Genomic DNA, 113,112 nt, shown 5'->3' with positions numbered 1-113,112 from the left:
ATTCGATGCATTCAATGGTGTACAGAGCCACGCAGCCGTGGTCTGGCCGCCGCTCACCCAGTCGGCCCATAAGTCGCCCCGTACCGTTGCAGGTTGTCCAGGCTCCCATGAACAAGATCCGCGCCGTCGTCTTCGATGCCTATGGCACGCTGTTCGACGTGTATTCCGTCACCGCGCGCGCGGAGCAGCTGTTCCCGGGCCGCGGCGAGGCGCTGGCGCTGCTGTGGCGCGACCGCCAGATCGACTACACGCGCATCCGCACCATGGCCGCGCCCGACGGCGCGCGCTACAAGCCGTTCTGGGCCATCACCGTGGACGCGCTGCGCTACGCTGCCGAGCGCCTGGGCTTGATGCTGGATGAAGCGACCGAGGCGCAGCTGCTGAAGGAATACGCGTGCCTGTCGGCGTTCCCGGAAAACCTGGGCGCGCTCAAGCGCCTGCGCAAGGCGGGGCTGCCGCTGGGCATCCTGTCCAACGGCAACGCGGAGATGCTCGACATCTCGGTCAAGAGCGCCGGCATGCATGGGCTGTTCGACCATGTGCTGTCGGTCGATGCAGTGCGCCAGTACAAGACCGCGCCCGCCGCCTATGCGCTGGGGCCGCTGGCCTTTGGCCTGGAGGCGCAGCAGATGCTGTTCGTCTCGTCCAACGGCTGGGACGCCTGCGGCGCCACCTGGTATGGCTACACCACTTTCTGGATCAACCGTGCCGGCCATCCGGCGGAGCGGCTCGACGTAGCCCCCTCCGGCACCGGGCACGACATGAACGACCTGCTCGAATTCGTCCGCGCCCATGGCGTGGCGGCATAGCAGGGCGCCCAACAACCAAAGCTATCGCTATCGTTTAACAGGAGAACACTGATGGCTATCACGCTGCCCGCGGGCATGAAGATTACCGGCGAAATCCTGCCGGCCTACGAAGATATCCTCACGCCGGAAGCCCTGGCCCTGGTAGACAAGCTGCACCGCGCCTTCGAGCCGCGCCGTCAGGAACTGCTGGCCGCGCGCGTCGCGCGCGCCAAGCGCCTGGACGCCGGCGAGGTGCCCGACTTCCTGCCGGAAACCAAGAGCATCCGCGAAGGCGACTGGAAGGTCGCGCCGGTGCCCAAGGCGCTGGAATGCCGCCGCGTGGAAATCACCGGCCCGGTCGAAGCCAAGATGGTGATCAACGCCTTCAACTCGGGCGCTGACAGCTACATGACCGACTTCGAGGATTCCAACACCCCCAACTGGCACAACCAGCTGCAGGGCCAGGTCAACCTGAAGGCCGCGGTGCGCCGCACGCTGACGCTGGAATCCAAGGGCAAGCAATACAAGCTGAACGACAAGATCGCCACGCTGCAGGTGCGCCCGCGCGGCTGGCACCTGGACGAGAAGCACGTCACCATCGACGGCAAGCGCGTCTCGGGCGGCATCTTCGACTTCGCGCTGTTCCTGTTCCACAACGCCAAGGAACAGATCGCCCGCGGCGCCGGCCCGTTCTTCTACCTGCCGAAGATGGAAAGCCATCTGGAAGCGCGCCTGTGGAACGACATCTTCGTGATGGCGCAGAACGAAATCGGCCTGCCGCAAGGCACCATCAAGGCCACCGTGCTGATCGAGACCATCCTCGCCGCGTTCGAGATGGACGAAATCCTGTATGAGCTGCGCGAGCACAGCGCCGGCCTGAATGCCGGCCGCTGGGACTACATCTTCTCGTGCATCAAGAAGTTCAAGAACGACAAGGACTTCTGCCTGGCCGACCGCGCCAAGGTCACCATGACCGCGCCGTTCATGCGCTCGTACGCGCTGCTGCTGCTCAAGACCTGCCACCACCGCGGCGCGCCCGCGATCGGCGGCATGAGCGCACTGATCCCGATCAAGAACGATCCGGAGAAAAACGCGATCGCCATGGAAGGCATCATCAACGACAAGCGCCGCGACGCCACCGATGGCTACGACGGCGGCTGGGTGGCCCACCCGGGCCTGGTCGAGCCGGCGATGAAGGAATTCGTCGCGGTGCTGGGCGACAAGCCGAACCAGTTCGAGAAGCAGCGTCCGGACGTGCAGGTGAAGGGCGCCGACCTGCTGAACTTCCAGCCGGAAACGCCGATCACCGAGCACGGTCTGCGCATGAACATCAACGTCGGCATCCATTACCTGGGCGCCTGGCTGGCCGGCAACGGCTGCGTGCCGATCCACAACCTGATGGAAGATGCCGCCACCGCCGAGATCTCGCGCTCGCAGGTGTGGCAGTGGATCCGCTCGCCCAAGGGCAAGCTGGAAGACGGCACCAAGGTCACGGCCGAACTGGTGCGCAAGCTGATCCCGGAAGAGCTGGCCAAGGTCAAGGAACTCGTTGGTGGCGACACCAGCACCTATGACCGCGCCGCCGAGATTTTCGAGCAGATGTCGACGTCGGAGGACTTTGCCGAGTTCCTGACGCTGCCGCTGTACGAAGAAGTCTGAGCGACCTGGCACTTGCAAGCGGAAACCGCAGCTTCGGCTGCGGTTTTTTGCTTTGTGCGCCCAGCGGCCGCGTTAAGCCCGCCTTACACCTGTCATGCGGTGCATCGATACACCGTAAGTACTTGTAACTTTAGCGCCGGAGGCCGCACCTTTCTTGTCCTGTCTTCAATACTTTTTGGGTTTATCCCTAGGGCCTGAATTGGAGTAAACACTCTAGGATGCGGGTTCGATGGTGCGCTGCAAGATTGGCGGCGAGGCACGGTGGGCACGCGTTGCCGTGACCGAGCGCCAACGCCGGTGCGCCATTCCGTCCCGATCCACCCACAGGAGATCTGCATGTCCCCTTTTACGCCCGAACAATTTGCTGCGGCGCAGAAGTCCAACGTGAGCCATTTGTTTGCGCTGACGAACACGGCATTCGAAGGTTTCCAGAAGCTGACCGAGCTGAACCTGCAGACCATCAGGACCACGCTCGCCGAAGGCCAGGTGAACGTCGAAGCGGTGCTGGCCGGCAAGGATGTGCGCGAAGTGTTCGCGGCCCAGGGCAGCCAGGCTCAGCCGGCTGCCGAGAAGGCGGTGGCGTATGCGCGCCACGTCTATGAAATCGCCGCGGACACCCAGGCGCAGCTGAGCAAGGCCGTCGAGGCCCAGTACGAGCAGCACAACCGCAACGTCCAGGCTTTCGTCGACACCTTCGTGAAAAACGCGCCGGCCGGCTCGGAAGCGCTGACCGCGCTGCTGCAGTCCGGCGTTGCCGCGGCCAACAACACCTACCAGTCGTTCCAGGACGCCGCCAAGCAGACCGCAGAAGTCGCCAAGGCCAACTTCGCCAAGACCGCCGCAGCCGCGTCGGCCACGGCCGCGAACGCGACTCCCCGCGCCGCCAAGGCGTAACAGCGCAGCGCTGGCCTGCCAACACCGGCCAGCGCGCTGAACAAGATCGCAGGCATGCAGGCCGGGACCCTGGCGTTCCCGGGCCTGCGGCACCGCGACAGCCTATCTTCCCGCCTCATCGATGCGCCCGGGACCGGCACGTCCGGCCCGGCATGGCCGCGCTTTGCCTGCGCGATGGGGCGGGACTTGCTCGGGGACTACCGGGGGAATGTCCCTTCCTGCAAGGCAGGGGTCTTTTAACTCACGACAACGACGCAATCAGCATGACGAAGAGAATCGCATTGGTAACAGGTGGCATGGGTGGACTCGGCGAAGCCATCAGCATCCGGCTGCACGACGCCGGCCATGCCGTGGTGGTGACGCACTCGCCCGGCAATGCCAACGCCGGGGACTGGCTGGCCAGGATGGTGGCCAGCGGCCGCGAGATGCGCGCCTATGAGGTCGACGTATCCGACTATGACGCCTGCCAGGCCTGCGCCGCGCGCATCCTGGCCGAGGTCGGCCAGGTCGACATCCTGGTGAACAATGCCGGCATTACGCGCGACATGGCGTTCAAAAAGATGGACAAGCCGAACTGGGATGCGGTGATGCGGACCAATCTCGATTCGGTGTTCAACCTGACCAAGCCGCTGTGCGAAGGCATGGTCGAGCGCGGCTGGGGCCGCATCATCAATATCTCGTCGGTCAACGGCTCCAAGGGCGCGTTCGGCCAGACCAACTATGCCGCGGCCAAGGCCGGCATGCATGGCTTTACCAAGTCGCTGGCGCTGGAAGTGGCGCGCAAGGGCGTGACCGTCAACACGGTCTCGCCGGGCTACCTGGCCACCAGGATGGTCAACGCCGTGCCGAAGGAAATCATGGAGACCAAGATCCTGCCGCAGATCCCGGTTGGCCGCGTCGGCAAGCCGGAGGAAGTGGCTGCGCTGATTGCCTACCTGTGCTCTGAAGACGCCGCCTATGTGACCGGCTCCAATATCGCCATCAACGGCGGGCAGCACATGCAGTAACGGCTGGCGCGCGGCGACGGGCCGCCCGGTCCGTCGCGCCGGCAGTCCGCCGCCGGGCTACTTGCTGCCGTCGCGCGCATCCCCGCCGATCGCATCGACGATGATCATGGTGCGGTCCAGCACCCCGCGCTCGTCGAAGTACGCGCTGAAGTGCGCCGGCTGGTACGCGCCGGCATAGAGCCGGTACGACCAGGCCTCGCGCTTCATCATCGGGTAGTACTCGACCGGCTCGCGCGGCAGGCCGAAGTGCTCGGCCACGTCCTGCTTGGTCCACACGCCCGGGCGGGCGGCGTAGATTTCCTTCTCGGTCAGCATCTGGCGGAAGCTGGTCAGCTTGCCGCCGGCGTCGAAGTCGGCGGCATAGACCTCGAAGCCGAGCGGCTGCTTGGAATAGATCCAGCGCGTGGTGCCGTTGGCGAGCGGATAGGTTTCGGACGGCGCGCCGAAGGTATCGCGCACGGCGCTCTGCGGGCTGCCGATCATTTTCTGCGCGGTCTGCACGGGCTGCAGCGTGGCGCAGGCGCATAGCAGGGTGGCCGCGGCGGCGGCCAGCCAGACGGACAGGCGATGGCGCATGGTGGGTCTCCGGTAAGCACTGCGGACGGGAATCCGCCCAGCATAGCGCAACGCATGATGGCGCGTGCTGCTGCCTGTGCTCGCGCCCGCTACCAGCCGAACCGGTAATCCTTCGCCGGATGCAGCCGCCAGCTGCCGTCGCCTGGCAGCTCCAGCACCTGGTGGTGGTACTTCAGCAGCGTGGGCCGGTGGCTGACGCTGACCAGCGTCGCCTGCAAATCTGCAAGCAACTGGTACAGGGCTTCTTCGTTGCTGATGTCGAGCGCGCTGGTGGCCTCGTCCAGCATCACATAGCGCGGCCTGGCCAGCAGCACGCGCGCGATGGTCAGCCGCTGCTGCTCGCCCAGCGACAGCACCTTGCTCCAGTCCACTTCCGTGTCGAGGCCGCCGAAGCGGCCGGCGATGTCGCGCAGGTTGACAGTATCGAGCAATCGCAGCAGCTCGTCGTCGGCAACGTGCCGGCCGACATGGTTCGGATAGAGCAACTGGCTGCGCAAACTGCCGACCACCATGTACGGATGCTGCGGCAGGAACAGCATGTCCTGCGGCGCGGGCCGCACGATGCGGCCGCTGCCGCTGTTCCACAGCCCCGCGATCGCGCGCATCAGCGAACTCTTGCCGCCGCCGCTGGCGCCGACGATCAGCAGTCCCTCGCCCGGGTCGATCGACACGCTCAGGTCGGTCATCAGCGTGCGCTCCTGGTTGGGCGTCTGCAGCGTGACGTGCTCCAGCGCGAGCCGCGTGTCTTGCCGGGACTCGATGGTGGAGTCGGCGCGCGGCGCGGTCGCCTTCTTGCCGGTCAGGGTGCTCGAGAACGTGTCGAGGCGATCGAGCCCGGCCACGAAGCGGCTCAGGTCTTCAAAGTTGTCGACGATCACCGTCAGCGCATTCAGCACCGCGGCAAAGGCGCCCGCGGCGCGGATCGCGCTGCCGACCTCGAGCTCGCCGTCGAGCACGCGCGAGGCCACGATCGCGCTGGGCAGCAGGATGGTCAGGAAGCCATAGCCATACTGGAACATGTTCAGCCACAGCTGCCACCGGATCAGCCGCTCGAAATTCTGGAACGCCTTGCCGAAGCGCCCGCGCACATGGGAAGACTCCTGCGGCTCGCCGCGATAGAACGCGATCGACTCGGCGTTCTCGCGCACGCGGATCAGGCTGAAGCGGAAATCGGCCTCGCGCTTGAGCTGGTAGAAATTCAGGCCGATCAGCACGCGCCCGAAGCAGGCGATCGAGACAAAGGTGCCGGCGATCGCGTACACCACCAGGAAATAAACCAGTTCCCTCGAGATCATCCACAGCACCGCGCTGAACGCGATCAGCTGCAGCAGCGCACCGATGCCGATCGACAGGAAGAACAGCGACTGCCGCGTAAACGTGTTGATGTCCTCGGAGATGCGCTGGTCGGGATTGTCGATGCCGGCATCCGCATTGAGCTTGTAGAAAATGCGGTTCCTGAAATATCCGTCCAGGTAATGGTGGGTCATCCAGCGCCGCCAGTGCAGGCCCAGCGTGTTGCGGATGTAGTAATAGACCGCGTAGACGGGAATGGCGACGATCAGGATATACAGGCAGGTGCGGATCGAGGCCCAGAAACGCTCGGCGTCGCGCGCCGCCAGCGCCGAGGTGAATTCGCCGGTCTGCTCGTTGATCAGTACCTCGGCCTGGGTCTGCCCCAGCAGCAGCAGCACCAGCACCAGCAGCAGGCCGCCGGCCTTCCAGCGCTCCTGAGACACCCAGTAGGGTTTGGCGATCACCCAATAGCGGGTCCAGACGTGCCGCGTCGACGTGGCGGGGCGTTTGCCGGGGGGCGTAGTGCTGTCGGCCACCTGCGGCTCGGGCACGGCGCTCATAATCCACCTCCGGGGTGCTGAGCGGATTTCATTATCGTCACATGGCGGCACCGGTCCGATCGCGAACGGCGCGGCGGCGGAAAATGACTATTGAAATATAGGCCAGCAATATCGATGCCCGGCGCTTTTGCGCGCCCCGCGCACGCGCGCCGCGTGGCCACGGTCCAGGCCGCCGCCGGCCCCCAACGCTGGCGCGCATGGTGGAAACCCGGGCGTGTCCCGAACCGGAACAGTCACTAAGATGAAAGACCGCCGCCGGTGCGGCGCACAACGACAACGCGGAGACTTCATCTATGGATCGTCGACAGTTCCTGAGCACCGCGGCATTCGCGGTGGCAGCCGGCGTGGCGCCGCACGCCCGGGCCCAGCAGTGGCCCGCGCGCGCCATCCGGCTGGTGGTGGCCTATCCGCCGGGCGGCGGTACCGACGTGGTGGCGCGCCTGTTCGCCGACTACCTCGCGCGCGTGGCCGGGCAGTCGGTGGTGGTGGAGAACAAGCCCGGCGGCGCCACCATTCCCGCCACGCAGGACGTGATCCGCGCGAAGAACGACGGCCAGACCCTGCTGGTGACACTGGGCTCTTCGGCCACCTCGGGCGCGCATATCAATCGCGTGCCTTACGATCCCTTGACCGACCTGACCGCGCTCGCGGAACTCGGCCGCGCGCCGGTGCTGCTGGCCGCCAACAAGGACGCGCCGTACAACACGCTGAAGGAACTGGTCGCCTATTCCAAGGCGAACCCGGGCAAGCCGATCCACTCGGCCTCGTACGGTCCGGGCACGTCGTCGCACTTCGGCCCGCTGCTGTTCAACCGGCTCGCCGGCACCCATCTCGAGCCGGTGCTGTACAAGGGTTCGGCGCCGGCCACGCAGGACCTGGTGGGCGGGGTGGTGCCGCTGATGATCGACGGCCTGACCACCGGCGTGCCGCTGTACCAGGCCGGCAAGACCAAGGTGCTGGCCACCACCATTCCGGAGCGCTCCGATCTCGCACCCGGCGCGCCGACGTTCCGCGAACTGGGCTATCCCGAGATGGAGCAACTGAGCGGCTATTTCGCGCTGTTTGGCCCCAAGGCCATGCCGCGCGAGACGGTCGAGGCGGTCTCGGCCGCGGTGCGCAAGGTGCTGGCCGATCCCGCCTACCACAAGCGGCTGGCCGGCGTGGGCGTGCTGCCGCCGCAGGCGGTCACGCCGGACGCGTTTGCCACGCAGATCCGCGCCGACCATGCGCGCTGGGGACAGTTCATCAAGGACATCGGCTTCAAGATCGAGGGAAGCTGAACCACCCCCGGCGCTTCACGCCTCGTCTTGCTCACTGGCCCTGGCGCGGGTGCGCGCCGGCGCCTTTTTCTTCGCCTTGCCCTGGTTGAACGCGATCGCGGCGCGGACCAGCGCCTTGAGCGCGCGTGCGTCGATCTTGTCGCCCTCGGCGAGGTCGATTGCGCGCCATTTGTTGCCGCCCAGGCCGGCGTTGAAGAGGTGGTCCGGGTCGGGCAGGCTGGCGCCGTTGGTAAAGGTGATCTTCACCTTGGCCTTGTGGGCGTTGGCGACGGCGATCATGCCGTCGCGCGACCATACCGGGCTGCCCATCCATTTCCATTGCTCGACGATGCCGCTGTCGGCGGCGAGGATGGCCTTGCGCAGGCTGGCCAGGGTCTGGCCGCGCCAGTCGGCCAGGCCCGCGATCAGCTGGTCGATCTGTTCAGACGGATTCATCGATGCTCGTTCCTCAAGGTGCTGGCTGACCGGCTTATCATAGCCGCTCAGTGCGGTCTCGCCGACCAGCGTCAACCAGGGGGAGTTCAGCCATGGCCAACAGCACGTCCCGGACCCCGGCACGGGGCGCGCGCAAGCCCGCGCAGAAGGTCACGCAGAAGGCCGCCGTCCGGCCCGCCACCGGCAAGCCGGTGTTGCTGTCAGGCGGCAATCCGCAGATTCCGAAAGGCGATGGCGATGCGCCGGTGCAAGCCTATCTCGCAGCGATGCCGGGCTGGAAGCAGCACGCGGGCCGGCGCCTGGATGCACTGGTCGAGCGCAACGTGCCCGATGTGAACAAGGCGGTGCGCTGGAATTCGCCGTTCTATGGCAGGGCGGGGCAGGGCTGGTTTCTCAGCTTCCATTGCATGACCCGCTACATCAAGGTGGCGTTTTTCCGCGGCATGTCGCTGGATCCGGTGCCGCCGGTCGAATCGAAGGACAAGGACACGCGCTATTTCCATATCCACGAAGGCGAGGACTTCGACGAGGCGCTGCTGGCGCACTGGATCCGGCAGGCCGCGGCGCTGCCGGGGTGGAAGCCTTAGCTGCGCCCGACGGTCAGCTAGCGCTCGGGCCCGCCCGCTGGCCTATATTGAAGTCCTGCGCGGCATTGCGTCGGCGTGTTGCTTGTCGGCGCCTGAGCGACCGCGCGAACAAGGAGCGCGCCATGAAGATCGCCAGCATCGAAGCCATCGCCCTGCGTATTCCGTTCACGGTCGGCGGCGTGTCGGCCGCGGGGGTCTGGGGCGGGGCCGGCATGCAGGCCGCCGACTCGCTGCTGCTCAAGGTGAGTACCGATGACGGCCTGGTCGGCTGGGGCGAAACCTTCGGCTTTGTCGGCGTTCCGGCGGCCCGGGCGGCGATCGAGCAGATGCTCGCGCCGGCCTGCATCGGCCGTGATGCGAGCCAGATCGATGCGATTGGCCTCGACCTGCAGCGCAGCTTCCATGTGTTCGGGCGCAGCGGGCCCTTGTTCTATGGGCTGTCGGCGCTCGATATCGCGCTGTGGGACCTCTGCGGCAAGGCGGCGGGGCTGCCCGTTTGCCGGCTGCTCGGCGGCGCGCGGCGCCAGCAGTTGCCGGCCTACGCCAGCCTGATCCGCTATGCCGACGCCGAAGCGATTGCGGTCAATGTCAGGCGCGCCATCGCCGATGGCTATCGCAGCCTGAAGCTGCACGAAGTCGACCTGGCCGTGATCCGCGCTGCGCGCGCGGCCGCGGGCCCGGATATCGAAATCACGCTGGATACGAACTGTCCATGGACGCTGCATCAGGCCGTCGACATGGCCCGCGCCCTGCAGCCCTTGTCGCTGCGGTGGCTGGAAGAGCCGCTGTGGCCGCCCGAGAACTACGCCGGACTGGCGGCGCTGCGCCGGCGCTGCGCGATCCCGCTCGCCGCCGGCGAGAATGCCACCACGCTGATGGAATTCGAGCACCTGCTGAACATCGGCGCCGTCGATGTGGTGCAGCCCAGCCCGGCCAAGATGGGCGGCATCAGCGCCCTGCGCGATGTCTTTGCCCTGGCCAGGGCGCACAACGCGCAGGTGATGGTCCATACCTTCTACGACGGCCCCGGCCTGCTGGCCGCCATGCATGCCACCGCGGCGCTGGGCGATGCCGACGCCATGATCGAATGGCGGTACTTCGACATGGCCGCGCAAGTGCTTGGCAATGCCGTGGTGCCGCGCGACGGCATGATCGCGCTGCCCGCGGGCCCGGGCCTGGGCCTCGACCCCGATCCCGAAGTGATCCGGCGCTACCGCGTCGGCTGACGCCCGCGCTCAGAAGTCGACCTTCTCTCCCGGCTGCGGCACGATCACGGTTGCCGCGGCACCAGTGCCCAGTGCCGCCTTGAATTGCTCCGGCGTGCCGCTGGCTTGCGGCGAAGTCTGGTAGTGGATCGGAATGGCGAAGCGCGGCCGGATCAGGTCGCGCACGGCGATTGCGGCATCCTGCGGTCCCATGGTGGAATGCCCGCCGATCGGGATCAGCACCAGATCCGGCTTGTAGATCTCGGCGATCAGGCGCATGTCGCCGAACAGCCCGGTATCGCCCATGTGCCAGATGCGGAAGCCGTTTTCCAGTTCGATGATGTAGCCTACCGGCTCGCCGCCGTAGTGGGTTTCGTCCTTGCCGGTGGCCGGGTTCTTCAGCGCCAGTTCCGACGAGTGTTCCGCGTGCACCGCCGTGACCTTTGGGCCAGAGGGGCCGAACGGCATCACCGTGCCGCTCTTGCCGAAGCGCTGCACCTGCGCCTCCGGCACCAGGCCCAGGCTGACCAGCGCCCGGCCCAGGCCGCCGCCGTTGTACACCGGTGCGTTGGTCAGCCGGGCCAGCGCCGGGGTATCGCCGAGGTGGTCGTTGTGGGCATGCGTGACCAGGATCAGGTCGACCTTGCCGAGCGCGGGCAACTGCTTGAAAGCCGGCGGGGTCTTCGGATTGCTGGTCAGCCACGGGTCGATCACGATGACCTTGCCGCCCGGCGTGGTGATGCGCGTGGCGGCCTGGCCCAGCCACAGCACTTCGGCCTTGCCCGCGGTGGGCTGGGCGGGCGCTACCGGGCGCGGCGCGTCCGCCGGCGGCGTGGGCGTGGCACAGGCGCCGAGCACGGCGGTGAGAGTGATCGTCGTGAGCGCTGCGAGCATCCTCGCAAGAGGTTTGAGCATGTCCTTGCTCCGTGAGTGGATCGATGCCGGATCGATACGCAATGCAGCCCGGAGCGCTAGCGCACAAAGATGCCCAGGCCTTCGTGGTCGTAGAACTCCAGCCACACGCGGTCGCTCGAAAACGCGGCCTGCGAGATCGTGCCCGGCATGGCGTTTTCATTGACCAGCGTGAAGGTGAAGATATCGCCGTCCCAGTGGCTCAGCGGCAGCACCAGCGGCGTCGCGCCCAGCGTCATCACCAGCGTGCCGCCCTGGTCGGCAACCTGCAGCGGACCGTAGTAGTCGTTGCGGTAGGTGCCGGTGTAGGCCGACAGCGCGCGCGCCGGCAGCGGATTGGCCGGGCGCGGCTGTCCCACCAGCCGGCCTTCCGGCTCAAGCAGCGGTGCCAGCGCATCGCCGTAGATCTTGCCCCAGTCGCGGCGGATGGCGCCGTATTGCGCCAGGTCGAAGAACTGGGCGCTCAGCGTTTCCGGCACGCCGATGGGCTGCGCGTTGGTCAGCGTCACGATCGCCAGGTTGAGCTCGGGCACTGCCATGAAGCTGGTCGCGGCGCCCAGCGCAAAGGCGCCGGAGTGGTTGAGCGAGGTCAGGCCCAGTTCGGTCGTGCCGACATTGAAGCCATAGCCATAGTAGCCGGCGGGGCGGCCGCCGGCGGGCGGGTTGCTCTGCATTTGCGGACTTACCGCGGGCGCCAGCGCGGCGGCGTCGATCACCCGCTGTCCACCGGACTCGCCTTTGGCGAGCAGCATCGCCAGCCATCTGGCCATGTCGTTGACCGACGCACTGACGCCGCCCGCAGGTGACTGCGCATCGGGCATCCGCACCGTGCCCTGTACCCAGTTGCCATTGACGCGCACGTGGCCGAGCGCGCGGTTGTCGCGCGCGGCATAGTCGGCAAAGCGCGAGCTGGTGCGCGTCATGCCCAGCGGCTGGTACAGCGCCTGTTCCGACAGCGTGGCCCAGTCGGTGCCGGCGGCGACGGCAACCGCTTCGGCGGCGGCGGTCATGCCGAAGTTGGTGTACGCGTAGACCGCGCGGAACGGATGCAGCGGCAGGAAGCGCAAGCGCGTCAGCACTTGCTGGCGGTCGTAGCCCATGTCCTCGAGACGGTCGCCGGCATGGTCTGGCAGGCCGGAACGATGGGCGTAGAGGTCGCCGATGGTCACGTCCGTCGAGACCTCGGCATCGGCCAGCGTGAACCAGGGCAGGTGCGTGCGCACCGGCGTATCCCAGCTGATGCCGCCGCGGCCGACCTGGCGCGCGACCACCGTGGCGCCGATCGACTTCGACACCGAGGCCAGCTGGAACACGGTGTCGGCATCGACCGGCGCGGGATCGGTCACCAGCCGGCGGCCGAAGCCCTTGGCGTAAACCGTCTGGTTGCCGCGTACCACCGCGACCGCCATGCCGGGCACGCGCGAACTGGCCATCAGGTCGGCGACCAGCTTGTCGAGCTGCGCGATGGCCTGGGTGATCTGTGCCGCGGGGACCGGCTCGGGCGGCGGGGGCGCGGGCGGCGGCTCGTCGTCGTCGCCGCCGCACGCCGGCAGCGCCGGGACCAGCAGGCCGCCCAGCGCGGCTCCCAGGAAACGGCGACGCTCTTGCAGTTTGCCCACGGTAGTTCTCCGTTATGACGCGGAACAGGCTGAGGCGGGCCGCGGCCTGTGGATGGAACTACTGTATGCGATCGATAGAGCGGCGGCGAAGAAGAGAGCGGTTTCGACGCTGCAAATAGCAAAAGGCCCGCACTTCCGTGCGGGCCTTTGCCTGAAACTTGGTGCCCAGGAGAGGACTCGGTCACGCATGCGCGACCCCGGCTGCGCTTGCAAGCGCAGCCCTTCTCGTCCTCACGAAAAGCGCTCAAGCGCTTTTTCTTCCTGGGCGGAAAAGAAAAAAGGCCTGCATGCGCAGACCTTTTTTGAATCGTGGTGCCCAGGAGAGGACTCGGTCACGCATGCGCGACCCCGGCTGCGCTTGCAAGCGCAGCCCTTCTCGTCCTCGCGAAAAGCGCTCAAGCGCTTTTCTTCCTGGGCGGAAAAGAAAAAAGGCCTGCATGCGCAGACCTTTTTTGAATTGTGGTGCCCAGGAGAGGACTCGAACCTCCACAGTGTTGCCACCGCTAGGACCTGAACCTAGTGCGTCTACCAATTCCGCCACCTGGGCAGGTGGTGAGCCGCGAATTCTACCGAAGGCGGCGGAATTTGCAAGCCCTTGCGCGGGCGCCGTGCGAAAAAATTTTGGCGACCGTGCTCAGCTTCGGTCGTGGCGACCGCCGCTCATCAGAACGACGGCACCATCGCGCCCTTGTACTGCGCCTTCATGAACTGGCGCACGTCTTCCGACTGGTACGCGGCCACCAGCTTCCTGACCCACGGCTTGTCCTTGTCCTGGGTGCGCACCACGATGATGTTGGCGTACGGGCTGTGGATGTCTTCCAGCGCAATCGCATCCCTGGTCGGCTGCAGGCCGGCGGCGAGCGCGTAGTTGGTGTTGATCACGGCGGCGCCGACATCGGGCAGCGCGCGCGCCAGCTGGGCCGCATCCAGTTCGACGATCTTCAGCTTCCTGGGGTTCTCGGCCACATCCAGCGGCGTGGCATTGGAGCCGTTGGTGCCGGCGCCGGCCTTCAGCTTGATCACGCCTTGCGCCTGCAGCAACAACAGCGCGCGGTTTTCATTGGAGGGATCGTTGGGCACTGCCACCTTGGCGCCCTGTGGCAGGTCCTTGGGCGACTTCAGGTTCTTCGAGTAGATGCCCAGCGGCGAGATATAGGTGTAGCCCACGCTCTGCATCTTGTAGCCGCGCTGCTTCACTTGGCTGTCAAGGTAGGGCTGGTGCTGGAAGCTGTTGGCGTCCAGGTCGCCGGCGTCGAGCGCGGCGTTGGGCTGCACGTAGTCGTTGAACTCGACCACCTTCACGTTCAGGCCATTGCGCTTGGCCACCTTCTGGACCACTTGCCAGACTTCGGCATCCGGTCCGCTGACCGTGCCGACACGGATGGTCTGTTCCTGGGCCGAGGCACTGCCGGCGGCGATAAAACCCACGGCGGACACAGCTGCCGCCAGACGCTTGATGAAAGACGTGCGCATAAGGAGTGGTGAAGATCTTGTTGTGATGTGGCGAGTGAGAGGCAATCGCAGGGCAGGGATCGCCTGTCCGCAGCGAGGGCACAGATTAACGCAATTGCGTGCGGATGGCGCGGCGCGGACGATTCTGGCGTCTATTTCTTTTTCATAAGCTTATGAAGCCATGCTGCGGCCGCCTGCCGGCATTAAATGCCCCGCCGCGTCGGCTCAGTCGGCAAACACTTCGCGCAGGGTCCGCAAGGAGTCCGCCACGGTGCGCTCGCTCAGGCCGCCCGCCCGCTTTACCAGCCGGGACTTGTCGACGGTGCGCAGCTGGTCCAGCAGGATCAGGCCGGTCTTGCGCTGGAACGTCACCGGGATGCGAAACGGTGCCGGCCGGCTGCCGGTGGTCATCGGCGCCACCATCACCGTGCGCAGGTAGTCGTGCATCTCCGGCGGCGACAGGATGACGCAGGGGCGCGTCTTCTCGATCTCGCTGCCGACGGTGGGATCGAGCGCGACCAGCCAGACATCGCCGCGCGCTACCATTTCAGCTCCGCGTCGTCGGCGTTGGGCAGCTCGCCCAGCACCAGGGTATCGTCGCCGGCCGCGGCGATCTGCCGGCTGGCTTCGGCCCAGCCTTGCCGCGGCGCCTGCCGGGGCCGGCGCATCACCAGCGTGTCATTCACGATTTCCATTTCCACTTCATTCTCCAGACCCAGCTGTGCCAGGATTGTCTTGGGGATCAGGACACCTTGCGAGTTGCCCATCTTGCGGATCGTTGCCTTCATGTCTTGTTGCTCATGGTGTGGCCAGTATTGACGGCAGCACAATGTTATTACAACGCGGGCATCAAGGAAACAGGCAGGCACGACCCTGCATGGAAATGTGACATCGCGGCGCAGCCGGCAACAGGCGAATAGTCCGAAAACGCCCACGCCGTGCGCAGCGGCCGGCTCAGTCGGCGACAGTCCCGTAGCCCTGGCCCTTCCATTCGATAAAACACAGCCCGTGCCCGAACGGATCCGACAGCGTGGCCTGCCGTCCCCAGGCGAATTCCTGCGGCCAGTCCTCGATCTCGGCGCCGGCCTCGAGCGCGCGTTCGATGGCCTGCTCGAGGTCGGTGACGACGAAATCGAGGTGAACCGGGGTCCAGTGGCGGCGATAGTCGCGGCGGGTCGCGGCGCGCGTGGTCGGGCGCGTGCCCGCGGGCTTGGCGAGCAGGTAAATCGGCGCATTGCCGCCCAGCATTTCGGCGACGGAGCCGTCGAACAGCTTGCGGCCCAGCCGCAGCCCCAGCCCCTGCGCGTAGAAATCGATGCCGCGCGCCAGATCGTCGACATCGATATTGATCAGCAACTCCATCACAGCCTCCTGCAGCGTTCCGTGTGAAAGCGGCCGCATTGTGCGCCGGGTCTCCTGACAGCTGCTGTCAGGAGTGATGTTTCAGCCGGGCGCGGCGTTCCCGCGGGGGGCTTCCAGCCGGTGCGAGTCTGGCCGATATCTGAGAAAGCCGGGTCGGCATAATGTTGCAGTGCGCAGACAAAAAGGTCTCGCGAATACGCGGAGACTTCATAATATCGACTTATCGCAAATGGGAGAGTGAAGTTGCGTTTCGAGCACTTGGTTGAGATCAATGATCCGGGCAACCCGCAGCTGGAGCCGCTGACGGCCGAGCAGGTGTGGCAGGGCCTGGTGCTGCGCGCCGAATCTCCCGAGCTTTTCGTGCTGGGCCTGGACCGCGCCGAAGTGGTGGACCGCGGCGACAACTGGATCGACCGCGTCCTGCATTTCGGCGAGGCTTCGATCGAGGACCACGTGGTCTACGAGCCGCGCCGGCTGGTGCGCTATGAAACCGCGGCCACGCCCGAGCATGCCGGCGGCACGCTGACCATGGCGATCGAAACGCCGGGTCCGGGCGCGCTGCTGCTGCGCTTTATCTACGACACCACCATGCCGGCCGTCGATGCCAGCGGCGACGACCGCTACGCCGAGATCGTCAAGTCGGCCTACCACGCGGCCGACATCGACACCGTCCGCAAGATCCGCGAGATCGCCGACACCGGGCGGCTGGGGTGAGCGAGGGCCCCGCCACGCCGGAGGGTTCCGGCCAGCGGCCAGGTCTGCCGACCCGGCAGGCACTGCGCGCGCGCTACGGCGAGCGGCTGCGCTGGCTGGTGCTGGCGACGCTGATGCTGGGCACGATCTCGTCGATCGTCTCGTCCACCATCGTCAATGTGGCGATTCCCGACCTGAGCCGGCATTTCGTGCTGGGGCAGGAGCGCGCGCAATGGGTCGCGGCCAGCTTCATGATCGCGATGACGCTGTCGATGCTGCTGACGCCCTGGCTGCTGAACCGCTACGGTCTGCGGCGCACCTTCCTGGGCGCGTCGCTGCTACTGGGCGCGGGCGGGCTGGTCGGCGGTTTCTCGCCGACCTACGGCGTGATGATCGCCATGCGCGTGGCCGAGGGCATCGCCGCGGGCATCATGCAGCCGCTGCCCAATATCCTGATCCTGCGGGTGTTCGAGGAACGCGAGCAGGGCAAGGCGATCAGCCTGTTCGGCTTCGGCGTGGTGCTGGCGCCGGCGCTGGGGCCCAGCCTGGGCGGCTTCCTGGTCGAGGCCTTCGGCTGGCGCTCGATCTTCTTCGTGGTGGTGCCGCTGACGCTGCTGGCGGTGCTGATGGCGCGCCGTTTCATGGCGGTGGACTCGATCATGATGGGCGAGCGCCAGCCGCTGGACTGGCGCGGCCTGGGCCTGGCCGGCATCGCCACCGTCAGCCTGCTCAACGGCGTGGTCGAGATGCGCGAGAGCGTGCCCGCGGGGCTGGCGCTGTCGGGCTTCGGCGTGCTGATGCTGGCGGCATTCGTGATGTGGCAGCTGCGCGCGGCGTACCCGCTGATGAATATGCGGCTCTACAGCTACCGGCAGTTCGCGGCCGGGGCGGTGGTGGCCTTTATCTATGGCGCGGGCCTGTTCGGCTCGACCTACCTGTTGCCGGTCTACATGCAGATGGCGCTGGAATACACGCCGTCGCGCGCGGGCCTGGTGCTGTTCCCGGCGGGCGTGGTGCTGGCGCTGACGATTGCGGTGGCGGGGCGCTTCACGCACCGGATCCCGCCGCATGTGCAGGTGTCGTTCGGGCTGGCGCTGCTGTCGTTGTCGTTCCTGCTGATGGCGCTGGGCTCGCGCGCGACGCCCTACCTGGTGCTGGTGGGGCTGGCGGTGCTGGGTCGGATCGGCCTGGGCTGCATCCTGCCGTCGCTGACGCTGGGCGCGATGCGCGGCGTGGACTTCACGCTGATCGCGCAGGGTTCGAGCTGCATCAACTTCCTGCGCCAGCTGGGCGGCGCCATCGGCGTAAGCCTGGCCGGGGTGGGGCTGCAGTGGCGCCTGGCCGAGCATGGCGCGTTGCTGGGCCAGGCCGGCGACAGTGCGCTGCAGGCGGCGCGCATCCGCGCCTTCGATGAAACCTTCCTTGCGGTCGGCGTGGTGATCGCCAGCGCGATGCTGGCGGCCTGGCGCATCCGGCCGCGTCCGGCGCCGGCGGCCTGAAGCCGCCGCGCGCCGGAATCCTTCAGCTGGCGGCGCCGCTGCGCAGTTCTTCCACCAGTGCGATGTACTGCTCCATCGCCTGTTCGCGCGCGGTGCCGCGCAGCGCTTCCCACGCCTCGAACTTGTAGCGGCCGACGAAATCGGTCATGCCGGGCTTGTCGCCGTGGGCATCGCCTTCGCTGCCTTGCTTGAACAGCGCGTACAGGCGCAGCAGGGACATATTGCTGGGGCGCTCGCTCAGTTGCTTGACATCGATCTGGGCCTGTTCGAAGCGTGCCTGCAGGTCTCTCATGGGGTTTCCTCCGTGTGGACTGTCTTGGATTGCGAATATGCAGCCCGATGATAGCCGCCCGGCGCGGCCGCGCCGTCCGTATAAAACCGAAGAAGCCCTCGATTCCGGGCCCAACGGCTACAATCGCGCCATGTCCTGGATTCTTGCTGTTGAAACTTCTACGGAGTGGTGCTCGGTCGCGCTCGGACGCGCGGCAGGCGCCGGCCTCGAGTGCCTGGTGCGCCATGAGCACACCGGCGCACGCTCGTCGGCTCGCGTGCTGCCGGCCGCCGGCGAATTGCTGGCCGAAGCCGGCATTGCGCTGGCCGATTGCGCGGCCATTGCCTTTGGTGCCGGCCCGGGCTCGTTCACCGGCCTGCGCACCGCCTGTGGCGTGGCGCAGGGGCTGGCGTTCGGCGCCGGCCTGCCGGTGGTGCCGGTCAACACGCTGATGGCCTGCGCCGAACGCGCCCGTGCCGCCACGCCGGCGCTGCCGGACGGCACCGCGGTGCTGGTGGCGCTGGATGCGCGCATGGACGAGGCCTATGCAGCGGCCTTTGGCTGGAGCACGGCCGCGCAGGAGTGGGCCGAACTTACGCCGATGCAGGTCGGCGCGCCCGAAACCGTGGCCTTGCCCGACGGCGAATTCTGGCTGGCCGGCAACGCGTCCACGGTGTTTGGCGAGCGCCTGGCGGGCCTGGCCCGCCCCGCGCGCGTGCTGCCCGAGGCGATGCCCCATGCGCAGCCGATGGTTGCCCTCGCGCTGCGCGCGCTGGCGCGCGGCGAGGCCATCGACGCCGACCAGGCCATGCCGGTCTACCTGCGCGACAAGGTTGCCCAGACCATTGCCGAACGCGAGGCCGCGTCGGCGGCGCGCGCGGCGGCCCAGCCGGGGAGCGCATCGTGAGCGCCGCCTATCCCCTGGCGGACCGCCACCACTGGCCGGAGGTGCCGGCCATGCCGGCGCTGCCCGACGGCTGGTCGCTGGGCCGCATGAGCGCGCTGGACCTGCAGGCGGTGGCGGGCATCGAGGCGCGTGCGTACAGCCATCCGTGGACGCGCGGCAACTTCGAGAACTCGGTCAAGTCCGGGCATCTCGGGCTGACGCTGCGCGATCCGGCCGGCACGCTGGTGGCCTACGCCGTGCTGATGCCGGTGGTCGATGAAATGCACCTGCTCAACATCACGGTCGAGCCGCAGCGCCAGCGCCAGGGGCTCGGGCGCCTGATGCTGGCGGTGGCGCTGGCGACCTCGCACGCGCACCGCATCCACACCATGCTGCTGGAGGTGCGACCTTCCAACACCGGCGCAATCGCGCTGTACCAGGCCGCCGGGTTTGCCGAGATCGGGCGTCGCAAGGGCTATTACCCGGCGCCTGGCGGCAAGCGCGAAGACGCGCTGGTGCTGCGCCGTGCCTGGCCGGCACAGGCCGCCGCCAACGAAGGCACGGAGGGCCAGGCATGAGCCGCCGTGCGCAGTTCCTCGAGGTACTGGGGATTCCGACCGAATGGGTGCCGCGCGTGTCGCGGGCGGCGCAGGCAGCGGCGCAGCCCGACATAGCGGTGCAGCCGGCCGCGGTGCCGGCAGCCGAGCCCCCCGCTGCGGTGACGGCTGCTCCCGTGGCTGCGGCGGTTGCGCATCCCGAGGCGCCGCCGCCAGTCCGTGAGCCGGTTGCCCCATCGCCGTTTTCTGCCGGGCCAGCGCAAGCCGATGCGCATGCCGAGCGCGAAGCCGCCATCGCCGCGATGGACTGGCAGGCGCTGGATGCCGCGGTGGCGGGCTGCACCGCCTGCGGCCTGTGCCAGACCCGTACCAACACGGTGTTCGGCGTGGGCGCGCGCCAGGCCGAATGGATGCTGGTGGGCGAGGCCCCCGGCGAGAACGAAGACCTGCAGGGCGAGCCCTTCGTCGGCCAGGCCGGCAAGCTGCTCGACAATATGCTCGGCGCACTAGGGCTGGCGCGCGGGCGCAATGTATTCATCGCCAACGTGCTCAAATGCCGCCCGCCCGGCAACCGCAATCCGGAAGCGGAAGAGGTGGCGCAATGCGAGCCGTTCCTGCGCCGGCAGATCGCGCTGGTCCGGCCCCGCGTGATCGTGGTGCTGGGCCGCTTCGCTGCCCAATCATTGCTGCGCACCACCACGCCGATCGGCAAGCTGCGCGGCACCGTGCATGCGTACGAAGGCATTCCGGTGGTGGTGACCTACCATCCCGCCTACCTGCTGCGCACGCTGACCGACAAGGCGCGCGCCTGGGAAGACCTGTGCCTGGCCCGTGAGGTCCACGACCGTGCGGGAGCTGGGGCCTGACCTCTCGCTGACCCGCGGCGGCGACGGCCATGGACCGTCGCAGGCGCCGCTGTGGCGCCGCGCCGCGTCGGCACGCGCGCGCGACCTGGCGTGGACCACGCTGTCGCCGCCGCTGCTGGACATGGTGCCCGGCGCCGCGCTGGCGCGCTGGCCGGCCGGCACCCTCGAGGCCTGGCAGCGCTGGCTCGAAGGCGCGGATCCCGCCGCGCTGCCCGCGACCATCGACGAACTGGCCGACGGCCACGCCGCGCTTGCCGCCGATGCCGACCACGACCCCGCCAACCGCAGCCTGCGCCTGGGCCGGCATGCCGAGCGGCTGCTGCATTTTGCCTTGCGCCATATGCAGGGGCTGTCGCTGCTGGCCGCCAACGTGCCGGTGCGGCGCGCCGGCCGCCACGGCGTGCGCACGCTGGGCGAGCTGGATTTCGTCTGGCGCGAGCTGGACTCGGGCGCGGTGGTGCACTGGGAGATGGCGGCCAAGTTCTACCTGATGGCGGCGGGCGGCGGCCAGCCGCCGCGGGCGCAGGACTTCGTCGGCCCGAACCTGGTCGACCGCCTCGGCGACAAGCTCGGCCATATCGTGCACCGCCAGCTGCCGCTCGGGCATACCGCCGAAGCGCGCGCCGCGCTGGGCCATACCGTCGACCGCAGCGAGGTTTACCTGCTGGGCTGGCTGTTCTATCGCGACGGCCAGGTGCCGGCCGGGCTGGAGACGCTGGGGATCGCGCCGGACCACTTGCACGGCTGGTGGTCGACGCTCGATGCCTGGGCTGAGCGCGCGGCAGCGCGCCCTGGCTTGCGCTGGTGCCGCCTGCCGCGTACCGGGTGGCTGTCCGGCGCGCTGGTGCCGGAAGCCGGCACAGCGGACGCCGCCACGCTGCAGGCGCTGCTGGCGCAGCGCTTTGCCGATCCGCGCCATGACCACGGCTGGCGCCGCGAGTCGCCGGTGATGCTGTGCGAGCTGGAGCCGGCCGGACCGCAGGCGCCGGGCTGGTGGCGCGAATGCTCGCGCGGGTTCGTGGTGCCGCCGGGATGGCAGCAGCGGGCGCTGGCACGCACCGAAGAGCCGCCGCGGGCAGGCGCGCCGGCGGGGCAGAACGACGCCTGACGCGCACTGGCCGGCCGCGCCGCGGCCGCGCCGTGAGGGGACTAGTGGTGCTTGTCCTCGCCGATCATCGCCAGCGAGTTGAAGGTGCGCACGTTGTACTTGTGCAGCTTGAGCACCAGCGCCATGGTCACGCAGATAAACAGGCCCAGCGCGATGATGACCACGCCGATCGGCACGTTGAGCTTGATCAGCAGCGCGTACAGGCACAGCATCAGCAGCACCGAGACGTTCTCATTGAAGTTCTGCACCGCGATCGAGTGCCCGGCCGACAGCAGCACGTGGCCGCGGTGCTGCAGCAGCGCGTTCATCGGCACCACGAAATAGCCGGACATCGCGCCCACCAGCATCAGGAACACGTAGGCGATGGCCATGTACAGCGGCATGTGCAGGCCCATCACGTCGAGCGTGACCTGCGGCATCGCGTCCTTGGTGTAGAACGCCATCAGCATCACCGTCGCGCCCATCGCCACGCCGAACGGCAGCACTGACAGCGACTTGCGCAGCGGAATCCGCGCCGCCGCCAGGATCGCGCCGACGGCCACGCCCACGGCCACCACCGCCTGCAGCAGCGCGCCCTGCGACAGGTTCAGGCCCAGCGATTTCTCGGCCCACTTCAGCACGATGAACTGCAGCGTCGCGCCCACGCCCCAGAACAGCGTGGTCACCGCCAGCGAGATCTGGCCCAGCTTGTCGCGCCACAGCGCCAGGAAGCAGTCGCCGAACTCGGCGATCAGCTTGATCGGGTTCTTTTCCTGCGCCGGATAGCGCGCGCCGGTGTCGGGGATAAACAGGTTGAACAGCGAGGCGATCACGTAGAACAGCATGATCACCACCATCGCGGCCTCGGCCGGGGTGTCGATGCCGGTGTTGATGAAGGGCAGGTCCAGGCGCAGCAGCATTCCCGAGACATGCACGGAAATCAGCGCACCGCCGACCACCGTGCCGAGGATGATCGAACCCACCGTCAGGCCCTCGATCCAGCCGTTGGCCAGCACCAGTTTTTCGGGGGGCAGCAGCTCGGTCAGGATGCCGTACTTGGCCGGCGAATACGCTGCCGCGCCGAAGCCGACCACGCCGTAGGCCAGCAGCGGATGCAGCCCGAACATCATGATGGCGCAGCCGACCACCTTGATGGCGTTGGTGATGAGCATCACCCGCCCCTTGGGCATCGAGTCGGCGAAGGCGCCGACGAAGGCGGCAAGAATGACGTAGGAGAGAACGAAGAACAGCTTGAGCAGCGGGGTCATCCACTGCGGGGAATGCAATTCGGTGAGAAGGGCGATGGCGGCGATCAGTAAGGCATTGTCGGCCAGCGAGGAAAAAAACTGCGCGGCCATGATGGTGTAAAAACCCTTCTTCATGCTGTCGACTTTCTCTCCATCGCGCGCTCCATTCAGGGTAGGCAGGCTGGTGCCGGCCGCAGAGGCCATGGTTTGCAGGGAACCTTGTGCCGCGGCCGTGTCGAATTGTGTCGCAGGTGCTGCGCTGCGGCGCCGTGAGGCCTGCCTGACAGTCATTGACATAATGCTTCGCTTTTAGAACATGGCCGGAGCGTCCGGCTTTATATCACGAAAACATGACATTCCCGAACCCCGGCAACGGCTCTTTTTGACAGCAGATTGCCTTGCCGATTCCCCGATGACCCCCGGCAACAGTATCCGAATGTGTTCAAATAACGGCTGCCACCGCGGCCCGCCGGACCGGTCGTTCCGTGATCTGGTGTGCGCCCGGCGAGATATGGTGACGGGGATACCTGGGCGTGCCAATTGCGGGCATCCCGCATATCCGTCGCCACAACCGCCGCCACGGCCGTCAGCGACATTGGTCGCGATCCGTGCTGCGGCACACCGACAGGTGACGTTTGCGCCATCGATACTGAGACAGAGCCGTCCCTCCAGCCTGCGCCCTGGGCGTAACCGCGCGCCGCTGCCGGCTTTGTCCGCCACCCTGATGTGACTTCCAATGCCAAGACCGATCCAAGCCGTCATCCACCAGCCCGCCCTGGCCAACAACCTCGACGTGATCCGCCGCAAAGCCCCGAATGCGCGTGTCTGGGCGGTGGTCAAGGCCAACGCCTACGGCCATGGCATCCGCCGCGTCTTTGCCGCGCTGCGCGGTGCCGACGGCTTCGGCCTGCTGGACCTGAATGAGGCCGTGCTGCTGCGCGACCTCGGCTGGCAGGGCCCGATCCTGCTGCTGGAGGGCTTCTTCCAGCCGCAGGACATCGCGCTGATCGAGCAATACCGGCTCACCACCGCGATCCACTGCGACGAGCAGCTGCGCATGCTGGAAAGCGCGCGCCCCAAGGGCCCGCTGGCGATCCAGCTCAAGCTCAACACCGGCATGAACCGGCTCGGCTTCCATCCGGCGCAATACCGCGCCGCCTGGGAGCGTGCGCGCGCCATGCCGTGCGTGGGCAGCATCGTCCATATGACACATTTTTCCGATGCCGACGGCCCGCGCGGCATCGCCCACCAGGTCGAGGCCTTCGACGCCGCCACCGCCAACCTGCCGGGCGAGGCCAGCCTGTCGAATTCCGCCGCGGTGCTGTGGCATCCGCAAGCGCACCGCGCCTGGGTGCGTCCGGGCATCATCCTTTACGGCGCCTCGCCCACCGGCCGCGATGCCGATATCGCCGGCACCGGGCTGCAGCCGGCGATGTCGCTGCACAGCGAGCTGATCGCGGTGCAGGACCTGCAGCCGGGCGATACCGTCGGCTATGGTTCGCTGTTCACCGCGGAGCGGCCGATGCGCATCGGCGTGGTCGCGTGCGGCTATGCCGACGGCTACCCGCGTCACGCCTCGGGCTGGGGCGAGCAGCGCGCGCCGGTGCTGGTCGACGGCGTGCGCACCGAGCTGGTCGGGCGCGTGTCGATGGACATGCTGTGCGTCGACCTGACGCCGTGCCCGAAGGCGCGCGTCGGCAGCCCGGTCACGCTGTGGGGCCAGGGCCTGCCGATCGACGACGTGGCGCAGGCCAGCGGCACCGTAGGCTACGAGCTGATGTGCGCGCTGGCGCCGCGCGTGCCGACCACGGTGGCGACGATCACGGCATCGGACAGCGCCGCGCCTGCGGTCGCCTGATGTAGCCTGATTTGCCTCGATAAGCGGGCCGGGTCGCGAGCCGGTTCGTTTCGGGCCCGGCTCGATTTTTTTCTGCAAGGACCTCCGTTGGCCAAGAGCAAGACTGTCTATACCTGTACCGAATGCGGCGGCACCACGCCGCGCTGGGCCGGCCAGTGCCCGCATTGCCAGCAGTGGAACACGCTGGTCGAGACCGTGGCGGAATCCGCCGCGAACAAGCGCTTCCAGCCGCTCGCGGCATCGGCCACGGTGCGCAAGCTGGCCGAGATCGAGGCTGCGGACGTGCCGCGTTTTTCCAGCGGCATCGACGAGTTCGACCGGGTGCTGGGCGGCGGCCTGGTGTCGGGCGGGGTGGTGCTGATCGGTGGCGATCCCGGTATCGGCAAGTCGACGCTGTTGCTGCAGGCGCTCGCCAACCTGGCCGGGCAGCGCCGCGTGCTCTATGTCAGCGGCGAGGAATCGGGCGCGCAGATCGCGCTGCGCGCGCAGCGCCTGGGTGTGGAAAGCCCGTCGCTGGGGCTGCTCGCCGAAATCCAGCTGGAGAAGATCCAGGCCACGCTGGAAGCGGAAAAGCCCGAGGTCGCGGTGATCGATTCGATCCAGACGCTGTATTCCGAGGCGCTGACCTCGGCGCCGGGGTCGGTGGCACAGGTGCGCGAATGCGCGGCGCAGCTCACGCGCATCGCCAAGAGCAGCGGCACTACCATCATCCTGGTCGGCCACGTGACCAAGGAGGGCAGCCTGGCGGGGCCGCGCGTGCTCGAGCATATCGTCGATACGGTGCTGTATTTCGAAGGCGATACCCATTCTTCGCACCGGCTGATCCGCGCCTTCAAGAACCGCTTCGGCGCGGTCAACGAGCTGGGGGTGTTCGCGATGACCGAGCGCGGCCTGCGCGGCATCAGCAATCCGTCGGCGCTGTTCCTGTCGCAGCATGAAGAAACCGTGCCGGGCTCGTGCGTGCTGGTGACGCAGGAAGGCACGCGGCCGCTGCTGGTCGAAATCCAGGCGCTGGTCGATACCGCGCACGTGCCCAACCCGCGCCGGCTGGCGGTGGGGCTCGAGCAGAACCGGCTGGCGTTGCTGCTGGCGGTGCTGCACCGGCATGCGGGCATCGCCTGTTTTGACCAGGACGTGTTCCTGAACGCGGTGGGCGGGGTCAAGATCACCGAACCCGCGGCGGACCTGGCGGTGCTGCTGTCGATCCACTCGTCGATGCGCAACAAGCCGCTGCCGCGCGGCCTGGTGGTGTTCGGCGAAGTGGGGCTGGCCGGCGAGATCCGCCCCAGCCCGCGCGGGCAGGAGCGCCTGAAGGAAGCGGCCAAGCTGGGCTTTACGCTGGCCGTGATCCCCAAGGCCAATGCGCCCAAGCAGAAGATCGACGGGCTCGAGGTGATCGCGGTGGAACGCATCGAGCAGGCCATCGACCGCGTGCGCCACCTGGACTGAGCCATGGGCAACGACATCGCCTTCGAGACCGGCCGCTTGCGGCTGCGCCAGTGGCGCGATCAAGACTATGCGCCGTTTGCCGCGCTCAATGCCGATGCGCAGGTGATGCGCTATTTCCCGGCGCCGCTGACGCGCGCCGAAAGCGATGCGATGGCCGCGCGCTGCCGCAGCCTGATCGCGCTGCACGGGTGGGGCGCCTGGGTCGTCGAACGCAGCGCGGACGATACCTTCCTCGGCTTTGTCGGACTGCACGAGCCCGCCGCCACGCTGCCGTTCGCGCCGTGCGTGGAAATCGCCTGGCGGCTGGCGCGGCATGCCTGGGGCCAGGGCTACGCCACCGAGGCGGCGCGCGGCGCGCTCGCCTACGGCTTCGGCCGGCTCGGGCTGGAGGAAATCGTCGCCTTCACCACGCTTGCCAATGCCCGCTCGCGCGCGGTGATGGAGCGGCTTGGCATGCGCGAGGATGCGGTGGGATTCGACCATCCCGCCTTGCCGCCGCAGCACCCGTTGCGGCCGCATTGCCTGTACCGCCTGCAGCGCGCGGCGTGGCAGGCAGCGGGCGCATGATGCCGATGTGCCAATCCGCCGCGGGGCAGCGGGCCGGCGCCGCATGTGGCGCCGACGGCAGGCGCGGCAAAATCGGTAATAATGCGCAGCATAGCCGCGCCCTCGCACTGACGGCAACGACTTACCGGATCACCTGAGTTCCAATGATGCAAGCCAATTCCCGCGCCTATTTCCTGCTGATTGCCATCGTCTCCTTCGCCCTGGTCGGCGTCGCGCTCTACCTGCAGTTCGAAAAGGGCTACCAGCCTTGTCCGCTCTGCGTGATGCAGCGCTTCGCCTTTGTCGGCATCGGCGTGTTCTCGCTGCTGGCCGCGGTGGCGCACAACACCCGCTCGCTGTGGCAGGGCCTGGGCATGCTGTCCGGCATTGCCGGCATTGCGGTGGCGGTCTATCACGTGTCGCTGCTGCTCAATCCCAAGGCTTCGTGCGGCATCGATCCGCTCGAGAACTGGGTCAATGCGCTGCCCACCGCCAAGGTGCTGCCGCAGCTGTTCTACTCCGACGGCCTGTGCACCGCGCCGCTGCCGCCGGTGCTGGGGCTGTCGGTGCCGGCATGGTCGCTGATCTGGCTGTTCGTGCTGACGCTGACGCTGGCGGTGGGGCTGATCCGCAGGGAGAAGAATTTCCGCTGAAGGGTGGGGGAGTTCGAATGAAAAACCGGCGCTGTGTGCGCCGGTTTTTTTTTGCTTTGGCCGCAGCGGCATCCCCACCTGAGGGTTTGCTCCCCTCTCCCTCTGGGAGAGGGGCGGGGGAGAGGGCAGTGCATCCACGAAGTGACGCGGCTCGATGCTTGCCACGCGCCGGCCCTCTCCCCCGGCCCCTCTCCCGCAAGCGGGCGAGGGGAGCAAACCGTCGCGGAAGACGTCAGGCAATCTGCTCGATCTGCTCCTGCAGCTCCAGCCACTTCTCTTCCAGCGTCTCGAGCTCGCCGTTGACCTCGCCCTGGCGCTTGAGCATTTCCATCAGCTTCGTCTTGTTGGCCTCGGCATAGCTGCTTTCGTCGGCCATGAACTGGTCGATCTCCTCCCTGGCAGTCTGCAGCACCGCCATCCGCTTCTCGACCTTTTCCAGTTCCTTGGTCAGCGGCTTGCGCAGCGCCGACAGCCGCTGGCGCTCGTCGGCTTCGGCGCGGCGCTGGTCCTTGCGGTTGACCGTCGCTGCGGCATCGCCGGCGGCCTCGGACTGGTGCGCCGCGGCCGCGGCGTTGCGCTTGGCCGCGGCCTGCTGCAGCAGCCAGTCGCGGTAGTCGTCGAGGTCGCCGTCGAACGGCCGGATGGTGCCGTCGGCCACCAGCATGAACTGGTCGGCGGTGGCGCGCAGCAGGTGCCGGTCGTGCGAGACCAGGATCAGCGTGCCTTCGAACTGCGCCAGCGCCATGGTCAGCGCCTCGCGCGTATCGAGGTCGAGGTGGTTGGTCGGTTCGTCGAGCAGCAGCAGATTGGGCTTCTGCCAGACGATCAGCGCCAGCGCCAGCCGGGCCTTTTCACCGCCGGAAAAGGGCTCGATCGGCGTGGTCGCCATGTCGCCGCGGAAGTTGAAGCTGCCGAGGAAGTCGCGCAGCTCCTGCTCGCGCACGTCGGGCGCCAGGCGCGCGAGGTGCTGCAGCGCGGAGTCGTGGTCGCGCAGCGTTTCCAGCTGGTGCTGGGCGAAGTAGCCGATCTGCAGGCCCTTGCCCAGCCGCAGGTTGCCCTTGAGCGGATCCTGGGTCCCGGCCAGGGTCTTGACCAGCGTCGACTTGCCCTGGCCGTTCGCGCCCAGCAGGCCGATGCGCTGGCCGTTCTGGATCGACAGCGCCAGGTTGTGCAGGATGGTGACGGGCGGATCGGCCTCGGCATAGCCGCAATCGACGCCGTCGAGCACCATCATCAGGTTGGGCGCGGCATCGGGCTCGCGGAACTCGAAGGCGAAGCCGGCGGCGACGTGCACCGGCGCCAGCCGCTCCATCTTCTCCAGCGCCTTGACCCGGCTCTGCGCCTGGCGCGCCTTGGTCGCCTTGGCCTTGAAGCGGGTGATAAACGATTCCAGGTGCGCGATTTCCTTCTGCTGGCGCACGTAGGCGGCCTGCTGCTGCGCCATCTGCTGCAGCCGCAGGGTCTCGAACAGCGTGTAGTTGCCGCCGTAGCGGCGCAGCTGCTGGTTCTCGATATGCACCGTGACATTGCAGATCGCGTCGAGGAATTCGCGGTCGTGCGAGATCATCACCAGCGTGCCGGGATAGCGCGCCAGCCAGTCTTCCAGCCAGACGATGGCGTCGAGGTCCAGGTGGTTGGTCGGTTCGTCGAGCAGCAGCAGGTCCGACGGGCACATCAGCGCCTGCGCCAGGTTCAGGCGCATGCGCCAGCCGCCCGAGAACGACGCCACCGGCTGCGATACCTGCGCCAGCGTGAAGCCCAGGCCCAGCAGCAGGGCCTCGGCCCGCGCCGGCGCGGTGTAGCCGTCGGCATCGGCATAGGCGGCGTGGGCTTCGCCTTCGGCGCTGCCGTCGCCGCTGGCCTGGGCCGCGGCAATGGCGGCCTCGATCTCGCGCAGGCGGGTGTCGCCGTCGATCACGTAGTCGACCGCGGTGCGGCTGACCGCCGGCGTTTCCTGCGCCACGTGGGCGACGCGCCACTGCGCCGGCACGCTGACATCGCCGCCGTCCGGATGCAGCTCGCCGCGCAGCAGTGCGAACAGCGTCGACTTGCCGCTGCCGTTGGCGCCGACGAGGCCCACGCGCTCGCCCGGGTTGAGCGTCACGCTGGTGTGGTCGAACAGCACCTTGGTGCCGCGCTGAAGGACTAGCTGGTCGATTCGGATCACGGGAGGGGAAATGCCTGAGTGAAAAACAGAAAAAGCGCCGTGAACGCGGGCCGCGGCCGGCGCTGTGGCGCTGGCCCGCATTGTAGCGTTTCCGGTGCGCGGCACGCCGTGCCGGTGCAGGCAGCGCGCCAAAGCGGGTCGAAGCACGTTAAAGCGCGTTGACGCGTGCACCGGCAAAGTGCCGGCAAAGCCCGCGAATCTAGGGATTACCCTTGGTCTCGCAAAACTCTATTTTCTTGGAAGTCGGTTGCGTGTAAATTAATTTTCACAACGACGCGCCCGCTGATGCGCGGTCGATCAACCGCTTCCACCATGCCCATAGGCCATTCGATCTCGGACCGCATTGCACGCAGCCTGCCGGCGCTGACGCCGGCGCACCGCCGCATGGCGGAATACGTGCTGGCCAACCTGTTTCGCGCAGCGACCATGCGCATCGATGAATTCGCCGCGGCGGTGGAGGTATCGGTAGCGACGGCCAACCGCTTTGCGCGCGCACTCGGCTTCGATGGCTATCCGCAGTTCCGGGCCGAGCTGGTGCGCGGGTTCGAAGCCACGCTGGCGCCGGTGGAGCGGCTGCGCAGCGAGCTGGAACGACCCGCCACCGTGGCCGAAGTGTTCGCCGCCTCGCTTGAGGATGCGGCCGCCAATGCCGAAGCTACGCGGCGCGGCATCGACGCGCGGGCGTGCGAGCGTGCGGTCGCGGCGATCCTTGGTGCGCAGCGCGTCTACGTGGCCGGCTTCGGCGCCAGCGGGTTTCTTGCAGGCCTGCTGCAGCACGGCCTGGAAATGCATTGCCGCATGGTGACCTCGGTGGCCGGTGCGGGCGGCGCCTCGCACGCGGCGCGCCAGTTGTTCAAGCTGCAGCCGAGCGACCTGCTGATCGTGATCGCCTTCCCGCGCTATGTCACCGACACCATCGAGCTGGCCCAGCGCGTCAAGGCGCACGGCGGCCAGGTGCTGGCGCTGACCGACGGCCCGACCTCGCCGCTGGCGCCGCTGGCCGATATCGCGCTGTATGCGCAGGCCGGCAACCGGCTTTCGGCCAACTCCGATGCCACCGTGCTGGCGCTGATCGAGGCGCTGTGCGGCGCGGTGGCGCACCGGGCCGAACGCCCGGTCAAGGCCGCCGCCGAAATGACCGAATTCCTGCTGCCGTGGCTGTATCGCACGCCCGATGCCGAGCCCGCGCGCCGGTCCGCGCCGATGCCAGTGCCACCCACCGAAGCCAAGCCCGGCGCGCGCCGCGCGCGGTCGTCCAACACCCGGTCCAACACCCGCAAGTCCTGAGTCCCCGAACCAATTTATGCAAGCAGCTGTCATTGCCATCCATGGCGGCGCCGGCACCATCACCCGCGCGGCGATGGATGCGGCCCGCGAACGCGAATACATCGAAGCGCTGCAACACGTGCTGCAGGCCGGCCAGCGCATCCTGGCCGATGGCGGCAGCGCGCTCGACGCGGTCACCGAGGCGGTGCGCCTGCTCGAGGAATGCCCGCTGTTCAACGCCGGCAAGGGCGCGGTGCTGACCCATGCCGGCACCTATGAACTGGATGCGGCGGTAATGGATGGCGCCACCCTCAATGCCGGCGCGGTGGCCTGCGTCACGCGCCTGCGCAACCCGGTGCTGGCCGCGCGCGCGGTGCTCGAGCACAGCGAGCACGTGCTGTTTGCCGGCGCCGGGGCCGAGGCGTTTGCCCAGGCGCAGGGCCTGGAGCTGGTAGCGCCCGACTACTACTTCACGCAGGCGCGCCACGAGCAATGGCAGCGCGCGCGCGGCAATGCCGGCATGGCGCTGCTGGACCACGACGCCGCCACGCTGGCCGCGCAGCAGGCGCGCGGCACGGAACCGATCGATCCCGACAGCAAGTTTGGCACGGTCGGCGCGGTCGCCTGCGACTGCCGCGGCAACCTCGCCGCGGCCACTTCCACCGGCGGCGTCACCAACAAGCAGGTGGGCCGCGTCGGCGATACCCCGCTGATCGGCGCCGGCTGCTATGCCGACGACGTCGCCGCGGTGTCCGCCACCGGTACCGGCGAGATGTTTATCCGCACCGTGGCCGCGCACGACGTGTCCGCGCAGATGCGCTACGCGGGCCTGTCGCTCGAGGAATCCGCCCGTCGCGTGGTGATGGAAAAACTGCAGGCCATCCAGGGCCGCGGCGGCCTGATCGCGGTCGACCGCGCCGGCAACGTCACGCTGCCGTTCAACACGGAAGGCATGTACCGCGGTGTCGCCCGGGTGGGCGAAGCGGTCAACGTTTCGATCTACGGCTGACGCGCAGTACCACGGCATCAGGCAGCAACAGAAGGAGTTCCCCAGTGGCCACTACCCCTGCGCAAGCGCACGCTTCCGCCTCCGGCATCGCACTGCCGCCCGAGCGCGTCGTCTCGGTGAACGGACTGACCGTACGCTTCGCTACCTCGGAGCGCACCGTCGAGGCCGTGCGCAACCTGTCCTTCCATGTCGACCGCGGCGAGACGCTCGCGGTGGTGGGCGAATCGGGCTCGGGCAAGTCGGTGACCTCGCTGGCGCTGATGCGGCTGGTCGAGCACGGCGGCGGCAAGATCGCGTCGGGCAGCATGGTGCTGCGCCGGCGCGGCGGCGAGGTGATCGACCTCGCGCGCACCGACAACGCCACGCTGCGCAGCGTGCGCGGTGCCGACGTGGCGATGATCTTCCAGGAGCCGATGACCTCGCTCAACCCGGTGTTCCCGGTGGGCGAGCAGATCGCGGAATCGATCCGCCTGCACCAGGGCAAGAGCCGCGCCGCGGCGCGCGCCGAAGCGCTGCGCATGCTGGAGCTGGTGCGCATCCCGGAAGCGCGGCGCGTGCTCGAGCGCTATCCGCACCAGCTGTCCGGCGGCATGCGCCAGCGCGTGATGATCGCGATGGCGCTGTCATGCAAGCCGGCGCTGCTGATCGCCGACGAACCGACCACGGCGCTGGACGTGACCATCCAGGCCGAGATCCTGCAACTGATCCGCGGCCTGCAGGCCGAGATGCAGATGGGCGTGGTCTTCATCACCCACGACATGGGCGTGGTGGCCGAGGTGGCCGACCGCGTGCTGGTGATGTATCGCGGCGAGAAAGTGGAAGAGGGCACCTCCGACGACGTGTTCCGCGCCCCGGCCCATCCCTACACGCGTGCGCTGCTGTCGGCGGTGCCGCGCCTGGGCGCCATGCAGGGCACCGACCTGCCGGCCAAGTTCCCGCTGCTGCGGCTCGACAGCGCCAGCCCCGAGCCGGCCGCACCGCAGGATACGGTAGCGAGCGGCGCGGCGCCGATCCTGCGCGTGCAGGACCTGGTCACGCGTTTCGATGTGCCCGGCGGCCTGTTCGGCCGCGTGACGCGGCGCGTGCATGCGGTGGAGAAAGTCAGCTTCGACCTCTATCCCGGCGAAACGCTGGCGCTGGTGGGCGAATCCGGCTGCGGCAAGTCCACCACCGGCCGCTCGCTGCTGCGCCTGGTGGAAAGCCAGAGCGGCACCATCGAGTTCAACGGGCAGAACATCAGCCAGCTCGAGGGCGCGGCGCTGCAGACGCTGCGCCGCAATATCCAGTTCATCTTCCAGGACCCGTTCGCTTCGCTCGATCCGCGCGTGCCGGTCGGCTATTCGATCATGGAGCCGCTGCTGGTGCACAAGGTCGCCAGCGGCAAGGAGGCCGAGCAGCGCGTGGCCTGGCTGCTCGACAAGGTGGGGCTGGACCCGTCGCACGCGGCGCGCTATCCGCACGAGTTTTCCGGCGGCCAGCGCCAGCGCATCTGCATTGCGCGCGCGCTGGCGCTGAACCCCAAGGTGGTGGTCGCGGATGAATCGGTGTCGGCGCTGGACGTGTCGATCCAGGCGCAGATCGTCAACCTGATGCTGGACCTGCAGCGCGAGCTCGGCATCGCCTTCCTGTTCATCTCGCACGATATGGCGGTGGTGGAGCGCGTCAGCCATCGCGTGGCGGTGATGTACCTGGGCCAGATCGTCGAGATCGGCCCGCGCCGCGCGATCTTCGAGAACCCGCAGCACCCGTACACGAAGAAACTGATGTCGGCGGTGCCGATTGCCGACCCGGCGCGGCGCCACCTGCGGCGCGAGCCGCTGAACGACGAGATCCCCAGCCCGATCCGCGCGGTCGGCGACGAGCCGGTGGTGCAGCCGCTGGTGCCGGTCGCGGGCAGCGGGGCGTCCGGTCATTTTGTTGCGCGGCACGCCGTTGGCGGCGCCTACTGAAACGGAAGTCAATCCAAGGAGAATCGAGATGTCTGCTCGTATGGTTTCGCCCCGATGGATGGCCGGCGCCTTTGCCGCCGGCGCCCTCGGCATGCTCGCCGCCGCACCGGCCTTCGCGGCCAAGGACGCCGTGATGGCGGTGTATTCGACCTTCACCACGCTCGACCCGTACGACTCGAACGACACGCTGTCGCAAGCCGCGAGCAAGTCGTTCTACCAGGGCCTGTTCGGGCTGGACAAGGACATGAAGCTGGTCAACGTGCTGGCCGACAGCTACGAGGCCAGCAAGGACGGCCTGACCTACACCATCAAGCTGAAGAAGGGCATCAAGTTCCACGACGGCACCACCTTTGATGCCGCCGCCGTCAAGGCCAACCTGGACCGCGTCACCAACCCGGCCAACAAGCTCAAGCGCTACACGCTGTTCAATCGCGTGGCGAAGACCGACGTGGTTGACGCGAATACCGTCAAGGTCACGCTGAAGGAGCCGTTCTCGCCGTTCATCAACGTGCTCGCGCATCCTTCGGCGGTGATGATCTCGCCGGCCGCGCTGCAGAAGTACGGCAAGGACATCGCCTTCCATCCGGTGGGCACCGGTCCGTTCGAGTTCGTCGAGTGGAAGCAGCCCGATCATCTGAAGGGCAAGAAGTTTGCCGGCTACTGGAAGACCGGCTATCCGAAGATCGACACCATCACCTGGAAGCCGGTGGTCGACAACAACACGCGCGCCGCCATCATGCAGACCGGCGAGGCGGACTTCGCCTTCAGCATTCCGTTCGAGCAGGCCGCGGTGCTGAAGAACAGCGCCAAGGTGGACCTGATCGCCGCGCCGTCGATCATCCAGCGCTACCTGACCATGAATACCATGGTCAAGCCGTTCAACGACCCCAAGGTGCGGCAGGCCATCAACTACGCCATCAACAAGGAGGCGCTGGCCAAGGTGGCGTTTGCCGGCTACGCGGTGCCGGCCGAGGGCGTGGTGCCGCACGGCGTGGACTATGCCGAGAAGCTGGGCCCGTGGCCGTATGACCCGGCCAAGGCACGCGCGCTGCTGAAGGAAGCCGGCTACCCGAACGGCTTCGAGACCACGCTGTGGTCGGCCTATAACCACACCACTGCGCAGAAGGTGATCCAGTTCGTGCAGCAGCAGCTGCAGCAGGTCGGCATCAAGGCACAGGTGCAGGCGCTGGAAGCCGGCCAGCGCGTGGAGAAGGTCGAGAGCGTGCCGAAGCCGGAAGACGCCGGCGTGCGCATCTACTACGTGGGCTGGTCGTCGTCGACCGGTGAATCCGACTGGGCGCTGCGTCCGCTGCTGGCTTCGGAATCGATGCCGCCCAAGCTGCTGAACACCGCCTACTACAAGAACGAGCAGGTCGACGCCGATATCGCCGGCGCACTGCGCACCACCGATCGCGGCGAGAAGGCACGGCTGTACAAGGACGCGCAGGAACGCATCTGGAAGGATGCGCCGTGGGCCTTCCTGGTGACGGAGAAGGTGCTGTTCGCGCGCAGCAAGCGCATGAGCGGCGCGTATGTGATGCCGGACGGGTCGTTCAATTTCGACGAGATCGATATCAAGCAGTGAGGGTGAGAGCAGCGGCGGGGGCATGCAGCACCAGGACCGTCCGCGCCGCGAGCAGTCATCCAACAGAGCAGTAGAGCAGTAAGCCGAGAGCGGCCGCCTGCCTCGCGACGCGGGGTTCGCAGGCGGGCGGCCCGCGGCCTTTCTTCATGGTGTGTGATGCTGAATTACTTCCTCAAACGTGTGCTGGGCGTGATCCCCACGCTGCTGATCGTGGCAGTGCTGGTGTTCCTGTTCGTCCATCTGCTGCCGGGCGATCCGGCGCGCCTGGCGGCGGGTCCGGAGGCTGACTCGGCCACGGTCGAACTGGTGCGCAAGGACCTGGGCCTGGACCGGCCCCTGCACGAGCAGTTCGTCAACTTCTTCTCGAACGCGCTGCGCGGCGAGTTCGGCAATTCCCTGCGCACCAAGCGCCCGGTCAGCGAGGAAATCGGTGACCGCTTCATGCCGACGCTGCTGCTGACGGTGGCGTCGATGGCGTGGGCGGTGGTGTTCGGCATGGCCATCGGCATCGGCTCGGCGGTGTGGCGCAACCGCTGGCCCGACCGCTTCGGCATGACGCTGGCGGTTTCCGGGATTTCCTTCCCGGCCTTCGCGTTGGGCATGCTGCTGATGGAGGTGTTCTCGGTGCAGCTGGGCTGGCTGCCGTCGATCGGCGCCGACAGCTGGCAGCATTACGTGTTGCCCTCCATCACGCTGGGCGCCGCGGTGGCGGCGGTGATGGCGCGCTTTACCCGGGCCTCGTTCGTCGAAGTGCTGCAGGAAGACTTTATCCGCACCGCCCGCGCCAAGGGCGTGCGCGAGACCCTGGTGGTCGCCAAGCACGGCCTGCGCAACGCCATGATCCCGGTGGTGACCATGATGGGCCTGCAGTTCGGCTTCCTGCTGGGCGGCTCGATCGTGGTCGAGAAGGTGTTCAACTGGCCGGGCCTGGGGCGCCTGCTGGTCGATGCCGTCGAGATGCGCGACTATCCGGTGATCCAGGCCGAGGTGCTGCTGTTCTCGCTCGAATTCATCCTGATCAACCTGGTGGTGGACATGCTCTACACCGTGATCAATCCCACCATCCGCTACAAGTGAGGCCGGCATGACTGAGCTTTCCACGCCCGCCGCAGCGCAAGCGGCATCCGCCAGCGCGGCCACACCCCAGGCCGTGCGCACGCCCTGGACCGAGTTCTGGCGCAAATTCCGCAAGCAGCACCTGGCGCTCGGCGCCGGCGCGTTCGTGCTGCTGCTGGTGCTGGTCGCGATCCTGGCGCCGCATCTCGTGCCGTACGACCCCGAGAACTATTTCGACTACGACGCGCTCAACGCCGGCCCGTCGGCCGCGCACTGGATGGGCGTCGATTCGCTCGGGCGCGATATCTTCAGCCGCATCCTGGCCGGCACGCGCATCTCGCTGGCGGCGGGCTTCCTGTCGGTGATCATCGGCGCGGTGATCGGTACCGTGCTGGGCCTGCTGGCCGGCTACTACGAAGGCTGGTGGGACCGCATCGTGATGCGCATCTCCGACGTGCTCTTTGCCTTCCCAGGCATCCTGCTGGCGATCGGCATCGTCGCCATTCTCGGCAATGGCATGACCAACGTGATCTTCGCCGTCGCCATCTTCAGCATCCCGGCGTTCGCGCGGCTGGTGCGCGGCAATACGCTGATGCTGAAGCGGCTGACTTATGTCGAGGCTGCGCGCAGCATCGGCGCGTCGGACTGGACCATCCTGGTGCGCCATATCCTGCCGGGCACGGTGTCGTCGATCGTGGTGTATTTCTCGATGCGGATCGGCACCTCGATCATCACCGCCGCCAGCCTGTCGTTCCTGGGCCTGGGCGCGCAGCCGCCCACGCCGGAGTGGGGCGCGATGCTCAACGAGGCGCGCGCCGACATGGTCACCGCGCCGCACGTGGCGATCTTCCCCAGCCTGGCGATCTTCCTGACCGTGCTGGCCTTCAACCTGCTGGGCGACGGGCTGCGCGACGCGCTCGACCCCAAGATCGACCGCCGCTGAAGATGAATGCTTCCACCCCAGGCGCGCCGCGCGTCGGCAGCCTTCCCGCGGGGCCGCTGGACAGCATTGCCGACGTCGCCGGCGTTACCGTCGGCCACTGCACGCTGGCCGACGACGGCGTGCAGACCGGCGTGACCGTGATCCGCCCGCATGGCGGCGATCCGTACCGCGACAAGGTGCCCGCCGCGGCCACCGTGCTCAATGGCTTCGGCAAGAGCGTCGGGCTGGTGCAGGTGGACGAGCTGGGCGTGCTGGAAACCCCGGTGGCGCTGACCAATACCTTTGCGGTCGGTGCCGTGGCGCAGGCGCAGATCCGCGCGGCGGTGGCGGCCAATCCGGAAATCGGCCGCGCGCTGCCGACGGTCAATCCGCTGGTGTTCGAATGCAATGACGGCTTCCTGAACGATATCCAGCGCATGGCGATCGCCGGCTCGCACTACGATGCGGCGCTGGCCGGCGCGGCAGCCGGCTTCGCGCAGGGTGCGGTGGGGGCCGGCCGCGGCATGTCGGCGTTCGGCGTCAAGGGCGGCATCGGCTCGGCGTCGCGCGTCGCGGGCGGCCATCGCGTCGGTGCGCTGGTGCTGGCCAATTTCGGCACGCCCGAATCGCTGATCGTGGCCGGCCGGCTGGTCGGCCCGGAGCTGGCGCGGCGGCTGGCGCTGCCCGGTGGCACGCCGGAACCGGAGAAGGGCTCGATCATCATGATCGTGGCCACCGATGCGCCGCTGGACGCGCGCCAGCTGCGCCGGCTGTCGCTGCGCGCCGGCGCCGGGCTGGCGCGCACCGGTTCGGTGTTCGGGCATGGCTCGGGCGATATCGCGCTGGCGTTCTCGACGGCGTACACCGTGCCCGACGACGCGGCGCGGCCGATGCCTACAGTTGCGCTGCTGCATGAAACCCTGCTCGACCCGCTGTTCCGCGCCGCGGCCGACAGCGTCGAGCAAGCCATCCTGCATGCGCTGTGGCATGCCGTGCCGGTGCAGGGCCGCGACGGCCACGGCCGCGCCGCGCTGCTCGACCTGATGCCTGAACTGCGCCAGAGCTGCTGATGAAGATCCTAGTTTCCACCGATATCGAAGGCGTGGCCGGCGTGTTCCACGCCGAGCAGACCCGTGCCGGCAACGGCGAATACGAGCGCGCTCGCGCCTGGATGACGGGCGAGGCCAACGCGGCCATCGAAGGCGCCTTTGCCGGCGGCGCGGCCGAAGTGCTGGTCAACGATTCGCACGGCGGCTTCCGCAACCTGTTGCCGGACCAGCTCGATCCACGCGCGCGGGTGGTGCTGGGCAAGCCGCGCTACCTGGGCATGATTGCGGGGGTCGAGGCCGGCGTCGACGGCGTGCTGATGATCGGCTACCACGGCCGCGCGCAGAGCCGCGGCGTGCTCGCGCACACCATCAACAGCGGCGCCTTCGCGCGGGTCTGGCTCAACGGCAAGGAGCTTGGCGAGGCCGGGCTGTACGCCGCGCTCGCCGGCGAATTCGGCGCGCCGGTGCTGATGGCCAGCGGCGACGATGTGTTCGTGCAGGAAACCCACGCGCTGATGCCGTGGGTGCGCTATGTCGAAACCAAGACCGCGGGCGGCTTCGGCAGTGGCGCGTCGCTGTCGCCAGCGGCCGCGCGCGCGGCCATTGCCGCGGCGGCAGCGGCCGCGGTGCGCGAGCGCGCGCAGGCGCAATGCCTGCGCATCGCCGCGCCGGTGGCGTGTACCCTGCAGACGCAGACCCCGGCGCATGCCGACCTGTTCTGCCAGTGGCCCACGCTCGAGCGCCGCGACGGCGTGACGCTGTCGTTCCAGGCCGATTCGGTGCAGGCCGCGGTGCGCATGCTGAACTGCCTGTCGGCGATGTCCTTCATGCTGAAGTAGCACGGTGCGACGTGGCGGACCGGCCACGTCCCGCAGATTTGCGACAATGGCGGGTCGAGCAACAGGCAGGCCATACACAACGCATGACCCAGGCACACGACGGCGGCTGGATCCCGGTACGCAAGGATTTCGTCGATCCCGCCACACGCTGCCACGCGCGCGGCGCCAGCCGCCGCCATCACGGCTTTCCGGACGGCCAGGCTTATATCCTGCGCGACGCCGCCGGGCACGAATACCCGTTCGGCGAGGACTGCGCGCGCGCCGCGCTGGCGCAGCCGGCGCTGCTGCGGCAGGTGCCCGACTACACCGAGCGCGACGTGGTGCCGCGCACGGCCTTGCCGGAACTGCCTGCGGGCCCGCGCCGGCGGGACCCCGCGCAGGGCCGCGCCGTCGAACACGCTGCCGAACGCGCCGCGGCGATCCGCTACCTGGTGCTGCGCATGGAAAAGGTGGCCGCGGTGCCGCGCGTGCAGCCTACGGTGCGCTTCCCGGCGCTGGAGGACGTCTACGCGCAATACCAGCGCAGCGGCGACATCGCCCCGGCGCAGGTGCGCCGCATCCTGGCGATCGAGCGCAGCCCGTCGACCCCGCCGCGGCTGCGCGCCACCAACCTGCTCGACGTCTATACCGCGCACGTCAAGCTGGAACGGCTGATTGCGGCGTCGACCAGCGTCGACAACATCCGCTTCCTGCGCAGCCTGCATGACTGGCTGGCGCGGCACCTGGTGCTGACCGCGGCGCAGCTGGCCGCGGCCGGGATCGCGATGCATCCGCAGGCGTTCACGTCGGCCGGCATCTGGGGGGCCGAGGCCGAGCCGCCCCCCGCGCCGGGCAGGCCCCAGTCTGGTTCGCTGTTCTAGCCGCGACTGGCGAGACCCGCCGAATTGGCGTTTAATGCCTGCATCGCATCCGCGGGTGACGCCATGAGCCATTTTTCTCGCAGCTACGCCGAAGCGCGCCAGGCCTTCCTGGACGCCGCCCGCGCCGCGGGCGCCGCGTTGGCGCAATTTCCGCATCCCACCAAGCGCGGCAGCGCCGGCGAAGACCTGGCGATCGACGTGGCGCTGGCCGGCGCGCCTGAGGCCCGGCGCTGCATCATGGTGACCTCCGGCACGCACGGTGCCGAGGGCTTTGCCGGCTCCGGCGCGCAAACGGCGCTGCTGCATGACGCCGCGCTGCTTGCCGATTGCGCCGCCGCCGATGCCTGCCTGCTGCTGGTGCACGCGGTCAATCCCTATGGCTTCTCGCACCTGCGCCGGGTCAACGAGGACAACGTCGACCTGAACCGCAACTTCATGGATTTCTCGCAGCCGCTGCCGCACAACGCCGCCTATGCGGAAATCGCGCCGCTGCTGCTGCCGGCGCAATGGCCGCCGTCGGAGGCCGACCAGGCGCGGCTGATGAAGGCGGTGGCCGAGCGCGGCATGGCGTGGTACCAGGCCGCGGTCAGCAGCGGCCAGTACCAGGATCCGGACGGCATGTTCTACGGCGGCGACAAGGCTACCTGGAGCAACTACACGCTGTGCCGCATCCTGGCGCGCTTCGGCGCCGGCCGCGCGGCGCTGCGCTGGATCGATATCCATACCGGCCTGGGCCCGTGGGGCTACGGCGAACCGATCCACATGGGCCCGGATACGACCGAGTCGATCACGCGCACGCGCGCGATCTGGGGCGAGCGCGTGACCTCGATCTACGATGGCTCGTCGACCTCGGCCAACCTGACCGGGCTGGCCTGGCACGCGGTGCCGCAGACCCTGCCGGCGGTGGACTACGCCGGCATCGCGCTCGAGTTCGGCACGCTGCCGGTGGGCGAGGTGCTCGACGCGCTGCGCGGCGACCACTGGCTGCACCGGCATCCCGAGGCCGACGAAAACCAGCGCGCGCTGGTGCGCCAGGCGATGTGGCGCGCCTTCTACGGCGATGCCGACGACTGGCGCGACGGCGTGGTCGCGCAGGTGGCCGACGCCGTGCGCAGCACCATCGCATCCGCCTAGCGAGTGGGGTTCAGGCCGCAGGCGTCATCTGGTATTGTCCGGGCTTGGCGGCAGAGTGCCGGGCCAGGCACTGCCGCGATGCCCTGGCCGGGGGGTGCCGCCGCCGGGCCGAGCGAGCCATACCAACACCAAGAACAAGACGGAAGCGGCCCGTGCGGCGCGCTTTCGGCATCAGCTCGGCAGGGAGGCCGGCGCGATGACGCTCTATGAACTGAAACCCAGGTTCCAGGCCTGGCTGCGCCCCATGGTGCAAGACCTGGCGCAGCGCGGCGTGACCGCCAACCAGGTCACGCTGGCCGCGGCCGCCGGCTCGCTCGCGGTCGGCGTGCTGGCCACGCTGGGCATGCAGGTGGCCGAGACCCCGGCGCTGTTCCTGCTGTTTCCGCTGTGGTTGTTCGGGCGCATGGCGCTCAATGCCATCGACGGCATGCTGGCGCGCGAGCATGGCCAGCAGAGCGTGCTGGGCGCCTACCTGAACGAGCTGGGCGACATGGTCTCGGACCTGGCGCTGATCCTGCCGCTGGCCGCGCTGCCCGGTTTCAGCCTGGGGCAGGTCGGTACCTTCGCGCTGCTGGCGCTGCTGGTCGAGGCCGCCGGGCTGATCGGGCCGCTGGCCGGCGCCAGCCGGCGCTACGACGGCCCGCTCGGCAAGAGCGACCGGGCCTTCGCAATCGGCGCGATCGCGCTGTGGGCCGGCCTGGGGCTGGGCTTCGGCGCGGCCGCCAGCTGGCTGTGGCTGCTGCTGTCGCTGTTGTCGCTGTTGACGATGGCCAACCGGGTGCGCCGCGGCATTGCCGAGGCCCACTCGCGCCTTGCGGAGTAGCGCGATGGACCGACCGTCTTCCCGCCAGCCGCTGCAGCGGCAATTCGAGACCCACGACGGCCAGGCGATTTTCTATCGCCACTGGCCCGCGCTAGAGGGGCCGGCGCGCGGCGCCGTGCTGCTGTTCCACCGCGGCCACGAGCACTCCGGCCGGGTTGCGCATCTTGCCGACGAGCTCAACCTGCCCGGCCACGACATCTTTGCCTGGGACGCGCGCGGCCATGGCAATTCGCCCGGCGAGCGCGGCTACAGCCCCAGCCTGGCCGATTCGGTGCGCGACATCCAGACCTTTACCGCGCATATCGCCGAAGTGCATGGCATCCCGCTGGAGCGCACCGCGGTGGTTGCGCAGAGCGTGGGCGCGGTGCTGGCCGCGACCTGGGTGCACGACTACGCGCCGCCGATCCGCGCGCTGGTGCTGGCGTCGCCGGCGTTCAAGGTCAAGCTGTACGTGCCGTTCGCGCGGCCGGGGCTGAAGCTGATGCAGCGCCTGCGCGGCAAGTTCTTCGTCAACAGCTACGTCAAGGCAAAATTCCTGACCCACGATCCCGAGCGCATCGCCAGCTATGACAGCGATCCGCTGATCACGCGCCCGATCGCGGTCAATATCCTGCTCGACCTGTACCAGACCGCCGAGCGCATCGTCGCCGATGCGGCCGCGATCACGGTGCCGACGCAGTTGCTGATCTCCGGCGCCGACTGGGTGGTGCACCGCGGGCCGCAGGACCGCTTCTACGAGCGCCTGGGCTCGCGTACCAAGGAGCGCATCGTGCTGGACGGCTTCTACCACGACACCCTCGGCGAACGGCACCGCAAGCCGGCGGTCGATGCCGCGCGCCGCTTTATCCTGCGCGAATTCGACACGCCGTCGGCGCCGCGCTCGCTGCTCGATGCCGACCACATCGGCCCGTTCCGCGAGGAGGCGGACCGGCTGGCGTCTGCGCCTGGCGCGCTGGCCGCCTGGTACTGGCGCGCGGCGCGGGCCAACCTGAAGCTGGGCGGGATGCTGTCGGACGGGGTGCGGCTGGGCCATCAGACCGGCTTCGACTCGGGCTCGACGCTTGACTACGTTTACCGCAACACGCCGTCCGGCCGCGGCGCGCCGGGCCGGCTGGCCGACCGGCAATACCTGGACGCGATCGGCTGGCGCGGCATCCGCCAGCGCAAGACACACGCCGAGGCGCTGATCGCCGACGCGGTGCGGCGCTTGCGCGCGGCCGGCATGCCGGTGCGCATGGTCGATATCGCCGCAGGCCATGGGCGCTACGTGCTGGAAGCGCTGGGTGCGCTGGAGGGCGGCGCGGGCGCGGTCGAGTCGATCCTGCTGCGCGACTACAGCGCGCTGAACGTGGAGCAGGGCCGCGCGCTGATTGCCGCCAAGGGCCTGCAGGGCGTGGCCCGCTTCGAGCAGGGCGATGCCTTCGACGGCGACAGCCTGGCCGCGCTGGCGCCCGCGCCGACGCTGGCAGTGGTGTCCGGCCTGTACGAACTGTTCCCCGACAACGCCATGGTGCGGCGCTCGCTCGACGGGCTGGCGCGCGCGGTGCCGCCGGGCGGCTACCTGGTCTATACCGGCCAGCCCTGGCATCCGCAGCTGGAATTCATCGCGCGCGCGCTGACCAGCCATCGCGCCGGCGCCGCCTGGGTGATGCGGCGCCGCTCGCAGGCCGAGATGGACGAACTGGTGCGGGCCGCCGGCTTCGACAAGGTCACGCAGCGCATCGACCCGTGGGGCATCTTCACCGTCAGCCTGGCGCGCAGGCGCGGCGCATGAGCACGGTGCCGACGCAGGCGGGCGCCGGGCTGCAGCCGCGGCGGCCGTGGGGCCTGGCGTGCCTGCTGCTGGCGCTGGCCGGCGCGTTCTTCTTCTCCAGCTATGGCTTCGCCAACTGGCTGGCGAGCCAGCGCGCCGACGTGCCCTCGTTCTACTACGAATGGGAGCGGGGCATTCCGTTCCTGCCCTGGACCATCGTGCCGTACTGGTCGATCGACCTGCTGTATGGCATCTCGTTCTTCCTGTGGCGCAGCCGCGCGGCGCTGCTGACGCACGTGAAGCGGCTGGTGCTGGCGCAGCTGGTGTCGGTGGCGTGCTTTATCGCCTTCCCGTTGCGCTTCAGCTTTGCGCGGCCCGCTGCGGACGGGCTGCCGGGCCAGTTGTTCACGCTGCTGGGCGGCTTCGACCTGCCGTTCAACCAGGCGCCGTCGCTGCATATCAGCCTGCTGGTGATCCTGTGGGTCGCCTTCGCGGCGCACCTGCGCGGCGGCTGGCGCTGGCTGCTGCACGGCTGGTTTGCGCTGATCGGGGTGTCGGTGCTGACCACCTGGCAGCATCACCTGATCGACGTGCCCACCGGCGCGCTGGTGGGCTGGCTGTGCGTCTACCTGTTGCCGATGCAGCTGCCCACGGCCGCCGCCGGCGCGCCCGATGCGCGCACGCGGCAGCTGTCGCGCCGCTACGGCCTGGGCGCGCTGGTGGCGCTGCTGTGCGCGGTGCTGGCGGTGGGCGCATCGGTGACGCTGGCGTTCCTGCTGCTGTGGGCCGCGCTGGCGCTGGCCTGCGTGGCACGCATCTACGCACTGGCGGCGCCGGCGTGGTTCCAGAAGGATGGCGATGGCACCATGGCCCCGGCCGCGCGCTGGGTGCTGGCGCCTTACCTGCTGGGCGCGTTCATCAATTCACGTTGGTGGACGCGGCGCGCGCCGCAGGCCAGCCCGATTGCGCCGGGTGTCTGGGTGGGCCGCTTCCCGACAACGTCCGAGCTGCGCGCGCTTGGCGCTGATGCCGTGCTTGACCTCAGCGCCGAGCTGCCGCGCGCAGCCACGGCGCCAGGTCTCGCCTATCGCTGCGTGCCCGTGCTGGACCTGACCGTGCCGACGCCGCAGCAGCTCGCGCAGGCGGTGGCGCAGCTCGACGCCTGGGAACGGCAGGGACAGCGCGTGCTGGTCAGTTGCGCGCTGGGCTATTCGCGCAGCGCGCTGGTCGCGGCGGCGTGGCTGGCGGGACGGCAGGGGCTGCGCGACGCCGGCGCGGCGCTGGCGGCGCTGCGCCGGCATCGGCCGGCGGTGGTGCTCGGGCCCGAACATGCCGAAGCGTTGCAGCGTTGGCTGGATCATGCCGCTATCCAGGAGCCTGGCGATGGCCGCTGACCGGGACGCTGGTGTCGTGCAACGTACCGACGCCTGGATCGCGCACGCGGTAACGGGCGCGCTGGCTGGAGCCGCGTGGATCGGCGCGGCCGGACTGGCGTTCGCCATGCTGGCGGCTGGGCTGGGTGCGGGCACCGCGATGTCGCGCTGGCCGGCGGCACTGGCGTTGCTGCTGGCGCTGCCCCAGCTGTGGCTGCTGCTGCGCGTCGCGATCGACCGCCGCCTGTTCGGTGCGCTCGCCACTGGCGCGCAAGGTCAGTCCGACCTGAGCGGACTCGATGCCGCACTGCTCGAACTGGGCTGGATGCCCGCCGCGCGCGCCGCGCGCCCGTTGCCGGAGCGCGCCCGCGGCGCGCTGCGCCTGGTACGCGCCAGCGCCGTACTGACCGTGTGCCAGCTGCTGCTGGCCTTGCTATCGCTGATCCTGAGGTAACCAACCATGTGGCTTGCCCGCGCCACCGCGCGCGCCATCATCGTCTTCGCCCGGCTGCTGACGGGCATGCGCGCCAACTGGCAGGGCTGCATCCCGGCCGCTGTGCAGCGCGTCTACTTTGCCAACCACAGCAGCCACGGCGATTTCGTGCTGATCTGGGGCTGCCTGCCGCCCGACCTGCGCACGGTAACGCGGCCGGTGGCGGGCGCCGATTACTGGCAGAAATCGCCGCTGCGGCGCTTTATCGGCCGCGACGTGTTCCGCGCGCTGCTGATCGACCGCACCCGCAGCGAACCCGGCAGCGACCCGGTGGCGCTGATGCAGGCCGGGCTGGCGGCGGGCGATTCGCTGATCCTGTTTCCCGAAGGCACGCGCAACACCACCGACGCGCGCCTGCTGCCGTTCAAGAGCGGCATCTACCACCTGGCGCGGGCCTGTCCCGCGGTCGAGTTCGTGCCGGTGTGGATCGACAACCTGAACCGCGTGATGCCCAAGGGCGAAGTGGTGCCGGTGCCGCTGCTGTGCACCGTGACCTTCGGCGAGCCGCTGCGGCTGGCCGCCGACGACAGCAAGGAAGCCTTCCTTGCGCGCTGCCGCGAGGGCCTGCTCGCGCTGGCCCCGGAACTGGAATGAACGCCATGCCCACCCTGCATTGGAGCCGCGAAACCTGGCTGCTGTTCGGCGGCCTGTTCGGCGTGCTGCTGCTCGCTTCCACCGTGACCGCGCTGCTGCGCTGGCGCGTCGCGGGCGGCGGCCAGCACGCGGTGATCGACAACCTGGGGCAGCGCGTGTCGGCCTGGTGGTGGATGATCGGCATCATGGGCGTGGCCTTTGCGCTGGGGCGCACCGCGGTGATCGTGCTGTTCTACCTGCTGTCGTTCTTCGCGCTGCGCGAGTTCGTCACCATCACCACCACGCGGCGCGGCGACCATCGCGCCATCGTCGCCGCGTTCTTCGTGTTCCTGCCGCTGCAGTACGTGCTGGTCTATATCGGCTGGTATGGCATGTTCTCGATCCTGATCCCGGTCTATGCCTTCCTGGTGCTGCCGATCCTGGCGGCGCTGTCGTCCGAGACCACGCGCTTCCTGGAGCGCTGCGCCGGGGTGCAATGGGCGGTGATGGTGTGCGTGTTCTGCATTTCGCACGTGCCGGCGCTGCTGACGCTGCCGATCCCGGGCTTCGACGGGCGCAACCTGCTGCTGATCGCCTTCCTGGTGATCGTGGTGCAGGGCAGCGACGTGCTGCAGTATGTGTGGGGCAAGCTGTGCGGCAAGCGCAAGATCGCGCCGCTGCTGTCGCCGTCCAAGACCGTCGAAGGCTTTGTCGGCGGCGTTGCCAGCGCCACCGCGCTGGGCGCGGCGCTGTGGTGGATCACGCCGTTCTCGCCGTGGCAGGCCGGCGCGATCGCGCTGGTGATCGCGCTGATGGGCTTCCTCGGCGGACTGGTGATGTCGGCGATCAAGCGCGACCGCGGCATCAAGGACTGGGGCCACATGATCCAGGGCCACGGCGGCATGCTCGACCGGCTCGACTCGGTGGTGTTCGCCGCGCCGGTGTTCTTCCACATCACGCGCTACTGGTGGGTGGCCTGAGCCGATCGGGGCCTTACAACGCCATCTCTTCGCACCACGCCACCACGGCATCGCGGAAGTCCTGGCAGATCGGCGACAGGTAGCCGTCGGCGCGCCACAGCACCGCCAGTTCGTGCTGCCACGAGGTGCCCGGCGCCTCGATCGCGGCCAGCCCCTGGCCCTCGGCCTGGCGCAGCATGCGCGGCGGCATGATGCCGAGCAGGTCGGAGTGCCGCAGCAGTTCGCCGAACGCGACCGGCGACGCCGTGCTTTCCACCGCCACCCGCGGCGGCGGCAACCCGACCGCGGTAAACCGTTCTTCCAGCCACTGGCGCAGGTACAGCGAGCTGGCCGGCACCACCCAGCGTTCTCCCGCAAGGTCGGCCAGCGTGCGAAAGCCGTCGCGGCGCGGATGGGTGCTGCGGCACACGATCTGCATGCTGAGCGGGCCGAGCGGCAGCCAGGCAACCTCCGTTGGCACGCTGGCGGGGCGTGCCGCGAGGATCAGGTCGGCTTCGCCGTTCTGCAGCATCGCCATCAGGCGCGCGCTCAGGTGGGTCTCGATCGAGAACGTCGCCAGCGGCCGGCTCAGGAAGAAGCGCGCCAGCAATGGCGACAGCAGCGACGGCAGCAGGTAGGGGATCGCGCCCAGGCGCACCGTGCCCGCGCGCGCGGCGCGCTGCTCGGCCAGTTCGCTGCGCATGTCGCCGGCGGCGAGCGAGATCCGGCGCGCATGCGCGGCCAGGGTGCGGCCCGCGCCGGTCGGCACCAGCCCGCGCGGTGTGCGCTCGAACAAGGGCATGCCGGCTTCGCCTTCCAGCCGCGCCAGGGTCTTGGACAGCCCGGACTGGGTCATGCTCAGGGTCTCGGCGGCGCGGTGCAGGTTGCCCTGGTCGATCACGACCAGGAAGGCTTCTAGATCCTCGAATCGCATGGGCGGGAAGGCGCTGGGGGTGCGGGCCATTGTAGCGCCATGCCTGCCAGGACTCGGCTCGCGCCGCGCGGGAATCGCGCCGGCCCGGACGCTGGCCTAGACTGCCTGGCATCCCTCGCGCACCGCATCGCAGTGGACACCGCAGCGGCGCTACAGAAGGGAGCCAAGGACAGGAGACAAAGCGATGCCTTACCGTTCCGCGCGGCTGCGTACAGCCGTGGCCGCCATGTTGCTGGCGGCCGTTCCCAGCGTGATGCCGGCCGCAGCCGCGGCTGCCGATCCCGGTTCTGCCGAACCCTATCCGTCGCGGCCGCTGACCATCGTGGTGCCGTCGGTGGCGGGCAACGTCAACGATGCCGTGGCGCGGCTGATCGGGCAGGAGCTGACCAAAAGCTGGGGCCAGCCCGTGATCGTCGACAACAAGCCCGGCGCGGGCACCACCACCGGCACCAAGCATGTCGCCAGGGCGGCGAAGGATGGCTACACCGCGCTGCTCACGTTTACCGCGCACGTGCAGAACCCGTCGCTGTACCGCGGCATCGGCTATGACCCGATCGAGGATTTCACGCCGGTCAGCGAGGTCGCGATCTCGTCCACCATGCTGGCGGTGTCGCCGGACTTTCCCGCGCGCACGCTGCCGGAGGTGGTGGCGCTGCTCAAGGCCAATCCCGGCAAGTACCCGTATGGCTCGTACGGCGCCGGCACCACCGGGCATATCCTGGGCGAGCTTTTCAAGCGCGAGGCCGGCCTGCAGATGGAGCACGTGGCGTACAAGGGCGGCGCGCCGCTCGCCACCGACCTGGCGGCGGGGCATGTGAAGCTCGGCTTTATTGCCGTGGGCACGGCGATGCCGCTGCTGCAGGGCGGCAAGCTGGTGCCGGTGGCGCTTGCCGGGGCGGAGCGCTCGACCCTGCTGCCCAGGGTGCCGACTTTCCGCGAGGCCGGCTACCAGGGCTTCGAGCCCGATGCATGGATGGGCCTGCTGTTCCCGGCCGGCGTGCCCAAGGCGCGGGTCGATGCCTTGTCGCGCGAGGTCGCGCGCATCGTGCGCCTGCCGGAGATCGCAAAGAAGATGCAGGACCTGAACCTGGTGCCAGTGGGCAGCACGCCGGAGGCCTTCGCCACCGTGATGAAGAACGACCGCGACAAATGGAGCCGCATTATCCGCGATGTCGGCATCACGCTGGAGTAAGGGGTTGACCATGCAAGCCAATGACTATCTGGGACTGGTCTGCTCGCGCTGGTGCCACTGGAGCGAGCTGGAACTGCAGCGCCTGTCGCGCCAGCCGCTCGGGCCGGGGCAGGTGCGCATCCGCGTGCGCCATGCTGGCGTCGGCTTTGCGCTGAGCCTGTTCGTGTCGGGCAAGTACCAGCGCAAGCCGCCGTTGCCGTTCACGCCTGGCACCGAAGCGGCCGGCGAGATCCTTGAGGTCGCGCCGGACGTGACGCGGCTGCATGTGGGGCAGCGCGTGGCGGCGGCGCTGGACTGGGGCGGCTTTGCCGAAGAAGTCGTGACCACCGCGGACACGGTTTATCCCGTGCCGGACGGGCTCGCCCTCGCGCACGCCGCCGCGCTGCCGATCACCTGCGGCACGGTGTGGGCCGCGCTGGCGTGGCGCGCGGTGCTGCAGCCGGGCGACACCATGCTGGTCCACGGCGCCAGCGGCGCGCTGGGCACGGCGGCGGTGCAGGTGGGCAAGCTGATGGGCGCGCGCGTGATCGCCACCGCCAGCACCGCGGCCAAGCGCGAAGCCGCACTGGCCAACGGCGCTGCGCATGCGCTGCCTGCCGATGCCGAGACGCTGGCGGCATCGGTCAAGGCGCTGTGCCCGGCCGGCGGCGCCGACGTGGTGTTCGACCCGGTCGGCGGCGACCTGTTCGATGCCTCGCTGCGCTGCGCGGCGCCGGGCGCGCGGCTGCTGTCGATCGGCTATGCCAGCGGCCGCATCCCGTCGGTGCCGGCCAACCTGCTGCTGGTGAAGAACCTGACGCTGGTCGGCTTCAACTATGGCTACTACATCGGCTGGGGCCTGACCGACGAGCGCCGGCGCTTTGCGCCGCGGGTGCAGGCCATGGTCGGCGAGATCATGCAGGCGGCGGCCAGCGGCCGGCTGGCGCCGCCGGTGCTGCAGCACTTTGCGCTGGCCGACTGGCTGAACGCGGTCGACACCACCATGTCGCGCCGTGCCATCGGCAAGGTCATGCTGGATATCTGAACGGAGCCAACTTATGCACCATGCAACCGCTGCGAGCGCGGACGATGCCGTGTTCGACGGCCTGACCGTGCTCGACCTGAGCCAGGGCATCGCCGGGCCGTACTGCGGGCTGATCCTGCGCCAGCAGGGCGCGCGCGTGATCAAGGTCGAGCCGCCGGGCGGCGACTGGTCACGGCAGATGGGGCGCATCCGCGCCGGCCAGACCGCGATCGCAGTCGCCTGCAACGCGGGCAAGGAAAGCGTGGTGCTGGACGCGCGCAGCGCCGGCGGCCGCGCCGCCATCGGCCGGCTGGCGCAGCGCGCCGACGTGGTGATCCAGAACTACCGCCCGGGCGTGGCCGAGCGCATGGGCGTCGGCTACGAGGCCCTGGCCGCGCACAATCCGGCGCTGGTCTATGTCTCGGTCTCGGGCTACGGCCATGCGGGCCCGCTGGCGAGCCGGCCCGCGGTCGATACCACCATGCAGGCCTACAGCGGACTGATGCACCTGAACCGCGACGCCGCCGGCCAGCCGCGCCGCATCGCCTTCTTCATGGTCGACCTGGCCACCGGGCTGTACGCGTCGCAGCAGGCCTCGGCGGCGTTGTACCAGGCCGCGCGCAGCGGCCGCGGCCGGCATGTGCGGCTGTCGCTGCTCGAAACCAGCGCCGCGCTGCAGTCCTACCTGATGATCGACGACGCCATGTTCCCCGACGCCGAGCTGGCGGCGGCCAACGCGCCGACCGGGCTGTTCGAGGCGGCCGATGGCGCGCTGTACCTGAGCATGCTCAACGACGCGATGTTCCTGCGGCTGGCCGCGCTGCTGGGATTCGATGACTGGCTTGCCGATGCCTCGCTGCACAGCAGCGCCGGCCGGCTGCCGCGCGCGGCGGAACTCTGCCGGCGCGTGGCGCAGGCGCTGGCCGCGCAGCCGCTGGCGCACTGGGAGGCGCTGCTGACCGAGCACGATGTGCTGTTCGCGCGCGTCGGCCATGCGCGCGAGCTGCTGCAGAGCGCGCAGTGCGCGCAGGCGGGCGTGTTCGGCCGGTTGCCGCTGGCAGGGGTGGGCGAGGTGCCGTGGGCCAACTTGCCGGGCATGGCTGGACGAGAGGGGCCGGCAGGGACTGCGCCGTTGCTTGGCCAGCATACCGAGGCGGTGCTGGCGGAGTTCGGCATCCGCACCTGAAGCGGACCCGCAAAAGAAAAACGGACGGTGTGCAATTGCGTACCGTCCGTGTTCCGTTGTGCGTTGGTAGGCTCGATTGGACTCGAACCAACGACCCCCACCATGTCAAGGTGGTGCTCTAACCAGCTGAGCTACGAGCCTAGCGAAGGCGCGAATTATAGAGAGCCCTTTGCGATTGCGCAAGCACCCCCGCGCGACTTTTTGCGCGGGTGCCTGGCAGGGCGCCTCAGGTCGCGTCAGGTCGCGTCAGGCAGCGACGATACGGTCGCGCAGTTCGCGCTTGAGCACCTTGCCGATGGCGCTGCGCGGCAGGTTCTCCACCTCGTGGATCGCGGCCAGCCGCTGGGTCTTGCCCAGCCGCTCGTTGGCCCATGCCAGCACCTGCTGCGCGCTGGCGCCGCCGTCGGCGCGCAGCGCGACAAAGGCCACCGGGGTCTCGCCCCAACGCTCCGACGGCACGCCGACCACCGAGACTTCGGACACCGCCGGATGCTCGCGCACCACCGCCTCTAGGTCGCTCGGGTAGATGTTGAAGCCGCCCGAGATGATCATGTCCTTCTTGCGGTCCAGCAGCACCAGGAAGCCGTCTTCGTCGAAGCGGCCGATATCGCCGGTGCGGATAAAGCGCTGGCCCTGCGCGTCATGCCATTCGGTCTCGGCGGTCTTTTCGGGCTGGTTGTGGTAGCCGTTCATCATCGCCGCCGAGCGGCCCACCACTTCGCCGGTGCTGCCGGGCGGCAGTTCGCGGCCGGACTCGTCGATGATGCGCACGTCGGCGCCGGTGGCGGGGCGGCCGACCGTGTGCAGCTTGTGCGGGAACTGGTCGGCGAACAGCAGGCAGCCGCCGCCGCCTTCGGTCATGCCGTAGAGCTCGGTCAGCGCGCCGGGCCAGCGCCGCAGCACCTCGGCCTTCAGCGCCGGGCTGAACGGCGCGCTGGTGCAGAACTTGTGCCGGAAGGCGGACAGGTCGTGCTGGTCGAAGGCCGGATGCGCCAGCAGGCGCTGGTACTGCACCGGCACCAGCATGGTGTGCGTGACGCGATGCCGCTGCGCCAGCGCCAGGTATTGGCCCGCATCGAACTTGGCCATCAGGATGGCCGTGCCGCCCAGGCCGATGGTCGGGAAGAAGCTGGCCAGCGTGGTGTTGGAATACAGCGGCGTCGACAGCAGCGTGACCGCGTCGGTGCCATAGCCGGTGGCCGCACCGCGCGACACATGGGCCCAGCGCATGCCGTGCGACTGCACGATGCCCTTGGGCGTGCCGGTGGTGCCGGACGAATAGATGATGTTGAGCGGCAGCTCCGGACGGATCTCGGGTTCGGTCACCGGCGTGCCGGCGGGCGCGAGCCAGTCCGCATACGGGCGGCCGGCGTCGCTGTCGTCCAGCGAGACCATGGGCGTGCCGGCCAGCCTGGCGCGCACCGGCGCCAGCACGTCGGCGACGCTGGCATCGGTAAACACGATGCGCGCGCCCGCGTCGTCAATCATGCCGGCCAGGCTGTCGGGCGTGGACGACGGCGCCAGCGGCGCGACCACCACGCCGGCGCGCACCGCGCCCAGGTACACCGCGGCGTATTCGATCGACGACGCGGCGCAGATGGCGATGGCCTCGCCGGCCCGCACCCCGTCGCGCGCCAGCGCCGCGGCAATGCGGTCCATCGCGGCGTCGAGCCCGGCGTAGTCGAGCACGCGTTCGTCATGCATCAGCGCGCGTTGCGCCGGGCGCTGCGCGGCCTGCTCGCGCACGAGCACGGACATGGTAGTGAATGGGCGTTGGAGCGGAGTCGGTTGGGTCATGTCTCGGGCAGTGTTGGTGGATGCGGCAAGCCTTACTGGATCTGCGCGCCGGAGTCCTTCACCACCTTGCTCCAGCGGTTGATCTCGGCGTCGATATGGGTGCGCAGCGCGGCGGGCGTCGAGCCCACCGGCTCATAGCCGTTGGCCGCCAGCGTGGCCTTCAGGTCCGGCTGGCGCAGCACGGTGGCAATCTCGGTGCTGAGCCGGTCGATCACGGGCTGCGGCGTGCCGGCCGGTGCCAGCATCGCGTACCAGCCGGTAATGCTGATGCCGGGCACGCCGGCCTCGGCCAGCGTCGGCACTTCGGGGGCGACGGCGGCGCGCTGGCTGCCGGTGACCGCGAGCGCGCGCAGCTTGCCGCTCTTCACATGCGGCAGCGTGGTCGAGATGCTGTCGAAGGTCAGCTGGACTTCGCCCGACAGCATCGCCGTCACCACCTGGGCGCTGCCCTTGTACGGCACATGGGTCATCTTGATGCCCGCCACCGAATCGAACAGCTCGCCCGCCAGGTGGCCGGTATTGCCGTTGCCCGCCGAGGCAAAGGTCAGCTTGCCGGGTGCGGCCTTGGCCTCGGCGATCAGCTCCTTCACGTTGGTGGCCTGCAGCGACGGGCTGCCCGCCAGGATCATCGGCAGGTTGGCCACCAGCGAAACCGGCGCGAAATCCTTGCGCGTGTCGTAGGGCAGCCGCGGATACAGGCTGGTGTTGATGGCATGCGCGGCCAGCACCATGATCAGTGTGTAGCCGTCGGGCTTGGCGCGCGCCAGCGCCTGGCTGGCGATGGTGCCGCCGGCGCCCGGCCGGTACTCCAGCACCACCGGCTGGCCCAGCCGCTCCTGCAGCTTTGCGGCGACCGGGCGCGCCAGCAGGTCGGCGCTGCCGCCGGGCGGATAAGGGATCAGCAACTGGATCGGGCGCGCCGGCCAGGTCTCGGCGGCGGCGCTGGCGGGCAGGGCGGCTGCGGCTGCGGTGGCCAGCAGGGCGGCCAGCCATGCGCGGCGGCCCCGGGCGGGGCGCGGAGTGGGTGCCATCGGGTGTCTCCTGGTTTTTGCGGCAGCGGGTGCGGCCGGGGTCCATTCAGCCGGACGTGGCTGGGACGCGAGTGTCACAAACGGTAAAGGCGCGAACCCGGCAGCGGAATTCTTAAATCGATAAGTCAGGCTTTTTGGCCGCGAAGCGATAGCGGGGCGCTTTTCAAAAATCTTTGCGTTCGGGGATATTTCGTTGCCGGGTGGCATTACTGATTCAAAATCTTTGCGATTGAGGAGATTCCTTGATTTTCACGGGCTTGACGGCTAAAGTCTTCGCAATCAAGGAGATTTTCATGATTCTTACCCAACCCGGCGATATCGGCGCGGCCGTGCGCGCGGCGCGCAAGGCAGGCGGCATGCGCCAGGACGACGCTGCCGGGGCCATCGGTGTCAGCGAAAACTTTATGGTGCGGGTCGAGAACGGTGCCGAAGGCATCCAGTGGGGCAAGCTGTTCCAGGTGCTGCAGGGCCTTGGCCTGCGGGTGACCGTCGACCTGCCGGAGGCGGCGGCGCCGCGGGTGGAAGCCGAACTCGCCAAGCTCAGGCAGCGCCAGGCCCGCAGCCGCAATCGGCGCAATGCCAGGGATGCCGACCAGCATGGCTGAGCGCGTGCTGGTGGCGAGCATCAACGGCACCCCCGTGGGCGAGTTGCAGGAAGCCGCCGACCTCTGGTCATTCCGCTATGACGCGGCCTGGCTCGCCAATCCGCACGCCTTCGCGCTGAGCCCGGCGCTGCCACTGCAGCCTGAGACCCTGGCCGATGGCAGCACGCTGCGGCCGGTGCAATGGTATTTCGACAACCTGCTGCCCGAAGACGGCCAGCGCGCGCTGATGGCGCGCGATGCCAGCATCCGCGACGAAGCCGATGCCTTTGCCTTGCTGGAGCACTACGGGGCAGAATCAGCCGGCTCGCTGACGCTGCTGCCTCGCGGACGCCTGCCGGCCGGCGCGCCAGCCCTGCGGCCGTTGAGCGATGCCGCGCTCGACGCCCGCATTCGCAGCTTGCCCGGCGTTCCGCTCACGCATGGCGCGGTCAAGCGCATGTCGCTGGCCGGCGCGCAGCACAAGCTGGCGGTGGTGCTGCAGGACGGCGCGCTGTTCGAGCCCGGCGCGGACACGCCGTCGACGCATATCCTGAAACCGAACCATCAGGTCCAAGAGACCTATCCGCATTCGGTCATCAACGAGTGGTTCGTGATGTCGCTCGCCGCGCGGCTGAAGCTTGACGTGCCGCAGGTACATCGGCGCTATGTGCCGGCGCCGGTGTACCTGGTCGACCGCTTCGACCGCCGCCTGGCGTCGCCAGGCCAGTGGCAGCGGTTGCATGCGATCGACGCCTGCCAGTTGCTGAACCTGCCGCGCACCTTCAAGTACGACCAGGGCAGCGTCGGCCGGCTGGCCGAACTGGCTACGCTGTGCCGCGCGCACGCGGTGGCACGGGCGCGGCTGTTCGACTGGCTGGTGTTCAATATCCTGGTCGGCAATTCCGACGCGCACCTGAAGAACCTGAGCTTCCTGGTATCCGATGCCGGCATCGCGCTGGCGCCTTTCTATGACCTTGTCAGCGAGGCGGCCTACGCCACCCGTACCTATGACAAGACCGGCTGGCCGCAGGCGCACCGCTTTGCGTGGCCGGTGCTCGGCGTCGAGTTCTACAGCGATTTCTCGCGTGCGCTGGTATTGGAAGCGGGGCGCGTGCTAGGCCTGAACCGCGCCACCGCCGAACGCCGGCTGGATGCCATGCTGCGCGGCATCGTGCCGGCGGCACAGGCGTTGTATGAACTGGCGGCGCAGCAGAACGGCGCGCTGGCGCGCGAGCGGCCGGCGCAGGCGGGCGGGTTTGCCGGGGAACTGGCTTGCCTGCGCGTGATTCGCTCCACCATCATTGCCGACATGGTGCGCGCGCTGTCCCGCGGCTGATTCCGCCTACTGGCTGGCCGGATGTGCCGGGCTGAACCAGTACGGCACCAGCGCGGCGGCGATCAGCACCGCTGCCGACAGGAAGATCGCCGCATAGGTGGACGGCAGCGGCCAGCCGCGCACATGGCCGGCATTGGCGATCAGGCCGAAGCCCCATGAGGTCAGGGCCGAGCCCAGGAACACGAAGGTATTGAGCAGCCCCAGCCCGCGCCCGCGCTGCGACGGCGGGATCAGCCCGCGGCCCTGCGCCATCACCAGCGGATGCAGCATGCCGATGGTCGACAGCAGCGCCATCATCGCCACCCCGTAACCGATGCCGCGGTCCGGCCACAGCGACAGCAGCACGCCCCCGGCCATGGCCAGGCACGACCAGCCGGCGATGGTCGTCTTGAGCGTGCCGCGCCGCACCAGCACCGGCAGCACGAAGGCGGTCAGGAATCCGGCCAGGCTCAGCAGCGTCAGCGCCACGCCGCGCGGCGCCGAGCCCAGGCTGAACACGTCTGCCAGGTAGGGCCCGCTCCAGGCATTGCGGAAGGCGGTGCCGGCGGCCATCGCCACGCACAGCGGGATCAGCGTCCACAGCGGCGCCAGCTTGAGCAGCTGCAGACTTTCCGACAGCATCGCCGGCCACGACGCGCTGCGGGCCTCGGCATGGCCCTGGTCGCGCACGCAGCGCCACACGCCATAGCAGGCCGCCACCATGCCCAGCGCCGACACCGCCATCGATGGCCGCCAGCCCACCAGCGAAATGGCCCAGCCCAGCGGCGCGGTCGCGCACAGCGAGCCGACCATGCCGGTGGCGTTGGAGCGGCTGACCACGCGGGTGTAGTCGCGCTCGGACAGCTGCTCCGAGGCGAAATGCAGCAGCCCCATGAACACCGGCGCGCACGCCAGCCCCAGCCCTACCTGCGCCAGCGTGGCGGCGGCGCCGTTGGGCGCCACCACGAACAGGATCGACGACAGCGCGCCCACCGCCAGCAGCAGCGCGGTCGGACGGCCCACGCCATAGCGGTCGAAGGCGATGCCCACCGGGATCTGCGCCACGGCAAAGGCCAGGAAGAACGAAGACGACAGCGCGCCGAAGCCCGCCGGCGACAGGCCGAAATCGTGCTGCAGCTCGGGCGCCATCACCGCCAGGCACGAGCGGAAGAACTGGCTGAGCGCAAAGGCAAAGGTCAGGATGGCGATGCCGCGCACGGCATACGCGGCCGGGTTGCGCGCGGGCAGGGCGCGCACGCCGGGAGGCGATCCGGAAGGAGGGATATTGCTGGGGGTCACGGCGTCAGTGGCGCTGTCTCTGCAGCGAGTGTACGGCCTGCGCGCGTTGCCGGATCAACGGTTGGCCGGTGTTCGCCCAGATTGCGCGGGCAGGGAGTTGCGCTGCCGATTGTGTACTCCCTCTCCCGCTTGCGGGAGAGGGTCGGGGTGAGGGCGGGGAGCTTCGACGAAGTACAGTGCGTCGGTATGCCTGTGCCTGCCCTCACCCCCGGCCCCTCTCCCGCAGGCGGGCGAGGGGAGCAAACAACCGGTTCGCTGGTCCGTATCAGCCCGGCAGCGCGTCGTACGTCAGCAGGAACACCTGCTCGTCCCCCGCGCTGACCGGCAGCCACACGATCTCCAGTTCCGGGAAGGCCGCTTCCACATTGGCATGCTCGTTGCCGATCTCCACCACCAGCACGCCGCCCGGGTTCAGACGCGCCTTGGCGCCGGCGATGATCCGCCGCACCACGTCCATGCCGTCGTCGCCGCCGGCCAGCGCGATGCGCGGCTCGGCCAGGTATTCGGCCGGCAGCGCCTGCATCGAGCTTTCGTTGACGTAGGGCGGGTTGGTCAGGATCACGTCGTAGGTGGCGCCGTGCGGCAGCGGCGCGTACAGGTCGCCCTGGTACAGCCGGATGCGGTCTTCCATCTTGTAGTCGGCCACATTGCGATGCGCCACCGCGAGCGCGTCGGGCGAGATGTCGACCGCGTCGATCTTCGCGTTCGGCCACACATGCGCGGCCACGATCGGCAGGCAGCCGGAGCCGGTGCACAGTTCGAGCACCGGGCCGATGCTGTCGCTCTCGCCGACCCAGGGTTCCAGCCCTTCCTGCAGCAGTTCGCCGATAAAGCTGCGCGGCACGATCACACGTGAATCGACGTAGAAGCGCAGGCCATGCATAAAGGCCTCGTGCGTGATGTAGGCGGCCGGCACGCGCTCGTTGACGCGGCGGTCGATTACCTTCAGCACCGCCTCGACTTCCTCGGGCAGCAGCCGCGCATCGAGGAAGGGATCGAGCGTATCGAGCGGCAGGTTGAGCGTATGCAGCACCAGGTAGGCCGCCTCGTCATAGGCGTTGGCGCTGCCGTGGCCGAAGGACAGGCGCGCGGCGGTAAAGCGCGACACGGCCAGGCGCAGCAGGTCGCGCACGGTGCGCAGGGGAGAGGGCGTTGCCATGGATGGGTTGTCTATGCAAAAAAATCAGGCGATCAGGCGTTCCAGCACGCCGCGGTACACGTTCTTCAGCGGCTCGATAAAGCGCACTTCGACGTGCTCGTCGATCTTGTGGATGCTGGCGTTGGGCGGGCCGAACTCGATCACCTGCGGGCAGATCTTCGCGATGAAGCGGCCGTCGGAAGTGCCGCCGGTGGTCGACAGCTCGGTGTCGAAGCCGGTCTCGGCCCGGATCGCCGACGACAGCGCCTCGGACAGCTCGCCGCGCGGCGTCAGGAAGGGCTCGCCGCCCAGGGTCCAGTCGAGCGTGTATTCCAGGCTGTGGCGGTCCAGGATGGCATGCACGCGCGCCTTCAGGCCCTCGGGCGTGCTCGCCGTCGAGAAGCGGAAATTGAAGTCGATGGTGACGTGGCCCGGGATCACGTTGGTGGCGCCGGTGCCGCCGTGGATGTTCGACATCTGCCAGCTGGTGGGCGGGAAGTATTCGTTGCCCTGGTCCCAGGTTTCGGCGGCCAGTTCGGCCAGCGCCGGCGCGGCGTCGTGGATCGGGTTGCGGCCCAGGTGCGGGTAGGCGATATGGCACTGGATGCCCTTCACCGTGAGCTTGCCCGACAACGAGCCGCGGCGGCCGTTCTTGACCATGTCGCCGAGCGCGTTGACCGAGGTCGGCTCGCCGATCACGCAGTAGTCCAGGCGCTCGCCGCGCGCGGCCAGCGCCTCGACCACCTTGACGGTGCCGTCGTGCGCCGGGCCTTCCTCGTCGCTGGTGATCAGGAAGCCGATCGAGCCGGCATGCGCGGGATGCGCCTTGACGAACTCTTCCACCGCCACCACGAAGCCGGCGATCGAGGTCTTCATGTCGGCGGCGCCGCGGCCGTACAGCTTGCCGTCGCGGTGGGTCGGCGCGAACGGGTCCGAGTGCCACTGCTCCAGCGGGCCGGTCGGCACCACGTCGGTATGGCCGGCGAACACCAGCAGCTTGCCGTCCTTGCCCCTGGTGCCGCGCTTGACCGCCCACAGGTTGGTCACACGGAAATCGTCGGGCCCGCTGACCAGCGCTTCGCAGTCGAAGCCGATTGCCTTCAGGCGGGTTTCCAGGATGGCCTGGCAGCCTTCGTCGGCGGGCGTGACGGAGCGGCGGCGGATCAGGTCTTCGGTAAGGGCGAGGGTGGGGTTCATCGGACGGCGGAATCGGAAATCAGAACTGGCTGGCGTACTGGTCGGCGGAGAAGCCGACCATCACCTTGCCATCGTGGGCCAGCACCGGGCGCTTGATCAGCGACGGGCTTTGCTGCATCAGCGCGATCGCGCCGGCTTCATCTTCGGCGCGGGCCTTGTCGGCATCGGTCAGCGCGCGCCAGGTGGTGCCCTTGCGGTTGAGCAGCGTGGCCAGCGGCACGTGCCGCAGCCAGCCGCGCAGCATGGCCTCGTCCACGCCCTGCTTCTTGAAGTCGTGGAAGGTGTAGGCGACGCCGTTGGCATCGAGCCAGGTGCGGGCCTTCTTGACGGTATCGCAGTTGGGAATGCCGTAGAGCAGGACGGTCATGGCTTGCAGATCTCGTTATGTTGATTGTCATTCCCGCCTGCGCGGGAACGACGGGCGTTCAGCGGAACAGCAAATTCAGCGCGATCACCAGGCCGCCCAGGCCCAGCGCCACGCCGCCCATCGCCACCGCCGTCATCAGCCGCAGGCGCCGGTCCAGCCGGGCGGCTTCCTTGCGCAGCGCGTCGATGGTGATGGCGTGCTGCTCGGCCAGCAGCTTGACCGCCTCGGCCTGCTGCACCACCGCGGCCTCGAGCTCGGCGATGCGCGCCGCGGGATCGCGCGCGTCGGCCACCGCGGCTTCGGGCGAGCCGTCCTTGCGCTTGTTCTTCTTCAGTTTCTCGAGGGTCTTGTTGGCCTGCTCGAGAATGGTCGGCAGCAGGGAAAGCACGGTACTGACGGTGGTGGGATCCAGGGCCATGAGTCGCTTGCGGAGGGAGGGCATGTTCAGCCTGGCCAGGCGGATGACGACGGTCGCGGCCCGTGCGGGCCGCGACGGGGCGCGATCAGTCGCCGCGCAGCAGGTCGTTCAGGCTGGTCTTGGCGCGAGTCTGCGCGTCGACCTTCTTCACGATCACGGCGCAGTACAGGCTGTACTTGCCGTCCTTGGACGGCAGGTTGCCCGCCACCACCACCGAACCGGCCGGCACGCGGCCATAGTGGATCTCGCCGGTTTCGCGGTCGTAGATCTTGGTCGACTGGCCCAGGTACACGCCCATCGAGATCACCGAGTTTTCCTCGACGATCACGCCTTCGACCACTTCCGAACGCGCGCCGATAAAGCAGTTGTCTTCGATGATCACCGGATTGGCCTGCAGCGGCTCCAGCACGCCGCCGATGCCCACGCCACCCGACAGGTGCACGTTCTTGCCGATCTGCGCGCACGAACCGACCGTGGCCCAGGTGTCGACCATGGTGCCTTCATCGACATAGGCGCCGATGTTGACGTACGACGGCATCAGCACGGCGTTCTTCGCGATGAACGAACCGCGGCGGGCCACGGCCGGCGGCACCACGCGGAAGCCGGCCTTGGCGAAGTCGTCGCCGCTCCAGTTGGCGAACTTGGTCGGCACCTTGTCGTAGAACTGGGCAAAGCCGCCGGCGCTCATCGGTGCGTTGTCTTCCAGGCGGAACGACAGCAGCACGGCCTTCTTGACCCACTGGTTGACGATCCAGTCCTTGCCTTGCTTCTCGGCCACGCGCAGCGTGCCGGCATCGAGCTGGCCGATGACGTTGGCAACGGCCTCGCGGATGTCGTTGGGGGCGGACTTCGGCGACAGGCTGGTGCGGTCTTCCCAGGCCTGGTCGATCAGGGCTTGCAGAGCTTGCGTCATGTTAGGTTCTCAGGTGGTGAATGTTGATGTTCGGGAGTCGAGCCTCAGGTGTGTCAGCCTCGACCGCTGGTTTGCTCCCCTCTCCCGCGTGCGGGAGAGGGGCCGGGGGTGAGGGTGGGCGGTTCTACGGGCGTGGTGCCTTGCCAAACCACCCCTCACCCCGACCCTCTCCCCTTGAGGGGAGAGGGAGAACACAAAGGGACAATCAGGCCTCAGCCCAGCGATTTGCAGAATTCCACGATCCGCCGTGCCCCCTCGACGCATTCCTCCGGCGTTGCCACCAGCGCCATGCGCACGCGGTTGGCGCCGGGGTTGATGCCGTCGGCCTCGCGCGCCAGGTAGCTGCCGGGCAGCACGGTGACGTTCTGCTCGGCCAGCAGCCGCGCGGCGAATTCGGTATCCGACAGGCCGGTGCGCGAGACGTCGGCCCACAGGTAGAAGCCGGCATCGGGCAGCGCCACGTCGAGGACTTCCGCCAGCATCGGCGTGACTTCGCTGAACTTGCGTACGTAGGCAGCGCGGTTCTCGCGCACATGCGATTCGTCGTTCCACGCGGCGATGCTGGCGCTCTGCACCGCCGGGTTCATGGCGCCGCCGTGGTAGGTGCGGTAGAGCAGGAACCGCTTCAGCAGCGCGGCGTCGCCGGCGACGAAGCCCGAGCGCAGGCCCGGCACGTTGGAGCGCTTGGACAGGCTCGAGAACACCACGAGGCGCTCGAAGGGGTTGGCCCCATCTGCACGGCCAAGTTTGTGGGCGGCCTCGAGCGCGCCCAGCGGCGCGCGGCCCTCGTCGAAATAGATCTCGGAATAGCACTCGTCCGAGGCGATCACGAAGCCGTAGCGGTCGGACAGCGCGAACAGTTGCTTCCAGTCTTCCAGCGACAGCACCGCGCCGGTCGGGTTGCCGGGGGTGCAGACAAAGAGCAGCTGCACCTGCTGCCAGACCTCGTCGCCGATGCGGTCGAAGGCCGGGGCGAAATTGCGCGACGGGTCGCTGTTGGCGAATACCGGGGTGGCGCCGGCCAGCAGCGCCGCGCCTTCGTAGATCTGGTAGAACGGGTTGGGGCACAGCACCAGCGCGCCTGGCCGGGTGCCGTCGACCACGGTCTGGGCAAAGGCGAACAGCGCCTCGCGCGAGCCGGTCACGGGCAGCACTTCGGTGGCGGCGTTGACCTTGGGCAGGCCGTAGCGGCGCTCCAGCCATCCCGCGATGCACTGGCGTAGTGCATCGGAACCGGCCGTTGTGGGATAATTCGCCAGCCCCGCAAGCGACTCTGCCAGCGCTTGCTTGATGAACGCAGGCGTCGGATGCTTGGGTTCACCGATGCCGAAGCTGATGGCCGGCTTGTCGGCAGCCTTATTGTCGGCAACCTTTACTTGCGCAAAGAGCACCCGCAGTTTCTCGAACGGGTAGGGCTGGAGCAGGTCGAGGCGCGGATTCACAGTGTCAGTCGGGGCCGGTTAAAACGACGCATTATAGAGGAACGGCGCGGGTTTCCGTGCGCCGGCCCGGCCCGCCAGGCGGTCTTTGGCGGGGGTCGGGCCGCCGCGGATGGCGGGTATCACGCCACGGTGATGCCGCCGGCGCCGTCCGGACGCAGCCATGCCGCGCATGGCGGGCGCTCCGGCTCGCCTCGCACCGATTCCCTTTATGAGCACAAATCCAGTTGCGGCGCCGCTGGCGCCGGCCGACCGCCATGCGGTCAAGGCATCGCTTTCCATCCTGATCGGCGCCTCGGTATGGGGCATCGCGTGGTTCCCGTACCGCGTGCTGGCCGGCTGGGGGCTGGGCGGCATGCATGCCGCGGCGCTGGTCAGCGCGGTCGCGGCGGTGCTGTCGCTGCTGGCCTTCCGCCGCCACCTGGGCGGGCTGCGGCCGCACTGGCTGTTCCTGGCGATCGGCCTGGCGGCGGGCGTGACCAATGCCGGCTTCGTCTGGGGCAGCGTCAACGGGCACGTGATGCGCGTGCTGCTGCTGTTCTACCTGACGCCGGTCTGGACCGCGCTGTTCGCGCGGCTGTTTCTGGGCGAGCGGCTGTCGGCGGCCGGGCTGGCACTGGTGGGGCTGGCGCTGTTCGGTGCCGGGCTGATGCTGTGGACGCCCGCGGTCGGCGTGCCGCTGCCGCGCTCCGCCGCGGAATGGTCGGGCCTGATCGGCGGCATGGGCTTTGCCGTCAACAACGTGCTGTCGCGCCGCGCCGGGCAACGCTTTCCGGACACCGACGCACGCGTGCGCACGGTGGTGGTCTACCTGGGCTGCACCGTGGTCGGCGTGCCGGCCGCGCTGCTGCTCGAAGGTCCGGCGGTGGCGGTCGTGCCGGGCGCGCAGGTCAGCGCGGCGATGCTGGTACTGGGGCTGGCGGCGGTGCTGGTGGTCAGCAACTCGGTGGTGCAGTACGGGCTGCAGCGGCTGCCGGCCAACCGCGTGTCGCTGCTGATGCTGTTCGAGATCGTCATCGCCGCGGTGTCGTCGTGGTGGCTGGCGACCGAGGTGCTGAGCTGGAAGGAGGCCGCTGGCGGGCTGTGCATCATCGCCGCCGGCGCCTTGTCGGGGCTGGTGCACCGCAGCCGCGCCACGCCCGTGCCGGCCGCGGGCGCCGAGGCCGCGGCCTGCCACTAGCTCTGGCGCAGTTCAGTGCAGGATCACCCGCGACACCATCGCCACCAGCGGCGCGCGCACCGCGCGCTCGACGCCGCGGTGCAGGTGCAGCGGCCGCAGCAGCATCTTGACCGTCATCTCGATCGGGATGTTGCGGCGGATCACGCCTGACACGCGCGTATTGAGCGCGCGCACCTCCGCCTCCGGCACCGACTCGACCCCGCGTTCCATGCGCAGCACGTTGCGCAGCGCGATCGCCGCGTCCTCGTTCTTGATCTCCAGCAGCCGGCGCGCCAGCGCCCGCAATACGCGCAGCCGGCCCAGCCCTTCGGCTTCGGCGAAGCGGTTGAAGAAGTGGAAGAAGTGCTTGTAGTGCCGCACTTCGTCATTGGAGATGCGCCGCGTCAGGTCGCGCAGCACCGGTTCGTCGCTGGCCTGCTCGAGCGCCCGGTAGTAGGCCGCGGTGCCGGTCTCGACCACGCAGCGGGCCGCCATCTCGAGCGCCTCGGTGGGCTCGAACTGGTCGATCGAGCAGGTCTGGCTGTATTCGTCGAAGAAGCGCGCATAGCCGCGCTCCCAGTCGAATTCCGGCCAGACATGCTCGACATAGCGCCGCAGCGCCAGGCCGTGCTGCAGCTCCTCGGCCTCCCAGTGCTCGGACAGCCAGCCGGCGGCTTCGGGCACGCGGGCGTAATAGGTGGCGAGGTTGCCGGCATAGGTGTCGGAGCCGCTTTCGATAAACGAAGCCGACACCAGCAGGTAGAACAGGTCACGGTCGCCGCGCACGCGCGCGACGTCGATCGCCTCGTATCGGATGTCGCTGACAGACCACGGCCGGGCGGCCGCTGACAGTTCACTCATGCTCTGTCCTCCTGGTTTGCCCAAGGCGGGCGAAACGCTGCGAAAAGGCTGCTGGGGGCGTTCATGGTGCGTGGGGCCGGAGGCGCATCCGGCATCGCCGACAGAGCAGAGACTAGCATTTACCCTGATTAGTTTCCGGTGCGTCACGCGGCAAGCGCGGCTGGCGGCCTGCGACCGGCTTGCCAAAGTGCTTGCGAAACCGCTTGTAAGGGTCGGAAAGGCAAAGGAATTCCGGCCACCGTCACCTGCCGCGGAAGGGTCCCAAACGGGCCGGCGAAGGCATCTGCGATGGTATGATTAGCCCCAATTCTCGGGCTGGAGGGGTGTTTTGAGGTGCTGGCGTCACGCCGCGCCGGTCCCCGCGCAGCCCGGCTTTTCCGAACCGTGCAATAGCCCCGATACCCGATACCAGGCCGCCCCCGCTTTGCTGCCGGAGTGGCCGATACCACACGAGAAAACCGTGCGACTATCCTCGATCAAACTGGCGGGCTTCAAGTCATTCGTCGATCCCACCAATTTCCAGGTGCCGGGCCAACTGGTCGGCATCGTCGGTCCCAACGGCTGCGGCAAGTCCAACATCATCGATGCCGTGCGCTGGGTGCTGGGTGAGTCACGCGCGTCCGAACTGCGCGGCGAGTCCATGCAGGACGTCATCTTCAACGGCTCGACCGCGCGCAAGCAGGCCGGCCGCGCCAGCGTCGAACTGGTGTTCGACAACGCCGAAGGCCGCGCGGCGGGCCAGTGGAGCCAGTACGCCGAAATCGCGGTCAAGCGCGTGCTGACCCGCGACGGCACCTCGTCCTACTACATCAACAATCAGCCGGTGCGCCGGCGCGACATCCAGGACATCTTCCTGGGCACGGGCCTGGGCCCGCGCGCCTACGCCATCATCGGCCAGGGCATGATCTCGCGCATCATCGAGGCCAAGCCCGATGACATGCGCATCTTCCTGGAAGAGGCGGCGGGCGTGTCCAAGTACAAGGAGCGCCGCCGCGAGACCGAGAACCGGCTGTCCGATACCCGCGAGAACCTGACCCGGGTCGAAGACATCCTGCGCGAGCTCGGCAGCAACCTCGAAAAGCTCGAAGGCCAGGCCGAGGTGGCGCAGCGCTTCAAGACGCTGCAGGCCGACGGCGAAGAGAAGCAGCACCTGCTGTGGCTGCTGCGCAAGCGCGAGGCCCAGCAGGAGCAGGAGCGCCATCAGCGCGCGATCGAGCAGGCCCAGATCGACCTGGAAGCGCAGACCGCGCAGCTGCGCCATGTCGAGGCCGAGCTGGAAACCATGCGCGCCGCGCACTATGCCGCGTCGGATGGCATGCACGCGGCCCAGGGCGCGCTGTACGAGGCCAATGCCGAGGTCAGCAAGCTCGAAGCCGAGATCCGCTACGTGGTGGAATCGCGCAACCGCGTGCAGGCACAGATCGCCGCGCTGACCGCGCAGCGTGAACAGTGGCAGGCCAAGGCCGAACAGGCCACCGACGAACTGGCGCAGGCCGAGGAAAACCTGGCCGTGGCCGAAGGCCGCACGGTCGAGGCGCAGGAGGCCGTGGCGCAGCAGAACGACGAGCTGCCGACGCTGGAAGCGCAGTGGCGCGACGCCCAGCAGCTGCTCAACGAGCAGCGCGCCGGCATCATGCAGGCCGAGCAGGCGCTGAAGCTGGAGGCCGCGCAGCAGCGCAGCGCCGACCAGATGCTGCAGCAGCTGGAACAGCGCCGCGAGCGTCTGTCGGCCGAAGACAAGGGCCTGGACCGCCCCGACGAGACCCGCCTGGAGCAGGCCCGCGCCGAGCTGGCCGAGCAGGAGGCGCTGGTCGAGGAAGCCCAGGCCGTGCTCGCCGACGCCGAAGAGAACGTGCCGCGCCTGGACGAGGCGCGCCGCGCCGCGCAGGCGCGCGTGCACAGCGAAGCCGCCGCCATCGCCACGCTCGAGGCGCGCCTGTCGGCGCTGCGCCAGCTGCAGGAAAACGTGCAGACCGACGGCAAGGTGCAGCCGTGGCTGGCGAAGCATGAGCTGGCCGAGCTGCCGCGGCTGTGGAAGAAGGTCCATATCGAGCCGGGCTGGGAAAACGCGCTCGAATCCGTGCTGCGCGAGAAGCTGGCCGCGCTGGAAGTGTCGAACCTGGACTGGGTCAAGGCCTTCCTGTCCGATGCGCCGCCGGCCAAGCTGGCGTTCTACTCGCCGCCGGCCGCGGCGCGTCCGCTGGAAACGCCCGCCGGGCTGCGCCCGCTGATGGCGCTGGTGCAGATCACCGAGCCGGGCATCCGCGCGGTGATGCAGGACTGGCTCGCGGACGTCTATGTCGCCACCGACATGGCGCAGGCGCTGGCCGCGCGCAACACGCTGCCCGAAGGCGCCTCGTTCGTGGTTGCCGAAGGCCACCTGGTGGGCCGCAACGCGATCCAGATCTACGCCGCCGATTCCGAGCAGGCCGGCATGCTCGCGCGCGAGCAGGAAATCGAGAACCTGCAGAAGCAGGCGCGCGCGCAGTTGCTGCTGTCCGACGAAGCCAGGACCGAGGCTGTGCGCGCCGAAGCGGCCTACACCCAGGCCAGCCAGGCGCTGGGCGACGCCCGTGCCCGCGCCGAGCAGGCCACGCGCCGCGTGCATGCGCTGCAGATGGACGTGCTCAAGCTGTCGCAGGCGATGGAGCGCTATGCCGCGCGCAGCGGCCAGATCCGCGAAGAACTCGAAGAGATCCACGCGCAGATCGAAGAGCAGCGCGCGATCCGCGCCGAATCCGAAGCCAGCTTCGAGCAGCACGACGCCGCGCTGGCCGAGATGCAGGCCACCCATGAAGACCAGCAGATGGCCTTCGAGGCGCTGGACAGCAAGCTCTCCGGCGCGCGCCACCAGCTGCGCGACCTCGAGCGCGCCGCGCAGGAGGCATTGTTTGCCGAGCGCAACCTGGCCAGCCGCATCGACGAGCTGCGCCGCAATATCCAGGTGGCGGCGGACCAGGCCGAGCGCATCGCCGAATCGCTCGAGAACGCCCGCGCCGAACTCGAGACCATCAACGAGCAGACCGCGCATACCGGCCTGCAGGAAGCGCTGGAGCGCCGCGCCGAGAAGGAAGAGAAGCTGACCATCGCGCGCACCGAGCTCGATGCGCTGTCGGCGCAGCTGCGCCAGCACGACGAGCAGCGCCTGGCCGCCGAACGCAGCCTGCAGCCGCTGCGCGACCGCATCACCGAGCTGCAGCTCAAGGAACAGGCCGCGCGCCTGAACCAGGAGCAGTTCAGCGAGCAGCTGAGCGCCGCCGAGGTGGACGAGGCCGCGCTGGCCGACAAGCTGACCGGCGACCTGAAGCCGTCGTACCTGCAGGGCGAAGTCACGCGCATCAACAACGCCATCAACGCGCTCGGCCCGGTCAACATGGCCGCGCTCGACGAACTGGCCGCGGCGCGCGAGCGCAAGACCTTCCTCGACGCGCAGTCGGCCGACCTGAACGACGCCATCGGCACGCTCGAGGACGCGATCGCCAAGATCGACCAGGAAACCCGCGCGCTGCTGCAGGGCACCTTCGACCAGGTCAACCACCATTTCGGCGAGCTGTTCCCGTCGCTGTTCGGCGGCGGCCAGGCGCGCCTGATCATGACCGGCGAGGAAATCCTCGATGCCGGCGTGCAGGTGATGGCGCAGCCGCCGGGCAAGAAGAACTCGACCATCCACCTGCTGTCGGGCGGCGAGAAGGCGCTGACCGCGATCGCGCTGGTGTTCGCGATGTTCCAGCTGAACCCGGCACCGTTCTGCCTGCTGGACGAGGTCGACGCGCCGCTGGACGACGCCAATACCGAGCGCTACGCCAATATGGTGGCGCGCATGTCGGACAAGACCCAATTCGTTTTCATCTCACATAACAAGATCGCCATGGAAATGGCTCATCAACTCATTGGCGTGACCATGCAGGAGCAGGGGGTTTCCCGTATCGTGGCGGTGGATATGGACGCTGCGGTTTCCATGGCGGAGGCAGCATGAAGCTCAACATGGACCTGCAGACCGCGCTGATCGTCGCGGGCCTGGCTTTCGTGGTGCTGGTGTTCGGCTACAACCAGTGGCAGATCCGCAAGGCACGCCGCCCGCGCGAGCTGCGCCCTGAAGACGACCTGCCGCCGATGCGCGAGCCGGTGGTCGGCCAGAGCACCGCGCCGGAAACCGCCGCACGCCTGCACGAAGCCGCTGCCGAGCAGCCGCCGCGGCGCGAGCCCACCTTGTCGCAGGCACCGGCCAGCGCCGGCGCCGCCGTGGCTGACAACAACCACGCCGCTGCCGCCGCGGCCGCTGCAGCCAGCAGCGCCGACGCCGACGAAGCCGTCGCCGAGGAAGTCGCGGTCGGGGCCGCAGTGGCGCGCGCGTCGGAGGAGGAAGCGGATGCCGCCATCGCCGTGGCACCGGCACCTGCTCCCGCACCTGCACCGGCGCCTGCGCCGGCGCCCGCACCGGCTGCCGTCGCCGCCGTACCGGACGGCCAGCCCGCGCCCGCAATCGTCGATCCGCTGATCGACTGCATCGTGCCGCTGCACCTGGAGCGCAAGGCGTCCGGCGACCGCATCCTGCCGCTGACCGGCCGGCTGCGCCGCGCCGGCACCAAGCCGGTCCATATCGAAGGCCTGCGTGCCGAAGCCAACGCCTGGGAGCCCGTCACCGCCGGCCATCAGTACGAAGACCTGCAGGTCGGCGTGCAGCTGGCCAACCGTGGCGGCCCGCTCAACGCCCTCGAGTTCTCGGAATTCGTCACCGCGGTCGAGTCGCTGGCCGAGTCGCTCGACGCCTCGGCCGACCTGCCGGACATGGGCGAGACCGTCGCCAACGCACGCGAGCTCGACGCCTTTGCCGCCGCTTGCGACGTGCAGCTGGGTGTCAACGTGATCTCCGACGGCGCGCCGTGGTCGGCCGCCTATGTGCAGAACGTGGCGACGCAGGACGGGCTGGTGCTGTCGCGCGACGGCACCCGCTTTATCCGCTACCAGGCCAATGCCGAGGGCGTGCAGCGCCCGCTGTTCACGCTGCAGTTCGGCGACACCAACTTCCTGCGAGACGACCTGACCGTCAAGGCCGGCCGCCAGATCACGCTGCTGCTCGACGTGCCGGTGGCAGACCAGGGCGCCAAACCGTTCAAGACCGTGTGCGAGTACGGCCATACGCTGGCGCAGCGCATGGGCGCGCAGCTGGTCGACGACAATATGCGGCCGCTGACCGAAGCCTCGTTCGTCGCCATCTTCAACCAGCTCGAAGCGCTGTACCAGAAGCTGGAAGCGCGCGGCATGCCGGCCGGTTCGCCGGTGGCGCTGCGCCTGTTCAGCAACTAGCCGGAGCCTGCCATGACCGCAAAACACCGCGGCGCGCAGGCAGATGCCTCCGCGCCCGCCGGCGCCTTGCCGGCCGATGCCGCCGCCAGCCGCGTGGCCTGGCTGCGCGAAGAGCTGGACCGCCACAACTACCAGTATTACGTGCTGGACGCGCCCACCGTTCCGGATGCGGAATACGACGCGCTGTTCAGCGAGCTGATGGCGCTGGAGCTAGAGCATCCCGAGCTGCAGACGCCGGACTCGCCCACCCAGCGCGTGGGCGGCGAGCCGCTGGCGGCGTTCGACTCGGTGCGGCACCGCGTACCGATGCTGTCGCTCAACAACGCCTTCGCCGACGACGACGTGCTCAACTTCGACCGCCGCTGCGCGCAGGGGCTGGGCCGCAGCGCGCCCGCGGCGGGCGAGGCCGACCTGTTCAGCGCCGCCGACGCGGTCGAATACGCGTGCGAGCTGAAGTTCGACGGCCTGGCCATGTCGCTGCGCTATGAAGACGGCCGCCTGGTGCAGGCCGCGACCCGCGGCGACGGCGAGACCGGCGAGGACGTCACCGTCAACGTGCGCACCATCAAGGCGATCCCGCTCAAGCTGCGCGGCCAGGCGCCCGCGGTGCTGGAGGTGCGCGGCGAGGTCTTCATGTTCCGCCGCGACTTCGACAAGCTCAACGCGCGCCAGGCCGAGGCCGGCGAGAAGACCTTCGTCAACCCGCGCAATGCCGCCGCCGGCAGCCTGCGCCAGCTCGATCCGCGCATCACCGCGCGGCGTCCGCTGTCGTTCTTCGCCTACGGGCTGGGCGAGCTGCAAGGCGTGGAGCGGCCGCCGACCCACAGCGCCATGCTCGACGGCTTTGCCGCGCTGGGTTTGCCGGTGTGCAAAGACCGTGCGGTGGTGAAGGGCGCGCAGGGGCTGCTCGATTTCTACCGCGATATCGGCAAGCGCCGCGACGAGCTGCCCTACGACATCGATGGCGTGGTCTACAAGGTCAACGCGCTGGCCGAGCAGGAGCGCCTGGGCTTTGTCTCGCGCGCGCCGCGCTTTGCGCTGGCGCACAAGTTCCCGGCGCAGGAAATGACCACCATCGTCGAGGACATCGAGGTGCAGGTCGGCCGCACCGGCGCGATCACGCCGGTGGCGCGGCTCAGGCCGGTGTTCGTCGGCGGCGTGACCGTGACCAATGCCACGCTGCACAACGAGGACGAGATCCGCCGCAAGGACGTGCATATCGGCGACACCGTGATCGTGCGCCGCGCCGGCGACGTGATTCCGGAAGTCGTCGCCGTGGTGACCGAGCGGCGCCCGGCCGATGCCCGTGCCTTCGTGATGCCCACCGCCTGCCCGGTGTGCGGCTCGCATATCGAGAAGCTCGAGGACGAGGCCATTGCCCGCTGCACCGGCGGCCTGATCTGCGCGGCGCAGCGCAAGCAGTCGCTGCTGCATTTCGCGCAGCGCCGCGCCATGGATATCGAAGGCCTGGGCGACAAGCTGGTCGAGCAGCTGGTCGACCAGGGCATCGTGCGCACGCCGGCCGACCTGTACAAGCTCGGCGTGGCCAAGCTGGCGGCGCTCGAGCGCATGGCGGACAAGTCGGCCGCCAACCTGGTCGCGGCGATCGACAAGTCGCGCGCGACCACCATGAACCGCTTTATCTTCGCGCTCGGCATCCGCCACGTCGGCGAAGCCACCGCCAAGGACCTGGCCCGGCACTTCGGCAAGCTCGACGCACTGATGGCGGCCGACGAGGCCGCGCTGCTCGAGGTCAACGATGTCGGCCCGGTGGTGGCGCAGTCGATCGCCAACTTCCTCGCCGAGCCGCACAACGTCGAGGTCATCGAGCAACTGCGCGCCGCCGGCGTACACTGGCCGGAAAGCGAGCCGGTGGCAAAGGCGCCGGCGCCGCTGTCGGGCAAGACCTTTGTGCTGACCGGCACGCTGCCGACGCTGTCGCGCGAAGACGCCAAGGAACTGCTGGAAACCGCCGGCGCCAAGGTGGCCGGGTCGGTGTCGAAGAAGACCGACTACGTGGTCGCCGGCGCCGAGGCCGGCAGCAAGCTGGACAAGGCCGAGGCGCTGGGCGTGCCGGTGCTGGACGAGGCCGGCATGCTGGCGCTGCTGGCGCAAGCCGGTGCCGCGCCGGCCGAGCAATAACCGGGAGCACAACCATGATCCGCGAGATTCTCAAGATGGGCGATCCGCGCCTGCTGCAGGTGGCGCGGCCGGTGGAGCGCTTCAACACGCCGGAACTGCGCACGCTGATCGAAGACATGTTCGACACCATGGACCACGCCAACGGCGCGGGCCTGGCCGCGCCGCAGATCGGCGTGGACCTGCAGGTGGTGATCTTCGGCTTCGACCGCAATCCGCGCTACCCGGACGCGCCCACCGTGCCCAAGACGGTGCTGATCAACCCGGTGCTGGAAATGCAGTCCGACGAAATGGAGGACGGCTGGGAAGGCTGCCTGTCGGTGCCGGGCCTGCGCGGCGTGGTGCCGCGGCACGTGCGACTGAAATACAGCGGCTACGACCTGATGGGCAACCACATCGAACGCGTGGCCGAAGGCTTCCATGCGCGCGTGGTGCAGCATGAGTGCGACCACCTGCAGGGGATCCTTTATCCGATGCGGATCAAGGATTTTTCGAACTTTGGGTTTACCGAAATCCTCTTTCCTGACCTGCCGGCGAACAGCGACGATTGAAAAAAAGCGGCCATCCCGGCCGCTTTTTTTCATCAGAACTTCTCGAACTGCCCCAGGAACCGCCACTTGCCCGGCGGCAGATCCCCCAACACCACGCGCCCCATGCGCACCCGCTTCAGGCCCACTACCTGCAGCCCGACCTGCTCGCACATGCGGCGGATCTGGCGCTTGCGGCCTTCGCGCAGCACGAAGCGCAGCTGCTCTTCGTTCTGCCAGCTGACCTTGGCCGGCTTGAGCGGCACGCCGTCGAGCGACAGGCCATGGCGCAGCAGTTCCAGGTCGTCGGCCGGGAATTCGGCGCTGATGTTGCGCTCGACCGGCCCGTGCGGCGAATGCCAGACCACGCGCACCAGGTATTCCTTCTCGACGGTCGAATCCTCACCAATCAGCGCACGCGCGACGCGCCCGTCCTGCGTCAGCACCAGCAGGCCGGTGGAGTCGATATCGAGGCGGCCGGCCGGCGCCAGATTCTTGCGCTGCCACGGCGCAAAGCGCTTGCGCGTGGGGTCGCCTTCCCACTGGTTCTCGGGGGTGAACAGCGCCGCGGCGGGCTCGTAGCCGTCCTCGGCCTGGCCCGAAACGTAGCCGACCGGCTTGTTCAGCAGCACGGTGACGCGCTCGCCTTGCTCGGAGCGCGCTTCCTGCAGGATCTCGATCTCGGCGTCGGGGCGGATGCGGCTGCCGAGCTCGGTCACGGGCTTGCCGTCGACCAGCACCCAGCCGCGCGGGATCCATTCGTCCGCCTCGCGGCGCGAGCACAGGCCGAGCTCGGACATGCGCTTGGACAGGCGAACCAGGCCGTCGTCGTGGCTGGACTCGTCGCGTACCGGGGCGGGCTTTTCCTGGCGCGCGGCCGGTGCGTGCGGGCGTGCCGGGCCGGCGGTGCGGATACGGTCGGCCGCATCGCTGAAGCGGCGTGCCGGCGCCGTGCCTTCGCGGCGGCGCTCGCCGGACGGCGCGGGGCGCGGGCGCCTGTCGTCGTCGCCATGGCGGCGCGGGCGCGAGTCGGGGCCTTCGAAGCGGCGCGGGCGGTTGTCGTCATCGCCGAAGCGTCGCGGCGGGCGCGATTCGCCGCCTTCGAAGCGGCGCGGACGCGCTTCACCGCGATCGCCTCCGGCGCGCCGCGGACGGTTGTCATCGTCGCCGAAGCGTCGCGGCGGACGCGACTCGCCACCTTCGAAACGGCGCGGACGCGCTTCGCCGCGGTCATCGCCGGTGCGGCGCGGACGGTTGTCGTCGTCGCCGAAGCGTCGCGGCGGACGCGATTCGCCGCCTTCGAAACGACGCGGGCGCGCTTCGCCGCGATCGCCTCCGGCGCGCCGCGGACGGTTGTCGTCGTCGCCGAAGCGACGCGGGCGCGCTTCGCCGGCATCCGCACGGCGCGGACGCGCCTGGCGCTCGCCGTCGGCGGGGCGGGGCGCGCGCGGCTGGCGCGGCTGGGCCGGCGCTTCGCCCTTAGCCCCACCGGCACCGGTCTTGCCGCCGGCACGCTGCTGGGCGCGCTTGATGCCCTCGGAAACGGACTGCACGCGCTTGCGGTTCAGGTCGGACACTCGCACCGGTCGGGTGGCGCCCTTGCGCGCGGGCGTGCCGGTATCGCTGGCGGCCTTGATGCCTAGCGTCTTGCGCTTCGGCGAATTGCTGTCGGTCATATCGTTGATGCTCTCCGCCGCGTCAGATGGCGAGGGCGGCGAGCAAGTCCTGTTCAAGCTGAATCTGCAATCGGTTGTCGGCGGCCAGGCGGCTGCCGTCTACCAGGAACACGTCTTCGACGCGTTCGCCCAGGGTGTTGATGCGTGCCGTATGCACGGACACGCGATGCCGTGCCAGTACGCGGGCGATGGCGTACAGCAGGCCGGTGCGGTCGTTGGCGGACAGCGACAGCAGGTAATACTGGCCGCGCTCGTCCGGGCGCAGGTCGACGCGCGGCTTGATCGGGAAGCTGCGCGACTGGCGCGACAGCCGCCCCTGCGTCGGCTCGGGCAGCGCGCCCTGCAGGCGCAGCCGCTCGCACAGCTCATGCTCGACCAGCGCGATGATGTCGCGGTAATTGCCGCCATCGCCGGCCATGCCGGGGTCGGTGACCTGGAACGTATCGAGTGCGTAGCCGTGGCGCGTGGTGTGGATCTTGGCGTCCTGGATCGAGAACGCCTTGCGCTCGAAATAGCCGCAGATGCGCGCGAACAGGTCGGGCTGGTCCTTGATGTAGACCGCCACCTGCAGCCCTTCGCCGGCCGGCGACACGCGCGCCTTGACCACCGGCACCGGGCTGTCGACCTTGTTGTACAGGTGGCGCGTCAGCCAGGCGATATCGTGCGAATCGTGGCGCAGGAAGAAGGCCACGTCCAGCTGCGCCCACAGCGACTTGCCCAGCGCCGGGTCGAACGCCTTCAGGCGCAGTTCCGAGATGGTGTCCTGCTTGCGCTGCGCCCACAGCGAATGCGAGTCGACCCGCGCGCCGCCCAGCACGCGCAGCGTGATGTGGTACAGGTCTTCCAGCAGCTTGCCCTTCCACGCATTCCACACCTTGGGGCTGGTGCCGCGGATATCGGCCACGGTCAGCAGGTAGAGCGCGGTCAGGTAGCGTTCGCTGCCGACCACCTTGGCGAAGGCATGGACCACGTCGGGATCGGTCAGGTCCTGCTTCTGCGCGACGTGGCTCATGGTCAGGTGGTGCTCGACCAGCCAGCAGATCAGGTCGGCGTCCTCGCGCGCAATGCCGTGCTGCCGGCAGAAGCGGCGCGCATCGACGGTGCCGAGGCGCGAATGGTCGCCGCCGCGGCCCTTGGCGATATCGTGGAACAGCGCCGCCACCCACAGCACCCAGGGCTTGTCGAAGCTGGCCATCAGCTGGCTGCAGAACGGGAACTCGTGGGTGTGCTCGACGATGGCGAAGCGGCGCATGTTGCGCACCACCATCAGGATGTGCTGGTCCACGGTGTAGACGTGGAACAGGTCGTGCTGCATCTGCCCGACGATGCGCCGGAAGTTGATCAGGTAGCGGCCCAGCACGCTGGTCTGGTTCATCAGCCGCAGCGCATGGGTAATGCCCTGCGGTTCCTGCACGATGGCCAGGAACAGCCGGCGGTTCTCTGGGTCGTTGCGCCAGCGCGCGTCCATCACCGTGCGCGCGTTGTACAGGCCGCGCAGCGTGCGCGGTGCCAGCCCCTTCACGCCGGGCGTGCGCTCGTACAGCAGGAAGGTTTCCAGGATGGCGTGCGGGTCGCGCTCGTAGACGTCGTCGCTGGTGATTTCCAGCATGCCCTGGCGCTCGACGAAGCGCTCGTTGAGCACGCGCGTCACCTGCGACTCGCTCGGGAACAGCATCGCCTCGATATTGAGCAGCAGCACGCTGTTGAGCTGGGTCACCGCCTTGGCGGCCCAGTAGTAGCGGCGCATCAGCTGCTCGCTGGCGCGCTTGTGGGCGTTCTGGCGGTAGCCGAAGGCCTCGGCCAGCGCGGTCTGCAGGTCGAACACCAGCACGTCCTGGCGGCGCCCGGCGACGAGGTGCAGGCGCGCGCGGATGGTCTTGAGCAGGCGCTCGTTGCGGGCCAGCTCCTGCGCTTCGCGTTGCGTCAGCAGGCCCTTCTCGAACAATTCCTTCCAGCTGTCGCCCAGGCCCGCGGCCTTGGTCATCCACAGGATCACCTGCAGGTCGCGCAGGCCGCCCGGGCTTTCCTTGCAGTTGGGCTCGAGCGCGTAGGGCGTGTCCTGGTACTTGGCGTGGCGCTGGCGCATTTCCAGCAGCTTGGCCTGGAAGAACGCCGCCGGGTCAAGGTCGGCCTGGTAGCGGCTGCGCAGCGCCTCGAACAGCTTGCGGTTGCCGGTCAGCAGGCGCGCCTCGAGCAGCGAGGTCTGGATGGTGACGTCCTGGCGCGATTCGCGGATGCAGTCGTCGACCGTGCGCACCGCCGAGCCGATCTCGAGCCCCAGGTCCCAGCACAGGCCGATAAAGCGTTCCAGCTTGCCGGCGGTATCCCGGTCGGGCTCGGCCGGCAGCAACAGCAGCACGTCGACGTCGGAGTACGGGAACAGTTCGCCGCGGCCGTAGCCGCCCACCGCCACCAGCGCCGCATCGGCGGGCATGGCCAGCCCGCGCCAGGCCTCGCCCAGTGCGGCATCGACGGCGCGGCGCAGCCGCGTGGTCAGCGTGGCGGCATTGGCGCTGGCGTTGAAGTCCGCAAACAGCGCCTGCTTGTCGGCTTTGAGCTGGTCGCGCACGCGCGCGGCCAGCAGCAGTTCCGGCGTGGTGTCCATGGAGAGGGCGGAAGGGTTCGTCGGCACGGCTGGAAAAAGAAGGGCGCCCGGTCAGGCGCCCTGGCTTGTGTGCGGCGTCAGGCCGCCACGGAATCGGTGATGAAGGCCGGCGGCGCCGGAGTGCCGGCGGACACCGTCAGCACCTCGTAGCCGGTCTCGGTGACCAGCACCGTGTGCTCCCACTGCGCCGACAGGCTGCGGTCCCGGGTCTTCACGGTCCACTGGTCGGGCATGGTGCGGATATCGCGCTTGCCGGCGTTGATCATCGGCTCCACCGTGAAGATCATGCCGGCCTTGATCTCGGCACCGGTGCCGGGACGGCCGTAGTGCAGGATCTGCGGGTCTTCGTGGAAGTTCTTGCCGATGCCGTGGCCGCAGTACTCGCGCACCACGCTGTAGCCGGCGGCTTCGGCGTGCACCTGGATGGCGTGGCCGATGTCGCCGAGGCGCGCGCCATGGCGCACCTGCGCGATGCCCTTCCACATGCACTCGTAGGTCACTTGCGCCAGGCGCCTGGCCAGGATCGAGCCCTCGCCGACGATGAACATGCGGCTGGTGTCGCCGTAGTAGCCGTCCTTGGTGATGACGGTGATGTCGAGATTGACGGCGTCGCCGCTCTTGAGCACGCGCTCGCCGGGGATGCCGTGGCAGATCACGTCGTTGACCGAGGTGCAGATCGCGCCGGGGAAGGGCGGGTAGCCCGGCGGCGCATAATTCAGCGGCGCCGGCACGGTGCCCTGCACGTCGCGCATGTAGGCGTGGCACAGGCGGTCCAGTTCGCCGGTGGTGACGCCGGGCTGCACGAAGGGCGTGATGTAGTCGAGGACTTCGGAGGCAAGGCGGCAAGCCACGCGCATGTGGGCGATGTCTTCGGCGGTGTTCAGGTAAATGCTCATGCTGCGTCGCCAGAAAAAGTGATGGCGGGGCCACTGGCCACGCCGGAAAAGAAGGATCAAAGTGGGATTATCGCACCATCGAGGCCGGATCGCAGCCTGTTCCGGGCCGCCCGGAAGCGGGCGCCAGAGGCGGAACAGAGCGCAGCGGCTTGAGCGGGATGTAGATTTGTTGCTAGAATAGCGGGCTGATCTGGTTGCGCCGCAGCAATTGCGCCGGCCAGGTCGGTTATTTTGGCAGGGTCCTTTCCTGTCGCTTGAAATCGCTGGCCCGCCTATCCGGGGTGTTCCTTTTCAGGAATGTCGGGGCGGGCTTCAGACCTAACCCTTTGGAGATTTACATGTCCGTGACCATGCGCGAAATGCTGGAAGCCGGTTGCCACTTCGGCCACCAGACCCGCTTCTGGAACCCGAAGATGGCCCCCTTCATCTTCGGCCATCGCAACAAGATCCACATCATTAACCTCGAAAAGACGCTGCCGATGTTCCAGGACGCCATGAAGTACGTGCGTCAGCTGGCGGCCAATCGCGGCACCATCCTTTTCGTGGGCACCAAGCGCCAGTCGCGCGAAATCCTGGCTGAAGAAGCTGGCCGTGCCGGCATGCCCTACGTCGACGCCCGCTGGCTCGGCGGCATGCTGACCAACTTCAAGACGGTCAAGACCTCGATCAAGCGCCTGAAGGACATGGAAGCCGCCAAGGAAGCCGGCGCGCTGGAAACCATGAGCAAGAAGGAAGCGCTGATGTTCGAGCGCGAGATGATCAAGCTGGAAAAGTCGATCGGCGGCATCAAGGAAATGGGCGGCGTGCCTGACGCGATCTTCGTGGTCGACGTCGGCTACCACAAGATTGCCGTGACCGAAGCCAACAAGCTGGGCATCCCCGTGATCGGCGTGGTCGATACCAACCACTCGCCGGAAGGCATCGATTACGTGATCCCGGGCAACGACGACTCGAGCAAGGCCGTGGCCCTGTATGTGCGCGGCGTGGCCGACGCCATCCTGGAAGGCCGTGCCAATGCCGTGCAGGAAGTCGTTGAAGCCGCCCGCGGCGACGACGAATTCGTCGAAGTGCAGGAAGGCTGATAGCCGCCCGGCCCGCTGCTGAAAGGAACCCGATAGCGCGCACGTCAACACACGACAAGGCAGGCATCGCCTGCCGCCCGGCACGCCGGGCAGCGCGCAGGGCGCAAGCCGGGGTACTTCGGCAGCGGGGAAAAAAAGGGGGCACATCTGGCGCCCCCTTTTTTCGAATTTGAATTGTTGTCATCCGCGCCAGGCAAGATCTGCCGCGGGTGCGCTGAAGACCCACCGACCGGGTGCCGCGGGCGACTGCCGGCAGCCGGCGCGAACCATTCAAGGAGTGACAAATGGCGGCAATTACCGCAAGCATGGTTGCAGAACTGCGCGCGAAGACCGACGCGCCGATGATGGAATGCAAGAAGGCCCTGACCGAGGCCGACGGCGACCTGAACAAGGCCGAAGAGCTGCTGCGCGTCAAGCTGGGCAACAAGGCCAGCAAGGCCGCCTCGCGCGTGACCGCCGAAGGCGTGGTCGCATCGTTCATCGACGGCACCACCGGCGTGCTGGTCGAACTGAACTGCGAGACCGATTTCGTCTCCAAGAACGACGACTTCCTGGCCTTCTCGGCCAAGGTGGCTGAACTGATCGCCAAGCACAACCCGGCCGACGTGGCCGCGCTGTCGGCGCTGGAAATCGACGGCGTCAGCGTCGAAGCCACCCGCGCTGCCCTGATCGGCAAGATCGGCGAAAACATGACGATCCGCCGCTTCGTGCGCTACGCCAACGGCGGCAAGCTGGTCTCGTACCTGCACGGCACCCGTATCGGCGTGATGGTCGAGTTCGACGGCGACGAAGCCGCCGCCAAGGACGTCGCCATGCACGTGGCCGCGATGAAGCCGGTGTCGCTGTCGGCCGAGCAGGTCCCCGCCGACCTGATCGCCAAGGAGCGCAGCATCGCCGAGCAGAAGGCTGCCGAGTCGGGCAAGCCGGCCGAGATCGCCGCCAAGATGGTCGAGGGTTCGGTGCAGAAGTACCTGAAGGAAGTCTCGCTGTTCAACCAGCCGTTCGTGAAGAACGACAAGCAGACCGTCGAGCAGATGCTGAAGGCCGCCAACACGACCGTGAAGGGCTTCACCCTGTACGTCGTGGGCGAAGGCATCGAGAAGAAGCAGGACGACTTCGCCGCTGAAGTGGCCGCCCAGGTGGCCGCTGCCCAGAAGGGCTGATGTCCGGGGCGCCAGGACTGGCCATCGTGGCCGGCCCGGGCGCCTATAATGCCGCAGGGGCGCCGCAAGGTGCCCCTCTGCATAAGTAGTGCACCACGGCGCAGCCGGCGTTGCATTGCAGCAGTCTGTTTCCGCGGTGGTCCGGTCCCGGCCGGGGCACCCCGAAAACCGGCTTTCCTCCTGCCGGCGGCACCATGACCCGTGCCGCCGGTGCCAAAACATACGTCCCAGTGTCTCAACCGAGTCGTCTCGACCGAGCCGTCTCAACCGAGCGAACTGCTCCTTCCGAGGGTGAACATGCCAGCCTACAAGCGCGTCCTTCTGAAACTGTCCGGTGAAGCCCTGATGGGCGACGATGCCTTCGGCATCAACCGCTCCACCATCGAGGCGATGGTGAACGACATTGCCGAGATCGTGAAGCTCGGCGTGCAGGTGGCGGTGGTGATCGGCGGCGGCAATATCTTCCGCGGCGTCGCCGGCGGCGCTGCCGGCATGGACCGCGCCACCGCCGACTACATGGGCATGCTGGCCACCATGATGAACGCGCTGGCGCTGCAGGACGCGATGCGCCACGCCAATATCGAAGGCCGCGTGCAGTCGGCGCTGCGCATGGACCAGGTGGTCGAGCCCTATATCCGCCCGCGCGCGATCCGCCAGCTGGAAGAGGGCAAGGTGGTGATCTTCGCCGCCGGCACCGGCAACCCGTTCTTCACCACCGACACCGCGGCCGCGCTGCGCGGCTCCGAGATCGGCGCCGAGATCGTGCTGAAGGCGACCAAGGTCGACGGCGTCTACACCGCCGACCCGAAGAAGGATCCCAGCGCCACGCGCTACACCACCATCAGCTTCGACGAGGCCATCTCGCGCAACCTGCAGGTGATGGACGCCACCGCGTTCGCGCTGTGCCGCGACCAGAAGCTGCCGATCAAGGTGTTCTCGATCGTGAAGCCGGGCGCGCTCAAGCGCGTCATCCTGGGCGAGGATGAGGGTACGCTGGTGCATGTGTGATCCCCGGCGCCGGGCCGCACCTGTGGGTCCGGCCACGGATGCCGCGCCCGGGCGCTGGTATCCAGCCGGGCAAAGAGTAGAATGATTCATTTTCGATCCCCACCAGAGGGGATCTTGGTTGGCTGATTTCCGGAGGTAAAAATGAGCGTCGCCGACACAAAGAAGAGCGTCGAGCAGAAAATGCAGAAGTCGATCGAAGCCTTCAAGGCCGATCTGGCTAAGATCCGCACCGGCCGTGCCCATACCGGCCTGCTTGACCACGTTCAGGTGGATTACTACGGTTCGATGGTGCCCATCAGCCAGGTGGCGGCGATCGGCCTGGCCGATGCCCGTACCATCACGGTGCAGCCGTGGGAAAAGAAAATGGTGGGCGCGGTCGAGAAGGCCATCCGCGATTGCGACCTGGGGCTGAACCCGGCCACCATGGGCGACGTGATCCGAGTGCCGATGCCTGCACTGACCGAAGAGCGCCGCAAGGAGCTGACCAAGGTCGTCAAGGGCGAGGCCGAGGGTGCCAAGGTGGCGGTGCGCAACCTGCGCCGCGATGCCAACGAGCAGTTCAAGAAGCTGGTCAAGGACAAGGCCATTTCCGAGGACGAAGAGCGCCGCGGCCAGGACGAGGTGCAGAAACTGACCGACAAGTACGTGGCCGAGATCGACAAGATGGTCGCCGAAAAAGAGAAGGAGATCATGACGGTCTGACGCCCGTCCCGGCCTTGCCGGGTCTGTCAGCGACCGTCTCACGCCCATGCAGCACATCAGCTCGACGCTTGCCGTACCCGATACTTCCTACGTGCCCCGGCATGTTGCCATCATCATGGACGGCAACGGCCGCTGGGCGACCCAGCGGCACCTGCCGCGCGTGGCGGGGCACAGCCGCGGGCTGGACGCTGTGCGCGCGGTGGTGGAAGCCTGCGCCGCCCGGGGCGTGCAGTACCTGACGCTGTTCGCGTTCAGTTCCGAGAACTGGCGCCGTCCGGCCGACGAGGTCTCGTTCCTGATGCGGCTGTTCATGATGTCGCTGCGGCGCGAAGTGGTGAAGATGCACGCCAACAACATCCGGCTGCGGGTGGTGGGCGACCTGAGCCGCTTCAGCCCGCGCATCCAGCGGCTGATCAAGGATGCCGAGGCGCGCACCGCCGGCAATACCGGCCTGACCGTCACCATCGCCGCCAACTACGGCGGGCGCTGGGACCTGCTGCAGGCCATGCGCAAGATGCTGGCGCGCTCGCCCATGCTCGATCCCGAAACCATCGACGAATCGCTGCTGGCCCCGCACCTGGCGATGGCCTATGCGCCGGAGCCGGACCTGTTCATCCGCACCGGCGGCGAACAGCGCATCAGCAATTTCCTGCTGTGGCAGCTCGCCTATTCCGAGCTGTACTTTACCGACGTCTACTGGCCGGACTTCGACGCCGCGGAACTCGACAAGGCCTTCGCCTCGTACCGCCAGCGCGAACGCCGCTTCGGCCGCACCAGCGCGCAGCTGGTCGCGCCCGGTCTTTCGGGTACTGCCTGAGCCCGGCCACTCCAACTTTTCACGGGACCGCAGCGCATGCTCCTCACCCGCGTCATCACCGCCCTGTGCCTGTTGCTGCTGATCCTGCCGATCCTGTTCCTGGCGCCGCCGGCGGGCCTGGCGGGACTGCTCGGCGTGATCGTGCTGCTGGCCGGCTGGGAATTCGGCCGCCTGATCGGACTGCGCGGGCCGTGGCCCTATGTCTATGCGCTGGCCTGCCTGATCGCCACCATGACCTGGCATGACCTGCCGCAGCGCCACGCCATCACCTGGCTGCTCGAGGCCGCGGTGGTGTGCTGGGGCGTTGCGGTGGTGCTGCTGGCGCGCGGCGTGCGCACCGCGACCCCGGCCTTCACCGCGCTGGGCGCGGTGCTGGGGCTGGTGATGCTGCCCGCGTTTGCCCATGCCACCATGGTCCTGCGCGGCGCCGGCATCGGCGTGCTGCTGACCGCCGCGGTGCTGGTATGGGCCGCCGATATCGGCGCGTATTTCACCGGCAAGGCCATCGGCCGGCGCAAGCTGGCGCCCGGCATCAGCCCGGGCAAGTCGTGGGAAGGCGCCATCGGCGGCTGGCTGCTGGCGCTGGCGATCGGCCTCGCGCTGGCGGCCACCCATGCCTTTGCCCCGACCTGGTTCTCGGTGATGGGCGACCGCGGCGGGCTAGGCTTCGTCGCCGCGCTGACCACGCTGCTGGTCGCGGCCAGCGTGGTGGGCGACCTGTTCGAATCCCTGCTCAAGCGCCAGGTCGGCAAGAAGGACAGCAGCCGGCTGCTGCCCGGCCATGGCGGCGTGCTGGACCGCATCGACGCCTTGCTGCCGGTGTTCCCGCTGGCCGCGCTGATGCTGATTTTTCTCTGAAGCCGTCTGCTATGCATCGCATCACCATCCTGGGCGCCACCGGCTCCATCGGCGAAAGCACGCTCGACGTGATCCGGCGCCATCCCGGCCGTTACGCGGCGCATGCGCTCAGCGCCCATCGGCAGGTGCGCAAGCTGGCCGACCAGTGCATCGAGTTCCGCCCGGCGCGCGCCGTGGTCGGGACGGCCGAGGCGGCGCGCGAACTCGAAGCGCTGCTGCGCGCCGCCGGCGTGCCGACCGAGGTCAGCTACGGCGAAGCCGCGCTCGAATCCATCGCCGCCGATGCGCAAACCGATGCGGTGATGGCCGCGATCGTCGGCGCGGCCGGCCTGCGCCCGACGCTGGCGGCGGCGCGCGCGGGCAAGCGCGTGCTGCTGGCCAACAAGGAAGCGCTGGTGATGTCCGGGCGCATCTTCATGGACGCGGTGCGCGAGCACGGCGCCACGCTGCTGCCGATCGACAGCGAGCACAACGCCATCTTCCAGTGCCTGCCCGCCGACGACCCGCGCTACGGCCGCGGCGTGGCCAAGGTGCTGCTGACCGCGTCGGGCGGGCCGTTCCGCACGCGCGACCCGGCCACGCTGCACGATATCTCGCCCGACCAGGCCTGCGCCCATCCCAACTGGGTCATGGGCCGCAAGATCTCGGTCGACTCCGCCACCATGATGAACAAGGGCCTCGAGGTGATCGAGGCGCACTGGCTGTTCGGCGCCCCGGCCGAGCGCATCGAGGTGCTGATCCACCCGCAGAGCATCGTGCATTCGATGGTGGCCTATACCGACGGCTCGGTGCTGGCGCAGCTGGGCAACCCCGACATGCGCACGCCGATCGCCTATGGCCTGGCCTATCCCGAGCGGATCGACGCGGGCGTGACCCCGCTCGACCTGACCCTCGCCGGCGGCCTGCACTTCGAGAAGCCGGACCTGGTGCGGTTCCCGTGCCTGGGACTGGCCTTCGACGCGCTGCGCGCGGCGGGGGTGGCGCCGGCGGTGCTCAATGCTGCCAATGAAGTGGCGGTGGAAGCATTCCTTGCGGGCCAGGTGCGCTTTACCGATATCGCCGGCATCGTGCGCCAGGTGCTGGAGGAAGCACCGAGCGGCCCCGCCGATACGCTCGAGGCCGTGCTCGCCGCCGATGCGCTGGCGCGCGAGGCGGCCAAGGCTGGCGTCACCGCGCGGGCCGCGGCCCGCTGATCCGGCGGGGCGGCCTGCCGCATCTGCGACAATAGCGCCTGCGCCGGCCGGTCCCCGTAGTCACCGTACGGGGCCGCGCAGCCCGGCCCAGCGACCTTACCGACGTCCCGCACCATGCAAACCGTACTCGCTTTCATCGTTGCCCTGTGCGTGCTGATCTATGTGCACGAGATGGGCCACTACCTGGCCGCGCGCGCCTGCGGCGTGAAGGTGCTGCGTTTTTCCATCGGCTTCGGGCGGCCGCTGCTGCGCTGGATCTCGAAAAGCCGCGACCGCACCGAATGGACCGTGGCCGCGATCCCGCTGGGCGGCTACGTCAAGATGCTCGACGAGCGCGAGCTCGATCCCGCGCGCGACACGCCCATCGACCCGGCCGACCTGCCGCGTGCGTTCAATCGCCAGCCGGTGGGCAAGCGCTTCGCCATCGTCGCGGCCGGCCCGCTGGCCAACTTCGCGCTGGCGATCGTGCTGTATTTCGCGCTGTTCGCCGGCGGCATGCGCGAGCCCGTGCCGGTGGTGGCGGCGCCCGCGGCCGGCACCATGGCGGCGCAGGCCGGCGTGCGCGAAGGCGACCGGGTGCTGTCGCTGACCGCCAACGGCCATACCGAGCCGATCCGCTCCTGGAACGACCTGCGCATGGCGGTGTTCGCCGAAGGCTTCGGCGATGCGCGCGCGGTGCTGCGCGTGCGCGGCGCCGACGGTGCCGAGCGCGACGTCACGCTGCCGCGCCTGCCCAATACCGGCGGCAATCCCGAGCAGGACCCGCTCGCCACGATCGGCCTGAACCTGAAGGGCGGGCCGGTGACGATCACCGAGGTGCTGCCGGATTCGGCCGCCGAACGCGCCGGGCTGCGCAAGGGCGACCGCATCGTGGCCTGGCAGGGCAGCCCGCTGACGCAGGCCAGCGCGCTGATCAAGGCGGTGCGCAGCCAGCCGGGCCAGGCCGTGACGCTGGGCGTCGAGCGCGACGGCCAGCGCCTGGACGTGCCGGTCACGCTCGACACCGCCGCGGCGCGCGACGGCGCCACCGACGGCAGCGCCAGCGCATCGGCGCCCACTGGCAAGCTGGGCGCGGCGCTGACCCAGGCGGTGCAGATGGAGACCGTGCGCTACCGGCCGGACCAGGCGCTGGCGCGCGCGGCGGGGCAGGTCTGGGATACCAGCGTGCTGTCGCTCAAGCTGCTGGGCAAGATGCTGGTGGGGCAGGCTTCGCTGCAGAACCTGAGCGGGCCGCTGACCGTGGCCGACTACGCCGGGCGTGCCGCGAACCTCGGCATACAGGCCTTTGTCAGCTTCCTGGCGCTGGTCAGCGTTAGTCTTGGCGTACTCAATTTGTTACCCATTCCGGTTTTGGATGGGGGGCATTTGCTGTATTATTGCGTGGAATTTTTGACTGGCCGGCCCGTCCCAGACCACTGGCAGGCAATGCTGCAGAAGGTTGGCATCGCCTGCATCTTGCTCCTGACTTCGCTCGCTTTGTTCAATGACGTCAGCCGAATGTTTCTGGCGAACGGCTAGAAACGTGTGTCGGCAAGGAGGTGGTGGTGTCGTCGGACACCGTCGCCGGGGACGCCATTTGCCAGGCGCAGTCCAATGAGGCATCGGAGCGCAATCCTGGATGGAATCAAAGAGGGGATCAACATTGATCAGACATAAGCGCATTTCGCTGGGCTTGCTGGCGAGTGCCGTTATTGCAGCCTGGAGCCCGGCGGGCTGGGCTGCCGATCCGTTCGTCGTCAGGGACATCCGCGTTGAGGGACTGCAACGCGTCGAACCGGGTACCGTGTTTGGCTACCTGCCGGTGCGCGTCGGTGAAACCTTCACCGATGACAAGGGTGCCGATGCCATCCGTGCCCTCTACAATACCGGCTTCTTCAAGGACGTGCAGATCCGCGCCGAGGAAGGCGTGCTGGTGGTGCAGGTCGAAGAGCGCCCTGCGATCTCGCAGCTCGAGTTCGTCGGCATCAAGGAATTCGACAAGGACACGCTGCGCCGCTCGCTGCGCGCGGTCGGCGTGGCCGAGGCCCGCTACTACGACAAGGCGCTGATCGACAAGGCCGAGCAGGAGCTCAAGCGCCAGTACGTCGCGCGCGGCTACTATGCCGCCGACGTGCAGACCACGATCACGCCGGTCGACCGCAACCGCGTCTCGGTGGTGTTCAACGTCGACGAAGGCCCGGTCGCCAAGATCCGCCAGATCAATATCGTCGGCAACAAGGCCTTCAAGGAAAGCACGCTGCGCGACGAGATGCAGCTGTCCACGCCCAACTGGCTGTCGTGGTACACCAAGAACGACCTGTACTCGAAGCAGAAGCTGACCGCCGACCTGGAAGCGCTGCGCTCGTACTACCTGAACCGCGGCTACCTGGAATTCGCCATCGAATCGACCCAGGTCTCGATCACGCCCGACAAGAAAGACATCTTCCTGACGCTGAACATCAAGGAAGGCGAGCAGTACAAGGTGTCCGACGTGCGCCTGGCCGGCGAGCTGCTGGGCAAGCAGGAGGAAATGGAAAAGCTGCTGCAGCTGAAGAAGGGCGATATTTTCTCGTCCGAGAAGCTGACGCAGAGCACCAAGGCCATTACCGACCTGCTCGGCACCTATGGCTACGCGTTCACCACCATCAACCCGCAGCCGCAGATCGACAAGGAAAAGCGTGAAGTCGCGCTGACCCTGATGGTCGATCCGGGCCGCCGCGTCTACGTGCGCCGCGTCAACGTCGTCGGCAACAGCAAGACCCGCGACGAAGTGGTGCGGCGCGAGATGCGCCAGATGGAAAGCTCGTGGTTCGACAGCGAAAAGCTGCAGCAGTCGCAGGCGCGCATCAACCGTACCGGCTACTTCACCGACACCAACATCACCACCGAGGACGTGCCCGGCGCGCCCGACCAGGTCGATGTGAACGTCAACGTGACCGAAAAGCCGACCGGCCAGATCAGCCTGGGCGTGGGCTTCTCGTCGACCGACAAGCTGGTGCTGCAGGCCGGCCTGCGCCAGGACAACGTGTTCGGCTCGGGTACCAGCCTGGGCCTGGACGTGAACACCGCCAAGTCGTTCCGCACCATCGCGCTGACGCAGTACGACCCGTACTTCACGGTGGACGGCATCAGCCGCTCGACCGATATCTACTACCGTACCTCGCGCCCGCTGTACTACACCGGCGACCAGGACTACAAGATCGTCTCGGCCGGCGGCGGCTTCAAGTTCGGCGTGCCGTTCTCGGAAGTCGATACCGTGTTCTTCGGCATCGGCTACGAACGCACCCAGGTGTACACCTCGGTCAACACGCCGACCCAGTACAAGAACTGGCTGAACCAGATCGGCAAGAACTCCGGCGACGGCATCAACAACTTCCCGTTCACGATCGGCTGGGCGCGTGACCGCCGCGACAGCGCGCTGGTCCCGACCAAGGGCCCGTACACCCAGGCCAACCTGGAAGTCGGCCTGCCGGGCGGCGATACCCAGTACTACCGCGCCAGCGTGCAGCAGCAGTACTTCTACCCGATCTCGAAGGCCTTCACGCTGGCACTGAACGGCGAGGTCGCCTACGGCCACGGCTACGGCAACACGCCGTTCCCGGTGTTCAAGTACTTCTACGCCGGCGGTATCGGCTCGGTGCGCGGCTACCAGACCAGCACGCTGGGTCCGAAGGACCAGAACGGCAACCCGGTGGGCGGCGCCTCCAAGATGATCGGCAACGTGGAATTCATCTTCCCGCTGCCGGGCTCGGGCGTGGACCGCACGCTGCGTCTGTTCACCTTCTTCGACTTCGGTAACGTCTATCAGGAAGGCGAGCCGCTGAGCTTCAGCGACCTGAAGTACTCGACCGGCTTCGGCATGTCGTGGCTGTCGCCGATCGGGCCGCTGAAGCTCAGCATGGGCTTCCCGCTCAGGCGCGACCCCAACGACAAGGTCCAGCGCTTCCAGTTCCAGATCGGCACGGCATTCTGATTCTGAAAAAGGATCTGTTTTCATGACTACAACATCCAAACTGGTCAAGTCCCTGGGCGCCGCCGCGCTCGCCACCGCGGCGCTGTGTGCCGCGCTGCCGGCCTCGGCCCAGGAAGCGCGCATCGCCGCGGTCAATTCCGAGCGCATCCTGCGCGATTCGCAGCCGGCCAAGGCGGCCCAGGTCAAGCTGGAGCAGGAGTTCTCCAAGCGCGACCGCGAGCTGCAGGACATGGCCCAGAAGATCAAGGGCATGGCCGACAAGCTGGACAAGGACACGGCCGTGCTGGCCGATTCCGACCGCCAGCGCCGCCAGCGCGAAGTGGCTGACCTGGACCGCGAGTTCCAGCGCAAGCAGCGCGAGTTCCGCGAGGACCTGAACCAGCGCCGCAACGAGGAACTGGCCCAGGTGCTGGAGCGCGCCAACCGCGTGATCCGCCAGCTCGCCGAACAGCGCAAGTACGACCTGATCGTGCAGGAAGCGGTGTACGTGAATCCGCGCATCGATATCACCGACGACGTGATGAAGGTGCTGAACGCCGGCAGCAAGTAAGCCGCCGCCGCTGCTTCGCTCCTTCGTTCGTTCCTTCGTTCTTTCATCAGGAAGTACCGCCATGCAGACACCCACACTGGGTCAGCTCGCCACCGAGAACGGCGCGCAGGTTGTGGGTGACCCCGACCTGGCGATCACCGGCCTGGCCCCCCTGGACCAGGCCGGACCGGGCGAGCTCTCGTTCCTGTCCAATCCGCTCTACCTGCAGCAGGCGCTGGACGCCAGGGCCGGCGCCGTGATCGTCTCGGCCGCCGATCTCGAGCGCGTGCGCGCCGAAGGCAAGGCCGACGGCCGCAACTGGCTGGTGGCGCGCAATCCCTACGTATGCTTTGCCCGCGTGGCGCAGCGTTTCGACCGCGCCGCCAATACCGACGCGCGCACCGGCATCGACGCGCGCGCCACCGTGGCGCCCGACGCGGTGGTGCCGGCCTCGTGCTATATCGGCCCCAACGTGGTCATCGAAGCCGGCGCGCGCCTGGGCGAGCGCGTGCGCATCCTGGCCAACGGCTATGTCGGCGCACATGTCGAGATCGGCGACGATTCACTGCTCTACGCCAATGTCTCGGTCTACCACCACTGCGTGGTCGGCGCCCGCGCCATCCTGCACAGCGGCGTGGTGATCGGTGCCGACGGCTTCGGCTTCGCGCCGGACATCAGCGCCACCGGCGTCGAATACGTGAAGATCCCGCAAACCGGGCGCGCGGTGCTGGGCCAGGACGTCGAGGTCGGGGCCAATACCGCGATCGACCGCGGCGCCATGGCCGACACCGTGATCGAGGACGGCTGCAAGATCGACAACCAGGTCCAGATCGCGCACAACGTGCGGGTCGGCGCGCACACGGTCATCGCCGGCTGCGCCGCGGTGTCGGGCAGCACGCGCATCGGCCGCTTCTGCGTGATCGGCGGTGCCGCCAACTTTGCCGGCCACCTGAGCATTGCCGACCGCACCACGGTGTCGGGCGGCACCTCGATCACCAAATCCATTACCAAGCCCGGCGGCCATTTCACCAGCGTGTTCCCGTTCCTGCCGCACGGCGAGTGGGAGCGCAACGCAGCCATCGTGCGCGGCCTGAGCAAGCTGCGCGAACGCGTGGTGGCGCTGGAACGCCGCCTGCGCGGCCAGGCCGCCGGGTCCCAAACCTCACAAGACTAAAGAGAAATCATCATGAGCGCGGCCGAAATCGATATCCGCAAGATCCTCAAGCTGCTGCCGCACCGGTACCCGTTTTTGCTGGTCGACCGCGTGCTGGAGTTCGAGGCGCAGAAGCGGATCAAGACCCTGAAGAACGTCACCATCAACGAGCCGTACTTCCAGGGCCATTTCCCCGAGCAGCCGGTGATGCCGGGCGTGATGATTCTGGAAGCGCTGGCGCAGTCGGCCGGCCTGCTGACCTTCGGCGCCGACATGGAGCGCAAGGAAGGCGCGCTGTACTACTTCGTCGGCATCGACGGCGCCCGCTTCAAGCAGGTGGTGTACCCGGGCGACCAGCTGCACATGAACGTGACGGTCGAACGCTATATCCGCGGCATCTGGAAGTTCAAGGCCTTCGCCACGGTCGACGACAAGGTCGCCTGCGAGGCGGAGCTGATGTGCACCGTGAAGCAGGCCGAGTGAGGCCGCGCGCGGCCCGCACGGGAACCTTTGCCCGGCGCATCGGCCCATCCTTCACCAGACCCATCACAGGACAGTTCGCATGACGCAAATCCACCCCACCGCACTGGTCGACCCGAAGGCAGAGCTGGCCGCCGACGTGAGCGTCGGCCCGTTCTCGATCGTCGGCCCCAACGTGCGGATCGGCAGCGGCACCCGGATCGGCTCGCATACGACGGTCGAGGGCCATACCACGATCGGCGCGGGCAACAACATCGGCCCCTATGCGTCGGTCGGCGGCGTGCCGCAGGACATGAAGTACCGCAACGAGCCGACCCGGCTCGAGATCGGCGACCGCAACACCATCCGCGAATTCACCACGATCCACACCGGCACGGTGCAGGACCGCGGCCTGACCAGCATCGGCAACGACAACTGGATCATGGCCTACGTCCATATCGCCCATGACTGCATGGTCGGCAACCACACCGTGTTTTCCAGCAATGCGCAGATCGCCGGCCATGTCGAGGTTGGCGACTGGGCCATCCTGGGCGGCATGAGCGGCGTGCACCAGTTCGTGCGCATCGGCGCCCATGCGATGCTGGGCGGCGCCTCGGCGCTGGTGCAGGACGTGCCGCCGTTCGTGATCGCCGCCAGCGACAAGAGCGGCAACAAGGCCACGCCGCACGGCATCAATGTCGAAGGGCTGCGCCGCCGCGGCTTCGACGCCGGCCAGATCGCCGCGCTGCGCCAGGCCTACAAGCTGCTCTACAAGTCCGACCTCAGCTTCGACGAGGCGCGCAACGAGATTTCCGCATTGCTGGCGCAGGTGGATGCCGGCACCGCGGCGCCGCTGCAGGCCTTTGTCGACTTCCTTGCCGCCACCCAGCGCGGCATCGTGCGCTGAGACCGGACCCACATGGCTGACGCCGCGATTCGGAAGGACCTGCCCGCGGGCAACGGCAGCGCCGCGGGCAAGCGCGGCACCATCGCCATGGTGGCCGGCGAGGCCTCGGGCGACCTGCTGGCTTCGCTGATGATGGGCGGGCTGCAGGCCCGCCTGGCCGAGACCGGCGAGTCGGTCGACTACGCCGGCATCGGCGGCAAGCGCATGATGGCGCAGGGCTTCACCTCGCGCTGGCCGATGGAAACGCTGTCGGTCAACGGCTATGTCGAGGTGCTGGGCTCGCTGCGCGAGATCCTTGCCACGCGGCGCGCGGTGCGCGAATGGCTGCTGGCCGAGCCGCCGCTGTGCTTTATCGGGGTCGATGCCCCGGACTTCAATTTCGGCCTGGAAGTGCCGCTGCGCCGCGCCGGCATCCCGGTGGTGCATTTCGTCAGCCCGTCGATCTGGGCCTGGCGCGGCGGACGCATCCGCACCATCGCGCGCGCGGTCGACCACATCCTGTGCCTGTTCCCGTTCGAGCCCGAGATCTACGCCAGGGCCGGCATCCCGGCTACCTACGTCGGCCATCCGCTCGCCGACGTGATCCCGATGGTGCCCGACGTGGCCGGTGCGCGCGCGGCGCTGAAGCTGCCGCCCGGGCACCGCGTGGTGGCGGTGCTGCCGGGCAGCCGCCAGTCCGAGGTGCGCAACCTCGGCGCAACTTTTTTTGCGGCGATGGCTCGCATGCAGCGCATGGACCCGAAGCTGGCGTTCGTGCTGCCGGCGGCGAGCGCGCCGCTGCGCGCCATCGTCGAAGACCTGCACCACCAGCATCCGGAACTGTGCCTCACCATTGTCGATGGCAAGTCGCACCAGGCCATGGAAGCCGCCGACGTGGTGCTGCTGGCGAGCGGCACCGCCACGCTCGAGGCGGCGCTGTACAAGAAGCCGATGGTGATCTCGTACAAGGTGCCCTGGCTGACCGCGCAGATCATGAAGCGCCAGGGTTATCTGCCATACGTGGGATTGCCTAATATCCTTTCAGGGCGCTTTGTCGTGCCCGAGCTGCTGCAGGATGACGCCACGCCCGAGGCGCTGGCGCGCGAGACCCTGCTGCAGCTCAACGACGAGGGCAATACCGCCTTCCTGTACGAGCATTTCACCCGCATGCACGAGACCCTCAAGTGCAACACCGCGCAACTGGCCGCCGATGTCGTGGTCGACCTGATGCGCAGCCGGGGGACCGTCTGATGGCACGCCGCAATGCTGCCACGCCTCAGCTGGGGCTGGACCTGGCGCCGGATGCCCGCGCCATCCAGTACCTGTGCGGCGTCGACGAGGCGGGCCGCGGTCCGCTGGCGGGGCCGGTCTATGCCGCCGCGGTGGTGCTCGACCCGAAACGCCCGATCCGCGGCCTGGCCGACTCCAAGATCCTGACCGCCGCCAAGCGCGAGGCGCTGTACGAGAAGATCTGCGAACGCGCGCTGGGCTGGCATATCGCCTTCGCCACGGTCGAGGAAATCGATACCATCAACATCCTGCACGCCAGCATGCTGGCGATGCAGCGTGCCGTGCAAGGCCTGGCCGCCAGCGGCGTGGTGCCGGACCTGGTGCAGGTCGACGGCAACCGCTGCCCGCAGGTGGCGTACCCGGTCGAAGCCATCGTCAAGGGCGATGCGCTGGTCAAGGCGATCTCGGCGGCGTCGATCCTGGCCAAGGTGGCGCGCGACCGCGCCCTGATGGAACTGCACGCGGCCTATCCGCAGTACGGCTTCGATTCGCACGTCGGCTACGGCACGCCGCAGCATATGGCGGCGCTGGCCGAATTCGGCGCGACCCCGCACCACCGCCGCTCGTTCGCGCCCGTGCGCGAGGCGCTGGCGCAACGGCCGCTGTTTACCGCCCTGGGCACGGCAGTGCCGGTCATCGGAGATATTGCCGTGATGGAGGCCGATGCCGACGCCTTTGCCGGTGCCGCGACCCAGGCCGCCACCCAGCCCGGCACCTTCCTGCCACCCGAAGCATCGTGAAGCACGTCACCTCGCGCGACAACGCGCTGTTCAAGCACCTGAAGGCGCTTGCCGGATCCACGCACCAGCGCCGCAAGGCCGGCCAGTCGCTGCTCGACGGCGTGCACCTGGCGCAGGCCTACGTGGCCGCGCGCGGCCAGCCCGTGACCTGCCTGGTGTCGGAGCGCCACTACGACCACGCCGAAGTGGCGCCGCTGCTGGCCCAGGTGGACAGCGAGCGCGTGGTGGTGCTGGCCGACGCGCTGTTCACGCAGATCAGCGGCGTGGTCAACGGCATCGACCTGATGCTGGTGATCGAGACCCCGGCGGGCCACCTGCCGGCGCGCATCGAGCAGGACTGCATCATCCTGGACGGGGTGCAGGACGCGGGCAATGTTGGCTCGATCCTGCGCAGCGCGGCCGCGGCGGGCATCCGCGACGCCTTCCTCGCCACCGGCTGCGCCTTCGCGTGGTCGGTCAAGACCCTGCGCGCCGGCATGGGCGCGAACTTCCACCTGAATATCGTCGAGCATTGCACGCTCGAGTCCCTGGCGCCGCGGCTGGCGATCCCGCTGCTGGCGACCTCGTCGCATGCCGAGGCCGCGGTGTTCGATACCGACCTGCGCGGACCGGTGGCGTGGGTGGTGGGCAACGAAGGGGCAGGGGTCAGCGAGGGATGGATGGCGCATGTGACGCGCAAGGTCGGCATTCCGCAACCGGGCGGGATGGAATCGCTGAACGTCGCCGCGGCGACGGCGATCTGCCTGTTCGAAGCGGTGCGCCAGCGGCGCGGCCAATAAGAAAAGCGGCCCGGGCGGCCGCTTTCTTTTTCCTGCTTCAGTAGTTGTCGCGATCGACCTTGATCTCCTGCAGGATCGTGGTTGCGATCTCCTCGATCGACTTGTGCGTCGACGACAGCCACTTGATGCCTTCGCGGCGCATCATCGCCTCGGCTTCGTTGACCTCGTAGCGGCAGTTTTCCAGCGCGGCGTATTTGCTGCCGGGGCGGCGCTCGTTGCGGATCTCGGTCAGGCGCTGCGGGTCGATCGACAGGCCGAAGATCTTCGGCTTGAATGCATACAGCGCCGACGGCAGCTTGCCGCGCTCGAAGTCGTCGGGAATCAACGGATAGTTGGCCGCCTTGAGCCCGTACTGCATTGCCAGGTAGAGGCTGGTCGGGGTCTTGCCGCTGCGCGACACGCCCACCAGGATCACATCGGCTTCTTCCAGGTTCTTGTGTGACTGGCCGTCATCATGCGCCAGCGAGAAGTTGATTGCCTCGATCCGGTTCTTGTAGGCCTCGGTGTCCGCATTCTGGTGGAAGCGGCCGATGGCGTGGGTGGACTTCAGGCCCAGTTCCTTTTCGAGCGGCTCGATAAAGGTCTGGAACATGTCCAGGATCATCGCCTTGGCGCGGCGCAGTGCCTTGTTCGCTTCCTGGTTGACCAGCGTGGTGAAGACGATCGGTGGCACGCCTTCGTTGTGGAACGCCTCGTTGATCTTGCCGACGGCAATATGTGCCTTTTCCGGGGTGTCGACGAAGGGCATGCGCACCTTGCGGAAGCGCATCTCGAACTGGGCCAGGATGGAGTGGCTGAAGGTCTCGGCGGTGATGCCGGTGCCATCCGAGACGATAAACACGGTGCGCACCGCGGGGCGCTCGGCCGCCTGGGACGCCGGCGCCGCAGGGGTTTCGGGTTGCGTTCCAGGCTGGGACCCGGGTGTCGCCGTTCCGGGCGCTTCTGGCTGGGACATGGGGAGGGTGGAATAAATAGATTGAATCTTCCGCAGAAAAGTGCGGCGCAGCACGGTAGAATAGCGGCGATCTTTTCGCTAAGCAATTCCATAGGGTGGCCGGCTCCGTAACATGTCCGCGCCACAAACCGCGCTACAAACCGCGCCCGGAATTGTCGACAATGCGCGCTACGCGATGAGAGCCGTAGCGCCAGGTCCGCAGCGCCAGTTCGGGGTTGCTTAGCCAAGCGATCCGCCCGGGAACAGAACATCCACAACATGCCGGGCATGCGCAACCAGTTTTCTACTTTGTTTTGAGGCTCTCATGACTAACCAGGCAGATAACGGCGCCTATGTGCTGCCGTTCGAGCAGTTGCGCATGGCTGACGTGGAAATCGTCGGCGGCAAGAATTCGTCGCTGGGCGAGATGATCTCCCAGCTGGCGGAAGCCGGCGTCCGGGTTCCGGGCGGCTTTGCCACCACCGCGCTCGCCTTCCGCGACTTCCTTGCCCACAACAACCTGACCGAGCGCATCTCGCAGCGCCTGAAGACCCTGAACGTCGACGACGTCAAGGCGCTGGCCGAGGCCGGCGCCGAGATCCGCGACTGGGTCGCGACCGCGCCGTTCCAGCCGCGCCTGGAACAGGAAATCCGCGAGTTCTATGCCCGCGTGGCCGAGGGCGAAGGTGCCGAGGCCTCGTTCGCGGTGCGTTCGTCGGCCACCGCCGAAGACCTGCCCGACGCCTCGTTCGCCGGCCAGCAGGAGTCCTACCTGAACGTCAGCGGCATCGACGACGTGCTCGACAAGATCAAGCACGTGTTTGCCTCGCTGTACAACGACCGCGCCATCTCCTACCGCGTGCACAAGGGCTTTGCCCATGACGTGGTGGCGTTGTCCGCCGGCATCCAGCGCATGGTGCGCTCGGACCTGGCCGCTTCCGGCGTGATGTTCACCATCGACACCGAATCGGGCTTCCCCGACGTGGTCTTCATCACCTCCAGCTACGGCCTGGGCGAAACCGTGGTGCAGGGCGCGGTCAACCCGGACGAGTTCTACGTCTTCAAGCCGACGCTGCAGGCCGGCAAATACCCGATCATCCGCCGCTCGATCGGCTCCAAGCTGATCAAGATGGAGTTCACCAAGCCGGGCGAAGCCGGCCGCGTGAAGACCGTCGACGTGCCCGCCGAACTGCGCAACCGCTACTCGATCACCGACGAGGACGTGAGCGAGCTGGCGCGCTACGCGATGATCATCGAGAAGCACTATGGCCGCCCGATGGACATCGAGTGGGGCAAGGACGGCAAGGACGGCAAGATCTACATCCTGCAGGCTCGCCCGGAAACCGTGAAGAGCCAGTCGGCCGGCAAGGCCGAGCAGCGCTTCAAGCTCAAGGGCACGGCCCCGGTGCTGACCAGCGGCCGCGCCATCGGCCAGAAGATCGGCACCGGCCCGGTGCGCGTGATCAACGATCCGTCCGAGATGGAACGCGTGCAGCCCGGCGACGTGCTGGTGGCCGACATGACCGACCCCAACTGGGAACCGGTGATGAAGCGTGCCTCGGCCATCGTCACCAACCGTGGCGGCCGTACCTGCCACGCCGCCATCATCGCGCGTGAACTGGGCGTGCCGGCGGTGGTCGGCTGCGGCGATGCCACCGACGTGCTCAAGGACGGCACGCTGGTGACGGTGTCGTGCGCCGAGGGCGACGAAGGCCGCATCTACGACGGCCTGCTGGAAACCGAAGTGACCGAGGTCCAGCGCGGCGAGATGCCGGAAATCGACGTCAAGCTGATGATGAATGTCGGCAACCCGCAGCTGGCGTTCGACTTCGCGCAGATCCCGAACAACGGCGTCGGCCTGGCCCGCCTGGAATTCATCATCAACAACAATATCGGCGTCCACCCGAAGGCCATCCTCGACTACCCGCAAGTCGACGCCGACCTGAAGAAGGCCGTCGAAAGCGTGGCCCGCGGCCATGCCAGCCCGCGCGCGTTCTATGTCGACAAGCTGGCCGAGGGCATCGCCACCATCGGCGCGGCCTTCTACCCGAAGCCCGTGATCGTGCGCCTGTCGGACTTCAAGTCCAACGAGTACAAGAAGCTGATCGGCGGCTCGCGCTACGAGCCGGATGAAGAAAACCCGATGCTGGGCTTCCGCGGCGCCTCGCGCTACATCGCCGAAGACTTCGCCGAAGCCTTCGAGATGGAATGCAAGGCCATGAAGCGCGTGCGCGACGAAATGGGCCTGACCAACGTCGAGATCATGGTGCCGTTCGTGCGCACGCTGGGCCAGGCCGAGAAGGTGATCGAGCTGCTGGCCAGGCATGGCCTGAAGCGCGGCGAGAACGGCCTGCGCATCATCATGATGTGCGAAGTGCCGTCCAACGCCATCCTGGCCGAAGAGTTCCTGCAATTCTTCGACGGCTTCTCGATCGGCTCGAACGACCTGACCCAGCTGACGCTGGGCCTGGACCGCGACTCGGGCATGGAGCTGCTGGCCAAGGACTTCGACGAGCGCGACCCGGCGGTGTGCTTCATGCTGTCGCGCGCGATCTCGGCGTGCATCCGCCTGGACAAGTACGTCGGCATCTGCGGCCAGGGTCCTTCGGACCATCCGGACTTTGCCGCCTGGCTGGCCAAGGAAGGCATCAAGTCGATCTCGCTGAACCCGGACTCGGTGGTCGAGACCTGGCAAAAGCTGGCTTCCTGAGGCATTTGACGTCACAATAACGATTGCCGGCGCCCTCGGGCAGCCGGCGTAGGCACCGGCCCTGCGTCAGGTGTTGCAAAGCCCCGCAGACGCTGTATGGCGCTGCGGGGTTTTTTACTTTTTCGGGAAATCCGTGGTCGAACGGGAGCTTGGATGGCGTACTACATCTGGTTCGTGGCGGCGGTGCTGCTGGTGATCGTCGAGCTGAACACCGGCACCTTCTATCTGCTGATGGTGGCGGTGGGCTTGGCCGCCGCCGGGGTGGCGGCCTTGCTGGGCGCCTCGCCCGCGGCGCAGACCCTGACCGGGGCGCTGGTCGCGGCGGTGCTGATCGCCGGGCTGCGCCGCACCCGCTTCGGCAAGCTGCGGCGCGGCAATGCCGCGGCCGATCCCAACGTCAACCTCGATATCGGCCAGGAGCTCGACGTGCCGGCGTGGGACGCCAACCGGCGCGCGCGCGTGCCGTACCGCGGCGCCGACTGGACCGTCGAGCTGTCGCCCGATTGTCCCCCCGATCGCGCGCTGGCGCCGGGGCGCTACCGCATCGTCGCGGTGCGTGGCAGCACGCTGGTGGTGTCGCCGCGCTGAAGCCCGGTCTTCCGAATCTTTGAGCATCGCGGCCGCGGCCGCGGTGTGTTCCGCCTGCCGCCTACCGGCGGCGCCGTACCGATGTGTTCTGCCTGGAGGGTCGTTACATGCTTGCTTTTCAGCTCGGTTTGCTGCCGCTGATCATCCTTATCGCCGTTATTGTGCTGATTGCCAAGGGCATCAAGATCGTGCCGCAGCAGCACGCCTGGGTGCTGGAGCGCCTGGGCCGCTATCACGCGACCCTGACGCCGGGGCTGTCGATCGTGGTGCCGTTCGTCGACCGCGTCGCCTACAAGCACGTGCTCAAGGAAATCCCGCTGGACGTGCCCAGCCAGGTCTGCATCACCAAGGACAACACGCAGCTGCAGGTCGACGGCGTGCTGTACTTCCAGGTCACCGACCCGATGAAGGCGTCCTACGGCTCGAGCAATTTTGTGGTCGCGATCACGCAGCTGTCGCAGACCACGCTGCGCTCGGTGATCGGCAAGCTGGAACTGGACAAGACCTTCGAGGAACGCGAGTTCATCAACCACAGCGTGGTCAACGCGCTGGACGAGGCCGCCTCCAACTGGGGCGTGAAGGTGCTGCGCTACGAGATCAAGGACCTGACTCCGCCCAAGGAGATCCTGCATGCGATGCAGGCGCAGATCACCGCCGAGCGCGAGAAGCGCGCGCTGATCGCCGCCTCCGAAGGCAAGCGCCAGGAGCAGATCAACCTCGCCACCGGCGCGCGCGAGGCGGCGATCCAGAAGTCGGAGGGCGAGCGCCAGGCGGCGATCAACAAGGCGCAGGGCGAGGCCAGCGCGATCCTGGCGGTGGCCGAGGCCAATGCGCAGGCAATCCAGAAGATCGGCAATGCAATCCGCACCGAAGGCGGCATGGACGCGGTCAACCTGAAGGTGGCCGAGGAATACGTGGCCGCGTTCGGCAACCTGGCCAAGCAGGGCAATACGCTGATCGTGCCGGGCAATATGGGCGACATGAGCAGCATGATCGCCACGGCGCTGCAGATCGTGAAGGGCCAGCAGAAGGCCGCTTGAAGTAGGGCTGAATGAAGGGCGGCTGAACGAAGGGCGCGCGGCGCGGCGGTTCAGTCCTTGTTGTCGCCCTTCATGATGCGTGCCTTCTCGCGCTGCCAGTCGCGCTGCTTTTCGGTCTCGCGCTTGTCGAACTGCTTCTTGCCCTTGGCCAGGCCGATCTCGCATTTGACGCGGCCGCGCGTGTAATGCAGGTTCAGCGGCACCAGCGTGTAGCCGCGCTGCTCGACCTTGCCGATCAGCTTCTTGATTTCGTCGGCCTTGAGCAGCAGCTTGCGCGTGCGCACCGGATCGGGCTTGACGTGGGTGGAGGCGCTCTGCAGCGGGCTGATATGGGCGCCGATCAGGAACATCTCGGCGTCGCGCACGACCACGTAGCCTTCCTTGATCTGCACCCGCCCGGCGCGGATCGCCTTGACCTCCCAGCCTTCCAGCACGATCCCGGCCTCGTATCGTTCCTCGATGAAATAGTCGAAGAAGGCCTTCTTGTTATCTGCAATGGTCATGCGTGCGGGGTAGGGTGCGGTAGGTGGATTCTGGCCGGTTCGCTGCAGCGCCGCATGGCGGGATGCCGCGGGGCGCGCGGGTCGGCTAAAATCGGGATTCTAGCAAACCAGCCCCCGGCACAGGCGCATGCCTGCCGCGCCGTGCGCGCGGCAGGGCCGCAAGCCAGATTTCCCCTTACATGGCAGACGTCCATAAATCCGTCCTGCTCGGTTACTCCGCCGCGCAGATGTATGACCTGGTCACCCGCGTGGAGGACTATCCCAAGTTCCTGCCATGGTGCGGCGGCGTGGAGGTGTTCGAGCAGACCGAGACCACGCTCGACGCCAAGATCCATATCCACTTCAAGGGCATCCAGCAGTTCTTCCATACGCGCAATACCCAGGAACGCCCGACGCGTATCGACATGACCTTTGCCGACGGGCCGTTCAAGACCTTCAACGGGTCATGGCGCTTTACGCCGCTGCGCGAAGACGCCTGCAAGATCGAGTTCCACCTGCACTACGAGTTTTCCAGCCTGCTGCTGGAGAAGCTGATTGGGCCTGTCTTCAGCATGATCGCCAATACCTTTGTCGATGCCTTCGTCAAGCGCGCCGAGGTGGTGTATGGCACCAGCTGAACGCAGCGCCGGCACGGTGCATGTCGCGGTCTGCTACGCGCGTCCGGATGCCGTGTTCCTGAGGGACATCGACGTGCCGGCGGGCACCACGATTGCCGCCGCGATCGTCGGCTCGGGCCTGCAGCAGGCTTGCCCGGAGGTCGATCCGGCAACCATGCGCGTGGGCATCTTCGGCAAGCTCAAGACCCCGGAGACGGTGGTGCGCGACGGCGATCGCATCGAGGTGTACCGGCCGCTGACGGCGGATCCGAAGCAGGCGCGCCGCAAGCGGGTCCAGAAGCAGCGCGCCAGCGGCACGCGCGAGGGCCAGAAATGGTTGCGCGGCAACAGCTGAACTGCGCATTGCCGCCAACGCAAACGGGGCCCGGGCGGCCCCGTTTTGCATGGCTTCAGTTGCAGTGCTTTTCCAGGTTGGCGCTGGTCTTGAGAATTTCCGCCTGGCGCTGTTCGCTGTTCAGGTGCTGCAGCGACCCATCCGGCCCGGCGACCGCGGCGCGCATGCCCTGCTGCAGTCCGGTGGCGTAGTTGCGCAGCTGCGCGCAGCGCACGGCGCGCTCGGCCGCCTCGGTTTCCCTGCGGGCTTCTTCGGCGGCGGCTTTCAGGCTGGCTTCGCGGCGCTTCTGGAACGCTTCTTCGGGCGTCGGTGCGGTGGGCTTGGCCGATGCCTTGGCCGGAGCCGGCGCGGGTGTGGCGGCGTCGGCAGGCTGGGTTGCCTGCACCGGCTGGAACTCGCCGGCATGGCGCCCCGGGGCGCGCAAGATCCTGGTCGCGGCCGTGGACGGCGGCACGTCGCTGTAGACCATGTGGCCGTTGGCGTCGCGCCACTGCCAGTAGGCAAGGGCCGCCGGCGCAGGCAACACCAGAACGGCGGCAAGGGCAGCGGCAAGCAGGCACGGCGCGGACGATCGTTGCATGGCGGGACGTCTCAAAGTGGCTCTGGAAGCACGGGCCGCCGGCTGGCATGCATGGCGATTGCCGCGGCAGGACACCGCGGCGATAGCGCGGGCGCCCCGCCTGCAAGGCAGTGCGTAGCGCCGGTCTGACCCTGGTAAATGCCTGGTATTTTTATGCGGCGCGTGTGACCCCCGCGCCATGGTTCGCTAGTCTACGCAGACTTGTCCGTGGCGTGCAAGCGCACCGACCAGGCCACGCCGATCATCAGCAACACGATCGCGGCGATTTCCAGCGGCCGCGGCCAGCGCTGGTCGAAGACAAAGCCATAGGCCAGCGCAAACAGCGTCTCGAACACGATCATCTGGCCCGACAGCGTCAGCGGCAGGCGCCGGCTGGCGATATTCCACAGGTTGTTGCCGATCAGCGAAGCGCCCAGCGCCACCGCGGCGTTGACCATCCAGAACCACTGCCAGTCGCGGCCGCTGTCGGCGGCGCCCAGGGTGTCGCCGGCGATGATCCAGCCGACCAGCGCCAGCACCGCGGACACCGCGCCGGTCGACAGCCCGTACAGCGCCGACCATTCATTGCCGCTGTAATGCGGGTTGCGCTGCAGGTAGCGCGCGTTGTCGACCGCGTAGAGCGTCCAGCAGACCAGCGCGCCGGCGGCGCAGCCGACCCCGGCCAGCTTCTGCCACACCGGCCGCGCCACCGCGCCGGCCGCCGCCGCATGCGCACTGTGGCCGCCGCCGAACAGGTCGATGTTGATGCAGGCAATGCCCGCGGCCACCACCAGCAGCGGCCACAGCAGCCGCGCCAGCGGCACCGCGCCGTGGTCGCGCCGGCCCATGATGGTGACCGAGATCGGCAGGATGCCGATAATCAGCGAGGTCGGGCCGACCCCGGCCAGCTGCACGCCGAAGGCCAGCAGCACGTAGTAGAGCAGGTTGCCGGTAAACGCCTGGCGCAGCAGCGCCACGCAGTCGGCGCGGGTCAGCTTGCGCGCAATGCGCCGCAGCAGCGGCAGCGCGGCCACGCACGCCACCAGCCCGTAGGCCAGGTAGCGGCCGATGGCCAGTTCCCACGGCGAAAACGCGGGCAGCAGCTTGGGGGCGATGAACACCATGCCCCAGAACGCGCCAGCCAGCAGCCCGCACAATACGCCGATTCCCATACTTCGCCGTGCCCGAATAAAAAGACATCGAGCATAGCAGACGGCACCCCGGAAAGGCCGATGGCGGGCATCAGCAAATCGCGCATTCCTGTATAATTCGGTTTTGCGCCTAGAGGAATTGCTATGCGTCTTGTCCAGAAAGCACTCACATTCGATGACGTGCTGCTCGTCCCGGCCTATTCGGCCGTCCTTCCCCGGGATGTTTCCCTCCGCACCCGCCTGACCCGCTCCATCGAACTGAACATCCCGCTGGTGTCCGCGGCGATGGACACCGTGACGGAAGCGCGCCTGGCGATTTCCATGGCGCAGGCCGGCGGCATCGGCATCATCCACAAGAACCTGAAGCCCGCCGACCAGGCCCGCGAAGTCGCGCGCGTCAAGCGCTACGAGTCGGGCGTGCTGCGTGATCCGATCACCATTTCGCCGGACATGAAGATCCGCGATGTGATCGCGCTGTCGCAGCAGCATGGCATTTCCGGGTTCCCGGTGGTCGAGGGCAAGGCCGTGGTCGGCATCATCACCAACCGCGACCTGCGCTTCGAGGAAGAGCTCGACGCCCCGGTGCGCGCCAAGATGACCCCGCGCGACAAGCTGGTGACCGTGGCCGAGGGCGCACCGCTGGAAGAAGCCAAGCGGCTGATGAACCGCCACCGCCTCGAGCGCGTGGTGGTGGTGAACCAAGCCTTCGAGTTGCGCGGCCTGATCACGGTGAAGGACATCCAGAAGGCGGTGGACAACCCGCTCGCCAGCAAGGACGACCATGGCCAGCTGCGCGTCGGCGCCGCGGTCGGCGTGGGCCCGGACAACGACGAGCGCGTCGAGCTGCTGGTCAAGGCCGGCGTCGACGTGATTGTGGTGGATACGGCGCACGGCCACAGCCAGGGCGTGCTGGACCGCGTGCGCTGGGTCAAGCAGAACTTCCCGCAGGTGCAGGTGGTCGGCGGCAATATCGCCACCGGCGACGCCGCGCGCGCGCTGGTCGAGCATGGCGCCGACGGCGTCAAGGTCGGCATCGGCCCGGGCTCGATCTGCACCACGCGTATCGTGGCCGGCGTCGGCGTGCCGCAGATCACCGCCGTCTCCAACGTGGCCGAAGCGCTCAAGGGCACCGGCGTGCCGCTGATCGCCGACGGCGGCGTGCGCTACTCGGGCGATGTGGCCAAGGCCCTCGCGGCCGGCGCGCATACCGTGATGATGGGCGGCATGTTCTCGGGCACCGAGGAAGCGCCGGGCGAAACCTTCCTGTTCCAGGGCCGCTCGTTCAAGAGCTACCGCGGCATGGGTTCGGTGGGCGCGATGAAGGACGGCGCGGCCGACCGCTACTTCCAGGAAGACAACACCGCCAATGTCGACAAGCTGGTGCCGGAAGGCATCGAAGGGCGCGTGCCGTACAAGGGCTCGGTGATGGCCATCATCCACCAGCTGACCGGCGGTGTGCGGGCCTCGATGGGCTATTGCGGCAGCAAGTCGATTGCCGACTGGCACGACAGCGCGCAGTTCGTCCAGATCACGGCAGCCGGCATGCGTGAATCGCACGTGCACGACGTGCAGATCACCAAGGAAGCGCCGAACTACCATATCGACTGATGCCCCGCGGCCGCGCACCGTCCCTGCAGGCGGTGCGCGGCCGCCGGCATCCGGGCGAGGGCGCGCCGGCGCGTGCCCGCGTCCGACCCGCCATCCCATCCGAACCTGGCCGCGCGCCATGCAGGCGTTGTCCTGATGCCCGCCGCACCGCCGGCCGGGGCCAAGACGAGGAGCGCCAATGAAGGTGTTGCTGCGAGCCGTGCTGTTTTTCGATGCCCTGGTGGACCTGCTGCTGGGCATCCTGCTGCTGATGTCCCCGTTCACCACGCTGTACGCGGCGCTGCAGCTGCCGCAGCCGCAGCCTGCGCTGTTCGGGCAGCTGCTGGGCGTGGCGCTGGTGGGGCTGTCGGTGCTGCTGTGGCAGGCCGCCTTCAACGGCCAGCTGACAGTGCCGGTGGCGCGCACCGCAGGCTATGTGAACCTGGCCAGCGCGATACTGATCATCGGCTGGATGGTGTTCCTGGAGCTGCCGCTGGAAGGCGCCGGCAAGATCTGGCTGCCGACCATGGCGGTGGTGCTGCTGTTCTTTGCCGTGGTGCAGATCCCGGCGGCCAAGCGCGTGCGCGTGCGCGAGCAGCAACGGAAGATGGAACGCGCGCTGCAGGAACAGGAAAGCAGGAAGGAACCCGGCGTTGCCCCCGCGGCGCGCCCCACGAATACCCCAGAATACCGGCGCGAGCCGGTCATCACGCCGCCGCCGGGCTATGGCCCCGGCACGGAAGTCGTGACCGAGCCCATCCCGGAAGACACGCCATCGGCCCATCATGCACGACAAAATCCTCATTCTTGATTTCGGCTCGCAGGTCACGCAGCTGATCGCCCGCCGCGTCCGCGAGGCGCACGTCTATTGCGAAATCCACCCGAACGACGTCAGCGACGCGTTCGTGCGCGAATTCGCCCCCAAGGCGATCATCCTGTCCGGCAGCCACGCCAGCACCTACGAAGACCACCAGCTGCGCGCGCCGCAGGCAGTGTGGGACCTGGGCGTGCCGGTGCTGGGCATCTGCTACGGCATGCAGACCATGGCGGTCCAGCTGGGCGGCAAGGTCGAGTGGAGCGACCATCGCGAATTCGGCTACGCCGAGATGCGCGCCCACGGCCATACCGAGCTGCTCAAGGACATCGAGGACTTCCGCACGCCGGAAGGCCACGGCATGCTCAAGGTGTGGATGAGCCATGGCGACAAGGTCACCGGCCTGCCGCCCGGCTTCAAGCTGATGGCATCCACGCCGAGCTGCCCGATCGCCGGCATGGCCGACGAAACGCGCCACTACTACGCCGTGCAGTTCCACCCCGAGGTCACGCACACGGTCAAGGGCCGCCAGATGCTGGAGCGCTTCGTGCTGCAGATCGCCGGCTGCAAGCCTGACTGGGTCATGCGCGACCATATCGAGGAAGCGGTCGCCAAGATCCGCGAGCAGGTCGGCGATGAGGAAGTCATCCTGGGCCTGTCCGGCGGCGTCGATTCGTCGGTGGCCGCGGCGCTGATCCATCGCGCCATCGGCGACCAGCTGACCTGCGTGTTCGTCGACCACGGCCTGCTGCGCCAGGACGAAGGCAAGCTGGTGATGGAGATGTTCGTCGGCCGCCTGCATGCCAAGGTCGTCCATGTCGACGCCTCCGAGCAGTTCCTCGGCCACCTCGCCGGCGTCACCGATCCCGAGCAGAAGCGCAAGATCATCGGCCGCGAGTTCGTCGAGGTGTTCCAGGCCGAGGCGCGCAAGCTGACCAACGCCAAGTGGCTGGCGCAGGGCACCATCTACCCGGACGTGGTGGAGTCGGGCGGCACCAAGACCAAGAAGGCCACCACCATCAAGAGCCACCACAATGTCGGCGGCCTGCCCGAGACGCTGGGCCTGAAGCTGCTCGAGCCGCTGCGCGACCTGTTCAAGGACGAAGTGCGCGAGCTGGGCGTGGAGCTGGGCCTGCCGCCCGAAATGGTCTACCGCCACCCGTTCCCGGGCCCGGGCCTGGGCGTGCGCATCCTGGGCGAAGTCAAGCGCGACTACGCCGACCTGCTGCGCCGCGCCGATGCCATCTTCATCGAAGAACTGCGCAAGACCATCGCCACCGAACACGATGCCGCCGCCGGCCTGTGCGAGCCCGATCAGGTCGGCAAGAGCTGGTACGACCTGACCAGCCAGGCCTTCGCCGTGTTCCTGCCGGTCAAGTCCGTCGGCGTGATGGGCGACGGCCGCACCTACGACTACGTCGTCGCACTGCGCGCCGTGCAGACCACCGACTTCATGACCGCGCACTGGGCGCATTTGCCGTATGCGCTGCTGGGCCGCTGCTCGAACCGGATCATTAATGAAGTTCGGGGTTTGAACCGGGTCGTGTATGACGTGTCGGGGAAGCCGCCGGCGACGATTGAGTGGGAATGATCCCGGGTCCGGCATGAGCCGGCACTAAATAACACGAAAGCACCGCAAAGCCCGCGAAAATGCGGGCTTTTTTCATATTGCGCTGCGGAGCGATGGCAACAACATGGTCGACCTGCTCGGCAGCGTGACATCCTTGCGGCCTTCCAGAACAGGTTGCTCAACGAAATCACCGCTGATGACCTGCGTGCCTTGTGCAACAAGGTGAAGGCACTCGGTGCGCCTGCCACCGCGGTTCATGTCTGCGAGCACGTTTATGCCTTCGCCATCCTGCACGGCGAGAAGGTGGACAACCCGGCTGACGACGTGGGAGCCGCCTCGATTGCGACGTGCGTGCCGAAGGATCGCTTCGGCACGGTTCAAAGCTGCGAGGCGCGCATGCCGCCGTGCGGCAGGCAGCCGAGCAGCCTGTCGAAGGCCGGCGCGATGTCTTCCTCCGGCACGCAGGCATACCCCAGCAGCAGGCCTCGCTGCACGGCATCGCCGATGAAATAGCGCGACAGGGGCCGCACCACGATGCCACGCTCGCGGGCTGCAGCGGTGATGGCCACGTCGTCGGCATCGTCGGGCAGGCGCAGCACCAGGTGCAGGCCGGCATTGCTGCCGTGCTCGTGCAGCGCGTTGGGGCCGAGATAGCGCTCGATCAACGCGGCCAGAATGGCGCGCCGCCTGGCATACAGCGGCCGCATGCGGCGGATGTGGGCGGCATAGTCGCCCGCCTGCATGAATTCGGCGACGGTTGCCTGCGTCATCAGGTGGCCGGCCCGGTATAGCTCGGCGTGCGCGGTCTGGAAGGCGCCGGCCAGGCTGCGCGGCAGCACCAGGTAGCCCATGCGCAAGCCCGGGTAGAGAGTCTTGCTGAAGGTGCCGATATAGATCACCGGCGCATCCGGTTCCATGCCCTGCAACGACGGGATCGGCTGCCCGGAAAAACGGAACTCGCTGTCGTAGTCGTCCTCCACGATCCAGCTGCCGCGTTGGCGGGCGTATTCCAGCAGCGCGCGCCGGCGCTTCAGGCTCATCACGGCGCCAAGCGGGTACTGGTGCGAGGGCGTGACGAAGATGAAGCGCGGCGCGGGCATCTCCCTGCCTGCTTCGGTGTCGGGCAGCGTCAGGCCCTCATCGTCCACCAGCTTCGGCACCATGCCGATATCGCTGACCTGCAGCACGCCGCGGATGCCCCAATAGCTGGGTTCCTCCACCCACGCCTGGTCGCCGGGCGAGCCCAGCATCCTCACCACCAGGTCGATGGCCTGGTGAATGCCTTCGGTGATCAGCACCTGGTCCGGATCGCAGCGCACCGAGCGCGCCACCCGCAGATGCGCAGCCAGGGCTTCGCGCAGCGCCGGCAGCCCGCCGCCATGGCTGTAGCTCAGCCATTCCGGTTGCGGCTGGCGCCACAGGCGGGCCGAAATCTGGGCATAGCGGCGATGCGGGAAGCGCGTCACGTCGGGAACGCCCGGCATGAATGCGCCCCACTGCGTGGGCGAGGCCGAGGCGTTGGCCAGCAGCCGCTGCCCGCGCGGCGACAGCCCGGGCATGGCCTGCGGGCGGCCCCCGGTCGCCGGGACCGCGGCCGCGTTCAGGTAGCGCTCCGGCGCGGTGGCGGCAACGAAGGTGCCGCTGCCGGTGCGCGCGTACAGGTAGCCCTCGGCCAGCAGCTGGTCGTAGGCAAACATCACCGTATTGCGCGACAGCCCCAGTTCGGCGGCCAGGTCGCGCTGTGGCGGCAGGCGCGTGGCCGGCGCAAGGCTGCCGTCCTGGATCGCTCCGCGGATGCATTCGTAGAGGCCGCGGTTGAGCGGTTTGCCCAGTGCCGCCGTGCCTTCGGGGCCCAGGCGCTGGAGCAGCTGGTCGCCGCAGATCGATTTCAAATTGGCACCATCGGAATTGCGAAAGCGGTACTGGATTATAGGGCCAAGGCCGGTTGAAATGGCTGGCATCGCCGGGCCCCTGCCAGCGGTGCCCGTTTCGCGAGTCGGCCCGTGCCGACAGTCCTTACCGCACAAAGACCATGAAAAACCTCGAACTGAACCAACGCCGTACCCTCGCGACGCCGCGCGGCGTGGGCGTGATGTGCGACTTCTACGCCGACCGCGCCGAGAACGCCACGCTGTGGGATGTGGAAGGCCGTGCCTACACGGACTTCGCCGCCGGCATCGCCGTGCTCAACACGGGTCACCGCCACCCGCGCGTGATGCAGGCCATCGCCGCGCAGCTGGAGCGTTTCACGCATACGGCCTACCAGATCGTGCCCTACCAGGGTTATGTCACGCTGGCCGAGCGTATCAACGCGCTGGTGCCGATCCAGGGCCTGAACAAGACGGCCCTGTTCACCACCGGCGCAGAGGCCGTCGAGAACGCCATCAAGATCGCCCGTGCGCATACCGGCCGCCCCGGCGTGATCGCATTCTCTGGCGCCTTCCATGGCCGCACGCTGCTGGGCATGGCGCTGACCGGCAAGGTGGCGCCCTACAAGATCGGGTTTGGCCCGTTCCCCTCCGACATCTACCACGCCCCGTTCCCCAGCGCGCTGCATGGCGTCAGCACTGAGCGGGCGCTGCAGGCGCTTGAAGGCCTGTTCAAGACCGATATCGATCCGGGCCGCGTGGCCGCGATCATCGTTGAGCCGGTGCAAGGCGAGGGCGGATTCCAGGCGGCGCCGGCCGATTTCATGCGGGGCTTGCGGGCGGTGTGCGACCAGCACGGCATCGTACTGATTGCCGATGAAGTGCAGACCGGCTTTGGCCGTACCGGCAAGATGTTCGCGATGTCGCACCATGACGTTGAGCCTGACCTGATCACCATGGCCAAGAGCCTGGCTGGCGGCATGCCGCTGTCGGCGGTCAGCGGCCGTGCCGCGATCATGGATGCGCCGCTGCCCGGCGGCCTCGGTGGCACCTATGCCGGCAATCCGCTGGCGGTGGCGGCGGCGCACGCGGTCATCGATGTCATCGAGGAAGAAAAGCTGTGCGAGCGCTCCGCCAGCCTTGGCCAGCAGTTGCGCGAGCACCTGCAGGCGCAGCGCAAGCACTGCCCCGCAATGGCCGAAGTACGGGGGCTGGGTTCGATGGTCGCCGCCGAATTCTGCGATCCCGCCACGGGTCAGCCCAGTGCCGAGCATGCCAAGCGCATACAGACGCGTGCGCTGGAAGCCGGCCTGGTGCTGCTGACCTGCGGCACCTACGGCAATGTCATCCGCTTCCTCTATCCGCTCACCATCCCGCAGGCGCAGTTCGACGCGGCGTTGGCGGTGCTGGCCCAGGCGCTGGCCGAATAAGGGGAACACATGGAACTCCAACATACCGCGCTGCTGCGCAGCCATTGTCTGATCGACGGCGAATGGACCGGAACGCAAAGCGGCGCAGAACTCGCCGTCTTCAACCCGGCGACTCAGGAACAGATTGGCTCGGTGCCGCTGGCCGGCGCGGCTGAAGCCGAACAGGCGGTGCGCGCCGCCGAGCGCGCACTGCCGGCATGGCGCGCGCAGACGGGCAAGGCGCGTGCCGCCGTGCTGCGCCGCTGGGCCGACCTGATGCTGGCACACCAGGAAGACCTGGCCCGGCTGATGACCGCCGAGCAAGGCAAGCCGCTGGCCGAGGCGCGTGGCGAGGTGGCCTACGCCGCGAGCTTTCTCGAGTGGTTTGGCGAGGAAGCCAAGCGGGTCGATGGCGAGGTGCTGGCCAGCCCGCGCAGCAGCCAGAAGATGCTGGTGCTGCGCGAGCCGGTGGGCGTGTGCGCGGCCATTACGCCGTGGAACTTCCCCGCGGCGATGATCACGCGCAAGGTCGGGCCGGCGCTCGCCGCCGGCTGCACCATCATCGTCAAGCCCGCCGAACAGACGCCGCTCACGGCACTGGCGCTGGCCGTGCTGGGCGAACAGGCCGGCGTGCCGCGTGGCGTGCTGCAGGTGGTGACCGGCGACGCCGTGCAGATCGGCGGCGTGCTGTGCGCCAGCCCGGTGGTGCGCAAGCTCAGCTTTACCGGCTCGACCGCGATCGGCAAGCTGCTGATGGCGCAGTGCGCCGGCACCGTGAAGAAGCTTTCGCTGGAACTGGGTGGCAACGCGCCGCTGATCATCTTCGACGACGCCAACCTGGATCGCGCGGTCGAGGGCATCCTTGCCTCCAAGTTCCGCAACAGCGGCCAGACTTGTGTCTGCGCCAACCGCATCTATGTGCACGACCGCGTCTACGATGAGGTCGCCCGCCGGCTGGTCAGCGCGGTCGAACAGCTGCGGCCGGGCCATGGCGTCGACAGCGGGGTCACGCAAGGCCCGCTCATCGACGCCGATGCGGTGGCCAAGGTCGAAGCGCATATCGCCGACGCGCTTGCGCACGGCGCCACGGTGCTGACGGGCGGCCAGCGCCATGCGCTCGGTGGCACCTTTTTCGCGCCGACGGTGCTGGCCAATGCGACTTCGTCGATGCGGGTCGCGCGCGAGGAGACCTTCGGCCCGCTTGCACCGCTGTTCCGCTTCACCAGCGATGAAGAAGTGGTGGCAATGGCCAACGATACCGAATCGGGGCTGGCCGCTTACTTCTTCTCGCGCGACATGGCGAAGATCTGGCGCGTGGCGCAGGCGCTCGAGTACGGCATGGTCGGCATCAATACCGGGCTGATCTCCAACGAGGTGGCGCCGTTCGGCGGCGTCAAGCAATCGGGGCTGGGCCGCGAAGGCTCACGCCATGGCATCGACGAGTATCTGGAGACGAAGTACCTCTGCATGGAAGTCGAATAACAGCGATGGGGTAAAGCACACCCCACCACCAGGGCGGGGCATGGCGCACCCACGCAGTGCGCTGGCCCCGTGGAGACAAGATAGTCCGGCAAATGTCGGTGCCAGGCGGGCGATGGCGGTGCAAAGACCTGCGCAAACTTCCAGCAACGGAAGGGGGCGGACAGGACGCGCGCCAGGATCGGCCCAACGCCAATGGCACGCATATTGCGGACTAGGAAGTGCCATCCGTTGCTGTCAGCGGATGCCATTTCTTCTATCGATGAGGGTACAAAGATGCGTTCCACTGCTATCCGCAGCCTGCTTGCAGTCACCATGCTGGCGGCCTCTTCACTGGCACTTGCGCAAGGCGCCCGCGACTGGCCCAGCCAGCCGGTGCGTATTGTCGTGCCGTTCCAGGCCGGCTCGGCCACCGATCTGATCTCGCGCCAGATCGGCCTTGGCCTCGGCAAGGAATACGGCCAGACCTTTGTGGTTGAAAACCGCCCAGGCGCCGCCGCGATGATCGGCAGCGAAGTGGCCGCGCGCGCGCCGGCCGATGGCTATACGCTGCTGATGTCCGGGCCGGCGTCGATGGTGACCAACCGGTTCCTGTACAAGAAGCTCAGCTATGACCCGGATGCGTTCGAGAAGGTGGCAGTGGTCGCGGTCACGCCGAATATCCTGTTGTCCAACCCCTCGCTGCCGTTCAAGACGCTGCCCGAGATGGTCGCGTATGCCAAGGCCAATCCGGGCAAGCTGACCTATGCCTCGTTCGGTACCGGCACCACCTCGCATATCGCCGGCGAGATGCTCAAGGCCGCGGCCGGCATCGATATCGTCCATGTGCCGTACAAGGGCGCCGGCGAAGCGATCCCGGCGCTGCTGTCGGGCCAGGTGTCGATGTACTTCGACACCATCATGACCGGCCTGCCGTATGTGAAGGCAGGCAAGCTGCGCGCGCTCGGCATGTCCACCGCAAAGCGCTCGCCCAACGCGCCGGAGATCCCGACGATCGCCGAACAGGGCTATGCCGGTTTCGATATCGCGCCCTGGTACGGCATTGTCGCGCCCAAGGGCACACCGGCCGACGTGGTCAGCAAGCTCAATGTCTCGATCAACAAGCTGCTCAAGGCCCCCGAGTTCCGCGAGCGCCTGGCTGCCACCGGCGCCGAGCCGCGTGGTGGCAGCGTCGGCGATTTCAGCGCGATGGTCAGCGCCGAGATACCGCGCACCGAGAAGCTGGTCAAGCAGTCCGGCGTGACTTTGCAATAAGCCGCGTGCAGCGACCCTGGGGCGCCAGCGCGCCCTTTCATCTGTTCTAC

General features: G+C 68.1%; 101 protein-coding genes, 2 tRNA genes and 1 pseudogene. 71 read left to right on the top strand and 33 right to left on the bottom strand.

The genetic code is table 11. The features are described from left to right. Window positions 1–107 precede the first annotated feature (107 nt). The 4 genes from A2G96_RS14320 to phbB all read left to right on the top strand — a co-directional run bounded on the left by A2G96_RS14320 (window position 108) and on the right by phbB (window position 4,348). Window positions 108–809, top strand: a complete 702-nt coding sequence (locus tag A2G96_RS14320) for a haloacid dehalogenase type II (protein WP_062800268.1) — start codon at window positions 108–110, stop codon at window positions 807–809. A gap of 51 nt (window positions 810–860) precedes the next feature. After that, the gene (gene aceB / locus A2G96_RS14315; protein WP_062800266.1) at window positions 861–2,447 is read left to right on the top strand and encodes a malate synthase A; all 1,587 of its coding nucleotides are present in this window, start codon (window positions 861–863) and stop codon (window positions 2,445–2,447) included. A 336-nt stretch (window positions 2,448–2,783) separates the two neighbouring features. Next, window positions 2,784–3,341 (top strand): TIGR01841 family phasin PhaP3, encoded by a 558-nt coding sequence (gene phaP3 / locus A2G96_RS14310; RefSeq protein WP_062800264.1) that lies wholly within the window; start codon window positions 2,784–2,786, stop codon window positions 3,339–3,341. A gap of 263 nt (window positions 3,342–3,604) precedes the next feature. After that, window positions 3,605–4,348: an acetoacetyl-CoA reductase gene (phbB, locus tag A2G96_RS14300; protein ID WP_062800259.1), complete on the top strand. Its 744-nt coding sequence runs from the start codon at window positions 3,605–3,607 to the stop codon at window positions 4,346–4,348. Between the two features lie 57 nt (window positions 4,349–4,405). Here the strand turns inward: phbB and A2G96_RS14295 are convergent, their stop codons facing one another. Together A2G96_RS14295 and A2G96_RS14290 are read right to left on the bottom strand one after the other, a co-directional pair. Then, on the bottom strand, window positions 4,406–4,924 hold the full coding sequence (locus tag A2G96_RS14295; protein WP_062800256.1) for a hypothetical protein: 519 nt from the start codon (window positions 4,922–4,924) through the stop codon (window positions 4,406–4,408). Window positions 4,925–5,013: 89 nt separating this feature from the next. Beyond that, window positions 5,014–6,777 (bottom strand): ABC transporter ATP-binding protein/permease, encoded by a 1,764-nt coding sequence (locus A2G96_RS14290; RefSeq protein ID WP_062800255.1) that lies wholly within the window; start codon window positions 6,775–6,777, stop codon window positions 5,014–5,016. Window positions 6,778–7,070: 293 nt separating this feature from the next. Here A2G96_RS14290 and A2G96_RS14285 point away from each other — a divergent pair, with 293 nt between their 5' ends. After that, complete coding sequence (locus A2G96_RS14285; protein WP_062800252.1) at window positions 7,071–8,057, top strand: Bug family tripartite tricarboxylate transporter substrate binding protein; 987 nt, start codon at window positions 7,071–7,073, stop codon at window positions 8,055–8,057. A 15-nt stretch (window positions 8,058–8,072) separates the two neighbouring features. On the opposite strand, the gene A2G96_RS14280 is transcribed toward A2G96_RS14285, so the two are convergent. Next, on the bottom strand, window positions 8,073–8,492 hold the full coding sequence (locus tag A2G96_RS14280; protein WP_062800250.1) for a DUF1801 domain-containing protein: 420 nt from the start codon (window positions 8,490–8,492) through the stop codon (window positions 8,073–8,075). Window positions 8,493–8,584: 92 nt separating this feature from the next. Between A2G96_RS14280 and A2G96_RS14275 the strand changes: the two genes are divergently transcribed. Together A2G96_RS14275 and A2G96_RS14270 are read left to right on the top strand one after the other, a co-directional pair. Further along, window positions 8,585–9,079: a DUF1801 domain-containing protein gene (locus tag A2G96_RS14275; RefSeq protein ID WP_174549303.1), complete on the top strand. Its 495-nt coding sequence runs from the start codon at window positions 8,585–8,587 to the stop codon at window positions 9,077–9,079. A gap of 122 nt (window positions 9,080–9,201) precedes the next feature. Then, window positions 9,202–10,305 carry a mandelate racemase/muconate lactonizing enzyme family protein gene (locus tag A2G96_RS14270; protein WP_062800248.1) on the top strand — a complete coding sequence of 368 codons (1,104 nt, stop codon included), beginning with the start codon at window positions 9,202–9,204 and terminating at the stop codon, window positions 10,303–10,305. 9 nt (window positions 10,306–10,314) lie between these two features. Here A2G96_RS14270 and A2G96_RS14265 read toward each other — a convergent pair whose 3' ends face one another. The 7 genes from A2G96_RS14265 to A2G96_RS14235 all read right to left on the bottom strand — a co-directional run bounded on the left by A2G96_RS14265 (window position 10,315) and on the right by A2G96_RS14235 (window position 15,629). Next, window positions 10,315–11,199 carry a metal-dependent hydrolase gene (locus A2G96_RS14265; RefSeq protein ID WP_231909574.1) on the bottom strand — a complete coding sequence of 295 codons (885 nt, stop codon included), beginning with the start codon at window positions 11,197–11,199 and terminating at the stop codon, window positions 10,315–10,317. Between the two features lie 56 nt (window positions 11,200–11,255). Beyond that, entirely contained in the window at window positions 11,256–12,815 is a 1,560-nt protein-coding gene (locus A2G96_RS14260) for a serine hydrolase (RefSeq protein WP_062800244.1), read from the bottom strand. Window positions 12,816–13,275: 460 nt separating this feature from the next. Continuing rightward, a tRNA-Leu gene (locus A2G96_RS14255) sits at window positions 13,276–13,362 on the bottom strand. Between the two features lie 116 nt (window positions 13,363–13,478). Then, a complete protein-coding gene (locus A2G96_RS14250; protein WP_062800242.1) occupies window positions 13,479–14,288 on the bottom strand; it encodes a MetQ/NlpA family ABC transporter substrate-binding protein in 810 nt (269 codons plus the stop codon). 204 nt (window positions 14,289–14,492) lie between these two features. Then, window positions 14,493–14,813, bottom strand: a complete 321-nt coding sequence (locus A2G96_RS14245) for a type II toxin-antitoxin system PemK/MazF family toxin (RefSeq protein ID WP_062800240.1) — start codon at window positions 14,811–14,813, stop codon at window positions 14,493–14,495. After that, on the bottom strand, window positions 14,807–15,055 hold the full coding sequence (locus A2G96_RS14240) for an AbrB/MazE/SpoVT family DNA-binding domain-containing protein (RefSeq protein WP_062800238.1): 249 nt from the start codon (window positions 15,053–15,055) through the stop codon (window positions 14,807–14,809). Before A2G96_RS14240 ends, A2G96_RS14245 begins: the two co-directional genes overlap by 7 nt. 166 nt (window positions 15,056–15,221) lie before the next feature. Continuing rightward, entirely contained in the window at window positions 15,222–15,629 is a 408-nt protein-coding gene (locus A2G96_RS14235; RefSeq protein ID WP_062800236.1) for a VOC family protein, read from the bottom strand. A gap of 243 nt (window positions 15,630–15,872) precedes the next feature. On the opposite strand from A2G96_RS14235, the gene A2G96_RS14230 reads away from it, so the two are divergent. Both A2G96_RS14230 and A2G96_RS14225 read left to right on the top strand, forming a co-directional pair. Then, on the top strand, window positions 15,873–16,343 hold the full coding sequence (locus tag A2G96_RS14230) for an SRPBCC family protein (RefSeq protein WP_062802196.1): 471 nt from the start codon (window positions 15,873–15,875) through the stop codon (window positions 16,341–16,343). Further along, on the top strand, window positions 16,340–17,821 hold the full coding sequence (locus A2G96_RS14225; protein WP_062800235.1) for a DHA2 family efflux MFS transporter permease subunit: 1,482 nt from the start codon (window positions 16,340–16,342) through the stop codon (window positions 17,819–17,821). Before A2G96_RS14230 ends, A2G96_RS14225 begins: the two co-directional genes overlap by 4 nt. Before the next feature lie 22 nt (window positions 17,822–17,843). On the opposite strand, the gene A2G96_RS14220 is transcribed toward A2G96_RS14225, so the two are convergent. After that, window positions 17,844–18,113, bottom strand: coding sequence for an acyl-CoA-binding protein (locus tag A2G96_RS14220; protein WP_062800233.1), 270 nt, complete (start codon window positions 18,111–18,113; stop codon window positions 17,844–17,846). Window positions 18,114–18,243: 130 nt separating this feature from the next. On the opposite strand from A2G96_RS14220, the gene tsaB reads away from it, so the two are divergent. The 4 genes from tsaB to A2G96_RS14200 are packed head-to-tail and all read left to right on the top strand — an operon-like array spanning window position 18,244 to window position 21,509. Continuing rightward, window positions 18,244–18,999: a tRNA (adenosine(37)-N6)-threonylcarbamoyltransferase complex dimerization subunit type 1 TsaB gene (gene tsaB / locus A2G96_RS14215; RefSeq protein ID WP_062802195.1), complete on the top strand. Its 756-nt coding sequence runs from the start codon at window positions 18,244–18,246 to the stop codon at window positions 18,997–18,999. Next, a complete protein-coding gene (gene rimI / locus A2G96_RS14210; RefSeq protein ID WP_082818967.1) occupies window positions 18,996–19,556 on the top strand; it encodes a ribosomal protein S18-alanine N-acetyltransferase in 561 nt (186 codons plus the stop codon). The genes tsaB and rimI overlap by 4 nt, the downstream gene beginning before the upstream one ends. Continuing rightward, window positions 19,553–20,401: a uracil-DNA glycosylase gene (locus tag A2G96_RS14205; RefSeq protein WP_062800227.1), complete on the top strand. Its 849-nt coding sequence runs from the start codon at window positions 19,553–19,555 to the stop codon at window positions 20,399–20,401. The genes rimI and A2G96_RS14205 overlap by 4 nt, the downstream gene beginning before the upstream one ends. Then, on the top strand, window positions 20,367–21,509 hold the full coding sequence (locus tag A2G96_RS14200; RefSeq protein ID WP_082818966.1) for a DUF1853 family protein: 1,143 nt from the start codon (window positions 20,367–20,369) through the stop codon (window positions 21,507–21,509). Before A2G96_RS14205 ends, A2G96_RS14200 begins: the two co-directional genes overlap by 35 nt. A gap of 41 nt (window positions 21,510–21,550) precedes the next feature. Here the strand turns inward: A2G96_RS14200 and lplT are convergent, their stop codons facing one another. Beyond that, complete coding sequence (gene lplT / locus A2G96_RS14195; RefSeq protein ID WP_062800223.1) at window positions 21,551–22,870, bottom strand: lysophospholipid transporter LplT; 1,320 nt, start codon at window positions 22,868–22,870, stop codon at window positions 21,551–21,553. A gap of 601 nt (window positions 22,871–23,471) precedes the next feature. Between lplT and alr the strand changes: the two genes are divergently transcribed. From alr to A2G96_RS14175, 4 genes are all read left to right on the top strand, one after another. Then, the gene (alr, locus tag A2G96_RS14190) at window positions 23,472–24,593 is read left to right on the top strand and encodes an alanine racemase (protein WP_062800220.1); all 1,122 of its coding nucleotides are present in this window, start codon (window positions 23,472–23,474) and stop codon (window positions 24,591–24,593) included. A gap of 87 nt (window positions 24,594–24,680) precedes the next feature. Next, window positions 24,681–26,042 (top strand): DNA repair protein RadA, encoded by a 1,362-nt coding sequence (gene radA, locus A2G96_RS14185; protein WP_018007627.1) that lies wholly within the window; start codon window positions 24,681–24,683, stop codon window positions 26,040–26,042. Between the two features lie 3 nt (window positions 26,043–26,045). Next, a complete protein-coding gene (locus tag A2G96_RS14180; protein ID WP_062800218.1) occupies window positions 26,046–26,609 on the top strand; it encodes a GNAT family N-acetyltransferase in 564 nt (187 codons plus the stop codon). A 146-nt stretch (window positions 26,610–26,755) separates the two neighbouring features. Further along, window positions 26,756–27,241, top strand: coding sequence for a disulfide bond formation protein B (locus A2G96_RS14175; RefSeq protein WP_062802193.1), 486 nt, complete (start codon window positions 26,756–26,758; stop codon window positions 27,239–27,241). A gap of 232 nt (window positions 27,242–27,473) precedes the next feature. Here the strand turns inward: A2G96_RS14175 and A2G96_RS14170 are convergent, their stop codons facing one another. After that, on the bottom strand, window positions 27,474–29,408 hold the full coding sequence (locus A2G96_RS14170; protein WP_062800216.1) for an ATP-binding cassette domain-containing protein: 1,935 nt from the start codon (window positions 29,406–29,408) through the stop codon (window positions 27,474–27,476). A 312-nt stretch (window positions 29,409–29,720) separates the two neighbouring features. Here A2G96_RS14170 and A2G96_RS14165 point away from each other — a divergent pair, with 312 nt between their 5' ends. The 16 genes from A2G96_RS14165 (at window position 29,721) to A2G96_RS14090 (ending at window position 47,072) form a co-directional block, all read left to right on the top strand. After that, a complete protein-coding gene (locus A2G96_RS14165; protein ID WP_062800213.1) occupies window positions 29,721–30,695 on the top strand; it encodes a MurR/RpiR family transcriptional regulator in 975 nt (324 codons plus the stop codon). 16 nt (window positions 30,696–30,711) lie between these two features. Next, a complete protein-coding gene (locus A2G96_RS14160; RefSeq protein ID WP_062800210.1) occupies window positions 30,712–31,683 on the top strand; it encodes an isoaspartyl peptidase/L-asparaginase family protein in 972 nt (323 codons plus the stop codon). 44 nt (window positions 31,684–31,727) lie between these two features. Continuing rightward, complete coding sequence (locus tag A2G96_RS14155) at window positions 31,728–33,632, top strand: dipeptide ABC transporter ATP-binding protein (RefSeq protein ID WP_062800207.1); 1,905 nt, start codon at window positions 31,728–31,730, stop codon at window positions 33,630–33,632. Between the two features lie 28 nt (window positions 33,633–33,660). Continuing rightward, complete coding sequence (gene gsiB, locus A2G96_RS14150; protein ID WP_062800205.1) at window positions 33,661–35,217, top strand: glutathione ABC transporter substrate-binding protein GsiB; 1,557 nt, start codon at window positions 33,661–33,663, stop codon at window positions 35,215–35,217. A gap of 156 nt (window positions 35,218–35,373) precedes the next feature. Then, window positions 35,374–36,294 (top strand): glutathione ABC transporter permease GsiC, encoded by a 921-nt coding sequence (gene gsiC / locus A2G96_RS14145; RefSeq protein ID WP_062800203.1) that lies wholly within the window; start codon window positions 35,374–35,376, stop codon window positions 36,292–36,294. Between the two features lie 7 nt (window positions 36,295–36,301). Then, window positions 36,302–37,216: a glutathione ABC transporter permease GsiD gene (gene gsiD / locus A2G96_RS14140; RefSeq protein ID WP_062800200.1), complete on the top strand. Its 915-nt coding sequence runs from the start codon at window positions 36,302–36,304 to the stop codon at window positions 37,214–37,216. A gap of 2 nt (window positions 37,217–37,218) precedes the next feature. Beyond that, on the top strand, window positions 37,219–38,265 hold the full coding sequence (locus tag A2G96_RS14135) for a P1 family peptidase (protein ID WP_062800198.1): 1,047 nt from the start codon (window positions 37,219–37,221) through the stop codon (window positions 38,263–38,265). Then, window positions 38,265–39,083, top strand: coding sequence for a M55 family metallopeptidase (locus A2G96_RS14130; protein WP_062800195.1), 819 nt, complete (start codon window positions 38,265–38,267; stop codon window positions 39,081–39,083). Before A2G96_RS14135 ends, A2G96_RS14130 begins: the two co-directional genes overlap by 1 nt. An 83-nt stretch (window positions 39,084–39,166) precedes the next feature. Next, window positions 39,167–39,943 (top strand): hypothetical protein, encoded by a 777-nt coding sequence (locus tag A2G96_RS14125; RefSeq protein WP_062800193.1) that lies wholly within the window; start codon window positions 39,167–39,169, stop codon window positions 39,941–39,943. Window positions 39,944–40,006: 63 nt separating this feature from the next. After that, a complete protein-coding gene (locus tag A2G96_RS14120; RefSeq protein ID WP_062800191.1) occupies window positions 40,007–41,077 on the top strand; it encodes a M14 family metallopeptidase in 1,071 nt (356 codons plus the stop codon). A gap of 196 nt (window positions 41,078–41,273) precedes the next feature. Then, on the top strand, window positions 41,274–41,900 hold the full coding sequence (locus tag A2G96_RS14115; protein ID WP_062802192.1) for a CDP-alcohol phosphatidyltransferase family protein: 627 nt from the start codon (window positions 41,274–41,276) through the stop codon (window positions 41,898–41,900). A gap of 4 nt (window positions 41,901–41,904) precedes the next feature. Continuing rightward, window positions 41,905–43,674, top strand: a complete 1,770-nt coding sequence (locus A2G96_RS14110; RefSeq protein ID WP_062800189.1) for a bifunctional alpha/beta hydrolase/class I SAM-dependent methyltransferase — start codon at window positions 41,905–41,907, stop codon at window positions 43,672–43,674. Then, the gene (locus A2G96_RS14105) at window positions 43,671–45,047 is read left to right on the top strand and encodes a phosphatase PAP2/dual specificity phosphatase family protein (RefSeq protein ID WP_062800186.1); all 1,377 of its coding nucleotides are present in this window, start codon (window positions 43,671–43,673) and stop codon (window positions 45,045–45,047) included. The genes A2G96_RS14110 and A2G96_RS14105 overlap by 4 nt, the downstream gene beginning before the upstream one ends. Next, complete coding sequence (locus tag A2G96_RS14100) at window positions 45,037–45,480, top strand: hypothetical protein (RefSeq protein WP_062800184.1); 444 nt, start codon at window positions 45,037–45,039, stop codon at window positions 45,478–45,480. The genes A2G96_RS14105 and A2G96_RS14100 overlap by 11 nt, the downstream gene beginning before the upstream one ends. A 6-nt stretch (window positions 45,481–45,486) precedes the next feature. After that, window positions 45,487–46,113 (top strand): lysophospholipid acyltransferase family protein, encoded by a 627-nt coding sequence (locus tag A2G96_RS14095; protein ID WP_062800182.1) that lies wholly within the window; start codon window positions 45,487–45,489, stop codon window positions 46,111–46,113. Continuing rightward, window positions 46,110–47,072 carry a phosphatidate cytidylyltransferase gene (locus A2G96_RS14090; RefSeq protein ID WP_062800179.1) on the top strand — a complete coding sequence of 321 codons (963 nt, stop codon included), beginning with the start codon at window positions 46,110–46,112 and terminating at the stop codon, window positions 47,070–47,072. Before A2G96_RS14095 ends, A2G96_RS14090 begins: the two co-directional genes overlap by 4 nt. Window positions 47,073–47,085: 13 nt before the next feature. On the opposite strand, the gene A2G96_RS14085 is transcribed toward A2G96_RS14090, so the two are convergent. After that, window positions 47,086–47,985: a LysR family transcriptional regulator gene (locus A2G96_RS14085; RefSeq protein WP_062802191.1), complete on the bottom strand. Its 900-nt coding sequence runs from the start codon at window positions 47,983–47,985 to the stop codon at window positions 47,086–47,088. A 184-nt stretch (window positions 47,986–48,169) separates the two neighbouring features. On the opposite strand from A2G96_RS14085, the gene A2G96_RS14080 reads away from it, so the two are divergent. From A2G96_RS14080 to A2G96_RS14070, 3 genes are read left to right on the top strand one after another with little or no spacing between them, the layout of a single operon-like run. Next, entirely contained in the window at window positions 48,170–49,177 is a 1,008-nt protein-coding gene (locus tag A2G96_RS14080; RefSeq protein WP_062800177.1) for a Bug family tripartite tricarboxylate transporter substrate binding protein, read from the top strand. Window positions 49,178–49,187: 10 nt separating this feature from the next. After that, window positions 49,188–50,201, top strand: a complete 1,014-nt coding sequence (locus tag A2G96_RS14075; protein WP_062802190.1) for an NADPH:quinone oxidoreductase family protein — start codon at window positions 49,188–49,190, stop codon at window positions 50,199–50,201. A gap of 13 nt (window positions 50,202–50,214) precedes the next feature. Continuing rightward, entirely contained in the window at window positions 50,215–51,366 is a 1,152-nt protein-coding gene (locus A2G96_RS14070) for a CaiB/BaiF CoA transferase family protein (RefSeq protein ID WP_062800175.1), read from the top strand. 64 nt (window positions 51,367–51,430) lie between these two features. Here A2G96_RS14070 and A2G96_RS14065 read toward each other — a convergent pair. From A2G96_RS14065 to A2G96_RS14055, 3 genes are all read right to left on the bottom strand, one after another. Continuing rightward, a tRNA-Val gene (locus A2G96_RS14065) sits at window positions 51,431–51,507 on the bottom strand. A gap of 105 nt (window positions 51,508–51,612) precedes the next feature. After that, window positions 51,613–53,163, bottom strand: coding sequence for a class I adenylate-forming enzyme family protein (locus tag A2G96_RS14060; RefSeq protein WP_062800173.1), 1,551 nt, complete (start codon window positions 53,161–53,163; stop codon window positions 51,613–51,615). Window positions 53,164–53,195: 32 nt separating this feature from the next. Then, the gene (locus A2G96_RS14055) at window positions 53,196–54,194 is read right to left on the bottom strand and encodes a tripartite tricarboxylate transporter substrate binding protein (protein WP_062800170.1); all 999 of its coding nucleotides are present in this window, start codon (window positions 54,192–54,194) and stop codon (window positions 53,196–53,198) included. Window positions 54,195–54,487: 293 nt separating this feature from the next. On the opposite strand from A2G96_RS14055, the gene A2G96_RS14050 reads away from it, so the two are divergent. Further along, a complete protein-coding gene (locus tag A2G96_RS14050) occupies window positions 54,488–54,799 on the top strand; it encodes a helix-turn-helix domain-containing protein (protein ID WP_062800168.1) in 312 nt (103 codons plus the stop codon). Beyond that, the gene (locus tag A2G96_RS14045) at window positions 54,792–56,114 is read left to right on the top strand and encodes a HipA domain-containing protein (protein WP_062802189.1); all 1,323 of its coding nucleotides are present in this window, start codon (window positions 54,792–54,794) and stop codon (window positions 56,112–56,114) included. The genes A2G96_RS14050 and A2G96_RS14045 overlap by 8 nt, the downstream gene beginning before the upstream one ends. Window positions 56,115–56,120: 6 nt before the next feature. Here the strand turns inward: A2G96_RS14045 and A2G96_RS14040 are convergent, their stop codons facing one another. The 7 genes from A2G96_RS14040 to dapC form a co-directional block, all read right to left on the bottom strand. Next, window positions 56,121–57,350, bottom strand: a complete 1,230-nt coding sequence (locus A2G96_RS14040; protein ID WP_231909572.1) for an MFS transporter — start codon at window positions 57,348–57,350, stop codon at window positions 56,121–56,123. 307 nt (window positions 57,351–57,657) lie between these two features. Then, the gene (prmB, locus tag A2G96_RS14035) at window positions 57,658–58,551 is read right to left on the bottom strand and encodes a 50S ribosomal protein L3 N(5)-glutamine methyltransferase (RefSeq protein WP_062800164.1); all 894 of its coding nucleotides are present in this window, start codon (window positions 58,549–58,551) and stop codon (window positions 57,658–57,660) included. A 24-nt stretch (window positions 58,552–58,575) separates the two neighbouring features. After that, the gene (dapE, locus tag A2G96_RS14030) at window positions 58,576–59,727 is read right to left on the bottom strand and encodes a succinyl-diaminopimelate desuccinylase (RefSeq protein WP_062800162.1); all 1,152 of its coding nucleotides are present in this window, start codon (window positions 59,725–59,727) and stop codon (window positions 58,576–58,578) included. A 19-nt stretch (window positions 59,728–59,746) separates the two neighbouring features. Then, the gene (locus tag A2G96_RS14025) at window positions 59,747–60,094 is read right to left on the bottom strand and encodes an ArsC family reductase (RefSeq protein ID WP_062800160.1); all 348 of its coding nucleotides are present in this window, start codon (window positions 60,092–60,094) and stop codon (window positions 59,747–59,749) included. Between the two features lie 58 nt (window positions 60,095–60,152). Continuing rightward, on the bottom strand, window positions 60,153–60,536 hold the full coding sequence (locus A2G96_RS14020) for a hypothetical protein (protein ID WP_062800157.1): 384 nt from the start codon (window positions 60,534–60,536) through the stop codon (window positions 60,153–60,155). 61 nt (window positions 60,537–60,597) lie between these two features. Beyond that, complete coding sequence (gene dapD, locus A2G96_RS14015; protein ID WP_012352965.1) at window positions 60,598–61,425, bottom strand: 2,3,4,5-tetrahydropyridine-2,6-dicarboxylate N-succinyltransferase; 828 nt, start codon at window positions 61,423–61,425, stop codon at window positions 60,598–60,600. Window positions 61,426–61,637: 212 nt separating this feature from the next. Next, complete coding sequence (gene dapC, locus A2G96_RS14010; RefSeq protein ID WP_062800156.1) at window positions 61,638–62,867, bottom strand: succinyldiaminopimelate transaminase; 1,230 nt, start codon at window positions 62,865–62,867, stop codon at window positions 61,638–61,640. 208 nt (window positions 62,868–63,075) lie between these two features. Here dapC and A2G96_RS14005 point away from each other — a divergent pair, with 208 nt between their 5' ends. Next, window positions 63,076–64,044, top strand: coding sequence for a DMT family transporter (locus A2G96_RS14005; RefSeq protein ID WP_062800153.1), 969 nt, complete (start codon window positions 63,076–63,078; stop codon window positions 64,042–64,044). A gap of 12 nt (window positions 64,045–64,056) precedes the next feature. On the opposite strand, the gene A2G96_RS14000 is transcribed toward A2G96_RS14005, so the two are convergent. Beyond that, window positions 64,057–64,884, bottom strand: coding sequence for a ferritin-like domain-containing protein (locus A2G96_RS14000; RefSeq protein WP_062800151.1), 828 nt, complete (start codon window positions 64,882–64,884; stop codon window positions 64,057–64,059). A 460-nt stretch (window positions 64,885–65,344) separates the two neighbouring features. On the opposite strand from A2G96_RS14000, the gene smc reads away from it, so the two are divergent. The 4 genes from smc to def are packed head-to-tail and all read left to right on the top strand — an operon-like array spanning window position 65,345 to window position 72,881. Next, window positions 65,345–68,860: a chromosome segregation protein SMC gene (gene smc, locus A2G96_RS13995; protein WP_062800149.1), complete on the top strand. Its 3,516-nt coding sequence runs from the start codon at window positions 65,345–65,347 to the stop codon at window positions 68,858–68,860. After that, the gene (locus A2G96_RS13990) at window positions 68,857–70,191 is read left to right on the top strand and encodes a cell division protein ZipA C-terminal FtsZ-binding domain-containing protein (protein ID WP_062800146.1); all 1,335 of its coding nucleotides are present in this window, start codon (window positions 68,857–68,859) and stop codon (window positions 70,189–70,191) included. Before smc ends, A2G96_RS13990 begins: the two co-directional genes overlap by 4 nt. 12 nt (window positions 70,192–70,203) lie before the next feature. Further along, window positions 70,204–72,333, top strand: coding sequence for an NAD-dependent DNA ligase LigA (gene ligA / locus A2G96_RS13985; RefSeq protein ID WP_062800144.1), 2,130 nt, complete (start codon window positions 70,204–70,206; stop codon window positions 72,331–72,333). A gap of 14 nt (window positions 72,334–72,347) precedes the next feature. Next, window positions 72,348–72,881, top strand: a complete 534-nt coding sequence (gene def, locus A2G96_RS13980; protein ID WP_062800142.1) for a peptide deformylase — start codon at window positions 72,348–72,350, stop codon at window positions 72,879–72,881. Between the two features lie 32 nt (window positions 72,882–72,913). Here def and A2G96_RS13975 read toward each other — a convergent pair whose 3' ends face one another. The 3 genes from A2G96_RS13975 to map form a co-directional block, all read right to left on the bottom strand. After that, on the bottom strand, window positions 72,914–74,533 hold the full coding sequence (locus A2G96_RS13975; RefSeq protein WP_062800140.1) for a pseudouridine synthase: 1,620 nt from the start codon (window positions 74,531–74,533) through the stop codon (window positions 72,914–72,916). Window positions 74,534–74,555: 22 nt separating this feature from the next. Further along, a complete protein-coding gene (locus tag A2G96_RS13970; RefSeq protein WP_062800138.1) occupies window positions 74,556–77,138 on the bottom strand; it encodes a [protein-PII] uridylyltransferase in 2,583 nt (860 codons plus the stop codon). Between the two features lie 77 nt (window positions 77,139–77,215). Further along, the gene (gene map, locus A2G96_RS13965; protein ID WP_012352955.1) at window positions 77,216–78,034 is read right to left on the bottom strand and encodes a type I methionyl aminopeptidase; all 819 of its coding nucleotides are present in this window, start codon (window positions 78,032–78,034) and stop codon (window positions 77,216–77,218) included. Window positions 78,035–78,372: 338 nt separating this feature from the next. Between map and rpsB the strand changes: the two genes are divergently transcribed. The 16 genes from rpsB to A2G96_RS13885 all read left to right on the top strand — a co-directional run bounded on the left by rpsB (window position 78,373) and on the right by A2G96_RS13885 (window position 94,645). Beyond that, entirely contained in the window at window positions 78,373–79,116 is a 744-nt protein-coding gene (gene rpsB, locus A2G96_RS13960) for a 30S ribosomal protein S2 (RefSeq protein ID WP_012352954.1), read from the top strand. A 284-nt stretch (window positions 79,117–79,400) separates the two neighbouring features. Beyond that, entirely contained in the window at window positions 79,401–80,279 is an 879-nt protein-coding gene (gene tsf / locus A2G96_RS13955) for a translation elongation factor Ts (protein WP_062800135.1), read from the top strand. A 297-nt stretch (window positions 80,280–80,576) separates the two neighbouring features. After that, entirely contained in the window at window positions 80,577–81,287 is a 711-nt protein-coding gene (gene pyrH / locus A2G96_RS13950; RefSeq protein ID WP_012352952.1) for a UMP kinase, read from the top strand. Window positions 81,288–81,428: 141 nt separating this feature from the next. Beyond that, complete coding sequence (frr, locus tag A2G96_RS13945) at window positions 81,429–81,989, top strand: ribosome recycling factor (protein WP_062800133.1); 561 nt, start codon at window positions 81,429–81,431, stop codon at window positions 81,987–81,989. A gap of 46 nt (window positions 81,990–82,035) precedes the next feature. Then, a complete protein-coding gene (locus A2G96_RS13940) occupies window positions 82,036–82,806 on the top strand; it encodes an isoprenyl transferase (protein WP_012352950.1) in 771 nt (256 codons plus the stop codon). Between the two features lie 36 nt (window positions 82,807–82,842). Beyond that, complete coding sequence (locus A2G96_RS13935) at window positions 82,843–83,664, top strand: phosphatidate cytidylyltransferase (RefSeq protein WP_062800131.1); 822 nt, start codon at window positions 82,843–82,845, stop codon at window positions 83,662–83,664. 11 nt (window positions 83,665–83,675) lie between these two features. After that, entirely contained in the window at window positions 83,676–84,857 is a 1,182-nt protein-coding gene (gene ispC / locus A2G96_RS13930) for a 1-deoxy-D-xylulose-5-phosphate reductoisomerase (RefSeq protein WP_062800128.1), read from the top strand. A 114-nt stretch (window positions 84,858–84,971) separates the two neighbouring features. After that, complete coding sequence (gene rseP, locus A2G96_RS13925; protein WP_062800125.1) at window positions 84,972–86,375, top strand: RIP metalloprotease RseP; 1,404 nt, start codon at window positions 84,972–84,974, stop codon at window positions 86,373–86,375. Window positions 86,376–86,475: 100 nt separating this feature from the next. Continuing rightward, complete coding sequence (gene bamA / locus A2G96_RS13920; protein ID WP_174549302.1) at window positions 86,476–88,809, top strand: outer membrane protein assembly factor BamA; 2,334 nt, start codon at window positions 86,476–86,478, stop codon at window positions 88,807–88,809. A gap of 22 nt (window positions 88,810–88,831) precedes the next feature. Beyond that, entirely contained in the window at window positions 88,832–89,359 is a 528-nt protein-coding gene (locus tag A2G96_RS13915; RefSeq protein WP_062800121.1) for an OmpH/Skp family outer membrane protein, read from the top strand. Window positions 89,360–89,420: 61 nt separating this feature from the next. Next, on the top strand, window positions 89,421–90,512 hold the full coding sequence (gene lpxD, locus A2G96_RS13910) for a UDP-3-O-(3-hydroxymyristoyl)glucosamine N-acyltransferase (protein ID WP_062800118.1): 1,092 nt from the start codon (window positions 89,421–89,423) through the stop codon (window positions 90,510–90,512). A 12-nt stretch (window positions 90,513–90,524) separates the two neighbouring features. Further along, window positions 90,525–90,974 carry a 3-hydroxyacyl-ACP dehydratase FabZ gene (gene fabZ / locus A2G96_RS13905; protein WP_010809590.1) on the top strand — a complete coding sequence of 150 codons (450 nt, stop codon included), beginning with the start codon at window positions 90,525–90,527 and terminating at the stop codon, window positions 90,972–90,974. A gap of 79 nt (window positions 90,975–91,053) precedes the next feature. Beyond that, window positions 91,054–91,857, top strand: coding sequence for an acyl-ACP--UDP-N-acetylglucosamine O-acyltransferase (gene lpxA / locus A2G96_RS13900; protein WP_062800116.1), 804 nt, complete (start codon window positions 91,054–91,056; stop codon window positions 91,855–91,857). A gap of 87 nt (window positions 91,858–91,944) precedes the next feature. Continuing rightward, complete coding sequence (gene lpxB, locus A2G96_RS13895; RefSeq protein WP_410170637.1) at window positions 91,945–93,087, top strand: lipid-A-disaccharide synthase; 1,143 nt, start codon at window positions 91,945–91,947, stop codon at window positions 93,085–93,087. Continuing rightward, window positions 93,087–93,866 carry a ribonuclease HII gene (gene rnhB / locus A2G96_RS13890; protein ID WP_062800112.1) on the top strand — a complete coding sequence of 260 codons (780 nt, stop codon included), beginning with the start codon at window positions 93,087–93,089 and terminating at the stop codon, window positions 93,864–93,866. The genes lpxB and rnhB overlap by 1 nt, the downstream gene beginning before the upstream one ends. Beyond that, complete coding sequence (locus A2G96_RS13885) at window positions 93,863–94,645, top strand: TrmH family RNA methyltransferase (protein ID WP_062800110.1); 783 nt, start codon at window positions 93,863–93,865, stop codon at window positions 94,643–94,645. The genes rnhB and A2G96_RS13885 overlap by 4 nt, the downstream gene beginning before the upstream one ends. Before the next feature lie 37 nt (window positions 94,646–94,682). Here the strand turns inward: A2G96_RS13885 and ppsR are convergent, their stop codons facing one another. Next, complete coding sequence (gene ppsR, locus A2G96_RS13880; protein ID WP_172583147.1) at window positions 94,683–95,486, bottom strand: posphoenolpyruvate synthetase regulatory kinase/phosphorylase PpsR; 804 nt, start codon at window positions 95,484–95,486, stop codon at window positions 94,683–94,685. Window positions 95,487–95,904: 418 nt separating this feature from the next. Here ppsR and ppsA point away from each other — a divergent pair, with 418 nt between their 5' ends. The 3 genes from ppsA (at window position 95,905) to A2G96_RS13865 (ending at window position 99,917) form a co-directional block, all read left to right on the top strand. Continuing rightward, entirely contained in the window at window positions 95,905–98,289 is a 2,385-nt protein-coding gene (ppsA, locus tag A2G96_RS13875) for a phosphoenolpyruvate synthase (protein WP_062800107.1), read from the top strand. A 153-nt stretch (window positions 98,290–98,442) separates the two neighbouring features. Then, window positions 98,443–98,877 carry an NfeD family protein gene (locus A2G96_RS13870; RefSeq protein ID WP_062800105.1) on the top strand — a complete coding sequence of 145 codons (435 nt, stop codon included), beginning with the start codon at window positions 98,443–98,445 and terminating at the stop codon, window positions 98,875–98,877. Window positions 98,878–98,984: 107 nt separating this feature from the next. Further along, window positions 98,985–99,917: an SPFH domain-containing protein gene (locus A2G96_RS13865; RefSeq protein WP_018005678.1), complete on the top strand. Its 933-nt coding sequence runs from the start codon at window positions 98,985–98,987 to the stop codon at window positions 99,915–99,917. A gap of 50 nt (window positions 99,918–99,967) precedes the next feature. Here A2G96_RS13865 and smpB read toward each other — a convergent pair whose 3' ends face one another. Further along, complete coding sequence (smpB, locus tag A2G96_RS13860) at window positions 99,968–100,420, bottom strand: SsrA-binding protein SmpB (RefSeq protein ID WP_062800102.1); 453 nt, start codon at window positions 100,418–100,420, stop codon at window positions 99,968–99,970. A gap of 179 nt (window positions 100,421–100,599) precedes the next feature. Here smpB and A2G96_RS13855 point away from each other — a divergent pair, with 179 nt between their 5' ends. Next, entirely contained in the window at window positions 100,600–101,037 is a 438-nt protein-coding gene (locus A2G96_RS13855) for a type II toxin-antitoxin system RatA family toxin (RefSeq protein ID WP_062800100.1), read from the top strand. Then, a complete protein-coding gene (locus A2G96_RS13850) occupies window positions 101,024–101,371 on the top strand; it encodes an RnfH family protein (RefSeq protein ID WP_062800098.1) in 348 nt (115 codons plus the stop codon). Before A2G96_RS13855 ends, A2G96_RS13850 begins: the two co-directional genes overlap by 14 nt. A 55-nt stretch (window positions 101,372–101,426) precedes the next feature. On the opposite strand, the gene A2G96_RS13845 is transcribed toward A2G96_RS13850, so the two are convergent. Next, complete coding sequence (locus A2G96_RS13845) at window positions 101,427–101,951, bottom strand: DUF4124 domain-containing protein (RefSeq protein WP_062800096.1); 525 nt, start codon at window positions 101,949–101,951, stop codon at window positions 101,427–101,429. Window positions 101,952–102,142: 191 nt separating this feature from the next. Beyond that, the gene (locus tag A2G96_RS13840; RefSeq protein WP_062800094.1) at window positions 102,143–103,102 is read right to left on the bottom strand and encodes a DMT family transporter; all 960 of its coding nucleotides are present in this window, start codon (window positions 103,100–103,102) and stop codon (window positions 102,143–102,145) included. Between the two features lie 123 nt (window positions 103,103–103,225). Between A2G96_RS13840 and guaB the strand changes: the two genes are divergently transcribed. The 4 genes and pseudogenes from guaB to A2G96_RS34140 all read left to right on the top strand — a co-directional run. Then, a complete protein-coding gene (gene guaB, locus A2G96_RS13835; RefSeq protein ID WP_062800092.1) occupies window positions 103,226–104,689 on the top strand; it encodes an IMP dehydrogenase in 1,464 nt (487 codons plus the stop codon). Window positions 104,690–104,867: 178 nt separating this feature from the next. Continuing rightward, the gene (locus A2G96_RS13830; RefSeq protein ID WP_062800090.1) at window positions 104,868–105,479 is read left to right on the top strand and encodes a hypothetical protein; all 612 of its coding nucleotides are present in this window, start codon (window positions 104,868–104,870) and stop codon (window positions 105,477–105,479) included. Continuing rightward, window positions 105,454–107,073, top strand: a complete 1,620-nt coding sequence (guaA, locus tag A2G96_RS13825) for a glutamine-hydrolyzing GMP synthase (protein ID WP_025584594.1) — start codon at window positions 105,454–105,456, stop codon at window positions 107,071–107,073. Before A2G96_RS13830 ends, guaA begins: the two co-directional genes overlap by 26 nt. Before the next feature lie 123 nt (window positions 107,074–107,196). Then, window positions 107,197–107,418: pseudogene (locus A2G96_RS34140) on the top strand (tyrosine-type recombinase/integrase); the annotation flags it as partial. Between the two features lie 11 nt (window positions 107,419–107,429). Here the strand turns inward: A2G96_RS34140 and pdxR are convergent. Beyond that, a complete protein-coding gene (gene pdxR / locus A2G96_RS13820) occupies window positions 107,430–108,944 on the bottom strand; it encodes a MocR-like pyridoxine biosynthesis transcription factor PdxR (RefSeq protein WP_062800088.1) in 1,515 nt (504 codons plus the stop codon). A gap of 140 nt (window positions 108,945–109,084) precedes the next feature. Between pdxR and A2G96_RS13815 the strand changes: the two genes are divergently transcribed. The 3 genes from A2G96_RS13815 (at window position 109,085) to A2G96_RS13805 (ending at window position 113,062) form a co-directional block, all read left to right on the top strand. Continuing rightward, window positions 109,085–110,350, top strand: a complete 1,266-nt coding sequence (locus A2G96_RS13815; protein WP_062800086.1) for a 4-aminobutyrate--2-oxoglutarate transaminase — start codon at window positions 109,085–109,087, stop codon at window positions 110,348–110,350. Window positions 110,351–110,359: 9 nt separating this feature from the next. Beyond that, window positions 110,360–111,811: an NAD-dependent succinate-semialdehyde dehydrogenase gene (locus A2G96_RS13810; protein WP_062800084.1), complete on the top strand. Its 1,452-nt coding sequence runs from the start codon at window positions 110,360–110,362 to the stop codon at window positions 111,809–111,811. 273 nt (window positions 111,812–112,084) lie between these two features. Then, entirely contained in the window at window positions 112,085–113,062 is a 978-nt protein-coding gene (locus tag A2G96_RS13805; protein ID WP_062800082.1) for a Bug family tripartite tricarboxylate transporter substrate binding protein, read from the top strand. Window positions 113,063–113,112: the final 50 nt, after the last annotated feature.

It is taken from the genome of Cupriavidus nantongensis (assembly GCF_001598055.1).
Taxonomy (GTDB): domain Bacteria; phylum Pseudomonadota; class Gammaproteobacteria; order Burkholderiales; family Burkholderiaceae; genus Cupriavidus; species Cupriavidus nantongensis.
Note: the sequence above shows the minus strand (reverse complement) of the source record. Positions and strands in the feature narration are given on the sequence as shown.

Excerpts from the sequence above, each read along its gene's own strand:
- A2G96_RS14320 (WP_062800268.1), top strand. The coding sequence starts at position 108 with ATGAACAAGATCCGCGCCGTCGTCTTCGATGCCTATGGCACGCTGTTC.
- aceB (WP_062800266.1), top strand. The coding sequence starts at position 861 with ATGGCTATCACGCTGCCCGCGGGCATGAAGATTACCGGCGAAATCCTG.
- phaP3 (WP_062800264.1), top strand. The coding sequence starts at position 2,784 with ATGTCCCCTTTTACGCCCGAACAATTTGCTGCGGCGCAGAAGTCCAAC.
- phbB (WP_062800259.1), top strand. The coding sequence starts at position 3,605 with ATGACGAAGAGAATCGCATTGGTAACAGGTGGCATGGGTGGACTCGGC.
- A2G96_RS14295 (WP_062800256.1), bottom strand. The coding sequence starts at position 4,924 with ATGCGCCATCGCCTGTCCGTCTGGCTGGCCGCCGCCGCGGCCACCCTG.
- A2G96_RS14290 (WP_062800255.1), bottom strand. The coding sequence starts at position 6,777 with ATGAGCGCCGTGCCCGAGCCGCAGGTGGCCGACAGCACTACGCCCCCC.
- A2G96_RS14285 (WP_062800252.1), top strand. The coding sequence starts at position 7,071 with ATGGATCGTCGACAGTTCCTGAGCACCGCGGCATTCGCGGTGGCAGCC.
- A2G96_RS14280 (WP_062800250.1), bottom strand. The coding sequence starts at position 8,492 with ATGAATCCGTCTGAACAGATCGACCAGCTGATCGCGGGCCTGGCCGAC.
- A2G96_RS14275 (WP_174549303.1), top strand. The coding sequence starts at position 8,585 with ATGGCCAACAGCACGTCCCGGACCCCGGCACGGGGCGCGCGCAAGCCC.
- A2G96_RS14270 (WP_062800248.1), top strand. The coding sequence starts at position 9,202 with ATGAAGATCGCCAGCATCGAAGCCATCGCCCTGCGTATTCCGTTCACG.
- A2G96_RS14265 (WP_231909574.1), bottom strand. The coding sequence starts at position 11,199 with ATGCTCAAACCTCTTGCGAGGATGCTCGCAGCGCTCACGACGATCACT.
- A2G96_RS14250 (WP_062800242.1), bottom strand. The coding sequence starts at position 14,288 with ATGCGCACGTCTTTCATCAAGCGTCTGGCGGCAGCTGTGTCCGCCGTG.
- A2G96_RS14245 (WP_062800240.1), bottom strand. The coding sequence starts at position 14,813 with ATGGTAGCGCGCGGCGATGTCTGGCTGGTCGCGCTCGATCCCACCGTC.
- A2G96_RS14240 (WP_062800238.1), bottom strand. The coding sequence starts at position 15,055 with ATGAAGGCAACGATCCGCAAGATGGGCAACTCGCAAGGTGTCCTGATC.
- A2G96_RS14235 (WP_062800236.1), bottom strand. The coding sequence starts at position 15,629 with ATGGAGTTGCTGATCAATATCGATGTCGACGATCTGGCGCGCGGCATC.
- A2G96_RS14220 (WP_062800233.1), bottom strand. The coding sequence starts at position 18,113 with ATGAGAGACCTGCAGGCACGCTTCGAACAGGCCCAGATCGATGTCAAG.
- tsaB (WP_062802195.1), top strand. The coding sequence starts at position 18,244 with ATGTCCTGGATTCTTGCTGTTGAAACTTCTACGGAGTGGTGCTCGGTC.
- A2G96_RS14205 (WP_062800227.1), top strand. The coding sequence starts at position 19,553 with ATGAGCCGCCGTGCGCAGTTCCTCGAGGTACTGGGGATTCCGACCGAA.
- lplT (WP_062800223.1), bottom strand. The coding sequence starts at position 22,870 with ATGAAGAAGGGTTTTTACACCATCATGGCCGCGCAGTTTTTTTCCTCG.
- alr (WP_062800220.1), top strand. The coding sequence starts at position 23,472 with ATGCCAAGACCGATCCAAGCCGTCATCCACCAGCCCGCCCTGGCCAAC.
- A2G96_RS14180 (WP_062800218.1), top strand. The coding sequence starts at position 26,046 with ATGGGCAACGACATCGCCTTCGAGACCGGCCGCTTGCGGCTGCGCCAG.
- A2G96_RS14175 (WP_062802193.1), top strand. The coding sequence starts at position 26,756 with ATGCAAGCCAATTCCCGCGCCTATTTCCTGCTGATTGCCATCGTCTCC.
- A2G96_RS14165 (WP_062800213.1), top strand. The coding sequence starts at position 29,721 with ATGCCCATAGGCCATTCGATCTCGGACCGCATTGCACGCAGCCTGCCG.
- A2G96_RS14160 (WP_062800210.1), top strand. The coding sequence starts at position 30,712 with ATGCAAGCAGCTGTCATTGCCATCCATGGCGGCGCCGGCACCATCACC.
- gsiB (WP_062800205.1), top strand. The coding sequence starts at position 33,661 with ATGTCTGCTCGTATGGTTTCGCCCCGATGGATGGCCGGCGCCTTTGCC.
- gsiC (WP_062800203.1), top strand. The coding sequence starts at position 35,374 with ATGCTGAATTACTTCCTCAAACGTGTGCTGGGCGTGATCCCCACGCTG.
- gsiD (WP_062800200.1), top strand. The coding sequence starts at position 36,302 with ATGACTGAGCTTTCCACGCCCGCCGCAGCGCAAGCGGCATCCGCCAGC.
- A2G96_RS14135 (WP_062800198.1), top strand. The coding sequence starts at position 37,219 with ATGAATGCTTCCACCCCAGGCGCGCCGCGCGTCGGCAGCCTTCCCGCG.
- A2G96_RS14130 (WP_062800195.1), top strand. The coding sequence starts at position 38,265 with ATGAAGATCCTAGTTTCCACCGATATCGAAGGCGTGGCCGGCGTGTTC.
- A2G96_RS14125 (WP_062800193.1), top strand. The coding sequence starts at position 39,167 with ATGACCCAGGCACACGACGGCGGCTGGATCCCGGTACGCAAGGATTTC.
- A2G96_RS14120 (WP_062800191.1), top strand. The coding sequence starts at position 40,007 with ATGAGCCATTTTTCTCGCAGCTACGCCGAAGCGCGCCAGGCCTTCCTG.
- A2G96_RS14115 (WP_062802192.1), top strand. The coding sequence starts at position 41,274 with ATGACGCTCTATGAACTGAAACCCAGGTTCCAGGCCTGGCTGCGCCCC.
- A2G96_RS14110 (WP_062800189.1), top strand. The coding sequence starts at position 41,905 with ATGGACCGACCGTCTTCCCGCCAGCCGCTGCAGCGGCAATTCGAGACC.
- A2G96_RS14105 (WP_062800186.1), top strand. The coding sequence starts at position 43,671 with ATGAGCACGGTGCCGACGCAGGCGGGCGCCGGGCTGCAGCCGCGGCGG.
- A2G96_RS14100 (WP_062800184.1), top strand. The coding sequence starts at position 45,037 with ATGGCCGCTGACCGGGACGCTGGTGTCGTGCAACGTACCGACGCCTGG.
- A2G96_RS14095 (WP_062800182.1), top strand. The coding sequence starts at position 45,487 with ATGTGGCTTGCCCGCGCCACCGCGCGCGCCATCATCGTCTTCGCCCGG.
- A2G96_RS14090 (WP_062800179.1), top strand. The coding sequence starts at position 46,110 with ATGAACGCCATGCCCACCCTGCATTGGAGCCGCGAAACCTGGCTGCTG.
- A2G96_RS14085 (WP_062802191.1), bottom strand. The coding sequence starts at position 47,985 with ATGCGATTCGAGGATCTAGAAGCCTTCCTGGTCGTGATCGACCAGGGC.
- A2G96_RS14080 (WP_062800177.1), top strand. The coding sequence starts at position 48,170 with ATGCCTTACCGTTCCGCGCGGCTGCGTACAGCCGTGGCCGCCATGTTG.
- A2G96_RS14075 (WP_062802190.1), top strand. The coding sequence starts at position 49,188 with ATGCAAGCCAATGACTATCTGGGACTGGTCTGCTCGCGCTGGTGCCAC.
- A2G96_RS14070 (WP_062800175.1), top strand. The coding sequence starts at position 50,215 with ATGCACCATGCAACCGCTGCGAGCGCGGACGATGCCGTGTTCGACGGC.
- A2G96_RS14060 (WP_062800173.1), bottom strand. The coding sequence starts at position 53,163 with ATGACCCAACCGACTCCGCTCCAACGCCCATTCACTACCATGTCCGTG.
- A2G96_RS14055 (WP_062800170.1), bottom strand. The coding sequence starts at position 54,194 with ATGGCACCCACTCCGCGCCCCGCCCGGGGCCGCCGCGCATGGCTGGCC.
- A2G96_RS14050 (WP_062800168.1), top strand. The coding sequence starts at position 54,488 with ATGATTCTTACCCAACCCGGCGATATCGGCGCGGCCGTGCGCGCGGCG.
- A2G96_RS14045 (WP_062802189.1), top strand. The coding sequence starts at position 54,792 with ATGGCTGAGCGCGTGCTGGTGGCGAGCATCAACGGCACCCCCGTGGGC.
- prmB (WP_062800164.1), bottom strand. The coding sequence starts at position 58,551 with ATGGCAACGCCCTCTCCCCTGCGCACCGTGCGCGACCTGCTGCGCCTG.
- dapE (WP_062800162.1), bottom strand. The coding sequence starts at position 59,727 with ATGAACCCCACCCTCGCCCTTACCGAAGACCTGATCCGCCGCCGCTCC.
- A2G96_RS14025 (WP_062800160.1), bottom strand. The coding sequence starts at position 60,094 with ATGACCGTCCTGCTCTACGGCATTCCCAACTGCGATACCGTCAAGAAG.
- A2G96_RS14020 (WP_062800157.1), bottom strand. The coding sequence starts at position 60,536 with ATGCCCTCCCTCCGCAAGCGACTCATGGCCCTGGATCCCACCACCGTC.
- dapD (WP_012352965.1), bottom strand. The coding sequence starts at position 61,425 with ATGACGCAAGCTCTGCAAGCCCTGATCGACCAGGCCTGGGAAGACCGC.
- A2G96_RS14005 (WP_062800153.1), top strand. The coding sequence starts at position 63,076 with ATGAGCACAAATCCAGTTGCGGCGCCGCTGGCGCCGGCCGACCGCCAT.
- A2G96_RS14000 (WP_062800151.1), bottom strand. The coding sequence starts at position 64,884 with ATGAGTGAACTGTCAGCGGCCGCCCGGCCGTGGTCTGTCAGCGACATC.
- A2G96_RS13990 (WP_062800146.1), top strand. The coding sequence starts at position 68,857 with ATGAAGCTCAACATGGACCTGCAGACCGCGCTGATCGTCGCGGGCCTG.
- ligA (WP_062800144.1), top strand. The coding sequence starts at position 70,204 with ATGACCGCAAAACACCGCGGCGCGCAGGCAGATGCCTCCGCGCCCGCC.
- def (WP_062800142.1), top strand. The coding sequence starts at position 72,348 with ATGATCCGCGAGATTCTCAAGATGGGCGATCCGCGCCTGCTGCAGGTG.
- A2G96_RS13975 (WP_062800140.1), bottom strand. The coding sequence starts at position 74,533 with ATGACCGACAGCAATTCGCCGAAGCGCAAGACGCTAGGCATCAAGGCC.
- A2G96_RS13970 (WP_062800138.1), bottom strand. The coding sequence starts at position 77,138 with ATGGACACCACGCCGGAACTGCTGCTGGCCGCGCGCGTGCGCGACCAG.
- map (WP_012352955.1), bottom strand. The coding sequence starts at position 78,034 with ATGAGCATTTACCTGAACACCGCCGAAGACATCGCCCACATGCGCGTG.
- rpsB (WP_012352954.1), top strand. The coding sequence starts at position 78,373 with ATGTCCGTGACCATGCGCGAAATGCTGGAAGCCGGTTGCCACTTCGGC.
- tsf (WP_062800135.1), top strand. The coding sequence starts at position 79,401 with ATGGCGGCAATTACCGCAAGCATGGTTGCAGAACTGCGCGCGAAGACC.
- pyrH (WP_012352952.1), top strand. The coding sequence starts at position 80,577 with ATGCCAGCCTACAAGCGCGTCCTTCTGAAACTGTCCGGTGAAGCCCTG.
- frr (WP_062800133.1), top strand. The coding sequence starts at position 81,429 with ATGAGCGTCGCCGACACAAAGAAGAGCGTCGAGCAGAAAATGCAGAAG.
- A2G96_RS13940 (WP_012352950.1), top strand. The coding sequence starts at position 82,036 with ATGCAGCACATCAGCTCGACGCTTGCCGTACCCGATACTTCCTACGTG.
- A2G96_RS13935 (WP_062800131.1), top strand. The coding sequence starts at position 82,843 with ATGCTCCTCACCCGCGTCATCACCGCCCTGTGCCTGTTGCTGCTGATC.
- ispC (WP_062800128.1), top strand. The coding sequence starts at position 83,676 with ATGCATCGCATCACCATCCTGGGCGCCACCGGCTCCATCGGCGAAAGC.
- rseP (WP_062800125.1), top strand. The coding sequence starts at position 84,972 with ATGCAAACCGTACTCGCTTTCATCGTTGCCCTGTGCGTGCTGATCTAT.
- bamA (WP_174549302.1), top strand. The coding sequence starts at position 86,476 with ATGGAATCAAAGAGGGGATCAACATTGATCAGACATAAGCGCATTTCG.
- A2G96_RS13915 (WP_062800121.1), top strand. The coding sequence starts at position 88,832 with ATGACTACAACATCCAAACTGGTCAAGTCCCTGGGCGCCGCCGCGCTC.
- lpxD (WP_062800118.1), top strand. The coding sequence starts at position 89,421 with ATGCAGACACCCACACTGGGTCAGCTCGCCACCGAGAACGGCGCGCAG.
- fabZ (WP_010809590.1), top strand. The coding sequence starts at position 90,525 with ATGAGCGCGGCCGAAATCGATATCCGCAAGATCCTCAAGCTGCTGCCG.
- lpxA (WP_062800116.1), top strand. The coding sequence starts at position 91,054 with ATGACGCAAATCCACCCCACCGCACTGGTCGACCCGAAGGCAGAGCTG.
- lpxB (WP_410170637.1), top strand. The coding sequence starts at position 91,945 with ATGGTGGCCGGCGAGGCCTCGGGCGACCTGCTGGCTTCGCTGATGATG.
- rnhB (WP_062800112.1), top strand. The coding sequence starts at position 93,087 with ATGGCACGCCGCAATGCTGCCACGCCTCAGCTGGGGCTGGACCTGGCG.
- ppsA (WP_062800107.1), top strand. The coding sequence starts at position 95,905 with ATGACTAACCAGGCAGATAACGGCGCCTATGTGCTGCCGTTCGAGCAG.
- A2G96_RS13870 (WP_062800105.1), top strand. The coding sequence starts at position 98,443 with ATGGCGTACTACATCTGGTTCGTGGCGGCGGTGCTGCTGGTGATCGTC.
- A2G96_RS13865 (WP_018005678.1), top strand. The coding sequence starts at position 98,985 with ATGCTTGCTTTTCAGCTCGGTTTGCTGCCGCTGATCATCCTTATCGCC.
- smpB (WP_062800102.1), bottom strand. The coding sequence starts at position 100,420 with ATGACCATTGCAGATAACAAGAAGGCCTTCTTCGACTATTTCATCGAG.
- A2G96_RS13855 (WP_062800100.1), top strand. The coding sequence starts at position 100,600 with ATGGCAGACGTCCATAAATCCGTCCTGCTCGGTTACTCCGCCGCGCAG.
- A2G96_RS13850 (WP_062800098.1), top strand. The coding sequence starts at position 101,024 with ATGGCACCAGCTGAACGCAGCGCCGGCACGGTGCATGTCGCGGTCTGC.
- A2G96_RS13845 (WP_062800096.1), bottom strand. The coding sequence starts at position 101,951 with ATGCAACGATCGTCCGCGCCGTGCCTGCTTGCCGCTGCCCTTGCCGCC.
- A2G96_RS13840 (WP_062800094.1), bottom strand. The coding sequence starts at position 103,102 with ATGGGAATCGGCGTATTGTGCGGGCTGCTGGCTGGCGCGTTCTGGGGC.
- guaB (WP_062800092.1), top strand. The coding sequence starts at position 103,226 with ATGCGTCTTGTCCAGAAAGCACTCACATTCGATGACGTGCTGCTCGTC.
- A2G96_RS13830 (WP_062800090.1), top strand. The coding sequence starts at position 104,868 with ATGAAGGTGTTGCTGCGAGCCGTGCTGTTTTTCGATGCCCTGGTGGAC.
- guaA (WP_025584594.1), top strand. The coding sequence starts at position 105,454 with ATGCACGACAAAATCCTCATTCTTGATTTCGGCTCGCAGGTCACGCAG.
- A2G96_RS13815 (WP_062800086.1), top strand. The coding sequence starts at position 109,085 with ATGAAAAACCTCGAACTGAACCAACGCCGTACCCTCGCGACGCCGCGC.
- A2G96_RS13810 (WP_062800084.1), top strand. The coding sequence starts at position 110,360 with ATGGAACTCCAACATACCGCGCTGCTGCGCAGCCATTGTCTGATCGAC.
- A2G96_RS13805 (WP_062800082.1), top strand. The coding sequence starts at position 112,085 with ATGCGTTCCACTGCTATCCGCAGCCTGCTTGCAGTCACCATGCTGGCG.